The sequence below is a fragment of the Corynebacterium sp. PCR 32 genome (assembly GCF_037464985.1).
In the GTDB taxonomy this organism is placed as follows: domain Bacteria; phylum Actinomycetota; class Actinomycetes; order Mycobacteriales; family Mycobacteriaceae; genus Corynebacterium; species Corynebacterium kroppenstedtii_D.
Genome location: NZ_JBAHVL010000005.1, coordinates 1 through 115,343, shown reverse-complemented (window position 1 = coordinate 115,343; position 115,343 = coordinate 1). Strand labels below are relative to the sequence as shown.

Below are 115,343 nucleotides of genomic sequence, written 5' to 3'. Positions count from 1 at the left end.
GATGTTGAGCAAAAAATTCGTCGCAACCTTGAGGCTGAGTATGAGGCGCGCTTAGTGGAAGCGCGTAAGCAGGGTGAGTCCGATGCTCATGCTCGTTTTGAGTCGGATGGTCAGGCTTCGCAGGCTGCCGCAGCGCTTGTTGTTGACGATGAGGCGGACGCTAACGCTGAGACTCATATGCAGGCTGCTCGAGTGCTGAGTTTAGCTCAGGAGATGGCAGATCGTCTCACTAACGATGCTCGACAAGAATCTCAGTCGATGCTCGACGAAGCTCGCGCTGCGGCCAATAAGACTGTTGCTGATGCTGACGAGTCGTCGCGACGCACGTTGGCTGATGCTGAGTCTCGTTCCTCTGCCCAGCTGAATGAGGCTCAGCAGAAGTCGGATTCGATGATCGCTGAGGCCCGCAGGCAGTCTGAGACGATGGTCGCAGATGCGAAGCAGAAGTCTGAGACCATGCTCTCTGATGCGACTGCGCAATCTGAAGCCCAGGTTCGTTCTGCTCAAGAGAAGGCAGATCAGTTGCGTGGTGATGCTGAACGTAAGCACGCTGAGATCATGGCAACGGTAAAGAAGCAGCAGGATGCTTTGGAAGCTCGTATTGAAGAGCTTCGTACCTTCGAGCGCGAGTACCGTACCCGTTTGAAGACTTTCCTTGAGGCTCAACTTGAGGATTTGAATTCGCGTGGTTCCGCTGCTCCCGCTGGACAACTGGAGTCTAATGACTAATTAGTTTCTGTCTTTACTTTTCAGCCCGCCGTGGGTTTACCACCCTCGGTGGGCTGATTTCTGTTGTTTATTGGGTTTGGTATTCTGATGATGAACAAAAGGATGTGGTTATGACTGTTTTAGCTTTGCTGTTAGCCCTTATGGCTTTTGTCTTTCTCGTGGTGGCTTTGCTGACAGCATCGAAGGCATGGGCGATCGCGTGCATTATCGTTGGTGCTATTGGTGTCCTTATCGTCGTTATTGACACAATGGTCAAACGCAAGGGTGCACGAGAGAAAACGCACCATCCGCATCACAGGGACTGACACCTGTTGTTTTTGTGTGGACTTTAAGCATCGGGGAGTATCCCGTATAGTCTTGTTTATTCGCGGTGATCCGGCTATCTCCGGGGAGCGACTTGGAAGAACAAGCATGTCAGCAGTCGATGGCACGGTAGGTGTGCCCTGCTCACTCTGTTGATCATGCTTTAGTAGAACCAAGCGGTACGGCATCGTTACGGCCGAGAATTGAGTGGGATAGCTTAGATGCAGTTGCGTATGCGACCACCATCATACGAGATCTATCCAATCAGGGTGGTACCGCGCGTGAGCGTCCCTGGCTTAGCGTTGCTGAGCGGTGGTGGACGCGTGCCGGGCCGTCTTTCTTGTGTATGGCACTGTTCGCTCATGGGCTTGGTTACGTCGTTAGTAGTTCATAATAGCGTAGAAAAAGAGGAGCTCACAGTGTCGGAAAGCTCGTTGACCACAAATCCTGACTGTTCACGGAAACCTGAGGATGCGACCCCGGCTGGCGGGGCATATCCGCGGGTTGACCTTGCTGATGGGGCGACACGATTTGCCGATATGGAGTTGAAGGTCCTTGATTTTTGGAGGAAGGACCGGACATTCGACGAGTCTGTTGACCGGTGTGATGGCGGCTCTGAATATGTTTTCTATGACGGGCCACCGTTTGCGAACGGTTTGCCCCATTATGGACACTTATTGACGGGGTATGTGAAAGATATTATTCCTCGATACCAGACGATGCGTGGCAAGAAAGTGGCCCGCGTGTTTGGCTGGGATTGCCATGGACTTCCCGCAGAGCTGGAAGCTGAGAAGCAGCTTGGGATTAAAGATAAAGGCCAGATTGAGGCGATGGGTCTCGAAGCCTTCAACGAGTATTGCGGTAAGTCTGTTCTTCGCTATACCGAAGAGTGGAAAGAATACGTTACTCGGCAGGCGCGGTGGGTCGATTTCGAGCATGGCTATAAGACCATGAACCTGGATTTTATGGAATCTGTCATGTGGGCGTTTAAAACCCTCTATGACAAAGGTCTGATCTACCAGGGATTCCGTGTGTTGCCCTATTCCTGGGCCGAGCATACCCCCTTGTCAAATCAGGAAACGCGCCTTGATGATTCGTATAAGGTCCGGCAAGATCCGACACTGACGGTCACGTTCCCCGTCACTGGTGTGAACGACGGGGCTGACGCAGATCCTAGCTTGGTGGGAGCCTTGGCTTTAGCCTGGACGACAACGCCATGGACACTTCCATCGAACCTTGCTTTGGCTGTGCACCCAAATGTCACGTATGTCGAGATTGAGGTGGGTAGTCAGGGCCTCGCCGAGTTTGCTGGCCAGCGTGTTCTCTTGGCTGAGGACCTTGTCGGCGCATATACGAAGGAACTGGGTGAGGATCACACGATCCTGTCGACTCATCCGGGTAGTGACCTTGTGGGCCTGACCTACGAGCCGATCTTTGGCTACTTCAAAGATAATCCGAATTCTTTCCAGATCCTGCCTGCTGAATATGTGACGACCGAGGACGGCACGGGTATCGTTCATCAAGCCCCCGCGTTTGGCGAGGACGATATGAATACCACGAACCAGTTCGATATCCCGGTGGTTATTCCTGTTGATGCTGACGGAAGGTTCACTTCGGAGGTTCCGGAGTACCAAGGCCAGCTTGTATTTGATGCAAACAAACAGATTATTAAGGATCTGAAGGACGCCCAGCGTGTAGTCCGCCACCAGACGATTGAGCACTCATATCCTCATTCGTGGCGCTCGGGTGAGCCGCTGATTTACATGGCGCTGCCATCGTGGTTTGTGTCGGTAACGACGTTCCGTGATCGCATGGTTGAGCTGAACCATGAGCAGATTGAGTGGCTACCAGAGCATATTCGGGACGGCCAGTTTGGGAAATGGCTCGAAGGTGCTCGAGACTGGAATATTTCTCGTAACCGGTACTGGGGCTCGCCGATTCCTGTGTGGGTGTCAGATAGCAACGAATATCCGCGTGTTGATGTGTACGGGTCGTTGGATGAGCTGGAACGGGACTTTGGTAGGCGTCCGGAGTCGTTGCATCGTCCATATATCGACCAACTCACCCGCCCCAATCCTGATGATCCGACGGGAAAGTCGACGATGCGTCGTGTCCCTGAAGTGTTGGATTGCTGGTTTGAGTCTGGTTCCATGCCGTTTGCGCAGGTGCATTACCCATTTGAGAACCAAAAGTGGTTTGAGGACCATGCGCCAGCGGACTTTGTCGTTGAGTATTCAGGACAGACTCGCGGGTGGTTCTACACGTTACATGTGTTAGCGACCGCACTGTTTGATCGGCCTGCGTTTAAACGCGTGGTCGCTCACGGAATTGTGTTGGGCAACGACGGACTGAAGATGTCGAAGTCGAAGGGTAACTACCCGAGCGTCAATGAGGTTTTTCATCGTGATGGTTCGGACGCAATGCGGTGGTTCCTGATGTCATCGCCGATTCTGCGTGGCGGGAACCTTATTGTGACTGAGGATGGGATCCGTGAGGGTGTTCGCCAAGCGATGTTACCGATGTGGAACGCGTACTCGTTCTTGGCGCTATATGCATCGAAGCCAGCGGAGTGGTCGACGTCGTCAACGAATGTGTTGGATCGGTATATCCTTGCGAAGCTGCATGAGACGGTTGAGGATGTTACGAAAGCCTTGGATAACACTGACGTTGCTCGTGCGACGGATGCAGTTCGGCGGTTCTGCGATGCGCTGACGAACTGGTATGTGCGCAGGTCTCGTGATCGTTTCTGGGCGGGCGACACCGTCAAGCCGGAGGCCTTTAATACGTTGTACACGGTCTTGGAGACGCTAACCCGAGTGACAGCCCCGCTGCTGCCCATGTTGTCTGAGGTGTTGTGGCGGGCTCTTACCGGAGGGCGCTCAGTGCATTTGGCCGCGTGGCCGTCGTCTGATGATATTCCGGCCGATCCTGGTTTGGTTGCGGCAATGGATGATGTTCGGTCGGTGTGTTCGGCTGCGTCGTCGTTACGGAAGGCGCATCATCTGCGCAATCGTTTGCCCCTACTGTCGATGACGGTGGCGATGCCACAGTCGACTTCGGTGCAACCTTTTGTTGACATTATGCGTGACGAAGTCAATGTCAAGGATGTCTTCTTGACTGATGATGTTAATTCAGTTGGCCGATGTGAAGCAGTTGTCAATGCGCGCATCGCGGGTCCGCGATTGGGTAAAGATGTACAGCGCGTTATTAAGGCTGTAAAAGCGGGCAACTACACGATCGACGGAGATGGTCTACACGCCGACGGTATCGATCTCACGCCCGAAGAGTTTACCCGGCGGCTGGTTGCTGTGAACCCTGACACGACTGCTGAAGTGTCGGGAACACGTGGTCTCGTTGTAATTGATACAACGATGACCCCAGAATTGGAGGCTGAGGGATGGGCTGCGGACCGCATTCGCGGGATTCAGGATGCACGTAAAGACGCTGGCCTTAACGTCACCGATCGCATTGCGTTGACCATTTATGTTCCCGTGGACAAAGTGGACCTAGCTGAATCGCAGAAGGACACCATCGCGGCAGAAGTTTTGGCCACATCGGTCGCTGTCAAAGATATTGCTGAGGCTCCGAGCAGCGCTACCGATGTTGCTGATGGATGCTTTGCTACGGTAGCAATCGCGAGTACTCCTGCCTAGGTCAATGCTCCACGGGGTAGCTCAGGATCGGTGGGTGCTGCATATCGACATGGATGCGTTCTTCGCGTCATGTGAGCAGCTCACGCGACCGACTCTGCGAGGCCGCCCAGTGTTGGTGGGTGGTGTATCCGGACGCGGTGTGGTCGCCGGAGCGTCGTATGAGGCGCGCAAGTTCGGCGTCCACTCGGCGATGCCGATGATGCGTGCTCGTCGGCTTGTCGGCTATACCGGGATTACCGTGCGTCCTCGTTTCCCCGTATATCAAACTGCGTCACGGCGTGTCATGGACATAATTCGTGACGAGGCCGGACTCATTGAACAGCTCAGCGTTGACGAAGCCTTCATGGAACCAGACGAACTCCATGGTGCCTCATCGGACGAGGTTCGTGACTGGGCTCATCACCTGAGAGACCGCATCATGCAGGAGACAGGGTTGTCGTCGTCGGTGGGAGCTGGCTCTGGAAAGCAGTATGCGAAAATCGGGTCTGGCCTGGCGAAGCCGGATGGAACTGTCGTTATCTCCGCGGAGCACCAACACGCTATTCTTGATCCACTTCCGGTGAGAAAACTATGGGGGATTGGTCCGGTAGCGGAGGCTAAATTGGCCGATATTGGGGTTCGGACTATCGAACAGTTCGCGCAAATGTCTCGGATCGATGTGGAAATGACCTTGGGGAAGACGAACGGTCCAGCTTTGTGGAGTCTTGCTCAAGGACACGATCCACGACGCGTGGCTCCGCGTGCTGAAGCGAAGCAAGTATCCTCGGAATCGACGTTCAGCGAGGATCTCACCTCTGTGGATGAGGTACGTGAGGGGATTCGTTCGTCGTTGGCAAAAGCACATGCTCGCCTGATGAAAGATGGTCGCGGAGCCCGAACAATTACGGTGAAGCTTAAACACGCTGATTTTGAGCAGCATACCCGGTCAGAGACCCTCCCTTTTCCGACGACAGACTGGGATGCTCTCTTTCGCGTTGCACGTCGTCTTGCCGTTGACCCTGCGGTGGGTGGAGCGGTTCGCCTAGTTGGGGTGTCGTTATCGGGGTTGGAGGCGGCGCGCCAGGAAGCATTGTTTCCGGACCTCGAGCCCTCTGTTGAGGCAGGGGCGGCCCCTGCGAACATCGACGGCGCTGATTTTGAAGCGGGAGTCGTGTCTGCTATCGCTGCGTTGACGAAGGCTGACAGTGATGACATAGCGAGACCGGATGGGGATAAGGTCGCCAGTGTCGATGACAGTGGCACCGGTGATGAAGAAGATCATGGCCAGGCTGTTCTTCAGGGAGAAAAGCCGGTGGTGTGGCCTGCAACCCTCGACGTCCATCATTCCAAGTATGGTCACGGGTGGGTGCAAGGATCTGGGCATGGTGTGGTCAGCGTCCGATTTGAAACCCGCACCACCGGTAAAGGGGCCGTACGGAATTTTCCGACTGACACCTCAGAGCTTACCCCCGCGGATCCCGTCGATAGCCTGGAATGGCATGATTGGTCGGAACGTGTCGAGGGGCCCGATGAATGAGACGCGTGCGTCGGTTAGACATCAAAAAGGGCATGCGGGGAAACGCCTGCGTCGATAGCAGCTGCAAGGATAACGCGTGCCTGGCCTGCATGAACACACTGTGCTCCGATAACGCCTTTGCGGGTAAGCGTGAGACCACCTCCCGCACCACCGTATTGGGCGCTAACTTCTCCTCGTGGAACGCGACTAGTCATGACGACAGGGGTTCCTTGCTCAGTCACGAATGTGATGGCATCAGCAAGAACGTCGCCCACGTTGCCTGCACCCATGCCTTCGATGACAAGGCCCTCCGCACCAGCGGCGATAGCGGCATGAATGAGTGTTGCATCGGCGCCCGGGTAGGCGGGAATGATATCTACGCGATGTCCAGCGAAGGTGACAGCGGGGAGTGGGCGCGGGCGTGGAGACTCGTCGGGGGCATTGGTGGCGAATGCGAGGGGATCAGATGTATGCCATTTCATCGCGCCACGGGCTGGGATAACAGCATGACCAAATACGATAAGGACGCCGATATCGCGGGCGGAAGCATCCATAGCAACAACAATGGAATCGAAGAGATTGACCGGGCCATCAGCTTCTGGATCGTCGGCGGGGCGTTGCGCGCCAGTGAAGATGACAGGGCGAGGATCATTGTGGATAATATCGGCCGCCATGGCTGACTCTTCCATGGAATCGGTCCCATGAGTGACGATAACCCCAGTGACGTGAGGATCGCTGAGAGCATCAACGATGGCGGCATTGATGGTGTCATAGTCGTCGAAAGTGATTGATGAACTATCGAGCCGGGCTATATCTCGGGGTTCGATGATGACGTCGATGTCGAAACGGTGCGCCACTGGTTGGAGGAGCTCCGTTGTCGACAGGGTTGGTACGAGAGCTCCGGTGGCGTCATGGGTACATGAGATTGTTCCTCCGGTACCCAAGACCACGATGTGAGGCGACGGTGTCTCCGAGTGAGGCGACGGCTGACAGTCGGGGGCGGCGGATTGTGATGGTGGCATTTTTAGACGGTCTACTTCCATGTGATTGCACGTTTATTCTTCTGGACGATCGGGACCTCGTCGCTTATTGGGCCGTGTCCGGGTGCGGCGGGGTTGATGCTGGGGGGGCGGTCCGACGATTCTTTTGTGTTTGCGGCGTACGTCGTTGTTGTTGTGCTGTCGAGTGTGCCGGCGACAGGAAGTGGGGTGGAGAGATTGATATGCAAGGTCCCGGCATCGGTAGTGGTCGTGGAGTCCTTGATATCAAGGGATCCCTTCGCATTTAAGGGAGCGTTTGGTGCTTCTGAGAGAGATAAAGACCTGGTACTGGAACGCTGATGGATAGTTGCGTCGAGGACTACGGAGGTACCCTCGTGTTTTTTTAGCGTGTAGGTGATTGTTTTTACCGCAGGGGAGGGATCATTAACCTTGACGCGAACATCCCATTGGGCGCCGACTCCAATGGGGTCGGTGGGAAAGACTACCGGAGTTGATAGGTATTGAGTAAGAGCGCGTTCCACTGACGCACGGGCGGTGGGCGATGCCTGTGTCGGCGCGGTGAATGTGGCTTGGGATGTCACCCCGGTGGCAGATTTGTTGGTTTTTAGCCTGAAACCTTCAGCAGTCGCGATATCGGAGTTAAGTGTGGCATTGGACCCAGTGGGCTTTCCAACAGTAATGGTGTCGCCGTGAGCGGTGTACGGAAGCGACATTGTTGTTGAGTCAAGTCTAAGATCGGTATTAGAAGTAGTGGTATCTTGGCTAAATCCCTGGGTGATGTCCATGACTCCGCGTTGAACAGAATCATGAAGATTGTATTTCAGTATCGACTGAGGGTGAGCTCCCGGGCTTGTCAGAGTGATGACGGTAGCCTCGAGGTTCACTGTGGCAGCGTCGTGGTGTGTCGCGTTGTTGCTATCCTTCGAGCTACACGCGGTGATAAAGAGCACGGCGACGGCGGTTCCTGCAGCGACGATTCGACGGAGCTTTGATTTCACGAACTTCATGGTACTGACAGGTGCTCCTCGGCGTAGTAGCGCGGGTAAATGAGGCGCCCGTTACTATGGTCTGCGTGAATCGGTGGATTGTTCTAAGCATCGTGGCGATAGTCGCGATTGGTGACCAAGCGGTGAAGTCGCTTCTTGTTGCGGTGCTGATGCCGGGGCATGCGTATACGATCATTCCTGGTTTTCGGTTGTATCTCATTCGCAATTCTGGTGCTGCTTTCAGCATGGGGAGTGATGCGACGGTGCTTTTTACCGTGATTCAAGCTGCTGCTGTGATTGCGGTCGTGCTGGGTTCGTCACGAATGAGGCATAGATGGGAGTTCGTGGGGTACGGACTCATTGGTGGTGGTGCCCTGGGAAACCTTATTGATCGTCTATTGAGGAGCCCCGGTTTTGGTGTGGGGCATGTGGTCGATTTCATTTCGGTGGGACGATTCGCCATTTTTAACGTGGCAGATTCGGCAATCACCATCGGCGTGGTGATCTATGTGATCGGAGCTCTCTTCGGTGGTAAACAGAGGGAAGTACGATAATAGGTAGGTGAGTGAAATATGCGTGATTCTCGGCGCATGCCTGTTCCTGTGGGGCTAGATGGCCTCCGGGTCGATTCTGGTTTGTCGAAGTTGCTTGGCCTATCACGTACAGTTGTCGCTGATCTCGCATCGTCAGGCGATATCCTGATCGACGGTGTTCCTGTCGCCAAGTCTGATCGTTTGACATCGGATTCGTGGTTGGACGTCACTCTGCCAGAGCAACGATCGATGGCCGATGAACCTGCTCGTGAAGTTGAGGGCATGGATATTCTGTATAGCGATAGCGATGTCATCGTTGTTGATAAGCCGGTGGGGGTGGCAGCTCACCCGACCATGGGGTGGGACGGGCCAACAGTGACCTCGGGTTTACGTGCTGCCGGGTTCCGTGTATCAACGTCAGGCCCTCCAGAACGTCAGGGGATTGTTCAACGGTTGGACGTGGGCACGTCCGGCGTGATGGTTGTGGCTGCGTCAGAACGTGCGTATTCGCTTCTTAAGCAGGCTTTTCGTGATCGCACGGTTGATAAGACCTACCATGCCCTTGTTCAGGGACATCCAGATCCGACAGTGGGCACCATTGATGCACCGATAGCTCGACATCCTGGCGCGGGATGGAAATTTGCTGTTCGGTCAGACGGTAAGCGGGCAATCACACACTATTCGACAATGGAAGCATTCCGCGAGGCAACGTTGGTGTCCGTGCATCTTGAAACGGGGCGGACCCATCAAATTCGTGTGCACTTTTCGGCGTTGCACCATCCATGTTGCGGGGATCCCATGTATGGTTCAGATCCAATCTTAACCACGCATTTAGGGCTGTCACGTCAGTGGCTGCACGCAGTTTCTTTGGGCTTTACCCATCCTGATGGGCACGACATGGTCGTAGAATCCCGATACCCGACTGATTTGGATCACGCTTTAACGACGCTTCGTCGGGATAACGGAATGCTTGATGGGTAAACATAGCAGCCAGGGTCGTCGAAAGTCCTCGCCCCCTGAGGCGAGGTCGCCGTGGAACCCGGGGGCGGGGCGTGCGGTCCGTGATCGGTATGTTCGACCCAGCGTGCAGTCGTATTCTTCGGTGTCGTCGAGGGGCCCACGGCCGGGAGGCCGTATTGACTGGGGAACGACGGGGCCACGGTCGCGCTCACCATTGTCATCGGTGGACGCGAGATCACGATCGAGAGTGACGGTCGCGCACGCTACTGGATCGTGGAATATGTGGTGGAATGTTGCTGCCCTTGTAGCAGGAGCGTTGCTGATTACTGTTTTTATTATCCTTATGGTCCGACCGGATAGTACAGCCGCACCGATGGGGATTAATGGCGATACGTTGGGGCCAGATAATGAAACGATGGCGCAGTATCAAGCGCGTGCTGATGCGACTCTTCACTCTGAGAGTCTGGAGAGCAACAACAAACACTGGGCACTGGTGACTTTCAATCCGCCAGCTACATCGGCACAAGCTGCGGAAGCTTTGAGTGATAGTCAAGTGCGAGTGGGGTCCGTGTTAGTAGGCTCGGGGGTTGTATCTGGAATACCAAACCCGACGTCTGGTTATCCGTTGGAACGCTTATTCGCTAATGAGATGAAGTGGACCCAGAACGCAGATGATCACCTCCCTGAGGTGCAGATCCCCGGGGTTGTTGTGCATGGGACGTTGGACCAGCTTCGAGCGATCCGGATCCGAACATTTTCTGTGGAGGCACTCCCATCTGATGCCGTATGGGGGCGCATAGGAGTGCGTAATCCAGATAACGCAGGGGGTGAGGGACACCCACGATAGTCGTGGTTATGAGCGCGTGGTCCGAACATCGTGCCTAGGCTTATGTAAGAAAGATGAGAGCTTGTGAGCTACCATCATTCATGTGATATGGGCTTGGGCTTGTTACATGTTGTGGGGTCTCTTTCCTGGTTTCTTTCCGCTGCTGAAGCCGGCTTCGCCGTTAGAAATTTTGGCTCATCGGTTTGTGTGGACCCTTGTTTTTATGCTTGTGATTGTGGTTGTCACTGGCCAAGCGAGAAAGTTGATTATCATCCCAGGGCGGACGTGGATCACCGTGGCAGCGGCGGCTGTGCTGATTGCGTTGAATTGGGGAACATATATTGTTGCGGTTAATTCCCATCATGTTGCCGATGCGGCTTTAGGGTACTTCATCAACCCACTTGTGAGTGTTCTGCTTGGCGTCTTTTTCTTGTCGGAGCGCCTCCGCCCGTTGCAGTGGTTGTCGGTCGGTATTGCTGTGGGGGCGGTTATTGTTCTCACGGTGGACTTGGGGCACCCGCCTGTCATTTCTTTGGCCTTGGCCTTTAGTTTTGGGCTATACGGGTTGCTCAAAAAGCGTGTTCCGCTCGACCCAATGATTTCCTTGACCTGCGAAACATTGTGCATTGCTCCAGTGGCAGTGATCTATTTATCTATTTTGGGTCAGCGACACCTGGGAACGTTTACCTCAGTGGGGAGGGCACACACTGCGCTGTTGATGACAGCAGGCATTGTCACAGCCATTCCGTTGCTGCTCTTTGGGTACGCTGCCCAGCGTATTTCGTTAACGTCGCTGGGAATGCTCCAGTATCTTTCCCCAGTGCTTCAGATGATATGGGCTGTATTCGTGGTACACGAGTCGTTTAGTGTTGGCCGTTGGGTAGGGTTTGCGACCATTTGGATCAGCGTCGGGTTCTTTGTTGCCGATTTAGTCATCGTTTCCCGTCGACGAAAAAACCACGTTCAAGCAGTGTCGTAGTGGCACGGGCAACGGTGACGGCCGGGGAATCGGAAGTAGCCGTCACCGTCGTGCGATTAAAAGGCGAATCCTTCACCTCGATACGTTGTCCAAGTGTCGACGATTTCTCCGTTGGAGACGACGAGGACCGAGTTGGTCCATTCCATGGCTTCCCCAGCCTTGGCGTGTCGAAGCCATACTTTGTCGCCGATAGCTAACCCATCGCTAGCTGGTCCAATGAGGGCAGTTTGTACTTCCCCGGCTCCTTCCCTCGGGGCAAATTTTAACTGTGTAGGAAAGTCGATAGCGGGAAGTTTGTCGTGGCTGGGCGTCCCAGATGCGACACGTCCCCCGCCAGCAACAACGATGATTCCTTTTCCTGGCCGACGGATGACAGGGAGCACGAACCAGCAGGCCGGGTGAGGTTGGAAGCATCGGAAGTGGTCGAGGAGCCCAGGACCAATGAGTCCCGATCCGGCGGCGATTTCGGTTACGCAGTCTTCCGCGCTTGTGGACTCTAATGAGCCGGTGCCACCACCATTCACGAATTCCAATTGGTCCCTGCCTGCAGACATCAGTGCAAAGTCGACCCCATGAACAATTTCGTGTCGGCGACTTGCGATCTCACCGCGAGAAAGCGTCTGCATAATCCGACGCATAGTTTGCCTCATACCAGGTCCGGCATCGCCTTCATCAGAGATTTGACTCTCGAAGGCGAGGATTCCAACGACCTTGAGATTCTTACGTTCACTTGCCTCTTTCACAAAGGACTGTGCGTCCTGAATTCCATGAATTGGCGAGCGAAGTGCACCGATTCGAAGGGAAAAATCCTTGTCAGTGGCCTGGTTGTTCCACAGCTTTGTTGCTTCACCTGACGAAATTCCGGGGATATACATGCCGCGGCCAATGACAAGTGCCGCATCGACATCTAAGCAGATACGTAGCTCGTTGCGTGTCTCAGGATCTGTGATGGCGTCGATAAAATCCAGGTACTCAGGTGAGTCTGCGGTTAATGTAATGACGCGTGCGAGGTGTTCACTGTGAGCGATTTCACGAAGCGCGTCTTTGTCCGTCGATGGAGCTCCCACAAGTATGTCATCGGTGACGCCCTCTTGTGCGAGCCATATGGCTTCGCGAAGGGAATATGCTTGTACACCAGAGAAGCCAGGTTGGGCGAGCGCTTCGGTGATGGCTTTTCGCATTCTCAGAGATTTACTGCTGACACGGATGGGTGTGCCGTGGGCGCGGGTCGCCATGTCGCGGGCATTGGCCCGGAAAGCATCCAAATCGAGAACGGTCAGTGGAGCACTATGTTGGGCGATGGCTTTCCTGACTTTTTGAGGGACCCCGACGTTGTTGTGATAAACGCCAGTGTGCGGTGTCCGGGCACGCAAACCTTCTTTTACGGTGTCGACGACGACGCTTCCGCTCTCCTTGGCTCGCCCTGTCACGCTCTCGGCCACCGAGATCGCTGAGGACACTCGTCGTTTTGCCATGGTCAGAACTGTCGAGAATTTGGGTAAGGATACACGTGATGACTGTGATGATGTTGGCTGTGATGGCGTCATGGGGATTCTACTTTCTCTACGTCTAACCTTGCGGTGATAGCAGTCACATTAACCCTTAAATAGGCGGAGCGCACTGTTTTTCAGAGAATTTGAACCATCACTTCGGCGTCGTTGTAACAACGCCCTGACCAGCTCACTCGACCCCGTCACAAATGCCCCCTATGATCGCGACCATGGCCAATTCTTCCTTCGTCCACTTGCACAACCACACTGAGTATTCCATGCTTGATGGAATGGCCAAGGTTGATCTCTTGGTGGACGAAGTTAAACGGCAAAATATGCCGGCGGTCGGCATGACTGACCACGGTAATATGTTTGGTTCTGATGCGTTCTATCGTGCGATGACAGCTAACGATATCAAGCCCATCATTGGTATCGAGTGCTATATGGCCCCTGAATCTCGTTTCAACAAGAAGCGTGTGCGGTGGGGCGAAGCTCATCAGAAGCGGGATGATGTGTCGGCATCGGGCGCATATTTGCACCAGACGATGATCGCGGAGAATGCGACCGGCCTGAAAAATCTCTTTTACTTATCATCGATGGCGTCCTATGAAGGACAGCTTGGTAAGTGGCCCCGTATGGATGCTGAACTGATTGCTGAGCATTCCGAGGGGATCATTGCGACGACCGGATGTCCCTCCGGTGAAGTTCAGACTCGCCTCCGCCTTGGCCACTATGATGAAGCGCTCAAAGCTGCGGCTAAATGGCAAGACATCTATGGAAAAGACAACTATTTCCTCGAGCTTATGGATCACGGCATTGAAATCGAGCAGCGTGTCCGCAACGAGCTGTTGGAGATTGGTCGGAAGCTTGGTATCCCACCGTTGGTGACAAACGACTGCCACTATGTCACTAAAGACCAGGCTCGTTCCCATGAGGTGATGTTGTGCGTTCAGACAGGCTCAACGATGAACGAACCGACTTTGGACCAAGGTGGTAATCGTTTTGCCTTTAACGGTGATGGTTACTATCTGAAGTCGGCTCGTGAAATGAGGGATGTGTGGGACGATATGGTCCCCGGCGGGTGCGACAACACGTTGCTCATTGCCGAGCGTGTTGGCGATTACGGTGAAATCTGGGAGCCCCACACTCATGACCGTATGCCCGAATATGATGTGCCTCATGGTCATAGCCCGACCTCGTGGCTCACCCATGAGGTGGAGGAAGGGTTGAAGCAGCGGTTCGATGGTGGCCCCGTCCCTCAGGAATATATGGACCGGGCTAAGTATGAGATTGGTGTCATTGATCTCAAAGGCTATCCCAGCTACTTCCTCGTTGTTGCCGATCTCATTAAACATGCCCGGAAAGTTGGCATTCGGGTCGGGCCGGGGCGTGGTTCGGCGGCGGGCTCCCTTGTCGCCTACGCACTGACGATTACGAATATTGATCCCCTGCAACACGGATTGCTCTTCGAACGATTCTTAAACCCTGAACGTCCGTCGGCTCCTGACATTGATATTGACTTCGACGATCGCCGCCGTGGTGAAATGATTCGCTATGCGGCAGACAACTGGGGGGAGGATAAAGTCGCCCAGGTCATCACCTTCGGTACCGTGAAGACCAAGCAAGCCCTGAAGGATTCTGCTCGTGCGCACTATGGGCAGCCGGGCTTCCAGATGGCGGAGCGCATTACAAAAGCTCTGCCTGCGCCGATCATGGCCAAAGATATACCTCTGTCTGGGATTGTCGATCCGGATCATCCACGATATGGCGAAGCTGCTGAGGTTCGTCAGCTCATCGAAACTGACCCCGACGTAAAGAAGATTTTTGATACCGCTCGTGGTCTCGAAGGGGTTGTTCGCCAGGCTGGCGTCCACGCCTGCGCCGTCATCATGGCATCGGTGCCCCTGTTAGATCACATCCCCATGTGGAAACGCACCCAGGATGGTGCGATCATCACCGGCTGGCCATACCCAGCATGTGAGGCCATCGGTTTGTTGAAAATGGATTTCCTGGGCCTTCGGAACCTGACGGTGATCGGCGATTGCATCGACAACATCAAGGAAAACAGGGGAGAAGACCTCGATCTGGAGGGCTTATCTGTTGTCGATGCTCCCACCTACGAGTTGTTGTCGCGCGGAGATACTCTTGGCGTGTTCCAATTGGATAGTGGTGGCATGCGCGAGTTGTTGAAACGCATGGCTCCCACCGAATTCTCCGATATCGTTGCGGCGCTAGCCCTGTATCGACCTGGTCCGATGGGGGTAGGGGCGCACTGGTCCTATGCTGACCGCAAGAATGGGCGGGAAAAGATTACACCCATCCACCCCGAGCTGGAAGAGCCACTTCAGGAAATTCTGGCCGAGACCTATGGCTTGATTGTGTACCAGGAACAGATCATGAAGATCTCTCAAAAGGTTGCCAATTACTCTGCCGGTCAGGCCGACAGCTTCCGTAAGGCTATGGGGAAGAAGAAGCCAGAAGTTCTTGCCAAGGAACGCGTCAGCTTCGAAGCTGGAATGAAAGAGAATGGCTACTCGGCTGACGCTGTTGACACCTTGTGGGAAGTTATTTTGCCGTTCGCTGGCTACGCATTTAACAAGTCCCATGCTGCTGGGTATGGGTTGGTGTCATTCTGGACTGCGTATCTGAAAGCAAACTATGCTGCTGAATATATGGCGGCACTTCTGACCTCTGTGGCGGATAAGAAGGATAAATCTGCAATCTATCTATCCGACTGTCGTCATCTTGGTATTGACGTCTTGTCGCCTGATGTGAATTCGTCAAAGTTCACATTTCAGTCAGTCGGTGAAGACATACGCTTTGGTCTTGGTGCAGTCCGTAACGTTGGTGAAGATGTGGTGGAGTCGATTGTCAAGACCCGAAGGGAAAAAGGAGCCTTCAAAGATTTCACCGATTATTTGAACAAGATTGATACGATTGCGTGTAACCGACGAGTCACGGAATCATTAATCAAAGCCGGGGCTTTTGATTCCATGAAGCACCCGCGCAAAGGGTTATATCTGGTTCACGAGGATGCAGTAGATTCTGTGATTTCCACCAAAAAGGCTGCTGATAAAGGACAATTCGACCTTTTCGCTGGGTTTGGCGGGGAAATTACTGATGAAGATTCAGCGTTTTCTATCGATATTCCTGATCAAGAATGGGACCGTAAGCATAAGTTGGCTCTGGAACGTGAGATGCTTGGCCTGTATGTGTCAGGTCATCCTCTCGACGGATATGAGGAGACTTTAGCCGCTCAAACAAATACCCCACTTACGGCTGTTTTGTCGGGTGAACTGGAGGACAAGCAGGAGATTGTCATCGGTGGGATTATTTCCGCTGTGGATCGCCGGTTCTCAAAGAAAGACGGATCACCATGGGCTATCGTCACGATTGAAGATCATAACGGCGCATCGGTAGAGATCCTCGTTTTCAACAAGCTGTATGCGTTGGTTGCTCCACTGATCGTGGAGGATACAATTATCAAGGTCAAAGCGCATATTAAGTACCGCGATGACCGGATGAGCGTCTTCTGTGATGATCTTACCCAAGCAGACTTGAGTGCCAGTGGCGGCGGTAAGGGGAGTCCACTGAAACTGAAATTGCGTACTGACCAGTGCACCCTCGACAACATCACTCGACTCAAGAAAGTCTTGCTGGCGAACAAGGGGGATTCCGATGTCTTTCTCACCCTTGTCGACGGATCTAACTCCACTATGATGGTCCTGGGTAGTCATTTACGGGTAGATCGTTCAACGTCGTTGATGGGAGACCTCAAAGCCGCGATGGGAGCCGGTATGGTGGCGTAGACAGACGACGATGACGCGGTTGACGATGCCTCTGTGATGGGGGACTGATCATAATCCCTTGACAGGGCGTGTCCCCGGAGTATTGGGGCGGACCTTTACAATGAGCCCCTATGAGCCATCAGCCGTCATTTACTATTCCCAGGGATAACCAGGACTATTCCACTGAGTTGGAGGTTAAGCGCTCCCGGTTTATCTGTCACCTCAGGCGTGCTGATTCAGAACATGCTGCACGCGGGCACGTTGCTGATATGCGTAAAGCATACCCCGATGCTCGTCATCATTGCAGCGCCTTTATCACCCGTGCGATATCAAAAGCCGACAGTGACAATTCAGAAGATACAAGCAGACCGGCCATGCCTATAGAGCGTTCCTCTGATGATGGCGAACCTGCAGGAACCGCTGGACAACCGATGCTTAACGTCCTCCGTGAGTCCGGTGTGAGCAACGTGTGTGCCGTGGTTGTTCGCTATTTTGGGGGAACCAAATTAGGGACAGGAGGTCTCGTTCGCGCCTACTCCGAGGCCGTGTGCCGCACGCTCCCAACAGTTCCTACTGCTATACGACGACAAATGCGACACCTTGCCATCGTGCTCCCCATTGCTGACGTTGGACGCGTGGAGGCAGGGCTCCGCAGCGACGGGTGGGCAGTCGAACCCACGGCCTATGGGGTCGGCGCACCAGCGAAGGCCCGCCTCTACCCCTTCAACAACACGTCCGAGGAGGGCAAGATCGATGCTCATATCGGTAACATCGCACGGATCGGTGTCGCCGTCGCTCCACAGCAAGCGGATGATGCGGTAGCGGCGGTTGCTGAACTGACACAAGGGCTTTTCGTGCCCTATGACAATGGCTTAATATGGAGCGAAACCTAGGACGCATGGGATGACAGGTATGGTCAACCACCATCACGACACCACGGCGGCAGTCCGCCTCGATATTTGGGTCTGGGCAACCCGCCTCTATAAAACTCGAACCGCCGCGACGGCTGCTGTCCGCGCTGGCCACGTCAAACTTAACGGAAAGACGGTGAAACCTGCACAAATGGTCGTCCCCGGTGACACTGTGCGTGCGTGGTCCCATCATCGTGAATATATCGTCACGGTTGTCCTCACGCCCGCTACACGTGTAGGGGCAGCATTGGCGCAGGCAAGCTACATCGACCATTCGCCGCCTTCACCATCACGAGAGATCGTGGCATCGATGCCGCGCCGGGACCGCGGCGCGGGGCGTCCGACCAAGAAAGAGCGTCGTCAGATAGATGAGTTGCGGGGGCGACGACGTCCCTGAACCATCATGCTGGATGTAGCCCTAATTGTCAGGCCTGTGTGCGGCACCGAGGCCAGCGTCGAGGAGTTTTTTCCATCGGTTGCCGAGGCGACCTGACCGTGTGTCACCATGATCCCCGATACTCACAGTCTTTTTGATGTGGTCTCGACCATACCGTGCGAGGAGGACGTCATCGACCATCCTGACTTGGCCGGGAGGAAAATCGGGGTGCATGACGTTCCTCACGTCCTCAGCGAGATCAGTGGAGAGCAGCTCGCGTAACCCGCCGACATCCCTAATTTCATGCGCGGCCAACATTGCGTACGCATAGCGATAGTATTCACTCCGTGACCGGGGGAATTGTGGTCCGAGAATGACTGTGAGTACTCCGGGAAGGATGTCTGCAGACAGTGGTGCGTCATCAGAACTGTCTGTTGCTCGAGGATTGTGATTGGAGATTGCAGCGATTTGGTCGAATTGCTGGTCAGCTAGCTCGATGAGCCCTGCTGCAAGGGTAAATGCCCGGTCGATTCGGGGGTCGCTACCGGTGTTCGGCCCTTTGTAGCGGATATCATGCTCGAACTCAGCCCAAGCATGTTGGAGAACTGTTCGGATTTGGACTTCCATGACTTGCCCTGAGTATTCGGCCAAATCATGAATAAGAATATGTGTCGAGTCTTCTGGAATATCCGGGATGCGGCAGATCAGATGGAGAGATCCGTAACCAAAGCCACCAGCGACGCGAGTTTCAGCAGCCTTGTCGACGACACGGTCGATGTGGAAATGTTGTTCGAGGACACGACGAATTTCTGGGATCTCGGTGGAATGAAATGTTGTTACGCGCACGCCAATGAAGTCGTAGGCATCATCGAACCCACCGGGGATAAACCACTCGCCATCTGATGTTTTCTTGTCTACCTTGTTAAGTAGGCTGGGTAGGGTTTTGATTCTGGCCGTGACCGCATCAAAAGTGATGCCGGAATCTCCGAGGATGTCCTCGATGGTTCGGGCGAATTGTTGAGTAGCATCGGGGTGGGTAGCCATCCAGGCGTCATAGCGTGCGCGGGCCTCAGTGTGCCTGGTGGTGTCTGTGGACCGCTTGCGGTGTAGGTGGGACAACGGTGAAAAGGTGTTCCTTCCTGACTAGGGTGTGGCTGGTGTCGGGGCAACCTCACTGCCACCATACCGGCTGGATATGTCGTTCGAGTTACATGTGGTGTGGGGAGCCAGTTAAATAGTTGAACGCGTTCCCGTCGTGCCAGATCGAGAGGATCTTTAAATCCCCGGTATAGCAGCGGGCCATTGTGCGTTCGGGGTTGGGGTCATATCATCTCCGTAGTCGCAGGGAGGTGTGTTCAGGGGCGGACGAGTCCCGTTTTGTGTAACAGTCTCGTCGTGTACCTGCTGGTGGGGGTGTTCCCAGGGTTCTGGAAAGCGTTTGCTGATTATCCATAATTGCCGGAAAACATCATGATGATCCTCGGTCCACTGGTGATGAAGCCAGGTGTGCGCGCGGCGGAGAGATGCGCTGTCGGTAATGGGGATTGCAATAAGATTTCCGCTGGGAGCGCAGCCAATCGCTGCGGAATGAGTCCATTCCTTGTGGAGAAAGTTCCGTAGTGTCCTCATAAGGATTGGGTGGCTAAGCCACGTATGGGCGGTGATCGTAGTGTGTTGTCGGTGTGGTAGGACTTGTGTAGGTAGAGGAGGTGTCGAGTTTATGGCTGTGGGGGGTGGAGAGTCGACGGCTTGAGGTGATAAGGGTGGGGTTCGGATCTCCCACCCTGATGTGCCGGGAATGATTGCATCAAGGTTACGGTAGTGGATCCGTATACCCCGATCGGTAGAAAATGATTGGAGAAAGCTATCTGCGGCGCGGCCCCACGCGTGATTTGCCGTACATAGTAGACTGTCTCGGTCGATGGGTACTCCGTCAATATCGATGAGGCGGGCTACAAGTCCGGCGCCAAGGTGGACGAGTGCATCTCTATATTGTGACACCCCAGCCAAGGGTTGGAGTTCCAGTCGGTAGTGATCTATGTGAGAATTTTGTGTCGGTACGCCTGTCATATCTTGTACTGACGATAGCGTCGGTGAGTGGTTCCCTCTGCGAGCGGTTTGTGATCAAGGCCACCCCTTGACGCGATATAGAAAAGTGGGCGACAGTTAATGCCACCCACGTTCCCTATGATGAGCTAGCCGGCGATAGAAGCCTTGTAAATGCCATCAATGGTTGTTGCCAAGGTGGTGTCGAATTCTTCCTGTGTCTGGTCGGCGGTCAGTCCTTCGAGCAACGCGCGAGAGAACGAAGCGATGAGCCCTTTGTTGCGCGAGAGGCGTTCGTTGGCGTCGTCGCGTTCGTACCCGCCGGAGAGGGCCACTACACGCATCACCTTCGGGTGGTTGATGAGGTCGTCGTAGAAGTTATCTACAGTAGGAATGGAGATCTTGATCATGACCTGTTGCCCTTCAGGGATGTCATCCAACCCTTTCAGGAGGGCGGCCTTCAACAGTTCTTCTGCTTCTTTCTTGTCTTCAATGGAGATGGTGACTTCAGGTTCAAGGATGGGAACCAGGCCCTTAGCAAGAACTTGCTTGCCAACCTCAAACTGCTGATCAACAACAGCCTGAATGCCTTCGGCATTGGCGCCGTGGATAACGGAACGCTCTTTGGTGCCAAATACGCCGTTGTTGACACCACGATCCAGAAGGCTGTCAAGGTCAGGCATCGGCTTCATGATCTGAACGTCGTTCTCTTTATCCGCAAGGCCCTTATCAATTTTGAGGAGCGGAACGATACCTTTTTTCTCCCAGAGGTACTGGGCAGTCGGAAGGCCCTCGACCTCGCGGTCCATGGTCATCTCAAATAAGATGGCGGCGAGAACCTTGTCGGATGTGAAAGAGGGAGAGCTAATCAGACGGCTACGCATGGCGTGGACGAGGTCAAACATCTCGGCATCCGACGAATAAGCGTCATCGTGGATTCCGTAAGCACGGAGTGCTTTCGGGGTGGATCCGCCGGACTGGTCGAGGGCGGCGATGAATCCCTCAGCCTCGATCATGCGAGTGGCTTGCTCCTGGTTCATTACAACTCCTTCTCGTGTCGCCAGCGTGGGCAACGTCGATTTCTTGTAGACGTTCTCCGCAGCGTTCCGAAGATCATCTGTCGTGCTCTATGCTAGCCCGAAAATGTCTGAATGAACACTGAACGGACAAAAATTTGCACTCATTTGTGGGGTATTTTTGCAATTGTGAGGGCAGATTGTGGGAGGTGATGGATGGTAACAATGGTTCAGATGGTGGAAATTGGTTTATTGACGTGCGGGAATGCTATATCTGCCCAAAACAAAAACAAACAAGCATATTATTATTATTTTCAGATATGTCGTTGGGAGGTGGAATAATGTGATAAAAAGCACAGCTTCTTGTCAACGGCGACCACCCGAGAACAAATGTGATCATCAAGTACCTGGTCTACTTCTAATTAAGGTCGAGTGCCTCGAGTAGCTGCGCCTGATTCCAAATGTCAATTTTTTGACCTTTTTCTTTCAATTCTTCAGCACGTTTTTGCTTTGACGTTGTGCCATTCCAGTCACCGCAGACGAGTAGCGTCGTTTTTTTTGTGACATTCTTGCCAACGATGCCACCAGCCTGAGCGATCGCTTGCCACAGCTGTCCCTTGTCCAGCGGGGAAAACTCACCAGTGAGTGTGACATTGTGACCAAATAGCGGGCCATCAGTGTCGGCGTCGGTGTTAGTTTCGGGGACATCTCGCGGAGTGGCAACGGCCTCCCAATGTGTGGTTCCTCGAGTGTCCTCGTTCCTCTTTCCTTGGACATGCCCACGGCGTGACGTCCGGCTCAACTCTGACCGGGACGTCCGTGGTTTGCGGCATAGCGTGATTGACTGGTCTCGTACCGTTCCGAACGTGTAGCCAGCAGAATCGACAACCTCAGTCAGTGAAAGATGGCGTGATGCGGAATCTATGTCCTCATAGGCACTATGTGAGGACTCCCTACAGTGAGGGGAGACCCCGCAGAGGTTCAGCATGATGTCACCACACGCTCGGGCATCAGCTAGCGCATCATGGTGACGGAACGCGCGGGAACCTGCCGCATGTGCCACCGTCGTCAATTTATAGTTGGGAAGTCCAGGGCGAAGAGCACGAGCGAGCAAATACGTACACACAAAGGTGATATCTGGCAGGTCCACGTTTTCTGCTCGGGCTGCATCCCGTAACGCTGTCATATCGAACTTGGCATTATGGGCGACAAGGGGGAGCTGTTCCTTGCGGAGCAGCGCGCTAAACTGCTCCAATCGGTCACGGCAGGTTGGCTCCTCAGCGACGTGGTCAGCGTTGATTCCATGGATGGCGACGGTTGCTGGAGTGAATTCTGACCATGTAGATGGCGGTTGGCAAAGCCATGTGTGAGATTCCGTTTCTTCGCCGTCCCGAAAGACTACGATGCCGAACTGGCAGATCGATCCATGTGCTTCATTTGCTGTTTCGACGTCGAATGCAATAAATGATGGTGGGTATGAATCACTCGGCGACACCCCCTTCGGTGTGGATCTCGTCTCCACCGGCATTTCTAATTGACCACCATCGTCCGAGCCGTCACTGGAGTTGTGGGCAGTGATACCAGAGGTATTCATCGTGTAAGCAATGCGGCGTAATCCCTCTTGGTCATCGGCTTGCATGGCAGTGAGGGCATCGACAGCACAGTCAATGATTGACGAATCCGACGACGTGGTCGGGGGGAACCGGAGAGCATGAGGTGTAAACCGAGCACTCTGCCGTGGTGTAGCGGGAGTGTTGTCTAAGTACAGATCAATAAATCCCGGCTGAAGGGTAGTAGGAGGAGTGATTGACCATCCACGAATCGAATCGCGATCGATGTTGGTTTCCGCAGCAAGATACACCTGCGCTGCAGGGCAACGTGATAATGTGACTCCACTCTCACTGATATAGGCCGTGCCACCGAGGATCGGAATGGTGACAATAGTGTGTGAGGCTGTGGGCTCCTTGTCGGGCTGGATGTGTGAGAAGTCGGTAGTGGACTCGGGAATATGTATCTCCGGCGAACCGTCGGTGTGTGAATGCGTCAAGATGGTCTCCACTGTACTCAGGCACGGGGTCGGGTAGCGATGTTGGCAGCCTAGGGCAACGGCACATCGACTATCGACGGTAATGGTTGATACTGATCTTATGGATATGCGGGGTCGTGTAGAAGGACGATGTGATGATGATTTCCCATGGTAAGGGAGGCATGTGAGCGGGACGAGCGTGGGGTGACCGATGTCTCCTTTGCAGGGGGGCGGGGCGATGTCGTTGAGAATGGCCTCTAGTCTTAGTCCGGCATTGGCAGTGTCCCTGAAATATGAACGCCATTCGTCGAGCCCCAGTGTCGTGGGGTAGGCGCATGTTCGCCTCACCGACGGGTGTGAAATGGACGACATGGTCAACGGCATGTGTAAAGGATAACCCGGATGTGTGTTTCGTTCGAAAGTGATAAAACACTGTGAGAACCCTGGAAGCTTGGGGAAACGTGAGGATATTGGCTGACAGAGGGGTAGAATAGGCGCGTTCTCTTAAGAATAAAGGAGCTTTGTCGTGCCAGATGTAGTTATGTCAGATGTTGATGGTGTGCATGCGACGGTTCATCGAGACGGAAAGTTGCATTCGCGTCACGTGCAGGTGCGCCGTTGGGGGGCTGTCGTCATTGCTGTATCAGTGTGTGGGGCGTTAGGGGCCTGTTCACACGGGTCCTCGGATGGTAAGAAGAGCTCAACAGCAACGCAGTCTTCGTCGAGTGCATCGTCGTCGAATAATCCTTCCGCATCGTCGTCTGCTGCGGCGTCGCCGTCTGCAGAGCACGCGGATCGCGGTGGCGATAATCACGCTGATAATGGGAAGAAATTAGGTGCTGACATCCCGACTGTTCCGGACTCAAAGGAGGTTCCTTCCAGTGGGCCGAAGCCGGTCAAGGGGAAGACTGGCAGCGCTGATGACGTTGCCAGTATTAAAGATGCGCTAGGTCATTATGGTGACACATCAGGCACTGTGCGACAGTATTATGAAAGCACGAAGGCCTATACGTGTAAAGATCGTATTGCTGCGCACCCAGAAGTGTTCTCGGATGAGAACATTAACTCGTTGCCTAATGAACTCATCGACAAGATGAACCTAGCTGGCTCGATTCCAAAGTTTAACAACATCTCGAATATCAAAGTTGATGGTCATCGTGCTACGGCATCAGTGAATACAACCTTCAATGGTGCAACCTCGACAGGGACAATGTTGTTCACTAAGGAAGATGGTCAGTGGAAGATCTGTTCTGACTAGCGTAGTGATGATGTCTCACTCGTGAATCCCAGTGCCCAATTGAACACTGTGTGGTGATGACATAGCCTGGGGCTACACAGTGGTGATCCTCCGAATGATCACCATGTTGAGGGAGGAACGTCACTATGTCAGAAAACGTAACGTCCCAGGCTCACATCCACGGCACCGCTGGTACTGATACATTGGCAGCAGAGCAGGATATTGTGGATCTGGCGCGTGAGAAGGTTCTTGAGCGTGGGGAAGGGCTCTGTCAATCAGAGATCGTTCGAGTACTTACTCTATCCGACGACCGGATCGACGAGCTTCTTGCGTTAGCACATGAAGTTCGGCTGCGTTGGTGTGGCGACGCTGTCGAGGCGGAGGGAATTATTTCTCTCAAAACTGGGGGATGTCCGGAGGATTGCCACTTCTGTTCACAGTCAGGATTATTCGAATCTCCCGTGCGCTCGGCGTGGCTTGACATTCCCGCCCTTGTTGAGGCGGCGAAGCAAACTGCGAAGACGGGGGCCACCGAATTCTGCATTGTTGCTGCAGTTAAGGGGCCCGATGAGCGATTGATGAGCCAGCTTGAAAAAGCGGTGGCCGCCATCAAAGCAGAAGTTGATATCGAGGTTGCTGCCTCGATCGGTATTCTTACACGAGAACAAGTTGACCGTTTGGCTCAAGCCGGGGTGCATCGATACAACCACAACTTAGAAACCGCAAAGAGCTATTTTCCTCAAGTTGTGACGACACACACATGGGAGGCTCGTCGCGAAACGCTGGAGATGGTTCGCGATGCTGGCATGGAAGTGTGCTGCGGTGGCATCATTGGAATGGGTGAGACTATTGAGCAGCGTGCAGAATTCGCTGTGCAGTTAGCTGAGCTGCGGCCCCATGAAGTTCCGATGAATTTCCTTGATCCTCGCCCAGGAACCCCTTTCGCCGATCGTCCTGTAATGGAGTCCTCCGAGGCTCTGAAGACTGTGGCAGCATTCCGACTGGCGTTACCTCAGACAATCCTTCGTTTTGCTGGTGGCCGTGAGCTTACCCTTGGTGATTTGGGTGCGGAAAAGGGACTTCTTGGTGGCATCAATGCCATTATCGTGGGAAATTATCTGACAACCTTGGGTCGGCCGCAGGAAACAGATATCGATATGTTGAACCGGTTGCAGCTCCCCATCAAAGCGCTCAACGCAACGGTGTAGGCGGTAGCACGTGATAGAACCAGTGAGCAGTCACAGGCATACAGGGACGACACCTCGTCACAGTCGAGAAAATACGGCGACGGACTTGTCGGATGCTGTCATCACCGGGGATGCACCGAGCTTCGACCCATTCACTGGCGTTGACGTACAGGGTGGTGAGGTCCCGCAGTATTCCCCGTCGATGAAGGTAGGGCTTGAAGCGCCACGGTTTTGCCAACTATGTGGCCGCCGGATGGTTGTGCAGGTTCGACCGGACGGGTGGAACGCCCTGTGCTCACGTCATGGGGAACTTGACTCTGCGATCCTTGAACCTCAACGCTGATTGTGCCCATCGTAGTGGCCTCGGAATCTCTATACTGGTTCCAGTGTTGTTCTCAGAACGGTATCGTCGCGCTCTCATTGTTCTTGTAGCCATCGTGGCTGTGTACGCAGTGGGAGGATGCGGGTGGGGTTTGCTCATACCAACAAAGACAGCCACGGTAGAAGGTGGGTATCTGTCAACCGATCCAACCAAAGACGGCCAAGAATTCACCGGTTTTATTCTGCTTGTGTGCGGGCTATTTATCCTGTCGATGGTAAGTTCCCTCATTGCATGGCGGTGGGCCCCACGCTCACGCGGCCCGGTGATGATATGGGTTGTCACTCTCGTGGCTGTGCTGGGTGGTGTGGTCTTCACAGATCTTGGAAATATCGTTGCGTCGACATTGCATCCGTTGCCGGATACCGATGATATCCAGGATGGTTCCAGGATAACGTGGGCAGTGTGGAGTCATCCGGGTGCCGCTTTAGTTGTTCCACCTCTAGTGGGATCTCTCACATACTGGTGTGCTGCTGTGCTGGGGAAAGGTGATTTTCCCGATGACTAAAAGCCGTTTTGCAGTGTGGCTGCACACTACAACGGTAGATTAGCTTTACACGAACGAAGAGTTGTTGGCCATCGTCAACGCGAAGCAGTCTATCCGTGGCTCATGGCAGCGGTATGACAGTAGGGATTTTCGATAATAATGCTGACCGTAACCGATATGCGTGGCACTCATCCCACCACAAGCGAACTTCGGGCAACCTTGCCTCGTGGTGGCATCGATATTGATTCAGTAATCCCCACGGTTCAGCAAATTGTCGATGCTGTTCGAGAACGCGGCGCACAGGCGGCCTGTGAGTATGGTGAGCGTTTTGATGGTGTTGTCCCAACGAGTATTCGTGTCCCCGACCGCGTGATTCGTGATGCTGTGAACTCGTTGGATTCCAGTGTGCGTCAAGCCCTGGAGACTGCGATTGAGCGGATTCGGACGGTGCACTCAGCAACGAAACCCCGTGATAGTGTCGTGTCAGTTGTTGCCGGTGGGACGGTGACAGAAAAATTTATTCCAATCGGGCGTGTGGGGCTCTACGTTCCTGGTGGTCAAGCTGTATATCCATCGAGCGTCATAATGAATGCTGTTCCAGCGCAAGAGGCCGGCGTAGGGTCACTTGTGGTGGCATCTCCACCTCAGAGGGATTATGGTGGGTGGCCACATCCGACGATCCTTGCTGCGTGTTCGCTTCTCAGCGTGGACGAGGTATGGGCAGTGGGTGGTGCGCAGGCTGTCGCTTTATTGGCTTATGGTGATGAGACTGCTGGTGAGGCTCTCGCCCCGGTGGATATGGTGACTGGACCGGGCAATGTTTTCGTTACCGCAGCTAAGCGAGTGTGCCGGGGCGTCGTCGGGATTGATGCCGAGGCAGGGCCGACCGAGATTGCGATTATTGCCGATGATACTGCCGATCCTGTCTACATTGCCTATGATCTCATCAGCCAGGCAGAGCATGATCCGATGGCAGCTAGCATCCTCATCACCGATTCCACCTCGTTGGCGGCTGCGGTTGACGAGGAAGTGGAGAAGCGCTATTCGGTAACACGTAACGATGATCGTGTTGCTGACGCTTTGCGGGGCACACAGTCTGGAATCATCCTAGTTGATGATATTCCTGCTGCGATCCGTATTTCTGATGCGTATGCGCCGGAGCATCTTGAAGTTCAGACTCGACATGCTCGTGAGGATGCGGCACGTATCCGTCACGCGGGGGCTATCTTTGTGGGGCCGTTTTCACCTGTTCCGTTGGGGGATTACGCTGCTGGCTCTAACCATGTGCTTCCCACGTCTGGGTCTGCGCGGTATAGCTCTGGTTTGTCGACGCATACGTTTGTGAAATCAGTTCATGTGGTTGACTACGACGAGATGGCCTTGAGGGCTTCCGCAGATACTATCGTTACCCTCGCTGATGCCGAGCACCTTCCTGCTCATGGCGAATCTGTTCGATCACGTTTTGACAATCTCACTGTCGGTCGCGGCTCATTGAGCTGCCGTGGCTAACATACTCTGATCATTGCCGCAAGGGAGGAGGAGTAATGGCGTCGACGTACAGAGGCACGAATTCGTATCGTGATGCGCATAGGCGGAGGTCACCGCATGAACCATCGGTGTGGGGGCAAGCGGTGGTGCTTGATAGCTTGCCTTTACGTGAGGAATTTCGAGGTCGAGCCGCATACGGGGCGCCTCAATTGGATCTGGATGTCCGATTGAATACGAACGAAAACCCGTATCCGCCAACCGCTGACCTTATCGTTGACTTGGTTTCAGAAGTGAATAAAATCGCCTCTGGGCTTAACCGGTATCCTGACCGTGATTGTAGGGTGTTGCGCCGAGAGCTGGCTCGTTATGTGTCAGCGTACACCGGGGTGGAGGTAACGGAACACAACATTTGGGCTGCTAACGGCTCCAACGAGGTGCTACAGGAACTATTACAGGCGTTCGGGGGACCTGGTCGTCGGGCGTTGGGGTTCACTCCGAGTTACTCTATGCACCCTATTCTTTCAGCGGGAACATGCACACAATTTGTGGATTGTCCTAGGCGTGAGGAAAATGGGTTTGCCATTGATGTCGATAGTGCTGTTGACACAATAAAAAAACATCGGCCGTCCGTTGTGTTTGTGACGACACCAAATAATCCGACGGGTGGTGTCACGCCTCTCGATGATATCCGTGTCCTCCTTGATGCTGTGTCAGACCCGCACGTTGACGGCATCGTGATTGTTGATGAGGCCTATGGTGAATTCGACGATGGGCCGAGCGCGTGCGAGTTGTTGGCAGACTATCCAGGTCGGTTGGTGGTTTCGCGGACGATGAGTAAGGCGTTCGACTTCGCAGGTGGCCGCTTGGGCTACTTTGTTGCTGCTCCTGCTTTTGTGGAAGCAGTAATGCTGGTCCGGCTTCCGTATCATTTATCTGCGTTAGCTCAGGCGGCTGCGACGGTGGCACTGCGGTATTCTGCTGATACGTTAGCGTCGGTTGACAAGATTGTTATTGAACGTGGTCGAGTTCAGAATGCGTTGCTGGACCTTGGGTTTCACGTTGTTCCTAGTAAGTCCAATTTCTTGTTTTTCGCCGTGCTCCCCGAGGAATGTGCAGAGACAGGGCGGAAGGATATTAGTTCTGGTTGCAGGGTTGGGCATGATGACCGCAGGGATGCTGGTGGGAGCGCTACGTTGTCTCGGCGGGACCTCACGCGCGTGGCATGGCGGGAGTTTCTTGACCGGGGCGTTCTCATTAGAGATGTCGGAGTTGACGGTTACCTACGGGTCACGATTGGGCTGCCGACAGAAAATGATCGATTTCTCGAAGCTGCTCGAGAATACGCCATTGATCACGGGGTATTACAGTGAATCACATGATGACGAGTAGCGGTAAACCGGGCCATAGTGAGATGCCTGTCCTTGGTCGGGTTGGACATGTTGAGCGGGAGACGAAGGAGTCCCACATTACTGTCGATGTTGACCTTGACGGTCGTGGTGTTACTGATATATCGACAGGACTGCCATTTTTTGACCACATGCTGGTTGCTATGGGTACGCATGGAAGCTTTGATCTTTCAGTACACGCCGAGGGTGACCTCGAGGTTGATGCGCACCATACCGTGGAGGATACTGCCATCAGCTTGGGGGAAGCGTTTTTTCAGGCCTTGGGAAACAAAGTTGGAATTCGTCGCTTTGGATCAAGCTTCATCCCGATGGATGAGACGTTGGCTCAAGCTGTCGTGGATGTGTCTGGGCGCCCATATTTTGTTGCCCGGGGTGAGCCGTCGTCGATGGTGAGTACAGTTATCGGTGGTCATTACGCGACGGTCATTAACCAGCATTTTTTTGAATCTTTCGCGTTTCATGCCCGTATCGCTTTGCATGTCCGGGTGCTTTACGGGCGTGATCCACATCATATCACTGAGGCCGAATATAAAGCGGTCGCTCGAGCTCTACGGGAGGCAGTGGAGTGTGACGGGCGTGTAGAGGGTGTGCCGTCGACGAAAGGGGCGTTGTGATCATGATGGGGAGTAAGGCTCGTCCGACGGTGGCTATCCTTGATTATGGTTCGGGGAATGTGCGTTCTGTTGAGCGCGCTCTCGAGCGTGTGGGCGCTGATGTGACTGTGACAGCAGATCCGGAGTTGGTGCTTTCTGCGGATGGTTTATTAGTCCCGGGTGTTGGTGCTTTTGCGGCGTGCATGCAGGGGTTACGTGAGGTACATGGGCCGCGGCTTATTGGGCAGCGTTTAGCCGGTGGTCGTCCTGTCTTAGGTGTCTGTGTGGGTATGCAGGTTCTTTTTGAATATGGTGTCGAGTTTGGTGATGGTGTGCACGGTGATTCTGGCGGGTCTGGTGGAGAAGTCAGCCCTCGACCTCGCCGTTGTCGTGAGGTTGTACCTCCCGGGGCGACGGGTAGTGGAGAAGAACATGGAGCAGCGCACGACCATGGCATCATGTGTGATCCGGAGACCGGCCGTCCTCTCGACCCGACGATATTCTCGACGGAAGTATCAGACGAGGGGGTAGTGAGCATCGTCGGTTGTGGCGAGTGGCCTGGAACGGTAGCACGCCTTGATGCAAACATTGTTCCCCATATGGGGTGGAATACGCTGGAGATTCCTGAAGGATCTCACATGTTCAATGGTGTTGCTAGTGATGATCGGGTGTATTTTGTGCACTCATATGCGGTGCAGCAGTGGGAGATGGTTGACGATGGGTTAGTGGCGCCGCCGAAGGTAACGTGGTCACAGCACGATGATTGTCGTTTTGTTGCTGCCGTAGAAAATGGCCCGTTGTGGGCGACTCAATTTCACCCGGAAAAATCTGGTGCAGTGGGGGGAGTGATTCTTCAGAACTGGGTGAGTACTTTGTAACTTTTGCCGGCTAGCCGCGGGATCTCCGTTATCATTCATCTATGCCTCTAACGTTATTACCTGCCGTCGATGTGTCGGATGGTCAAGCAGTCCGTTTGGTCCATGGTGACGCTGAGACCGAAACGGAATATGGCCACCCTCTTGATGCCGCCATGGCTTGGCAGGAGGCAGGTGCGGAGTGGATTCATCTTGTGGATTTAGATGCCGCATTTGGCCGGGGCAGTAATTATGAGGTTCTTAAAGACGTCGTTGACCGGTTGGATGTGGATGTTGAACTCTCGGGTGGGATCAGAGACGATGACACCTTGAGGAGGGCGCTCGACACCGGCTGTCGGCGGGTTAATCTCGGCACCGCAGCGTTAGAGAATCCTGACTGGTGCCACCGGGTTATTGAGTTATATGGCGATCGCGTGGCTATTGGTCTGGATACCATGCTTATTGACGACGAGTGGCGGCTGCGTGGACGCGGGTGGGTAACAGACGGAGGGAACTTGTGGGACGTTCTTGAGCGTTTGGATTCATGTGGGGTCTCTCGCCTTGTTGTCACGGATGTAGGCCGTGATGGGACTTTGGAAGGGCCCAATATTGACCTGCTTCGTGACGTGGCCATGGCTACTGATGCTCCGATTGTCGCCTCAGGTGGTGTCTCGAGCCTCGATGACATTCGTCAGCTTGCTGAATACACTGGCGAGGGAATTGATTCCATCATCATCGGTAAAGCCTTATATGTAGGAAACTTTAGGCTTGAGGACGCGTTAGCAGTCGCGAGAGAATCGTGATGCACGGTGGACTTAGGAAGCGAGTGAGTGTGGTTCTTGTGAAGCTTCGTTGGACATAGCTGTGGTGAAAGGCTAGGTGATGGATCCGATGATAGAGCACTCGGAACTTGTGTGCTATGCGGCAATTGCCGAGCGCTTGATCAAGGATGCAGAGAATCTTTTTTGCCAGAATATTGGCGCTCAGCCTTCTATTATCAAAAATGAGGATCTTCAGGATTTTGCCACGGATGTTGATCTATCTTTAGAGCAGCAGTTTTGTGAACAGCTTGTCCACGAAACCGGATTCCCTGTTCTTGGTGAGGAATTTGGTTTACAGGGTGGGGTGGATGTGCCCGCCGCAGTGCCGTCATTTAGCTATCATCCCGATGATTATCCCACAACGATGTGGTGTGTCGACCCTGTTGACGGCACATCCAATTATGCTGTTGCGAATCCGATGTGTGCGATACTTGTATCGCTTATTCATCGAGGTGAACCAGTCATTGGGATGACTGCGTTGCCAATGTTGGGAAAATTTTATAGCGCTGTTCGGGGTGGTCCTCTCCTTGTTAATGGTGAGGCTGTGCCGCGGTTACCGACACAAGATCCGGGAGTGATTCAGATCGGTTTCGGTTCGATTTTGTCTGGGCGTCGTGGTCGTGTTCCTCGCCAGTATCGTCAAAATCTACTATTTAGCATTGGTGAATCGTATCCGCGAATGCGTGTGACAGGGTCAGTAGGGGCTGATTTAGCCTTTACAGCGAGCGGAGTATTTGCTGGTACCTTGACGTTTAGCCCCAACTGGTGGGACAACGCTGCCGGAATATGCCTGGTTGAGGCTGCAGGTGGTGTGGTTACCAACCTTAACAACGAACCGTGGACGCCGGGGACGATTGGTCTAGTAGCAGGCTCTCCCAGTGTCCATTCGACGCTCCTATCCAGAATTCATGCAGTCCCGCGCCCGTTCGAACCGTTAAGCTAGGCGAAAACATTCAGCGTGTGGGCACGCTCATCATATCTCATGTAGTCGTGTTTTTTCGTCGCCGAAAGGCCAGGTCATGTCCGTAGCAGTTCGAGTTATCCCGTGTCTGGATGTATCTCATGGACGCGTCGTTAAGGGAACTAATTTTAAGAATCTTCGTGATGCTGGTGATCCGGTGGAGTTGGCAGTTCGGTATAACCGGGAAGGTGCCGATGAGCTGACGTTTCTCGACGTGTCCGCATCAGTGGAGGGCCGGGGGACCATGCTCGATGTCGTTCGACGAACAGCAGACCAGGTTTTTATACCGTTGACTGTGGGGGGAGGTGTGCGTAGCGCTGATGACGTTGATCAGCTGTTACGTGCAGGGGCAGACAAAGTCTGTGTGAATACAGCTGCGATTCGCCGACCAGAGCTACTGCGTGAGATCTCACAACGCTTTGGTTCGCAATGCGTGGTGTTATCGGTGGACGCACGGCGAGTTCCTGACGGTGGAACACCTCAGCCCAGTGGCTTTGAAGTCACCACGCATGGTGGAGCCAAGAGTGCTGAGATGGATGCACTGGAGTGGGCCCGACACGGGGAAGAATTGGGTGTGGGGGAGATTCTTCTCAACTCCATGGATTGTGATGGGCTCAAACAGGGGTTTGATGCGGAATTGATTGCTGCTGTCCGTCGGGAGGTTCGGATCCCGATTATCGCGTCTGGTGGGGCCGGTGACGTGAGTCATTTTCCACCGGCGGCGGATGCAGGTGCAGATGCGCTCTTAGCAGCTTCTATCTTTCATTTTGGTATGGCCACTATTCCTGATGTGAAGAGAGCAGTGGCGTCGACGGGTCACGACGTGCGTCGCAGTGGGCCTGGAGATTACCTGCTGGATCCGATAATTGCAGCGCGATTAAAACGCAACGGGCAGGGATTAGTTCCCGCTGTTGTCCAAGATGCGACGTCGGGAGATGTATTGATGCAGGCGTGGATGGATGATCATGCCTTGGCTTATACCCTGGCGACGCGACGTGGGACGTATTGGTCTCGGTCTCGGTCGGAGTACTGGATTAAAGGTATGACCAGCGGGCACGTTCAGCACGTTCGCGAAGTTCGATTGGATTGCGATGGAGATACTATTTTGGTGAAAGTAGATCAGGTGGGCGCCGCGTGCCATACGGGGACTGCAACGTGTTTTGACGGTGACGTGGTACTCACTGGTTCCCCTTCTGATTATGTATCGAGATCATTAACTGCTACGGATATGACAATTACTGACACAACGACGACACGTGACCAATTCCGACGATTAGCTGCCCAGCATCGGGTGGTCCCGGTGGCCCGGAAGATTCTGGCCGATGGGGAAACACCGTTGAGTGCCTATAATGCACTGGCGGCTGACCAACCAGGAACGTTCTTATTCGAGTCGGCGGAACCAGGACAATCGTGGTCCCGGTGGTCGTTCATTGGTACGGGTGCGAAGTCTGCGCTGACGGTTCGCGATGGCGAAGCAGCATGGTTGGGTACAACGCCAACCGGAGTTCAGCTCAGCGGGACCCCCTTCGATGTGCTGAAATCTGTTCTGAAGGAGTTACATACGGAGCCTATTGATGGCATGCCTCCGATGACGTCGGGGATGGTGGGTTATTGCGGCCACGACGCGATTCGCTATATCGAGGATATTCCCGACACATGCGATGATGATCTTCAGATTCCCGAGTTTATGCAGTTTCTTGTCGCAGACTTGGTGGCGCTCGACCATCATGAGGGGACGATGTGGCTTATCGCAAACGCCTTCAATTTCAATGGTTCCGATGAGAACGTTGACGACGCCTATGACGATGCTGTCCGGCGGTTGGATTCGTTAACACAGCGGCTGACTGCGCCACGTGAGCCGATGGTGAATGTGTTTAGCACACCGGAACCAGTGGTTCGGCGGCAGCGAACCGAGGACGAGCACAGGCGCCGAATCGGTGTGTGTAAAGACCATATTCGTGCGGGAGATGCGTTCCAGATTGTGCTGTCGCAGCGGTTTGAAATGGATACTGACGTTCGTGCTCTTGACGTGTATCGGATGCTGAAATATTCGAACCCAAGCCCGTATATGTATCTCATGAATATTCCGACGGATGATTTTTCGTCGGTATCGTTCACTATTGTTGGGTCATCACCGGAGTCGTTAATCGCTGTAGATAATGGTGTGGTGACGACGCATCCGATTGCTGGCTCGCGTCCACGTGGGGCCACTCTCGAGGAGGATGAGCGACGGGAACGTGAGCTAGCTGCGGATTCTAAAGAGAATTCTGAGCACCTCATGTTGGTTGATCTTGGCCGTAATGATCTCGGAAAAGTGTGTGTCCCGGGGACTGTTGAGGTTCACGATTTCCGTCATATTGAGCGGTATAGCCACATCATGCATCTGGTCTCGACGGTGACAGGACAATTAGCTCCTGATATGACGGCGGTGGATGCGTTCATGGCGGCTTTTCCGGCGGGGACACTGTCGGGAGCTCCGAAGACTAGTGCGTTGACGATTATCGATGAGCTTGAAGACACACGCCGTGGGATCTATGGCGGAACTGTCGGCTATTTTGATTTTTCAGGCAATACTGACCAGGCGATTGCCATCAGGACGGGTGTCCTCAAGGGAGGAACGATGTATGTCCAAGCTGGGGGCGGAATTGTCGCGGATTCCGATCCACGTGCCGAAGATGAAGAAACTCAAAATAAAGCCGCAGCGGTCTTACGGGCAACAGCAGCGGCGGAAACCATTGCTGATGTCGATGGTGTACTAGATGGGCCTGTGTGACGTGAGTAGGCATGATGTTTCGTAGTCTCAGTCCGCTGTCCGCCATGGGTACGGACATCTACGGCGAAACGTGCCAAGCGTGGTGGCGTAAGGGAGAGCAAAAATGGATTCTCACGATGTACGTGACGGTGATCGAGCAGCATCTGCCTGTGGAGTATCTGCGAGTGGGGAGCAACGTGGTGTATTAGCTGCCTTTGAGGCGAAACTACGCTGGATGGGGGTTGTGCTCGTCATTATTGGGGCGGTGGGGATTGGTGGAATCTCTCATCTGACGTGGATGACTGTTCATGCGGTGGATGATAAACAGGGAGAGCTCACTCGAACATTGGTGGGTACTGTATGGGCACCAAGTATGAACGCTGTTGCTATCGCGTTGATTGCAGCATGTCTTGCCATGGTGATCCTCAAACGTACTGGTCGGCGTATCCTTGCTGCTGTGACGGCAGTCGTTGGTGTTGTCTCGTTGTGGAGCCCCTTGAGTGTCCTTGTGTCATCGCCAGGTGTCACACGCGTACATAATTTGCTTGTCAATGGCCAGGCAACACAGAAGAAGAGTCATCCACAAACATTGACAGAGTGGGCGACGGTGACGGGCATTGATGTACACAAGGGTACGGTGATTCTTACTGTCGTGGCGTCGTTGATGGCCATTGTGGGGGCAGTTGTGTTAGTAATCTGGCCTGGTGTGGATTCTGTTAAGGGTAGTAAATACGATACAACATCTGCGCGCCGTCATTCCTTGGCAGCCGATTTGGCGAGCGATGAGGATTCTGGTCGTGTCTTGTGGGATGCCATGGATGCTGGGGTTGATCCCACTCAAGATGATGCCGCCGATGTTGCACGACGCGTAGCGGATGCGTCCAGTGACACCGAGGGGTCCTCATCTGAGGGGATTGTCAGACAAACGTCGTCCCCCTCGATTTATCACTAGATCTGGCCGCCCTCTAGGATGAAGGACACCGCTGTAATACGGGCCTAGGAGTCGAAGATGAGTTCGGTTTTGGACACGATCGTCGATGGCGTCTTAGATGATCTCGCGATTCGTGAAGCACGTGTGAGCTTCGCGGACATCAAAGCGCAATCACGACACGCGCCTGCTCCTCGTGATGCCATGGCTGCGCTGTCAGCTCCTGGTGTCGGAGTTATTGCAGAAGTTAAAAGGGCAAGCCCGTCTAAAGGAAGTTTGGCACGTATTCCGGAGCCTGCGGAGCTTGCTCGTCAGTATGAAGCCAACGGAGCCAGGATTATTTCCTGTTTGACTGAAGAACGGCGGTTCAAGGGAAGCTTGGCTGATTTGGATACTGTTCGCGCGGCAGTGGATATCCCTGTTCTTCGAAAAGATTTTGTTGTCACTCCCTATCAGATTCATGAAGCCCGTGCACACGGGGCAGATCTAGTTTTGCTTATCGTCGCTGCGCTCGATCAGCCGCAGCTTGAGGCGTTGCTTGATCGCACAGAATCTCTGGGTATGACTGCCATCGTTGAAGTTCATACAGAGGATGAAGCAGAACGCGCGATCAACGCTGGTGCGAAAGTTGTTGGTGTCAATGCACGCGACCTTAAAACCCTTGATGTTGATACCTCGGTGTTTGGCGCTATTGCGCCAGGATTGCCGTTGGATGTGATCAAGATTGCGGAATCGGGGGTAAAAGATCGTAATGATCTTCTCGCTTATGCGGGAGCTGGTGCGGATGCGGTCTTGGTTGGCGAAGGCCTAGTTACTGCTGGTGATCCTGGGTTAGCATGCAAAACATTGGTGGCTGCGGGGATCCATCCGGCTTGCCCAAAGAAGCTGGCTGAGTGATAGGAAAGTCCCTAAGTGCCGTGTGTCGCTCGTCGATAAGGCACACTAGTGTGGGTGAGCACTTTTGAACCACGTCACCCCAAGCCGTATCAGAATCTTCCCACTGTGGCTGATGTGTTGTCGGACATGACATCGACTGAGCCTGATAGTGGTGGGCATTGGGGCGATTATGGTGGCCGGTATATTCCAGAAGCCTTAATGGGTGTTATTGCAGACGTGACTGACGCGTGGCAGAAGGCGAAGTCAGATCCCCAGTACATCGAACAGCTAAGTGATCTGCACGTTCACTATTCTGGTCGGCCGTCGCCGTTGTATTTTGCCAGCCGCTTTTCTGAGGCGATCGGTGCTCGTGTTTATCTGAAACGTGAGGATTTGAACCATACGGGGTCTCATAAGATCAACAATGTTCTTGGCCAGGTCTTGTTGGCGAAACGTATGGGGAAAACATTGGTGATTGCGGAGACCGGCGCGGGGCAGCATGGGGTTGCCACCGCGACAGCATGTGCATTGTTGGGACTTGAGTGCCGTATTTACATGGGTGCAGTTGATGCCAGACGACAGGCCCTCAATATTGCCCGCATGCGATTGCTCGGTGCCGAGGTTGTCACTGTCACAATTGGTTCGCAGACTTTAAAGGATGCGATCAATGAAGCGATGCGTTATTGGGTCTCTCACGCCGATGGGACGTATTACTGCTTTGGGACCGCTGCTGGTCCTCATCCTTTTCCACAGATGGTTCGAGATCTTCAACGAATCATTGGATACGAAGCACGTGAGCAAATCTTGCAGGCGGAAGGTCGCCTTCCGGATGCTGTCGTGGCGTGTGTTGGTGGTGGATCGAATGCCATTGGTTTATTCCATCGATTTATCGATGACACCACTGTCCGGCTGATCGGTGCTGAAGCTGGCGGTGATGGGGTTGAGACTGGGCGTCATGCCGCGACAATCACGGCAGGCAATGTGGGTGTATTCCAAGGAGCGTACGCGGCATTGATGGAAGACGCCGACGGGCAGATTGTCGAGTCACATTCGATTTCCGCTGGCTTGGATTATCCGGGGGTGGGGCCGGAGCATTCGTACCTTCACCGCATTGGGCGTGCAGAGTATTTCCCGATCTCGGACGCCCAAGCTATGGATGCGTTCATGCTGTTGTGTAAAACCGAGGGGATTATTCCGGCGATCGAATCTGCTCATGCTGTGGCAGCGGCAGGTGTATATGCAGAGAACGCGGACCATAGTTTAGAGGACGGTGTCCCACTTATGATTGTTAACGTGTCAGGTCGTGGCGATAAAGATGTCGACACTGCAGCTACGTGGTTTAACCTGGAAGCTAAGGAGGATCTGCACTGATGATGCGTTTGTCTTCTGATTCGCCTGCGGGGATTCTTCGTGACGTTTTTACGGATGCTCGTCGTCAAGGGCGCGCGGCATTTATTGGTTATCTGCCATCAGGATATCCGACAAAGTCAGACTCTGCTGAGCTGATGCTATCTCTGGCGTCGTATGCGGATGTGATTGAGGTTGGTATTCCATTTTCTGACCCGATGATGGATGGTCCGGTTATTCAGGATGCTGGTTCGGTGGCTCTCAACGCTGGATTTCGTGTGAAGGATTCCATCGAATCTGTACGCACAATTACTCAATGTGGTGGGCGTAGTGTTGTCATGAGCTATTGGAACCCCATTCTGCAGTATGGGCCGGAAAAATATGCCGAGGAACTTGCAGAAGCCGGTGGGTTGGGTGCGATTATCCCAGACTTGTTACCGGAGGAATCGTCGCGGTGGGCCCTCGTGTGTGAGAAACTTGGTATGGCGCCCATTTATCTTGTTGCTCCTTCCACGAATCCGGAACGGATGGCACGCACGGTGGGCGCAGGCGATGGATTCGTGTACGCCGCCTCTCACATGGGTGTGACGGGTGCCCAGGATTCGGTGAGTAGTGATGCTCGTAACCTTGTGGAGCGTGTACGGGAGTATACAGACCTTCCTGTCGCGGTAGGGTTGGGAGTCAGTAACGGGCAACAAGCTGCTGCTATCGCGGAATATGCTGACGGAGTAATCGTGGGATCTGCACTTATTCGTGCTGCGGCAGATGGACGTGAATCGCTATGTGCACTTGCGAAAGAGCTCAACGAAGGGGTACGGGGTGTATAGCCCGAGTGTCTCGATGGATGTCAATGTACCTGGACGTATGAGCGGTGGTGTGGGAGCAACCCTCTATGCTCCGGATCACTTTATTGTTGCTGAGATTCCATCACCGCCTCAGGGGGTGTGGATGGTCGGTGGTGTGCCTCTTCGCGGCTATGCACTGTCGATCTTAGTTGGGATCGTTGTCGCCATCGTGTGGTCGCAACGTCGTTATGCAGACCGTGGGGGCAGGCGAGAAGTTGTGGTCGATGTGGCATTAGCTGCTGTTCCGGCCGGGATTATCGGTGGACGTGTATACCACTTGGCGACGGATTGGCGTTCGTATTGGGGACCTGCTGGGACCCCAGGAGATTGGTGGAAAATTACCAATGGTGGTTTGGGGATCTGGGGTGCAGTGGTTGGTGGCGGCCTGGCTACCTGGCTTGTGTTGCGGTGGAAACGCCTGGAACTAGCGCCTTTTGCTGATTCAGTTGCTCCGCCGATCTTGGTGGCCCAGGGGATTGGACGTCTGGGAAATTGGTTTAATCAGGAGCTCTACGGGCGACCGACTGACCTTCCGTGGGGGTTGAAGATTTTTGAACGTGTCGATGCCCATGGTGCTTTTGCTCCGGTGACCGGGCATTCGACGGGCAATGTCATTGCGGTGGTTCAGCCGACGTTTCTCTATGAGATGCTGTGGAACTTTGCCATCGCTGCGGTGATTGTGTGGATTGACCGCGCCTTCCAGCTTGGCGGTGGACGGGTATTTGCCCTGTATGTTGCGGGCTACACTGTAGGGAGATTTTGGATCGAACTGTTGCGTGCAGATCAAGCTACCCATGTGTGTGGATTGCGCATTAACACTCTGACCTCGACTATCTGCTTTGTTAGTGCGGTGCTGTTTCTGGTCTGGGCCCGGTCTCGGCATCGTAAGGAGCTCAAAGAATTTCGGGCGTAATCAGACATAAATATGGGAAAGGGCTGTCTGTTGTACCAGTGTAGAAAAGATATTCTTGCTGGTCTTTGCCTTGGTGGGATTTATGTCACGATCCTGCCACGCTTATTTCGACCGTTTCTCGGTAGCTAATCGTCTATGAGCGGGCTAACCTGGTGAACGTGGAGAGAAGAACGAAAATTGTATGCACATTGGGCCCAGCGGTCGCAAGTGGCGAGAAAATCCGTGCACTGGTCGATGCAGGGATGGATGTAGCACGGCTCAACTGCTCGCACGGAGTTCATGCTGACCATGAACAGAACTATCACTGGGTTCGAGAAGCCTCTGAAGCGTCAGGTCGCGCCGTCGGTATTTTGGCTGACCTCCAAGGGCCGAAAATTCGCCTTGGGTGGTTCAAGAACCACGAGGAAATGTGGGAGACCGGCGAGACAGTACGTATCACTGTTGATGACGTTGAAGGAACCCACGACCGCGTATCCACGACCTATAAAAACCTTGCCAAAGACGCGAAGCCTGGTGATCGCCTCCTCGTCGATGATGGAAAAGTTGGCTTGGTATGTAAGGCTGTCGATGGAAGCGACGTCATCTGTGAAGTCACCGAGGGTGGGCCCGTCTCCGACCACAAGGGTGTGTCCCTTCCAGGAATGGATATTTCCGTTCCTGCATTGTCTCACAAGGATATCGAGGACCTCCGATTCGCGATACGCCTGGGTGTGGACATGATTGCGTTATCCTTCGTTCGTTCCCCTGCGGATATCGAACTCGTTCATGAGATTATGGATGAGGAAGGACGGCGGCTGCCGGTCATTGCCAAGCTGGAAAAACCTGAGGCTGTCGATGCTTTAGAGCCCATCATCTTGGCATTTGATGCCATCATGGTTGCTCGTGGTGATTTGGGTGTTGAAGTTCCTCTGGAAGATGTCCCGATGGTTCAGAAGCGAGCTATCCAAATTGCGAGGGAGAACGCAAAACCGGTTATTGTGGCTACCCAGATGCTGGATTCCATGATTACGAATTCCCGTCCGACTCGTGCGGAAGCCTCTGATGTGGCGAATGCGGTGTTGGATGGAACTGACGCGGTGATGCTCTCCGGCGAGATTTCCGTTGGCAAACACCCGGTCGAGACCGTGAAAACCATGGCTCGCATCGTGAAAGCTGCAGAGCAGGATGGAACGGTTCCTCCGCTTAGCCACCTTCCGCGTACCAAGCGCGGCGTCGTATCCTACGCTGCACGTGACATTGCTGAGCGTTTGAATGCACGGGCGGTTGTCGCATTCACAAGTTCCGGTGATACGGCTCGTCGTGTGGCCCGTTTGCACAGCTATCTGCCGTTATTAGTGTTTACTCCAAACCCGGCGATTCGGTCCCGGCTTACCGTGACGTGGGGTGCTGAGACTTTCTTGACTCCCGAAGTTAAAACTACTGATGACATGATCACCGAAGTGAATAAGGCTCTGCTCGCTATTGACGGCTATGAACGCGGCGACACAGTAGTGATCGCTGCTGGTTCACCTCCCGGTGTGGAAGGCAACACTAACATGATTCATGTTCACATGCTGGGCGATGACCTCAAAGGGCATCAGCGCTAGACATCTCATAGCCTTGAGATGGATGAGTAGATCAGATGATGATCCGCCGGATGTCCACTACTGCATTGTACCGGCCACACGATGAGGTGTGGCCGGTACAATGCTGTGATGGTTCCGGAGTCCGGCCCTGTGTGTTCTATCCTTTAAAGAGAAAGCTGAGGGGAGCTGCTGCTGCGGCCTTTGTTGTTGAGGTAATCGTCGAAAGGTCTGGCAAGAAGGTAGGCATATGGTTGGCGGGTACAGGTGTGTCGTGGCGTTGTGCCCACTGGTCATCGGGCGTAATTCCTGCGATCCAGAAAAGGTAGGGGACTCCAAAGTGTCGGGGGATTTCAGAGAAGTCTTCTGACGCTGTCCAGCGTTGCGCGTCGATGGAATCATCGCCAAAAACAGCGTTAAATGTTTCACGAACATGCGTGAATACGGTGGGATCGTTCACGGTGAGTTCGCCATGAGCCCAGTATGAGATGTCGGGTTCTCTAGGACATCCGGATGCCATGCACTCACCTTTGACCACACGCTCGATGGCGGCGTAGACGCTATCCCGCACCTCGGTGTTGTAGAAGCGGCAGTTCAACGTCAGTGTGGCGGTGTCAGGAATTGAGTTGTTTGAATTACCAGCGTGAATCTGGCCGATGGATACCACGGCGAAGTCATCCGGATCAACTTCCCGACCAACTATTCCCTGGAGCCGAAGGATGATATGCGCGGCGACATAGATGGGATCCACCGATTCGTGCGGGCTTGAGGCATGGGAGCTTGTGCCATGGATGGTTACCGTAATGGAATCACATGCTGTGAGGATCGGGCCTGGCATGCTCATGATCGTTCCAGCTTTACCTGGAAGGATGTGCTGTCCGAGGCAGATATCGGGCCGAGAAATTTCATCAGCAAGGCCATCGTCAATCATTGCACGGGCTCCAGCCGTCACTTCTTCAGCCGGTTGGAAGAGCGCATGGAAGGTACCCGACCAGTGATCTCGTGTGGCGTCGAGAATGGCCACGGCGCCGAGCAACGCTGTTGTGTGCATGTCATGGCCACATGCGTGCATGACACCGGTCTCTTTGCCGTCGCGTCCGATAGTGCGGACCGTGGACGCATACGAAACCCCGGTATTTTCTGTAACCGGGAGCGCATCGAAATCCGCGCGAGAGAGGATTGTTGGCCCCTCGCCATTGGACATTGTGGCGACAAGGCCATGGCCGCCCATGGGGCGCGAGATCGTACAGGTGTAGTGCGCTAGTCTCTCCCTGATAGCCAGCGCAGTTTGCTCTTCCTGTTCAGAGAGTTCAGGGTGGGAATGTAGCCATGTGTAGAAGGTTTCTTGCCAGCTGAGGTCGGCGGGGTTGGTGTCGAGGAGCTTAGCGATGGCGGCCCCTGGTGTCTGAACATGAGCGAGGGACTTAATTGCTGGTTGGGACTGTGTCACTGTTCCTCCGCGGGTCTATTGGTAGCTGATGAAGTTCGGTTGAGGTTGGATAGCCATTGTGGCTCGCGGCGTGAGCATGGGTTTGTCCTCATCGTAGAAGTTCTTCCACCCCACGCTGATGGCAGGATCCAAATCTTGTTGTATGACATGCCATGTATCCATTTTGATTGATTGCGTTCCATTGCCATCAATATGGATGACCATGTCAACGTTATCCGTGCCGGTTATCATTCTTTCTCGGTGATGGATCATGTTCATCTTGAATTGGTGAACAACCAGTGGTTTTTGCGGAAGGTGGTTGTTTTCGATCAGTGTATCTAGCCATGACACAACGTCATTAATTTCGTGCGCGTCAACATGTCCGATTTTCTCCATAGGTTTTTCGTTGCCGAATAGACGCCACTCAGGGTCGAGCGCGAGGCCAACATAAGGCTTCTTTAGCAGTCGTTCGTATTTCTTTGCTTGGTTGAGTAGGGTCATACGGCCAGGCTGGAGATCGATAATCGCGTATCCACCGGCACTATTAATGGCGTCGATCCAAGGCTCAACGGTAGTTGGGTTGACGAGTCGGCTATAGGAGTGATTTTTTTCGGGAGCAGATGAAGCGATCGTGACGATGATCTCGAAAGCGGGGATGACGGGCTGGGAAGTAAATGCCTCGTATTGTTTCGCAATATTTTTGGCTCGTGCAACGGATGCAGCCTTATCTTGCTCACCAAGGCAGCCGAGGTCGGGCCCGTCGGTAGAGCCGTAGAGGGCAACAATGTGCCGTCCTGGAGTGACGATGCCGCCTCCGCCTAACTGTTCTTTATCGATCTGCCTGGCTTTGTCGATACGGCGGGACAGCGTGTCTTTGTCGCCAAACAAGCTGCCCAACGCGATGATGTGGTTGACTTTTTTGACAGCTTCGATTGATTCGTGGGTTGCGCGTGGATCGGCTGCGGGGAGTCTCAAGACGTGTCGTCCAGCGATCGATGCGTTGGTGAAACTTGCCAGGGAGGTACTCGGAGCGCCGAGGACGAGACCATGAGAGTTGGGTTCTTTGTGGGATTTGCTTTGTGGGTTCCAGGGGGCGATAGCACGTGGTCGAGGCCGGTAGGGTGACCCGTCTGACGTGGTAGGAAGAGTGGAATGACCGGCAGCCTTGGACGTGCGATGGTGTTCGCCTTCGCCGGTGGGTTGTCCTGATGTATCATCGTTGGTGGTTGCAGGGGGAATAGCAATAAGGTTGTGGAACGAATATGTCCCCGTGCCGACATCATGTGGCCAGGCATCTGGTGTTGTTTCGTGGGGCGTCGTCTGTGATAGCAAGTTACCTGGTGAATCTCCTTTGATGGTGACAATGGTGTCCACTCCCAGGCGATTCAGCTCAGATTCGATCTTTTTTCGGGAATTGTCGGTGTTCGTTGCTTCCATGAGGAATACGGGAACTCCGGCGCTGGCAGCAAGGTTGCATGCTCGTGCGCGAGTCGGTAAATCTGCGTGAGGACCAGTAACAACGGCCACATGTGCGGAGTGTAAGAAGGCTGAACTAGTGGTGACCCCAGTGGGGTCGTCACCAATGACGTCGATCGTGTCCGAGTCCCCTTTAGGTGACACTACGAGGTGATCCTGGCTGTGTGATTCGTGGGAACATCCGCTAACTGTTGCGATAGCGCCGGCGCTCAACGCGGTAGCTGTGGCGCCCATTGTTGTCAGAAAGGTCCGACGACTGAGCGGCCGGGAGAGTGAGCGTGAGGATGACATGTACTTTCTCCTGAAGAACAAGACACCGGCGGTGTGTCTAACAAAACAGTGTGTAAACGATGGAGAGACCGGGAATGGGGCCGGATGCACGCCGTTACTGCCATTACTGTAACAATGCAAAATGCGGCGTGACACTGATTTGTGAAGAGAAAGTAATCACGTGGGGTATTCGGGGCGCCCATGTCTACCTCTGATGAATCGCTTGTCAGCGGGGAGAACATGATGCCCGTGACGGTCTGTTGTCAGGGCAAGTGACGAGATATATTGCGTGCGCCCATCAGGCGTTGGTATAGCAGAAGCGACCACGTCTGGGCGTTCCACCATTTCACCTGTGATGCAGCATTCAAATAATTCATCTGAGGGATTCCCGAGTGTATCAAAAAGGGGTGAGTTTATCCCATCATTGCTACGTCGTAGGTAGAAGCGTCCGCCAGTAGCAATTGCGATAAGAGGTGTGGAAACTGCAGCGACACATGCTGCACTAAGGGCAGAAAATGGCTGAATGGTTGTGCCAAAAATTCCAAAGTAGATCGCGATAGAGGTCGATGCTGATAACAGCAATGCCCCCACCCCCACAGGGTTAATAGAGCAAATGATCCCTCGGCGATACTCGGGGTACCGTGGAGAAATTTTAAGGACGTATTTATTGATCGCAATATCTGTTGCCACCGTGAAGATCCAGGCTATTGCGACATTGGAATAAAATCCAAGAATTGAGTTCAGCACGGTGAAAATATTGAATTCCATCAGCATGAGTGCAATTCCAACATTGACAAAAACGAAGACGGTTCGACCTGGGTAGCGTTTAGTCACGCGGGTGTATGCATTAGTCCAGGCTAGTGAGCCGCTATAGGCGTTGGTGACGTTGATCTTGATTTGACTCATGACCACCAATGTCACCGCCAGTGTGACGGCAAGCCACGAGGGCATCATGCTGGTGTACATGGCGAAGAATTGGTGCACAGGTTCACTGGCGGAGACTTCTGAACCGCCGAGTGATGCGATGACGTAGACGGCCAAGACGACACCGATTATTTGTTTGGTCGCACCGAAGATAACCCAGCCCGGGCCAGAGAGAATCACAGCAATCCACCAACGTCGGGTATTCTCCGGAGTTCTAGCCGGCATGAAGCGGATGTAGTCGATATTTTCAGCGATCTGCGCAGTGAGCGACAGGCATACTCCAGTGGCAAGCATCATTGATGTGAGGTCAGCATGTCCTGGGCCATGGCCAGAGTAATGGACAACGTTGTCAACGGTTGATGGATCTTGTGTGATGAGGATGATGATGGGCGACACCATCATGACGATCCATAGTGGGTTCGTAATGGTGTGAATTTTTGCCAGAGCTGCCATCCCGTACATGACGAGGGGGATCACGATCAGTGTTGCGATAAGATAGCCGATCCACAGTGGTAACCCGAGGCCCATTGTGAGCCCTTGTCCCATGATGGAACCTTCGGTGGCAAAGAATATAAATGTGAATGAGGCAAAAATGACGTTCGTGATGACTGATCCATAGTAACCGAACCCACTGCCGCGAGTAATGAGGTCAAGATCAAGGTTGTATCGCGCGGCATATACGGCGAGAGGGAAACTCGATATAAAGATCAAGACTGCAGCGATGAGAATTCCGCCTACGGCATTAATTGTCCCATGTGTAATTCCAATTCCTGCGCCGATGGAGAAGTCGGCGAGATAGGCGATTCCGCCGAGAGCGGATGTAGCTACGGCTGAGACGCCCCAGGTTCGGTAGTGTCGTGGTGCGAACCGGAGAGGGTAATCGTCGCCAAAGTTGGGTTGTGATTGTCGCGACGGTGATCGGTGTCTTCCTGTGTCGGCGATGGTTGGTGGGGAGTCGATGTGCCTGGCCGGAATGATCCGGGGGCTCGATGAGGTCGTGTGTGTCATGGTTGTGAAGGCTATGGGGCGTGTGTCACAGGTGTGCTCCCACCATGTGAAAATCAGATTACCTAAGTAACGGGTGGGTTAAAAATAGACAGCACATGACCACCGAACAGACCGACTGACTAATATTTACGCAACCGAGGCGCAGACGCACCGAGAAGCACCATCCGCGCCGTCGTCCACACAGCATCCCTAGCTTCACGTGCCTCCTCAGCGGTCGCCGAAAGGATACGCACCCACACACCCGACTCATAGGGAAGCGTAGACGCAGCCCACCGCAATGTCCCCGATGACGCAGGTGTTGGTAATTCCCGCACGGCCTCAAGAACTGACAATGTCGACGCCGATGAGGGAGCGATAATCCACACATTTGCCCACGCGCCGAAATTCCGCATCCCCACAAGACCACCGCCAGTGTGCGGGGAGAACACCCCACGGTCACGAGCCAATGGACGCACACGGTTGCGAAATAGGCCGTTATGGCCAGAACTCACCCTCAGACGCTGGCTAATCTGGGTCTCCATGGACAAAACATCGTAGGAGTGCCGTTCCCCACGCCCCAGCCTGCCAGCTGTCACACAGTCACTGACAATCGCGCACCCGCCAGAGCTCACAATTGCCTCCAACGAGAGATGGGAACGAGAACCACCGTAAGGAACCACGTGATCGGGAATATATTCAAGGACACTGCCAGCGCTGACAGTCATGGTGACATGCTGTACCGCCATGCCCACATCCATCCGGTGAATCGGCGTTGCCGCTTGGGTAGTGATCAGAGCTGATGCCGGTTCCTCGCCGCCAACTCGTATATCAACGAGTTGTCGATCATTCTGAGCCAGGCCCGCGCCAGTCGACATGATATACAACACAGGTGTCTCCGGCCGTTGCATGTCCGTATACAGCGGATTCATGAGAACAAGCGGGGCCTTTGCCATCCTTTCTGCGATGACGGACTTCCCCCGCGCAGCAGCCACGGTGGCATACAAAAACCCCACTTTTCCCGGCGCACCGATAGGGAGCTGATGATCATAACCGACTGGGGCATCCGGAAGTTCCCGACAAACGTGTGAAGGGGCGGAGAGACTCGTTGCCGTGGCGTACAAAGAACTAAAGGTGGGGGAGAAACCTCCTCCACTGCTTGGTTGACGTATTGTCACGCTTAGTTGTGGTGCTGAGCCCGTTGTGTTTCCAAGAACTCGGTGAGCTCAGACAAACCGTCACCGGTCAACGCATTTGTCGGTAATACAGGAAGCCCGCCACGCACATGCTTCGCATCGTTGAGCATCGTGTCCAGGTCACACCGTACAAAGGGAGCAATATCAGTCTTATTAATAATGAGAAGATCGGATTCTGTGACTCCCGGCCCCCGTTTCCGTGGCATTTTGTCACCCTCGGCCGTATCAAGGATAAAAACGTAAGTCTCCACCAGTGCCGGTGAAAATGTCAGAGTCAAATTGTCACCACCTGATTCGAACAGCAACGTATCAATATCAGGGAACTGGTCTGTCATCTCAGCCGCAGCCATCAAATTCATCGTTGGATCATCACGGACGGCCGTATGAGGACACGAACCAGTCTCCACACCTACAATCCGCGCCGGATCAAGAACACCATGTAATTCCCGACGAATATGGTTTGCATCCTCCTGCGTATAAATATCATTAGTAATGACACCCACACTGTGGCCACGCTCAATAAGGAGAGGTACCAGTGCTTCAATCAACGCCGTCTTCCCTGAACCTACCGGTCCACCAAAACCAATCCGAAACACCGGATGCCGCTGACTACTCAACTGACCATCACTCATGAAGAAAACCTCATAATCTGACTTGAATAATTAATTAATAAACAACCGCGCAGGCGCAGTTTCATGCGCAGCAGATGCAACATCAAGAGCTGGACTCAACGTCCCAATATCATCCAACGACGACGAACAGCACCGCCGTGCACATGCAATAATATCTGGCCTCACCTCACACAACACCTCCTGTGAGCTAATGTGATCAGCCACTCGCAACCGGACCGCCGCAGAACAGACTCCCGCCGCCAACGAAAACAACTCACACGCAACCGCCATCGTTTGAGACATTCCATGGTGATGATGAATCACACCGGCAACAACCGCCTGATTTCCCACCAACTCACCCCGACGCATCAACCCACACACCACTCCCAACGCTGAATTCCCTTCGGGAGCCACCACATCACTTGCCATCGACAACAACTGTTTCCCCACACGTACGCTGCCGCGCCGGGCGTTCTCACTTGGTTTCGTCGCCAAGAGAAGCTCATCGATAGTACGAAGGGATTCGAATTCCTCAGGTGTAGCCAGAGAAAGTCTAGGGAAGGTCTTGTCGAGAGAGTGCGCCCAATCCCACGATAGAGCGGCTGCAATTCCATCTGTCGGGCTGACCACCTCAGTAATAAGCTCATGCACCGTCTGACTGAGTGAGGCCCGGTCAAGCCAGTCGTAGTGGGAAAGGCCTTCAAGGCCATGCGACAAGGTGTACATCCCTGAAGGGAACGCCGTATCAGTCCACTGGAGAGCGGCCAGGAACCCAGGCAATAATAGGTCCTCGGACACGTGATCGTTACCGTCGACGACAGCATTGGCCTGATGCTCCCTGTCGTAAGGGGAAGAACTGGAAGAAGCCATAATTCGGATCACCCTAATAACGGATTCGTCGGGATAACAGCGATAGGGAGACCGGGGTAGTGAAGCCCGGAACCATTAAACATGTGACACGATGGCTCCTCTAAAACAGGTAATGCAATTGAGCCAGCGGCAGTGTTTTCGCTGGTGCTATTGTCAACGGTTCCCCATCAGCACGAACCTCATAGGTATCTGGATCGACCCTGATCTCTGGGAGTTCACTATTTCTGATCATGTCTTTCTTTCCAATTTGACGGCAGTTTCGAACCGGAAGAATGGTACTTTCTAAGCCGAGCTTGTCTGGAATACCTTGTGCAATAGATTCGGCCGACATGAACGTGATTCGGCTCTTCGCAAGTGCCTTTCCCCGATTTCCAAACATTGGTCGATACATAACCGGTTCTGGTGTCGGAACAGATGCGTTCGGATCGCCCATCAATGACCAGCACACATAGCCACTCCGGAGGACCATCTGTGGTTTGGCTGCAACCGAGGCTATCGGCCACAAGACTAAATCCGCGATTTTCCCAATTTCCACGGATCCAATGTAGTCAGACACACCGGCGACAATGGCGGGGTTGCAGGTCACCTTCGCAACGTAGCGGAGGACCCGGAAGTTATCGTTACGTGACACTCCGTCGGGAGTTGACGCTCTGTCCTCGGGGAGTGGACCTAACTCTGCCTTGCAGTGATGGGCGGTTTGAAAGGCTCGTGCCCATGTTTCGCCCACACGTCCCATGGCTTGGGAGTCGGAACTAAAGATGGATATGACCCCCCTATCATGTAGAACTGTTTCAGCAGCGATCGTCTCTGGTCTCACGCGGGACTCGGCGAACGAAACGTCCTCCGGGATGTCATGAGAAAGGTGATGGCAGACCATCACCATGTCTAACAGTTCTTCGGCACTATTCACAGTGTAAGGGAGCGTGGGATTCGTCGAGGCAGGTAGGACAGATGGCACTCCCGTCACACGAAGGATATCTGGCGCATGCCCTCCACCGGCACCCTCGGAGTGGAACGTATGGATGGTACGATCGCCAATCGCCTGCCGGGTGTCCTCAAAAAAACCACTCTCATTCAGCGTGTCTGTGTGAATAGCTAGCTGAACATCGTGTTTGTCGCATACTGCGAGAGCATTATCAATGACTGCGGGGGTGGCTCCCCAGTCCTCGTGAATCTTCAATCCCGCTGCACCAGCTGCAATCTGAGACTCCAACGGTTCCGGTAATGACCCGGATCCTTTTCCAAGGATTCCAACATTGACCGGCAAGTCCTCGGCGGCCTGTACCATCATCGCGATGGAGTGTGTGCCTGGAGTGCAGGTTGTTCCTTTTGTTCCTTCTGCGGGGCCAGTCCCTCCACCGAAGAACGTCGTTATTCCGTTTGATAGGCCCTCCTCAGCTTGCTGAGGGGCAATGTAGTGAATATGCGTGTCGATGCCGCCCGCGGTCACAATCCTGTGCTCACCGGCAATAACTTCCGTGTTTGTGCCAATAATCAGCTTAGGATTAACACCATCCTGGGTATGCGGATTCCCGGCTTTACCGATCCCCACGATACGCCCGTTTTTTATGCCTATATCAGCTTTGACTACTCCAAGCACCGCATCCACGATGATCGCGCTCGTAATGACAGTATCGATGGATACGGGGTCTAACGCTTGGGGATCTTGCGCCATCCCATCACGGATGGCCTTACCGCCGCCATACACAGATTCGTCACCATACGAACGCGAATTGGCGTCGTCAGTAATCTCAATAATCAAGTTGGTATCGGCAAGACGAATACGGTCACCCGTCGACGGGCCATAGATAGATGCGTACTCCGATCGTGAAAGGGAATAGGGGCCTGGATCGGTGGGAAGGTCATCGTCTCGGACACATTCTGAGAGAAAACCACGCTCCTGGGCATGGCAGAGGCCTTGCTCCCGAATATCGGGGTCATCGAGTGAACCTTCGACTAAACCACTAAAACCGTAGAGAGTTCGCGTTCCCCCGAAATCGACAAGCTGAACTGTTTTGCAATCACCAGGCTCGAATCGAACAGCTAACCCTGCTGGGATATTGAGATGCATGCCCCACGACCGAGGACGATCGAACAAGAGCTCACGATTGGCTTCGAAAAAATGGTAATGACTTCCCACTTGGATTGCACGGTCACCGGTATTGGTGACCCGCAACGTTAGTGTTCTCTTCCCTGGATTAATGGTGATGTTTCCATCGGCACAGATGTACGTGCGTGCAGCATTCATGGCATCCTCGGAGGCAATTGGGTGGTGGCGGCACGTATAGAGGCTAGTGCCGGTGATGATGATCAGCGTGGAAGGACTTGTGGCTGTGCATGTGAGTATGGGGATGGTGATGATGTGAGTGAGTGTGATGACCATCGTCGTCTCCATGGCTATGGGCGAAGCCAGAGTCATGATCGGCCCATAGTGCTGCCTCCATCCCAATAACTGGGACCGGGCGACGTCCATAGTGTTCTGTCCGCTCACCATGGTGAGCCCTCTGTGTATCCTGGCTATCGAACCCAGAGAGATCCGCGCGCGCGTCGGCAATATTCTGTTCGATCAACACCGCCAGGGCCGATGGCGTCCATAACGGAACTTCTCTATATTTCTGGCCGCCCTGATGTAACTCATTATCAGTGGCCGGCATGAGGTCTGCCCGCACAACAACGATTCGTTCTGAGACGGTGGTGCTGTCGCCCTGGCTGACGCGAATCTCGGGGGCTGTGGTCTCCATGCAACGAGGCCACTTGCCCCCTGGGGTGCTATTGCGAGCGCATGCGTCGTCGAGAATGATCTCTGCATGGTGGATAGCCTTACTCAAACTGGGGGCTGCCCCGTCGAACGCTACTGAGATGTCCGCATGCCCATATTGCCACGCCAGGCGAGCGTCACGGAACAGATCCGCGTCGAAAAAAGGATCCAGCGCAACTGAGAAAATAACGTACGAGAGCGCAGGGTTGGAGCGCATGTTGGCTCGTAAGGCAGATACCCGCGTCGTCCTATTACCGATTGGACGAGAGATGATGATGCGAGCCGCGGGATTACTCCGTTTCCACCATAGGACCGCCTGCGCTAGTACTGTGATGCTGTGAAGATCTCGACCCGCAGTCATAGGAATAATGACTGTGGGATCATGAGTGTCATCCACGGATTTCTCACAATGTACAGCGTTGAGAACAGCTGACAGGTCAGTCGCGGAGTGAACGATGGCCACAGGCTCGTGATTACTGCTGTGGACTGGATTGCCATCTGTGGGGACTGGGATCTCATCAACCTCGATGAGACGGTAATGGTGACGATGTGCTACAGCCGCACGAATGAGGTGATCATCCTGAGCTTCACGTCCGCAGTATAGAATAATCATGGTCAACTCCGGACTAATGCCTAATCGGATCATGGACTGAGACAAGTTTTGTGCCGTCAGGAAAAGTAGCTTCCACCTGCACTAATGAGACCATCTCTGGTACGCCGTCGAGGACCTCATCAACTGTGAGGACTGTCGTACCGATATGCATTGCCTCTGCTACGCTCTTCCCGTCTCGGGCTGCCTCGATAACGGAATCAGAGATCAGCGCGACCGCCTCGGGTTGGTTGAGCCTCACTCCTCGTTCTCTTCGACGCTGCGCCACTTGAGCTGCAAGGAAAACGAGCAACTTGTCTGTCTCACGGGGGGAAAGATTCATCGATTCAGCTCCTTATATCGCGTGACAAAACCTGGGAACAGGTGGATAAGTCCCAGCTGGTGTCGTCATGAACGCCTCTGAACGTGGACGTTCGCCGCCGACGGGAGGTGGTGAGCAACGTGTTGTTGAGAACCCCAGTGTTGGACGGAGCGTCACCGACGCGGACTTCATCTAGTGGCTACTGTGCCACCGTGGTGCGACGAGATCATCGATATTATGTTGCGGGCGTGTAAATTTTTTAGCGGAGGGCTGGGTTATACTTCAATGAGTTGCGACGATACGTCAGTTCGCCGGCGATACGGACTGAATCAGCGAGTCGCCCCTCTCTGCGAAGCTGAGTCAAACGGTGAGACATTCGGTGTCGAATATTTTCCGGTGAAATGGTATTTAGATATACTTTGGTTGATCCTTCGAAACCAGCGAGTTTTGACGCCCGCCATTTAATCATCACACGCCAAGGCACTGGGATATCCAAGTCAATGGGTTTGTGGTGCCATTCCTCATTGCATGGGACTTCTGCGCCAGTCGCCGCGTGGCAGGCATGAATGAGATCACTCATGTCGCGCATTTCTTCTTCTGTGAGCTTCCACGGCTCACATATTGCCGATCGAGAATAGATCTCAATGGTGGGGTAGCGGTGACCGAATCCAGCGAACGCGACAGCATGGGTGTTTTCAGCGATGATTAAGTTGTGGTAGCCGGCATAGTCAACAGCCCATTCGTTGTACATATTGGGATTGGATCGCAGCCGTGCGATCTCGAGTTCAGCTTGGGCCCCGCGTTCATCGATCGCGACCAGTTGCTTGTGTAGGTGCTCAAAACTCGCTCCAGCAGGCGTGAGCCAATTCTGAAACACCGCGACATACCGTGCATACCTATTCCGCGTGTAAAGATCGCGCATAGCATCAGCAGTAAAAGCGATGAATCGATAGTGTTCCTCCGGAGTTAAAGAACCACTTGACGCGAGTTGTCCACTGGTGGTCGCGCTATCTCTGTAGTGACGCCGAGCTACGATCACATCGTGTCCACCTGCAAAATAGGCCGGGGCGCGTGTGAGAAGTTCCCCTTCAGACATTTCATTGATTTCTGATTCGGGTATACCAGAGGCGCGAAGGCGTGTCGCGATAATGGCAAGAACATGCTGTCGACCGGCAGGCTCGCTGAGGTAGTCATTCATGTGTGCCGCTGTCTCTGGGTCCATCGCGAAGCCGTGGTTAGCTCGCCAGTAGTCGTACCCAAGTATCTCAACGAGGTTCGGTATGCGCCTGAATTCAGCTATCGTGTCGGTGATCTGGCTTTCCTTTAGACGATAGAGAGTACTCCAGGAGCCGTCCTCAACGATCACACGTGCTTTTTCTGGTGGTGTTTCCTTATATCGTCCTGGACAGAAAGCACACGCGTGATGGTGGTCGTGCGTTGTGAGGGTGTGGTCACTGTCAACAGGGTGGGATAGCGGCTGATGCGTACGGCCCGGTACTGTCCAGACTTCGGTGCCGGTAAAAGGGTTGACCTGCTTGATGGTTCCGTCAGCAAGGGTGGTTAACGGAGCGAGAGGAAGGGCAACGGGAGTACTCACGTGCGAAAACCTTAGCGCGTGGCGGAAGTGAATGCGACCTTGATTGACGTATCCGCCGATCATGACAATCCTGCATCTCATGATGGGTGGGTGTTAAATAGATACGGGTGCAACAACCTCAGCGTACGTAGCTTTGACGGTATGTGATCCGCCATAAGAAAAAGGCGATGACTAGTGAACACTGATGGTCAACAGATGACGTCGCATGAGCGTGATCCGCATATCGGGGTCGATGCTGATGCTGTCTTGCGTGTGGGAGAGTTATTACTTTCTGCTGGCACTGGTGCGTACCGGGTGATCCGGGCGATGAAACGAACGGCTCGATCGTTGGGCTTTGATCGTTTTGACGCTTCGGTCACCATGACAAGTATTCGATTCACAGGGCGGCGGGGTAACAATTTTCGGACGGAAGTGAGCACGTTAAAGAAGTATGGAGTGGATTCTTCCCTTATTGAGGCTATTGAGGACCTGACACATCATCTTCCTGCCGAGATCACGGCGGAATGGGTTCACGACAAGCTTGATGCGATCGAAGGCAACCAGCGAATCCGCTGGAGCTATGTTTCGCGGGCAGTAGCAGCGGCGGTTGCCTGTGCAGCGTTTGCGGTTCTCAATCACTTCAGCTTGGTATCAGCGGTGGCGGTTGCATTGAGCGCTGTGTGTGGGCAAACGGCCAAAATGTATGTGGGGAGTAGAAATTTCAATCAACTAGGGACAACGGCAGTGTCAGGGGCCGGTGCATGCCTAGTGTATTTCGGCGTGCGCCAGTTCTTCGTCATAACTCCGTGGGGAGCTTCTCAGCCCATGTTGGGTCAGGGATATGTCGCCGCGATGTTATTCTTGATACCTGGATTTCCGCTATTTACCGCGCTTGTTGACCTTGCACGATTAGACATTGCTGCAGGATGTGAGCGCTTTGTCTATGCCTTTGAGATTATAGTGTCAGCCACGATGGCCGCCTGGATTGTTTCCGCGTGTACTGGTTTGGAGCCGTCGGTTCCTGCTCAGGGTGGCACGACGGAGTGGTCGTGGCTCATTGTTGTGGGGATTTCGAGTGTGTGCGGTGTCGCCGGATTTGCTATTTTGTTTAATTCGTCTCGGCGAATGATCGCCATCGCTGCTGTGGTCGGAGCGATAGCGAACGTTGTGAAATTCGCTGTTTTGTTCTTGGGGGCACCGATTCAGATTGCGGGGTTGATCGGCGGATTGTGTGTCGGATTGCTAGCGAACGCTATTCGAGATCGTTCCTATATCCCGCGTATTACAGTAACGATTCCAGCAGCCGTCATCATGATTCCAGGAGCGGACATGTTTCGTGGGATCTACTACCTCAACTACGGGAATATTAATGCTGCAGTGACGCACATGGTGACTGCTTCGTTGCAAGTTTTTGCCATTGCCGCTGGCCTTGTAATCGCACGGCTAGCTGCTGATGAATCGTGGGCCCGTCACCAGAATATCGATTTTTCTCACCGAATGGACCATTCAGCGGACAGAAAACAGAAAAAGCATTAATATGACGAGGTAAGTCTGTGCAGTATTTGGGATACTATATCAAAACTATAGCGTGGCGGTGGATTTTTTGTCGTGGTGTTATGATCTTGGGAAACAGGTACCTCCTGTTGCTTTTGAAAGAAGGAATATATGAAGTTTTCAATGAGGAGCTTCACCTCAATTGTTTTGTCTGTTTCAACGATAGTGTTAAGTGCAGTAACGTTTGCGCAGCCTGCAAGCGCACTAGCGCCTGGGGATAAATATGTCGCGTTGGGCGATTCATATGCATCGGTAGGGTCTCTCACTGCACCACAGTTGAAGAATCCTATATGTTCAGCATCAATGGACAATTACGCTCATAAAGTTGCACAGCGGCATGGTCTACAGTTGGATGATGCAACGTGTGCCTGGGCGTTAACATTCAACTATGATCATCCTCAGAATCATGTCCTCCCATTCACCGCACTGACGGGGCAGCGTGAGCATCTCACTCCGGACACGAAGCTGGTCACCATCACCCTTGGTGGTAACGACGCGGGTGCAAGTCTCGGATTTGCAGCATGCTTATTGAGGGCAGTGACGGGGCTTGGTCTCAGTTGTCGTACGACAACTGAAGGCATCTTGGAACATCTCAGAAATGATCCTGGTATTGATGGTCGTACGTTGTTGCAGCGCGAGGTAGACATTATTAAGGATGTCAAGCATCGTGCACCTGATGCAAAAATCATTGTGACGGGATATATGAATGCCTCCAAGCCAGAAAACTGGTGTCTCAAAGATGGTTTCCTTACGAAGGATGAACGAGAATTTATTGCTGAGGCGATTGACAAAGTCAATGAAGTTGTGAAAGAGGCTGCTGATCAAACTGGCGTGACCTATGTTGCTCCGCCGAATGAAGACAAAGGGTGGTGTGATGGTATTGGGTCTCAAGCGAGTAATTCTTTGCTCGGGCTGACCGATAATACCTTACCGGCTCATCCTACGGCTGCTGGTCAACAAAGGATGGCGGATGCAATTTCTGCGCATCTCAATCTAGAGAACTGATGTACTCAATAGCCTTTCGTATGGAAAATTGACAGTGGCCGTGTGGTGTGCTTCGCAGGTAAATATCTGCGGGGGTGACCACACTGTCGGTTAATGTGGCCATTGACGTTATCTGGAATCTAGCTCATAGATGAGCGTATGTAGCGCTACCATGTGCTGTGTATATAATTCAGTTCCTCTAATGACATGCATATGTGTGTCTGAAGTGGATTCAATTGATATATATAAAAGACACTCTGTGTACTCAGAGTTGAGTAATGGTTCGTTGAGTGGCGGCGATATACGTAGATAATGGTTGGTGACAGTTCTTTAACGTGATGGATGCGTTATGTCCTGCATCTTTACTTTTATAGTGGTACTGTTTTGCCACATGTAGTTACCCCTTGACCCTTGAAAGAAGGATCGTATGAAGTTAGCAACGAGAAGTCTTGCCTCGATTGTTGTTGCCTCTGCGGCGGCGTTGGGTGCAGCAGTGTGTGCCCCGTCTGTGCATGCTGTTGAGGCGGGAGATAAGTATGTTGCGTTGGGTGATTCATATGCGGCAGTTGGGTCATTGACGACGCCCCAGTTGAAGAATCCTGCATGTGGAGCATCTACTGACAACTATGCTCACAAGCTTGCCCAAGCGCGTGGCCTTCAACTGGATGATGCGACGTGTGGATGGGCCTTCTCCTTCAATTATGATCACCCTCAGAACCACGCCCTCCCATTCACCGCACTGACGGGGCAGCGTGAGCATCTCACTCCGGACACGAAGCTGGTCACCATCACCCTTGGCGGTAACGATGCGGGGGTGGGCTATGCCTTCCCGGCGTGCTTCGCTCGAGCTTTGACGGGCCTTGGCCCGGATTGTCGATCTACCACCCAAGCGACCATTCAGAAGCTTATTCATGATCCTGGTGTTGATGGTCGTACGTTGTTGCAGCGCGAGGTGGACATTATTAAGGATGTCAAGCATCGTGCACCTGATGCAAAAATCATTGTGACGGGATATATGAATGCCTCCAAGCCAGAAAACTGGTGTCTCAATGATGGTCTTCTGACACGGGATGAGCGTGCATATATTGCCGAATCCGTTGAGGATCTTAACGGAGTTGTCAAAGAGGCTGCTGATCAAACTGGCGTGACCTATGTTGCTCCGCCGAATGAAGACAAAGGGTGGTGTGACGGTGGTATTGGCACCCAACCGAGTAGTTCCATGTGGGGGCTTGTGGATAATACGCTTCCCGCGCATCCGACCGCTGTAGGGCAGCAAAAGATGGCTGATGCAATTTCTGCCCACATTTAGTGGGCAGAAATCTAACCTGACCGGCTGATTTCTTTGTTGTATATGGAGTCCCGTATACTTTTTCCTCGTGTCAGCCGGGTACGGCGTATACCGTATCGGTCCGGGCATATTTGCCCCGGTAGCCCAATTGGCAGAGGCAACGGATTCAAAACCCGTCCAGTGTGAGTTCGAGTCTCACCCGGGGCACACCCTATTTTTACCGCCTGACCAGGGGTTTTGCACCCTGGGAGGGCGGTTTTTGTGATCTAGGCCATAGTGGTCTGACCAGCAGTTTTATAATCATTTAAAACGGATGTCAGCCAAAATAGAGCCAAAAAATCAGACCGCCCGCAACCGGCCCACTCCTTCCACAAGCTCGTCCATCGCAGACGAAACAACATCCAAATCATCATCAAACAGAGCCGAATACGTATCCAACGTCATCGCCGCCGACGCGGAAGCTCTCATTCATGGGTATAAAGGTCGAACGTTCGCCCAGGCTCCCGATGCGGTGGCCATCATTGTGGCCCGGACGGTGGCCTGCGCGATTTCATGTGGGGACACGGAGGCGGCAGCGGATTCCTAGTTGCAGCAGACAAGGCCCTTTTTCGTTGACTACCTACTATGCCTCGTGTTTATGGGGTGGGGGGTGTGGCTGTCGTCTCAAGATTAGATCGCGTTGCGCCTGTACCGGACGATTCCTGGCATTGTTACCGTGGATATCTGCTAAAAGGGGGTGGTCAGCTATGCACTTTGCGCATGGTGAAACGGTGACGGTCGTCCGCAACGGAGAGGCCGACCATTATAGCGACCACTAACCTGCCCGCGAGTTCACAGTGTCCGGATGTGGGATAAATTGGAACATCACCACAGAAGCCATCTACGCGAATAAAGCTATAACACGGTCGAAGACGGTCATCTTGAGTGTGATCTCTTTCTACATGTCGGCAGACGCGGATATCCGCTCAACCGACCGTGTGGGGCTCGCCGGTGGTTCATTGTGGACGGTGAATGGGCGTTCTGCCGATGGAAGAACCCTATCACTGGGGGCAGGTCTGGAGGTTCGCCTCGCGGAGATGACGGCGGATGAAGTATGACATTCCACGACGTGGTTCGAACCCGCGGGTTGTGAGGGTATGAGGGGTTTTCCTGATTCTGAGGTGCTGGCGGCTGACATGTCGCTTCTGTGGGCACGACGGTGATGATTTTACCGGAGAATACCCAGAAGTGGCTGGAGTCTGGTGAGGTCTTTGTGCGGGTGCAGCGTGTTGGTGGATCGGATGACCGGATCACTGATCGCGATGAGGTGATGGTGACATGTTGGGTGAAAACCAGGTCGAAAGCATGGGAGGCGTCCCGGCGTGTGAAGAGCATTGTGGTTCAGTTCTCAACTGGTGTCTGTGCGGGTGGACGTTAGCTGGTGTATCTAGTCTGGTGTTCGGCTGTCCTCGGATGATCTGGATGAGAGGTATGTGTCTCAGCAGTTCCATAATGATGTACGGTATCAATAAGCTGGGAGGAAAAATATAAAGACATATTTTAATTTCTAAGCCGAAATAACAATTTTGATGGCCTCTATTGAAATTTTGAAGTCTGTTGGTTATGATGCAAGCATGTAGAATTTAGCGCCTTATCGGATGGTCCTATATGGCGAGTTTTATCTTGAAAGGGTAGGAAGGGTGAAAAACGGGAAAGTTAAATTGGCTCTCTTCTGTGGCTACATTTATAACACTTACAATTTCTGTAGGTGCGGCTCCTTCTATACATGGTGAGGAATCCGATCGTGAAGCTCCCCTGACATTATCATCTTACTCCTCTCTCAAGAATGAAGGCACCATCACGATCCAATCTGGCAAGTTAAGTGATGAGGATGCGGCTTTCATCGCGCATGTTGGCGATGCTAGTGAAGTGTTCGTCGAGAAAGATGGCAAGATTGCTCTCTCAGTTTCCGATGAAACGTTGGAGAACAAGTACAACTTCGATAACAAGGAAATCCATCGTCTTCATCAGGACGTTTTGGGGAAGCCAGTCAGGCAAGCTCTTGATGAAAGCAATGTGGTTACTCCCCGAGCCTCCGTAGATGGTAAAGCAGTGTGTTTCAGTCATGAAGACCTTGCGGTTGGTGCTGGGGTGACTATCGTTGCTGCAGCTGACGCTAGGCCTGCAGCTATTGCTGCTGCTTTAGAGGCTGCATCTTCTGCCTTTGGGGGCCAGTCGGCGCTGCCATCGGCGGTGTTCTTACACTGGCAAGTGCTCCTTCGCTTGTTGAGATCGGTGGAAGAGCGGTAAGTGCAGCGGCAACTAACCGAGGGCTAAAGATTGGAGTTCACTGGGATTACCCTCCCGTTTATGCAGACTACTGCTAAGACGTTGGAATGTATCAATGGCTGCGAAAAGGGGTCGTGCTTGCAGGTGATAACAAAGGTTCAATCGGTTCTCGCGACGGTTGCTTATATACTGATTTATTCGGGATGTACGTTATTGTCAGTCTATAAACAGCGCGACGATTACTTGTCGGCATCCTATCTGTTTTTGTGGATTATTCCGCTCACTGTCGGCTTGGTTGGAATAGCCTACTTGATAATAGTTAAGAAATTTCGAGCAACTATGTTTTACGGTATCCCCACCGTCGTGTTTGCTATAGGTGTTGCGCTTGGTGCACCGTCGATGTTTACCCGGCTGGTGAGCTTGGGTCTATTTTGTATTTTACTCTGTGCGATCTGGTTTCAGCATTTCAAAACTCGACAGTAAATACGCGGATTTTTCTTAGTGACTTGGCGATTCCCAGGGTCAAGCCACTAAGTATTCGTGATAGTCAGCGTCGAAAAGGGAGGGGTGGTTTAAATGTAATAAGGCCAGCGTAGGCGTCGGCGGGAGACCGTTGGATAGGCCGAAGCCGATGCCAACATCCCTCATTAACCTAGTTGTTTTTCTGGCATCCCACCCAGGGTGCCTTTTCTATAGGTAAGGGGTATCAAACATCGCAGGAACCACTTTTGACGCCGTAAAGAAGGATAACGCGGCGGCGATCCGTAAGTACACCTCCGCGTTTATCTAGGTTGGTCCTATGTCGCCAACTCCACCACCCTGGCCACCATGGACTACCGGTTCCTCATTGTGGGCCGTGACGACTCGGGGATTAGGAGTTCTTTCAAAGCGTGGTACGTGCCGCGCGGCCAGATCAGTGAGGTGGATTCACTGTCGTTCTCTGCTGAGGATGAGCACGCCTACAACCTGACGTTGGCGGCAACTCCTGATCCAACGGTGAAGGTCGCGGTGAAGATGTTCCTGGGTGGCACTGGGTTTAAGGTGAATGCACAGGCGCTTGGTTGGAAAAATAGCTAACTCTGGGGGATCAGTGGCGTTATCTCCAGGGGCAAGAGCCGGGCTGTCGGCTTCTCGACGGCGATTAGCTTTGTGCACGGGCCTATTACCCGGATTGGTGAGGCGTTCGCTGGTCTAGCTGGCGCATTCGCGATTTTCGGGGCCGGATTTAAGCGCCTCAACGACATTCAACGCGCCGAACTATTCGGCCATGTTTGCCCAGTCTGGCGTCACTATGGGTAAGCCCATGAACGGCCCGATACACGCGTTCACCAACGTATCCTCAATTGCTGAGGGGTCACGCATCGACGTGGGCCGCGTCAGGCAGCAGAACAGCGTGCAGGGCACGATGACCGGCGAAGACCTTAATCAGATGGGGGATGCTGGAGTTAACGCCACGAAGTACCTCGATGACTCCATGCGCATGTTTCAGGACGACGGTATGCAATCTATTAATGACGGCAGGGTGTTGTTCCAGGACGTTGTGACTGCGATTAACCAGGGCACGGGCAATCTTGGTAAGGAGAAGGGGACTCTTCTAGGCCAAGCTGTCTAAGACGACTTTTGAGGCTTCTTTATTGGCATGTGCATGGAATCCTCGATCTGTGGCACATCGTGGTGAAATCATTCATTTCGTCGTCAGCGACATGTGGGATGGGATTTGTGCCGGGGCTCGCATCGTGCGGGATGTACTGGGTGGTAGCGGCGAATATAGTGGTGGCGCATTCATGGGGTGCTCGGCACCCTTGTAGCCTGTATTGGGGAAGCGTTTAACGCCGCTGCTAACGCCGTGATGGTGGCGTGGTCGTACATGCTATAGCCCATTTTTGCCGAACCTCAGTGAGCTGGGGGCGGTCGACTGTATCCATGGAGGCATCGAAGTTGTCCTGCTTCAAAAATGATAGGTCGGTGTAGTCCCCAATTTTCGCGCGTGCACTAAGATTGTCTTTGGAAACGCGGTATACCCCGATAGTAAGCTGTAGTTTCTTAGAATCATCACGCCAGCCAGTTACCCCAATGGCGATGATGCCCGTGTAGTTCGTGTGGTGCAGTAACGCATTGGCGTAATGTACCGCCCCATTGACCGCGTAGTTTTTAATGTTCGCGAAATTCGGTTGGCACTTCGCTGTACCGGCACACTCCTTCCACAAGCTCGTCGATCGCAGACGAAACAACATCCAAATCATCCTACGATAGAGTTCGCACCTCCCATTTCGTACTATGGCATCATGATGAATGAGCTGCCTTGGGTAATCTCTGTAAAGGAACTTCTCGAACTTCAGCGAGAGTCCGCTGCTCATGAGAAACAACGGGCTGTTGAACGAGAGGCAGCCCGCCAACGAGCTGATTGGGTTGATACGTCGTTAGCGAATTTAGATGACCTGTCTGAGGATGAGCGGGAACGCCTTGACAGGTATCTCCACGATGCAGATGAGGATGACAATGATGCGTCGACGAAGCCGTTGGCAACCTGTCCTGTCGTCATCGCCGACGTCCGATGGTACCTCGACGGTAAGTCCGGCAATGCTGCTTATCTCGACGGGCATATCCCGGGTGCGGTCTTCGTTGATCTCGATACCATGCTTGCGGGGCCCGCAACTCGGGAAGAAGGCCGTCATCCACTGCCACTCGAAGAAAGCTTTGCGGCAGCTATGGAAGTCAGTGGCATTGCAGATGACACCGTGGTGATTGCATACGACGATGCGGGGGGAGCGTCAGCCTCACGGTTAGTGTGGTTACTCCGAGCCAGTGGACATCGGGCTGCTGTCCTCAATGGTGGTCTTAACGCGTGGATTGACTATATTTCGTCATTGGAGTCAACTGGTTCGCACCCAGATGGCCGCCTCAACATGAGTGGACACGTGCTTGAATCAGGGGAAGATCTGACAGTGCCAGAGGATGCAGGCGCGTTTTCCGTGCGGCCCTTCAATGCTGATTGGATCGCGTCGATAGAGGAGACTTGCGTAGCTGCGTTGACGCCAGATAAAGCCGTCATCGATGCCCGTGCTCCTGAACGCTACCAGGGTGAGGATGAACCGATCGATAGTCGTGGAGGTCATATCCCGGGCGCGTACAACCTTTTCCATGGTGAATTCATCGATAGTCACGGATTTTTCTTGGATACAAGAGACATCGTGTCGCACGTGGAAAGCGCTGGCATCGATACATCCGCACAGCCTTATGCGGAATCTCCCATTATCTACTGTGGGTCAGGTGTGACAGCGACGCATGAGATTGTAGCCTTGGCACACGCGGGCATTCATAGTCGTTTGTATCCAGGGTCATGGTCACAGTACTCAGCAACGGAACGGTCGATGGTTACTGGTCCTGATCGGACCTAGGGGTGGTCATCATCCTGGCTACGGCGTGGTGCTGCGTTAGTGTGACACACATGGGATCGCACTGTCAGTGACCATCGTGTCGACGATTTTGTTCTTGCTATCTGAATAACACTAAGGAGTCAGATTTTATGGTGTCTGGCACAGGCGATGAGAATGTTAAGAAGAAACTACTGCTTCTTGATGGCCACTCGTTGGCGTTCCGCGCATTTTATGCCCTTCCAGCGGAGAATTTTACCGACGCGTCGGGGCAACATACGAATGCAGTCTACGGGTTCATTTCCATGTTGGTGACCCTTCTCGATCAGGAAAAGCCGACGCATATCGCCGCCGCTTTTGATATGTCGGGGCCGACCTTCCGGTCTGAGAAATTCGCCGCGTATAAAGCCCAGCGACCGGAGACTCCTGCAGAATTCAAGGGGCAAATCGACCTTATCCGGCGAGCCTTACAGACCATGGGAATCGTCACTGTCGACTATGAGCGCTATGAAGCCGACGACGTTATTGCGACTCTTGCTACCCAAGGGCACAACAATGATTTCGATACCTATATTTGCACTGGTGATCGCGATTCACTCCAGCTTGTCGCTGATGATGTGACAGTGTTGTATACGCTCCGAGGGGTGAGTAATCTTGCGCGATTCACTCCAGAAGCTGTCGAGGAGAAATATGGTGTTACCCCGGCGCAATATCCGGATCTAGCGGCTCTTCGTGGAGACACTTCTGACAACATGCCGGGAGTCCCCGGCGTAGGTCCCAAGACCGCTCAAAAATGGATAAATAAATATGGTTCCCTGGCCAACCTTATTGAGAATATGGACGATGTTGGTGGCAAAGTCGGTGATGCTCTTCGGCGAAACATCGATACTGTGATCCAAGCTCGCGAGCTGACGGAAATGGTTCGTGACGTACCTATCACATACACACCGGGGGAGTGCGCACTTCGTCCACCGTCGCGACGCGACATTAATGATTTCTTCGATGAACTCCAGTTTGGAACGAATCTTCGTGAACGTGTCTTTTCCGTGATCCCAACGCAAGGCGGAGGTGGAGAGGATCGTTCCAGGCTGCAGCGAACAACCTATTCACGGATCGGCCTTAAAGAAGGCGGTGTTCGTCAGTGGTTGGATAAGGGCGCTGGTGGGGGGTTGAGGGGAGTTGCAGCGCTGGGAGAGGCCACCCCCTCGTCGCCAACGATGACTGCTCTTGCCGTGGTGCAGGGTACCGAGACGGCGATTATTAATCCGAAACACATGTCGGATGATGATCTCTCGGCTCTTAAGGAATATTTACAGGATCAACAGGTTCCTGTCGTGGTCCACGACGGTAAGAGGTTGTGTCATATGATGAGCGGCCATGGAATCACGCTCGACAATATTGAACATGACACGAAACTGGCATCGTATTTGCTCCGCCCCGACCTTACGAGCTTTGATCTCGATAGTACAGTGCGCCGTTATCTTGGCCGAGAACTTTACAGTGGGGACGTCATTGCCTGGGAAGAGGAACACCGTTCCGGACGCCAGATGGCATTGGATGTCGGCCAGGATGCTTCCGAGAGTAGCGATGATGATCGCTCATTAGCAGGCATCTCTTGGCCAGCATGCGAGAAGCTAGCAGATGAGGCCGAAGCTCCCATTGAGCTGGCAGAAGAACTTGCCGTCAAGCTTGACCGGGCAGGGCTGTACTCTATCTACGAAAACCTTGAAGTCCCACTCGTTACCATTCTTTTTGCTATGGAGCACGCAGGAATCTACGCCGACAAAGCGCGCATGATTGCATTGCGTGATTCCACAGCCGAAAAACTCGCTAGGGAGGCTGACGCAGCCCGCAACCTCGTTGATATGCCACACCTGAATTTGAGCAGTCCCAAACAGCTTCAAGAGGTGCTGTTCACTAAATTGGAGCTGCCAAAGACAAAGAAAACGAAGACGGGGTATTCGACTGCGGCCAAAGCAATCGAACAGCTTGCGCAGAAGCATCCACATGAGTTTCTTGATCACCTGCTTGCGCATCGTGAATATCAGAAGCGAGTGAGTACGCTTGATGGGTTGATCAAAGCGATTTCGGCGGACGGGCGTGTGCATACGACGTTTAACCAAACAGCTACCGCTACCGGGCGTTTGTCGTCGACAGATCCCAACCTGCAGAACATTCCTGTCCGCACCGAACAGGGTCGACAGATTCGTGCGGCGTTCGTGCCTGGCGAGGGATATGAAGCGCTGTTGACCGCCGATTACTCGCAGATTGAAATGCGGGTAATGGCACATCTGTCTCAGGACGCTGGATTGATTGAGGCGTATCGCGGTGGGGAAGACCTTCACAATTATGTGGGGTCCCAAGTCTTTGATGTACCAGTGTCTGATGTGACTCCTGAGTTGCGGAGGCGTGTTAAAGCCTTGAGCTATGGGCTCGTCTATGGACTATCTGAGTATGGGCTATCGCAACAGCTTGATATCTCAGTGCGTGAGGCCAAAGACATTATGGTGAAGTATTTCGAGCGCTTTGGCGGTGTACGCCGATATCTCAGGGACGTTGTCAATCAAGCGAGAAAAGATGGCTACACCTCGACCATGCTGGGGAGGCGGAGATACTTGCCTGATCTCACAAGCATGAATAGACAGGCTCGAGAAAATGCGGAACGTGCTGCGTTAAATGCTCCGATTCAAGGAACGGCAGCCGACATCATTAAAGTTGCGATGATCCGGGTTGATGCAGCGTTGAGGAAGCAGAAGTTATCGTCGCGCGTGCTTCTTCAGGTTCACGATGAGTTAGATGTTGAGGTTGCTGACGGTGAATTAGAGCAGGTCACGGAAATAGTGCATAAGGAGATGGGAGAGGCCATAGAGCTTGCAGTACCGCTCGACGTGGGGGTCGGGTGTGGTGCTGATTGGAACGCGGCAGCACATTAGTGTGATCGTGGTTCGTGGTGTTGCCTCGGAGCCGACGACGAACGGCATGAATGTATCGGCGTAACGTTTGCTTGTGCAGGTAAAATGCGATAAATTCTAGTATCGCGTGTGTGTCCGCCTCTTTATTTTCCTTTTCTTACCACGTTTGGCCGGGACATAGCCTACGTAGCGGCCGGGCCTGTGACTGCGGTGTTACCGCCAGCCAAAGTAGAGGAAATGAGGTTAAACATGTGAGGAGTCTTCGCGAAACGGAATGGCTTCTCGTATGTGTGATGCGCTCGTTCCTGTCCGCATTTCGATTTCAATCCGTTTCGGAGCACTTAACATATGCCCACTTCTACAACCCCTCAGGTAGCCATTAATGACATTGGCTCTACTGAGGATTTCCTCGCTGCCATCGATTCCACCATCAAGTACTTCAACGATGGTGACATCGTCGAGGGTACTGTGGTCAAGATTGATCACGATGAGGTTCTTCTTGATATTGGATACAAGACGGAAGGTGTTATCCCTTCCCGTGAGTTGTCCATCAAGCACGAAATCGACCCCAATGATGTCGTTGAGGTCGGAGACGAGATCGACGCTCTGGTTCTCACCAAAGAGGACAAAGAAGGTCGCCTGATCCTGTCGAAGAAGCGTGCACAGTACGAGCGCGCGTGGGGCACCATCGAAGAACTCAAGGAAAAGGATGAGCCCGTTACCGGTACCGTTATCGAGGTTGTCAAGGGTGGTTTGATTCTCGATATCGGTCTTCGTGGCTTCCTCCCCGCTTCTTTGGTTGAGATGCGTCGCGTCCGCGATCTCCAGCCGTACATCGGCCAGGAACTGGAAGCTAAAATCATCGAGCTTGACAAGCACCGTAATAACGTTGTGCTCTCTCGTCGTGCGTGGTTGGAGCAGACCCAATCTGAGGTTCGCTCTGAGTTCCTGCACCAGCTTCAGAAGGGACAGGTCCGTAAGGGCGTTGTTTCTTCCATCGTTAACTTCGGTGCGTTCGTCGACCTTGGTGGTGTTGACGGTCTCGTTCACGTTTCTGAACTGTCGTGGAAGCACATCGATCATCCGTCTGAGGTTGTCGCCGTTGGTGATGAAGTTACCGTTGAGGTTCTCGACGTTGACATGGACCGCGAACGTGTGTCGTTGTCCCTCAAGGCCACCCAGGAAGATCCGTGGCGCGTCTTTGCCCGGACCCATGCTATTGGCCAAATTGTGCCTGGCAAGGTCACCAAGCTGGTTCCGTTCGGTGCATTCGTTCGCGTCGAAGAGGGAATCGAGGGCTTGGTTCACATTTCCGAGTTGGCCGAGCGCCACGTGGAGGTTCCGGACCAGGTTGTCAACGTTGGCGAAGAAGCCATGGTCAAGGTTATCGACATCGATCTCGAGCGTCGTCGTATCTCGCTGTCCCTCAAGCAGGCTGACGAGGACTACACCGAAGAGTTTGATCCGTCGAAGTACGGTATGGCTGACTCCTACGATGAGCAGGGCAACTATATCTTCCCCGAGGGCTTCGACCCTGAGACTAATGAATGGCTCGAAGGTTTCGAAGAACAGCGGGCAGAGTGGGAAGCTCGTTACGCTGAATCGGAGCGTCGTCACGAGATGCACACCGCACAGATCGAGCGCCACCGCGCAGGTGCTGCTGAAGCCAAGGAAGCTGAAGAGTCTGGTTACTCCTCCGAATCTGAGGGTGAGTCCGCTCCGGCTGCACAGAATGACGCTGATGATGCCGGCTCGCTGGCATCCGATGAGCAGCTTGCCAAACTGCGTGAGAAACTCGCCGGTGGAGAAAATTAATAGATAGGCAGCCATATTGTTGTGATGGCAGTATGGTGACTCCTAACCATCTACCCCCTTGCCCACCTGGGTGAGGGGGTTTGCTGTGAGCAGGTCATGATGGCAGGTTGTAGTGTGATGGGTAACTCGCAGCCCCTAGTGTGGAGACGATCACAAACCGCCGCTATTAATGCACGGACTTCCAGGGTACGATAATCGCGAACATGGTCCGAATAGACACAGTCGGACATATATGCGAAAGGATTGTGATGGCTTCGCAAACCGAAACCACCTCACGGTTCATCCTGGACAATATCGGTGGCGCGGACAATATCGCGTCGGTGACTCACTGTGCAACCCGCCTGCGTTTCCAGTTGAATGATCGATCACAAGTAAATACAGAAGCTCTTGATACCAATGCCTCAGTTCTCGGAGTTGTTCCCCAAGGAAGCAATGGGCTTCAGGTTGTTATGGGGGGAGCGGTAGCAAACTACTACCAGGAGATGATTAAACTCCCGGGTGTTGCTACAAACGCCCATGATGATGACAACCCTCAGAATTCTGCGAACAAGGAATACGGAGGAGTCCGCAGCAGATTTACCTGGGTGGACTATGCGTTCGAATTCCTTTCTGATACTTTCCGTCCTATCCTGTGGGCCCTCCTTGGCGCGTCCCTGATCATCACGATTTTAGTTCTCCTTGACACGATGGGGATCCAAGATTTCAGGGCAGAGCATCAGCCGCCGACGTACCAGTTTATGCATGCCATGTATCAGTCGGTCTTCTATTTCTTACCGATCATGGTGGGCGCCACCGCAGCCCGAAAACTAGGTGCGAACGAATGGGTTGGTGCTGCCATTCCTGGTGCTTTGATGAGCCCAGAGTTTGCGAACCTTGGTAGTCGAGAAGACGTCGTTCATGTTTTCGGGCTTCCTCTCGTGTTGAACGAATACAGTGGTCAAGTATTTCCACCGCTTATTGCTGCTATCGCGCTTTACTGGGTGGAAAAAGGGCTCAAGAAGGCCATCCCAGAGGCCGTTCAGATGGTTTTTGTCCCCTTCTTCTCCCTAGTGATCATGATTCCGGCGACGGCGTTTTTGTTAGGACCATTTGGAATCGGAGTTGGCAACGGCATCTCACATGCGTTGAAAGCTATCAACGATTTCTCTCCGTTCATTCTCTCAGTTGTTGTTCCGTTGTTGTACCCGTTTATTGTTCCGCTGGGCTTACACTGGCCACTGAACGCCGTCATGATCCAGAACATCAATTCGCTGGGGTATGACTTCATCCAGGGCCCTATGGGGGCTTGGAACTTCGCCTGTTTTGGGTTAGTCGCCGGTGTGCTCTACCGGTCATTTCGTGAGCGCAATAAAGCAATGAAGCAGGTGTCAATCGGTGCACTAGCGGCAGGTCTACTTGGTGGAATTTCCGAGCCATCCTTATATGGCATTGTGCTTCGTTTCACAAAAACATATCCGCGGCTTCTCGTTGGTTGTTTCGCCGGCGGCGTAGTCATGGGGATATTCAATGTGAAGGCGAATGCCTTCGTCTTTACCTCAATCCTGACGATTCCTGCGCTCCAACCGTCGTTGGGATACGCTATTGGCATCGTTGTCGCCTTCTTCACCTCATTCTTCATGGTCGTTTTCTTTGACTACCGGTCGAAGGAAGAACGCGTGGAAGTCCGGGCAAAGATCGCCGTTGACGAGGCCATGACGAACGGCGAGGCTGTGCACGAATCAGAAGCACAACCACAGGCAGCGGCATCTAAACATACGATTCGTCCAGTACTTACCACACCCGCTGTGTTGGGCGCTCCGCTGGCCGGCACTGTGGTTCCGCTGGAGGAGGTGCCTGATCCGGCTTTCGCTGGAGGAACAGTCGGTCATGGTGTCGCTATTGAACCCTCAGGTGACGTGATTGTTAGTCCTGGTGACGGGAAAGTCGTCGCGGTGCAGGGACATGCTATTGGTGTACGGCTTGACCTTGGCGTTGATCTCCTCATTCATGTTGGTATTGACACGGTTGGGATGAGAGGCGAGGGCTTCGAATCGTTCGTTAAGCGTGGTGAGCGTGTGACCGTGGGACAGAGACTAATGGCGTTCGATAAGGAAACGATTATCAGCGCTGGACATCCGGCTATCACCCCAGTACTTATCACCAACTGGAAGAAGGTGGGAGGCATCGAGACGATCGCACACGGCGACATCTCCTATGGCGATGATCTTCTCAAACTGACCCCACAAGAACAGGTCACTGGGCAGAGGACAATCAACGAGAACCAGTCCTCAACGCTGCATGTATCATAACTGATTCTTCACATAGCGAGCTCTCATTATCGTTGTGAGGTCAGGAGGCTATTCGCCGGCCTCAAACACCCATCTTATTGTGATAGTGACAACCCCGACGCGGACTCCGCACCAGGTGGTTGAGCGGAGGACCAATGTCGGGGTGCACGTCGTGAAACGTCCTAGATTTCGGTCAATTGAGCGGTGACATTGACGTTTGAAGAATCTTTTGCGCTGGTATAACGCAAGTCCCAGTACGAGTGTGAGTTATTGTGCGGATGCTGTGAAGTATATGCTGCGAGGGACGCTGGAAGGATAATTGGCTTACCGAATTCCACGACATACCGTGCACGGTCTGGGACTCTGCCTTCAACCGTGCTCAACAACGATGCTGCGCTCCACATGCCATGAGCAATGGTCGAGGGGAAACCAAACAATTTGGCCCCCAGCTTAGACACGTGAATGGGGTTCTTATCCCCTGATACGGCGGCATATTTCTTGATATCCGACGACGACACCCGGGTAGTTGTGGTGGGATCGTCGGGGAGGCAGATACTGAGCCGCGTGTAGTCATCTTTGGGAAGGTGATCTGGGGTTTTTCTGACTGACAGCATAGTGGATCGCTGGCGCCATGTTGTCGTTTCGTCGTCGCCTGTTGGGTGTACTTCCGTCACAATATCGATCAGGAGGCCTTTGGGATGCCGCCGCAACGATTCGGCGTACACGACGACGTCCATCGTGTCAGTGACGGTAATAGGGGAGTACTGCTCAATGATATTGCGGAGATGAATGGTTCCCACTGCCGGAAAGGGAAAATCCGGGGCATTCATTGCGGTCATCACGAGGGGGAATGTCACTGCGTAGGGATATGTAATCGGTACAGCACTAGTGACACGAAGCCCACACGCCCCACAATATTCGGCGAGGTTGGTGGCATTAATCTGAACTTTGTTGACCCTATATGCTGTCGAGGGGCTCGCGAGATCTTTCCCAGACCCTCTGGAGCCGCGTCCTCCAGGAATTGTTGGGCGTGGTACAAAACCGGCTAACGCTTTCCGGTATTCGTCACCAAGAATGGGGATGGTGTCGAGCTCGACGATTGTCTTCATATCCAGGGAACGTCCGTTCGCCTGGGAGGTCGAGGACGCCATGTCGATGGAATGCACACTGGCCGTGGGTGAATTCACGTTATGCCCCCAAGAATGATTGCCCGCAGACGCGGATGACATTACCGTTGATGGCTTCCGACGCGGGTGATGCAAAGTAGGCGATGGCCTCTGCAACGTCAACCGTGAGTCCACCTTGTTGAAGTGAGTTGAGGCGACGCCCTACTTCGCGAGTGACAACTGGAATAGCCGCGGTCATCTGCGTTTCGATGAAACCTGGTGCAACAGCATTGACGGTGATCCCATGGCCAGCCGAGGAAGCAAAAGAATCAACGAAACCGATGACCCCTGCCTTGCTGTAGGCGTAATTGGTTTGTCCGCGGTTGCCGGCGATACCAGCCATCGACGATACGCCAATAATGCGACCATTGTCATTGATCGCCCCCAGCTTGAGGAGCCGTTCTGTGATGGTCAGTGGTGCGGTGATGTTGACGGCCATCACTGACTTCCAACGGGCATCATCCATGCCTGCCATAGTTTTGTCTCGGGTAATTCCGGCATTATGAACGATAATGTCGATCCCGCCGTTGTGACGCTCTTTGACATGCTGGGCAAGGCGGTCTCCGGCGTCGGGTGCGGTGACATCGAGGCCAAGAGATGTCCCGTTGATGCCGTTTGCAGTCTGCGTCAAGGCTTCTCCGGCGGCAGGAATATCGACGCAGATCACGTGTGCACCGTCGCGAGCCAGAACTTCCGCGATAGTTTTTCCGATGCCGCGGGCCGCGCCGGTGACGACCGCGATTTTTCCTTCGAGTGGAGTATCCCAGTTGACCGACGGAGCCTTGGCATCGTTGAGGCGGAAGACTTGGGCATCGACGTACGCAGATTTCCCCGAAAGAATGAATCGGAGGGTGGATTCGATGCTAGCGAGGGGAGTGGATGGCTCAGTGTAGACCAACTGAACAGTGGCTCCGCGGCGCATTTCTTTCGCTAACGAACGTGTAAAACCTTCGAGGCCTCGTTGCGCGATCCGAGACGCGGTAGAGCCTGCAGTGTCCGGGTTGTGCCCGATCACGATGACACGTGCACAGGGGCCAAGACGTCGAACAATCGGATTGATGGTCTCATATAGTTCAAACGATTCAGCAGGGGTTGTATACCCAGTAGCGTCGATGATGAGACCGGCCACTTTACCGTCAGTTGCTGGGGTTCCATCGTCCTTAGTGTCGATGATGGTGTACGTCGTGTCGAGTAATTCTCGAAGGGGGGAGGCCAGTGAGCCTGTTCCTGTGATAATGATGGGGCCGTTCAAGGGCGGTTGGCCAGGCTTGAAGCGGCGAAGGTTTTCCGGTTTAGGCAATCCGAGTTTGGATGCGACGAACGCTCCAGCGCCCGAATTAACGAAACGTGAGTAGGTATCAGCCATGGAAGATCCCTCCGGGTCAACGTTTTACGAGTTTCTGTTCAATTAGCCTACGGTGAACATACACAATATGAGAGAGTTTTAGTGATACGAATCTCAGAGAGGGACGAACCATGACTCGTAAGGTAGCAATCGTTGGTGGAAACCGAATCCCGTTCGCACGCTCGAATGGCCGTTACGCTAACGCAACTAATCAAGATATGTTGACCGCAGCCATCGATGGTCTGGTCAGTCGCTATCACCTGCAAAATGAGCGCTTAGGAATGGTTGCGGCTGGGGCTGTGCTCAAACACTCTCGCGACTTCAATCTAACGAGGGAGTGCGTACTTGGCTCACATTTGGCGTCGGACACTCCAGCGTTTGATCTCCAGCAAGCATGTGGGACAGGACTTGCTGCTGCGATTCAGGTGGCAGATGCGATTTCCTTGGGCCGTATTGAAGCGGGTGTTGCCGGGGGTGTTGATACCACTTCGGATGCGCCGATTGCCGTTAACGATGATTTGCGGAAGCTTTTGATCAAGGCCTCGACAGCAAAAACCGCAGGCCAGCGAGTGAAACTACTCGGGAAGATCCGCCCGCAGTTGCTTGTGCCGGAGCAACCACGCAATGGTGAGCCACGAACGGGGCTGTCTATGGGGGATCATGCTGCGATCACTGCCCGTGAGATGGGTGTTTCTCGTGCGGAGCAGGACGAATTCGCTGCCGATAGTCATCACAAGCTCGCTGCGGCGTACGAGGAGGGCTTCTTCGATGATCTTGTAACCCCGTATTTGGGATTGAATCGTGATAACAATCTGCGCCCAGACTCGACCGTGGAAAAGCTCTCGACGTTGAAGCCGGTCTTCGGTAAAAAAGACGCTGCCCGTCATGGTGTACGTGCGACCATGACAGCTGGAAACTCCACCCCACTTACCGATGGTGCTTCGGCAGTGTTGTTGTCTTCTGAAGACTGGGCGAAGGAACACAACTTACCCGTGCGTGCGTATCTCACTGATTCTGAGACTGCTGCTGTCGATTTTGTCCATGGCCGCGGACGTCTGACTCCGGATGGCCTGTTAATGGCGCCGACGTATGCTGTTCCGCGGTTGCTGCGTCGCAACGGGCTGACTCTTCAAGACTTTGATTTCTATGAGATCCATGAAGCCTTTGCGTCACAGGTACTGGCGACTCTCGCTGCGTGGGAGTCTCCCGAATACTGCTCACAGCGGTTAGGGCTGGATAAACCTTTGGGTGCGATCGATCGCTCCAAACTGAATGTTAAGGGTTCGTCGTTGGCAGCAGGTCACCCCTTCGCTGCAACCGGAGGTCGGTTGATTGCAACTGCTGCGAAACTCCTGGAGAACAAAGGATCCGGCCGCGCATTGGTATCTATCTGTGCAGCGGGTGGTCAGGGTGTCACCGCGATCATTGAGCGATAAAGCACCGATGCGAGCGGGAGGATGAGTAGCAGTGCTACTGGTTGGGCTGACAGGTGGGATTGGATCAGGTAAATCCACTGTGGCTGCGAGGCTATCTGACCACGGTGCAGTAATTGTCGATGGTGATGAGATCGCTCGTGAAATCGTTCAACCTGGACAACCCGCTGTTGTGGAGTTATCCGACGAATTCGGTTCAGACATTCTGATGGATGATGGTTCATTAGACCGAAAGATGTTGGCCCACCGTGCTTTCAGTTCTAACGACCGTACCGCAGCACTCAACCGGATCATGCATCCTCGGATTCATGACCGCGCTTTTGAGCTCTTTCGCGCAGCTCCTGATCATTCGATTGTCGTGTTCGATATGCCATTGTTGATCGAGAATGATTTGGATCAGATGTGCGGACTTGTCGTCGTCGTGACGGCTGATGTTAGGACTCGCATTGATAGGCTCGTCAGCAACCGAGGGTTCGACGTCGATGATGCCCGACGGCGAATCAGGGCGCAATTGTCGGACACGGAGCGAGCCCGCTCCGCTCACGTCGTTGTGGACAACTCAGGTTCACGTGACGCACTCCTCACAGCAGTGGATTCGCTGTGGAACCGACGGTTAGCGCAGTGGGGACACGTCAACGATGTCGATGTGGGGCACGGTGGTGATTTGTGGGAGCGTGTCTCCGCTTCTGTGACGGCGCGGGAACGTTTGTGGAGGCGCCGGGCTGAGTGGATATCTGGCAGCACAGCGGACAACGACGTCGTTGTTGACCACAACGGTGTTGTCATTGTGACGTTGAACGGAGTCAATGATGGGGAGGAAAACGGTGACGGCGCTGCCGCGGGTGTAGGAATAGGGTCAGCCTGTGAGTATCATGCTGCCGGTCGAGCTCGCACCACTGTCGGCGAGAAATTGACATGGTTAGGTTGTGTACACATGTCCGGGGAAGGACACAGATATGCGTCTGACAGGTCCGGACAATATGGCAGTGTCTGGGTGAGCGGCGATCCGATAAATCCTGCAGTAATTCGATATTAATAGTGCGGGGGCAATTGCCAGTAATTCTCACCGTGTGTGTTCGCTTCCGGTGATTGTGAACGACATGAGCGTGTCGTGCAGGTTACACTCGCGATTATGGCTTTTGCTGCGGAACATCCTATCCTGTCACACTCCGAATTTCGCCCGGTCGGTGAGATCGAGCGTACTGAGAAGCCGTTTGAGGTTGTCAGTGATTATGCCCCAGCTGGTGACCAGCCTCAGGCAATCGTCGAGCTTGATAAACGGCTTCGTCGTGGAGAGCGCGATGTTGTGTTGATGGGCGCCACCGGGACAGGGAAGTCAGCGACTGCCGCGTGGCTCATCGAAAAGCAACAGCGCCCGACTCTCGTGATGGCACCGAATAAGACGCTTGCAGCTCAACTTGCGAATGAGCTGAGACAACTCTTGCCGAATAATGCCGTCGAATACTTCGTCAGTTACTATGACTACTACCAACCTGAGGCCTACATCGCCCAGACAGACACATATATCGAAAAAGATTCTTCTATCAATGAGGATGTTGAGCGTCTCCGCCACTCAGCAACCTCGAATCTGCTATCGAGACGCGACGTCGTTGTCGTGAGTTCAGTATCATGTATCTACGGTTTGGGTACACCGCAGTCGTACTTGGATCGGTCAGTTCCGCTTCGTGTAGGAGATGATGTTGACCGGGATCGGTTCCTTCGTGTGCTCGTTGACATTCAATACACGCGGAACGATGTCGCATTTACCCGAGGAACATTCAGGGTGAAAGGTGATGTTGTCGATATTATCCCCGCTTATGAAGAGGTGGGTGTGCGCGTCGAGTTTTTTGGCGATGAGATCGATAGTCTTCATACTATCCACCCGCTGACCGGGGAGGTCATCGACAGTCATGATCATCTCAGAATTTTCCCTGCGACTCACTATGTAGCAGGGCCAGAACGTATGGAGAAGGCTCAAGACGCGATTAAGGCAGAGCTCAAAGACCGGTTAGCCGACCTTGAGAATCGAGGAAAGCTTGTCGAAGCACAGCGGCTCCGGATGCGAACCGAGTTCGATCTTGAAATGATTCAACAAGTCGGATTCTGCTCGGGCATTGAGAACTACTCACGCCACATTGATGGGCGTGAGCCCGGCAGCGCACCAGCGACCCTCATCGATTACTTCCCGGAGGATTTCCTCACCATCATCGACGAGTCCCACGTCACAGTTCCACAAATCGGCGGCATGTTCGAGGGGGACGCTTCACGGAAGCGGAACCTCATCGACTTCGGATTCCGACTTCCCAGTGCCCTCGACAATCGGCCATTGACCTGGAATGAATTCGACATGCGCAAAGGACAATGCGTCTATATGTCAGCGACCCCCGGCGACTACGAACTCGAATCAACCAGTGGAGAATTCGTCGAACAAGTTATCCGGCCCACCGGACTGGTGGACCCAAAAATCGTGGTCAAACCCACTAAAGGCCAGATCGATGATCTCATGGAAGAGATTCGGCAACGAACGGACAAGGATGAGCGCGTCCTCGTGACCACACTCACAAAGAAGATGGCCGAGGACCTCACAGACTACCTGTCAGATTCAGGAATCCGCGTCCGCTACCTCCATTCAGACATCGACACCCTCCAGCGCGTCGAGCTCCTCCGTGACCTACGCCTTGGGACATATGACGTCCTTGTCGGCATCAACCTCCTCCGTGAGGGGCTTGACCTGCCTGAAGTCAGTCTCGTCTCCATCCTCGACGCAGACAAGGAAGGCTTCCTCCGATCCACACGATCCCTCATCCAGACAATCGGACGTGCAGCCCGCAATGTCAGCGGTGAAGTCCACATGTACGCAGACACCGTCACCGACTCGATGGCGCAAGCCATCGACGAAACTGAGCGACGGCGAGACAAACAAATCGCATTTAACAAAGAACACAACATCGACCCGCAGCCACTGCGAAAGAAAATTGCAGACATTCTCGACCAGGTCTACGACAATGACAGCGACGCAGATCAGAGCACTACCGACGACACGAGTACGCCATCACTAGGGTCTGACACAGCACTAGCCGGCGACAATGACCCCGACTACACAGAAATGACACGCGACGACCTTGTCACTCTTCGCGATAACCTCACTCAACAAATGGCCGACGCAGCTCGCGACCTCAAATTTGAACTCGCCGCGCGGCTCCGTGACGAACTCGTAGGCGTCAAAAAAGAACTGAAAGAAATCACCGAAGCAGGTGTGGAATAGGCCAACGAATCCAGAGTGAAGTACGGCTCAGTGACGTACCATAAAGCTAACGCGACCGTCGACAACGTCGACGCATCAGGGTGGAAAGGTAGACATGAGCAAATATTCAACAATTGTTGTGGGTACCGATGGGTCCCAATCATCACTCCTCGCAGTGGAAAGAGCAGCCGAGATAGCCGCTGCGCTCAATGCCACAGTTGTCATCGGATGCGCCTACTACGAAAACCAAGAACAAGCCTCAAAAACCCTCCGTCAAGATTCGGTGACTGTCCTTGGCAATGATCCCGCACGTAAAAACCTAGAAACCGCGGTCGAAACAGCGCGCCGGGTTGGTGCTACCAAGGTTGAGACCACTGTTCGTCAAGGAACCCCGGTCGACGCTCTTATGGCCATTGTGAAAGAGGTTGATGCGGATCTCTTGGTGGTGGGCAACCGCGGGATTAATTCGTTGACTGGTCGTCTTTTAGGATCAGTGCCTGCTGATGTTGCTCGTCAGTCCAACTGTGACGTCATGATTGTTCACACCGTGGATTAGGGATGGGTGAGCGTCGTCGGACATAGTACGGGGGCTGCACACGGGGTAGTCAGGCACGTATAGGTCAACTGATCGGGAAAATCGGTTGTCCAGAATACAAGATGGTAAGGCCCTGTGTCGCTCGTGTGGTGGCCACGTAGAGATCTTGGAATCCTTGGATTGCCGAGTATGCAATATCTTCGGGTTCAATAATGATTACTTCATCAAATTCCAGTCCCTTGATGCCCGAGGTGCCTACGACGGTGAGTGTTTGTGGGATATCGATACCATCGACAGCTCTGGTGAGGTGGGAACGAAGGCCGGTGTTATCTTCGGCGGTGATGATGGCGATGGTCCCCTCTGGGGCTGTTGTGCGGGCAATTTCCATGACAAGGTGGCGTAGTTTCTTGCGGACGCGTGAGAGCGCAGTGCTCGCCGGTGTGGCCGGTTCAGTGTAGTGGCCATCGTGAGTGCTGATGAGACGACATGAGGTTAGTTCAGGGACGGTGATGAATCGCGGGTGACGATTGTTGGATCGGATTGCGGTATCCGGTTTGATCCCTGGTGCGACTGTATGACGGAGATGGTCTGCGATATCCGTAATTTCTTTGGGGGTCCTGTAATTGACGGTGAGTCGATGATGGTGCCACCGTGATTTCACGAATGGCTCCAATGTTTCTGCCCACGATTCCACGCCGGCCGGGCTTCCTGTTTGCGCGGTATCGCCCACCAACGTCATCCAGCGGTTTGGGCACCGCCGCATAATCATCCGCCATTCCATTGCAGAGAGCTCCTGTGCCTCATCGATGACGACGTGACCGTAGGACCACAATCGATCTTCGTAGGCGCGCTCAGCTGTGGTTCGTTGATCTCGTACCCGCTGGCGTTCGGCGAGTGCATCAGCATCAAGGATGTCGTAGGCCATGAGGATTTCGGGATCAAACCCATCATCGACATCTTGAGAGGCGGATCCAGCCAATATGTCGAGTGCATCTTGTGCTTCCGCTATGCGTTGAGATCGTTCGCGCTCGTCGCGAGCGCGTTTTTCCTCAACGTCGGCCACCCCAATAATCGTGGCAAGTTCGTCGAGGAGGGCAGCATCGGAGGTGGAAAAGTCCCGGCCCTCGGATCTGCGGAGAGCGTCACGGGTCAGGTCGTCGTAGTCGCGGGTTGCGTTGAGTAAGGCGTCGCTATCGCTGTATAGTTGTGCAAGCACGTTGATCGGATCGAGTTCTGGCCACAGACTGTCCATTAACTCGACTACTGTCGTTTCCTCTTTGAGGTCATCGCGTAGTGCTGCATGGTCGCTAGCAGAGAGGAGGTTACGACCACCTAGCGGATCTTCACCAATGTGGTCTGCCAGGGTATCGGTGAGGATGTCAAGAAAAGTGTCATGGAAAACAGTGCGGGCTCGGTTGTGCGGCTTCCGCGATCGACGGGCCCGTGTGCGTGCTGTCCGTACCATCGCGGGTGTGACGGTCACGCGGTGCCCGTCGATGTTGAGAGCGATACTGTGCTCTGGTACTCGCTGATAATTCCTTACGGCTCTGGTGAGGATTTCGACCATGGCTATCGACCCTTTGACTTCTCTACCGAGTTCAGAGTCGATACGTGAGGTTGTGACCCCAGGATAGAGATCGCCAACCGTCGACAGGACGACACCTCCCTCTCCCAGGGTAGGTAGCACGTGAGAGATATAGTCAATAAACGTCCGGTTGGGGCCGAGAACTAATACACCTGTAGCCGAGAGTACATCACGCCAGGTGTAGAGAAGGTATGCGACGCGGTGAAGGGCTACCGCGGTTTTTCCAGTCCCTGGGCCGCCTTCAACGACCGTGACTCCCCGGTAAGGATCCCGGATGATCGTGTCTTGTTCACGTTGAATAGTGGCGACGATGTCGGTCATGTGCCCAGTCCGGGCGGCATTGAGGGCGGCGAGGAGAGGGGACTCATCGCCAGCGCCGTGCACAGTGACATGGACACCCTGATTCTCGGCTGCCGCGGCGTCGACATCAAGGTATTCATCAGTGACATGCGTGACCGTGCGTCCATTCGTTCGCAGATGTCGGCGAAGGGAGACTCCCTCAGGGTGCGCTGTTGTCGCCAAATAGAACGGCCGCGCGCCGGGAGCTCGCCAGTCCATGAGGAGTGTTCGATAGTCGTCATCTTTATCTGATATTCCGATGCGACCGATGTACCGGCGATCTAATTCGGGATTATCAGGAGAAGGATTTTCAGGGCCTTCATCGTCGTTGTCAACGACATCGATTCGTCCGAAGCATAAACCAATCTCTGCGGACGACAACATGGTCAACCGATCATGCAGTGTGCTGTAGTCGGTTTCCCTTTCGAGGAGTCCACGGGGGTCGCGGGTACGGCGCCGAAGCACCGAGCTCATGGTGTCCTCAGTGAGTCGGCGCTGAGTATCGACGTAATCGAAGAGCACGTCGAGAATGTGTTGTTCCTGTGCAATAGCGGTGTGTTCAGCATCGGTTGTGGGCTTTCCCACAGCGTCTCCAATTATGCGTAGAGGGTGGTCGCTTGTGATTGTCAGGGGAGAAGATACAGCGTTACCAGCCGCGTTGTCGCCACTCGTCGAGGTGAGGGCGTTCTGTGCCCAGCGTTGTATCATCACCATGTCCCGGATGAACCCAGGTTGAATCAGCATACACATCAAAAAGCTTTGTGGTGACGTCGTTGAAGAGGAGCGTGAAATCGTCCTGGGAGGTTGTTTTTCCGACGCCGCCAGGGAACAGTGAATCACCAGTGAAGATGTGTGTGGGTGCCGTAATCCCTAATGACAAGGATGGGTCGAAGACGACGGCTAGACCTTCACTCGTGTGGCCATGGAGGGTGATGCCACGCAACTGAAGGCGGTGGAGAGAAGAGCCAGCGAGGTCAAGTGGGCTGCCGTCGCCGACCGTGCGGTTGACTTCTGCCGGGAGTTCCGGCGCATCTCCGCGTGATGCGTGATGTCGTGCCCCTGTTTGGTAGATCACCTCACGGAGCGCACCAACATGATCGTGATGGGAATGGGTTGTGATGATATCGGTGATGGTGAGTTCTGCGGCGTCGGCGAGGTCAAGCAGAAAGGGTGCATCGGTTGCAGCATCGATCAGGACTGCGTCACCATTCACTGCTAGGAGATAGCACGAATTGTCCATCGGGCCGACAGATGTCTTGATGATGGACACATTGTTGTCAGGTGGAATGTCGGAGGCATCGCTGTCCGGAGTGTAGGGGCTGTTGTACGTGAGCCGCTGGGCTTGCCGTGGTTTGTCAATATGTCCGGTGTATGAGCTAAGAGGAATTTGGCGTTTGGTCCGGCGAGGCGGATGACCTTCGCTGTGAGTGGAGTACATCGGTGGTGTCTGATTGGTGGGTGGAGTGCTCATGAGTCCACCCTAGATGTGTACTCGTCGGGCGTGCAGCGGGGCGGGGTTGGTCCTAGAATGGATTGGTATTAGTTTCGCATAATAGGCGTGATGTGTACGACACTGAGAATACGGTTGTAAGAAGGGAAATTTGTGGCAGATCGACTGATCGTTCGTGGAGCCAGTGAGCATAACTTAAAGGGTGTTGATATTGATTTGCCTCGCGACGAACTTATCGTTTTTACGGGGTTGTCAGGATCGGGGAAGTCCTCTTTAGCTTTCGACACCATTTTTGCTGAGGGGCAACGGCGTTATGTCGAATCGTTGAGTTCGTATGCCCGTCAATTTCTTGGGCAAATGGATAAGCCCGCTGTTGATTTTATTGAGGGTCTCTCCCCGGCGGTGTCGATTGATCAAAAATCCACCAATCATAATCCACGCTCCACCGTGGGGACGATCACGGAAGTCTACGATTATCTTCGTCTCCTGTATGCCCGCATTGGTGTACCCCATTGCCCGGAGTGTGGGGCGGTCATCGAGCGGCAGACTCCGCAACAAATTGTTGATCAGATTCTTGATATGGACAATGGGCTGAAATTCCAGATTCTCGCGCCTGTGGTTCGAACCCGGAAAGGGGAATTTGTCGATCTTTTTGAGGATCTATCTGCTCAGGGGTATGTTCGCGTCCGCGTTGATGGGACGACCTATCATATTTCTGAGGTTCCTCAATTAGAGAAGCAAGTCAAGCACAACATCGAGGTTGTCATTGATCGTCTATCAGTAAAACCGTCCCAGAAACAGCGCCTGACAGATTCTGTGGAAACCGCATTGAATCTCGCTGACGGTGTCGTTATTTTTGATTTTGTCGGTCTCGATGATAGTCATTTGCACCGTTTCCGTCGGTTTAGTGAAAAAATGGCCTGTCCCAATGGGCATGCGTTGGCGATTGACGAGTTAGAGCCGAGAACGTTCTCGTTCAACTCGCCGTATGGGGCGTGCCCAGAGTGTGATGGATTGGGTAGTACCCTTACCGTTGATGAGGCACTTGTTATCCCTGATGATACAAAGCCACTTGTGGATGCCATTGCGCCGTGGGCAAGTAATCACTCTACTTTCTACTCGAAGATGGTTGAGGCTATTGCTCAAGAATTAGAGGTGTCACCCTCAACCCCGTGGAGGGATCTTACGGCGTCTCAGAAGCGCGTGATCATGCACGGATCTGATCATCAGATTTCAATTCGATATCGCAACGCGTATAAGAGGATGAGGAAATATAACGCGCCGTTTGAAGGGGTCATGCCTTTCCTTCATCGGCGGATTGAAAATGCTGACTCTGATGCACAAAAGCAGCGGTTTACTGCGTATATGCGTGACGTGCCATGTCTGAAGTGTCATGGTGCCCGCTTAAAGCCGGAAGTTCTGTCGGTAACGGTGTCTGGTGATGACGATAGAGGAGCGCATCGTGAGTTGTCGATAGCGGAACTCAGCGAGCTATCCATTTCTGAGGCATCGGTGTTTTTGCGTTCTTTAACGTTGTCATCCCGCGAAGAAATGATCTCAGGGCGTGTGCTCAAGGAGGTTCAGGCGCGACTGACCTTCTTGCTTGATGTTGGGTTGGAGTATCTGTCGCTGTCGCGGTCTGCAGGAACGCTCTCTGGTGGGGAAGCTCAGCGTATTCGGTTGGCGACGCAGATCGGTTCCGGGCTTGCTGGTGTGTTGTATGTGCTAGACGAACCATCGATTGGTCTTCACCAGCGAGATAATGAACGCCTTATTGCTACGCTTGAGCATCTGCGAGATATTGGAAACACCCTGATTGTTGTTGAGCATGACGAAGAAACCATTCGTACAGCTGACTGGTTGGTGGATATCGGCCCGCGAGCTGGTGAATTTGGTGGGGAGGTGGTCTATCAGGGGCCGCCTGCAGGAGTCGAGGAATGTAGGGATTCGTTAACCGGAGATTATTTGTCTGGGCGACGGGTTTTAGCTGTCCCAGATGCTCGGCGCCCGATTGACAGCGATCGCACGATCACGGTTGTTGAAGCGCAGGAAAACAACCTGAAGAATGTCAACGTGTCGTTTCCACTTGGCGTGTTAACTGTGGTGACAGGTGTGTCTGGGTCCGGGAAGTCGTCCCTGGTAAATAGTGTTCTCGCATCGACGCTTCAGCGTGATCTCAACGGTGCTCGAGTGGTGCCAGGTCGGCACCGTCGAGTGGAAGGTCTCGACCACCTCGACAAGTTGGTCCAGGTTGACCAGAGTCCAATTGGTCGGACACCGCGCTCAAATCCTGCGACGTATACAGGCGTGTTTGACAAGGTTCGTAGTCTTTTTGCGGAAACGCAGGAAGCGAAGGTGCGTGGCTATAAAGCTGGTCGGTTCTCGTTCAACGTCAAGGGGGGTCGGTGTGAGGCGTGTCGTGGTGATGGCACGATTAAGATTGAGATGAATTTCCTTCCTGATGTGTATGTTCCGTGTGAAGTGTGTCATGGGGCGCGGTATAACCGTGAGACTCTTGAGATCACCTATAAGGGTAAGAACATCGCTGAGGTTCTTGATATGCCTATTTCCGAGGCGGCTGACTTTTTTGAGCCGATTACGTCGATTCACCGGTATCTTGCCACTCTGGTCGACGTTGGCCTTGGCTATGTTCGCTTGGGGCAGTCGGCGACAACATTGTCTGGTGGGGAAGCGCAGCGTGTAAAACTTGCGTCTGAACTGCAGAAGCGTTCACGGGGTCGAACTGTGTACATTTTGGATGAGCCGACGACAGGTTTACATTTTGAGGATATTCGGAAGCTCATGGTGGTGATTCAGGGGCTGGTTGATAAAGGTAATTCGGTCATTGTGATTGAACACAATGTGGATGTCATCAAAATGGCTGACTGGATTATCGATATGGGCCCTGAAGGTGGCTCTGGTGGTGGTCGTGTTGTTGATCAGGGTGCTCCAGAGGATGTTGCGGGCAGGGCGGAAGAAACGGGCTCTTATACAGCTGCATACCTGGCTGAGGCGCTTTCTGGGTAATAGCATTTTCTCAATGCCACATTATTTCTAGACCAAGTGGTCTAACTATGTGGGGTTGCTGTTCCTATACTCGGAATTATGACACTGCTGAAACATATCACCGAGGCCATCGGCGGTACACCATTAGTGCAGTTACGATCCGTTGTTCCTGATGGGGCGGGCCTGGTAGCGGCGAAAATTGAATATCTCAACCCGGGTGGGAGTTCCAAGGATCGTATTGCGAAGAAGATTATTGATGCAGCAGAAAAGGACGGCAGGCTTCAGCCGGGTGGAACAATCATTGAACCGACGTCGGGCAATACTGGAGTCGGGCTAGCGATGATTGCTCAGCAGCGTGGGTATACGTGCGTGTTTGTGTGCCCTGACAAAGTGGGAAAAGACAAGATCGATGTTCTTCGTGCCTACGGTGCCGACATTGTTGTCTGCCCAAGTGCTGTAGAACCAGAGAGTCCGGATTCGTACTACTCAGTATCTGATCGTTTGGTCGCAGAAACACCTGGGGCTTTCAAACCTGATCAGTATTCAAACCTGAATGGCCCGGAAAGTCATTATGAAACAACTGGCCCCGAGATTTGGCGGGATACTACCGGAGAAATAACCCACTTCGTCGCTGGTATTGGTACAGGAGGAACGATCACAGGCACTGGCCGATTCCTTAAAGAGATATCGCATGGGCGTGTCAAAGTCATTGGGGCTGATCCGGAGGGGTCTGTGTATTCAGGTGGTTCAGGACGTCCTTTTCTTACAGAAGGGGTTGGCGAGGACATGTGGCCAGACACCTATGATCGCAGTCTTGTCGATGAGGTTATTTCCGTTACGGATGCGGAAGCTTTTTCGATGACGCGTCCTTTGGCCCGAGAAGAAAGTTTGTTGGTAGGTGGCTCGTCGGGAATGGCAGTTGTTGCTGCCTTGAAAGTTGCTCAGCGCGATCCGAGCTCGAAAGTTGTTGTTCTCTTGCCTGATGGTGGCCGTGGCTACCTTGGCAAAATTTTTAACGATGAGTGGATGCGTTCGTACGGATTTGATACGGGGCATCTCCGCGATGAGGACGAGTTGACGATTGCGGATATCATCCGTCGAAAAAACGATGCGGGGAATGGTTTGCCAACGGTTGTGTATGTCCATCCAAATGAAACTATTCGCGACGCGGTGGGGGTGCTGCGGAGATTTAATGTGTCTCAGATGCCTGTTGTAGGTGCAGAGCCACCCATAGTTGTTGGTGATGTCCGTGGAGCGGTGTCTGAAAGAGGATTGTTGCAGGCGGTGTACGAGGATGGGTATTCGCTGTTGGACTCAGTGTCGTCGGTGATGGAAGATCCGATGCCACTCATTGGTGATCAAGAGCGAGTATCTTCGGCTGTCCGACGGCTCGTTCGAGTGGATGCACTGATGGTACTTGCTGGCGGAGTTCCTATTGGAGTGGTCACGCGTCAGGATCTTCTTGGATTCTCTACCACGGCCAGTACAAGTACCACGGGCAGTGACTAGTCCGTACGACCATGACATGGGAGGACAGGCAATGAGTAATAACGGGCAAGAACTTCTATCCGACCACGGAATAGAAACGTCTGCTGTGCATGCTGGATGGGCTCCGGACGCGTCGACCGGAGCGGTGAATCCACCGATCTATGCGACATCCACGTTTGCTCAAGACAAAGTGGGTGGTCTGCGTGGAGGATATGAATACTCCCGAACTGGGAATCCCACGCGTACTGCGTTGGAGCAGGCGCTCGCTGAACTTGAACGCGGTAAATACGGGCGTGCTTTTAGTTCTGGAATGGCAGCGACGGATTCGGTTCTTCGCGCTTTGTTGAAGCCAGGTGACCACATCATTATTCCGAATGATGTGTACGGCGGAACTTTCCGTTTAATCGACAAAGTGTTTGCTCAGTGGGGGATCGATTACACTCCCGCGCCTATCAGTGATCTGGAGGCTGTTAAGGCAGCGGTCACCTCATCAACGAAACTTGTGTGGGTTGAGACCCCTACAAATCCGCTCTTAACGATTGCTGACATCCCGGGTGTGGCGGAGATTGCTCACAGCGTCGGTGCTCGGTTGGTTGTCGACAACACTTTCGCTACTCCTGCCTTGCAGCAGCCACTGGTGCTGGGAGCGGACATCGTTGTTCACTCGACGACGAAATATATCGGTGGACACTCTGACGTCGTCGGTGGGGCGGTCGTGACGGCTGACGAAACAATCGACGAGGCTGTGGCATTCATGCAGAATTCTGCTGGTGCGATTGCTGGTCCATTCGATTCTTTCCTTACGTTGCGGGGGCTGCGGAGTTTGCCTGTACGGATGGAGCGGCACAGTGCTAACGCATTAGCGATTGCTACTCGGTTGGTAGAGCATCCAGCTGTGAAGGATGTCATCTATCCGGGGTTGGAATCTCACCCCGGTCATGCAGTTGCTACTAGACACATGAGGGGCTTCGGTGGGATGGTTTCTATACGGCTGAATGATCGTGAGGCTGCACAGCGGCTATGTGGTCGGGTTCGGATTTTTACTCTTGCTGAATCCTTGGGTGGGGTTGAGTCGTTGATTGAGCATCCCTCGGCAATGACACATGCGTCGACGGCGGGTTCTGTCCTGGAGGTTCCTTCCGATTTGGTTCGTCTTTCTGTCGGGTTGGAGTCGGCTCAGGACCTCATTGCTGACCTCGTGGAGGCACTGGATTAGGGTGGATTTTGTGTGTCGTTTGGTGGTTTGGCGCATCTCTGCTAATCTTCATCACACGACCGTCCGTCGTGGTGTGCAACCACGCGGGCTACAAGCGGAGGATATTCCCACCACGTGACCGCCTTTTGGTTGGACTCTGGTAAAGATTTAGCGTGAGGGATCCCCGTTGTGCAGTTGAATTCTGTGGCACGGGGATTTTTACTTGGCGTGAAGATTTATAGCTTCGTCAGCAGTGTCATGCATGTTCATGTGTTGTCAAAGCATTCCAGGGGTTGCGTGGGGATTATTCAGCGCTTGTGGTACGTCAGTGCGGCCAGACCAGTCAATGTTCATCCCTATTGAGGAGTCTCACATCAGCGCTGAAGCCCGCATTAATGAGCGAATTCGTGTTCCCGAAGTTCGACTCGTTGGTCCTAGTGGCGAACAAGTTGGAATTGTGCGTACCGACGATGCTCGCAAACTTGCCTATGATGCCGATCTTGATCTCGTGGAGGTCGCGCCCCGCGCGAAGCCGCCAGTGGCGAAGATTATGGACTACGGCAAGTTTAAATATGAGCAGGCACAGAAAGCTCGCGAATCTCGTCGGAACCAGCAGCAGACCGTCGTGAAGGAACAAAAGTTTCGGCCGAAGATCGACGATCATGATTATGAGACGAAAAAGGGCAATGTTGTCCGGTTCTTGGAAAAAGGATCCAAGGTCAAGGTCACAATCATGTTCCGTGGTCGTGAGCAGTCTCGTCCGGAATTGGGTTTCCGGCTGCTGGAGCGGCTGGCTGATGATGTCGCCGAAGTTGGCGTCGTTGAGTCTCGGCCAAAGCAGGATGGTCGCAACATGACCATGGTTATCGGTCCTGTGCGCCGCAAGGGTAAAAAGTAGCCCTTTTTACCTTGGATGGGTGCACTGTGCGCGGTGGGGAAGCGCTTAGGTGTTCCTCCGCGTTGTGTTGTGTGCCCTAAGTCGTGATGTAGCGAGTTTCATCCACTCGCTACCTGCGATAGTGTGCAAGACCACCTCATTCAATTTGTGCAAAGGAAATCGGCAGTGAAGCAGAAGACCCACAGCGGAATTAAGAAGCGCATCAAGAAGACGGGCTCCGGCAAACTCCGCCGCGAGCAGGCTAACCGCCGCCACCTTCTCGAGGGCAAGCCATCGACCCGCACTCGTCGTCTGAAGGGCGATACTTCCGTCTCTCCTAACGACACCAAGCGTGTTAAGCGGCTCCTGGGCGAGGGCTAAAGCTCACCCGCTCGACAACACCCCCGACTAGATAGAAGGAAGTAAACACTGTGGCTCGCGTGAAGCGTTCAGTTAATGCCAAGAAGAAGCGTCGCGAAGTTCTGAAGTCAGCGAAGGGCTACCGCGGTCAGCGCTCCCGCCTGTATCGCAAGGCTAAGGAGCAAATGCTCCATTCGAAGACCTACGAATTCCGGGATCGCCGGGCCCGCAAGGGTGATTTCCGCAAGTTGTGGATCACGCGTATCAATGCGGCTGCCCGCCAGAACAATATGACGTACAACCGCCTTATCCAGGGGCTCCGTCTTGCTGGTGTGGACATCGACCGCAAGAATCTCGCGGAGCTCGCTGTCTCTGACGAGCAGGCATTTGCAGCGTTGTGCAAAGCTGCCAAAGAAGCCCTGCCCGAGGATGTTAACGCTCCGGCTAAATAATCCCACCAGGTTTTTCTCGTCGCTCCATTCTTGGAGCGACGTTTTCTTTATATATTGATACAAGTATTGTTGTGACCGGAAAGAACTGTTGAGTCATGTGCGAGCACCACTTTCACGCCTACGGTGAGTCTAAAGGAACCCATAGTCACTCCTTAACGGGTGATCGCCCTGGTCAGGTTTTCACAACGAGGACCCCGAGGATCATTGCGGCACGAAAGTTACTCACAGCAACGGGCCGGCGGAAAAGCAAGAAGTTCGTTGTCGAGGGCTATAACGGGGTGGATGGTGCGTTAGAGGCAGGTCTTGTTGACGAAGTGTTTTTGACGGAGAGTGCATGGGAGAAGTTCCCTGATCTACGGGAACGTTTTCAGAACCGACGAATTACGACGAGTCTCATTGACCATCAGGCTGCAACGTCGTTGTCAGCCACGGTGACGTATAGCGGTGTTTTTGCTGTGTGTGGCCTGTTGTCGACGTCAGTGGACGTGTGCATTCGTCAGGCACAACAAGGGCGCGGATTGGTTGCGGTTGCGGTCAATATGTCAGATCCCGGTAATGCTGGCACTTTTATTCGTACCGCGGATGCGGTGGGGGCCGATTGTGTTGTGTTCCTCGGTGAGTCCGTTGATATTCATAACGGGAAGACCGTGAGGTCCTCTGCGGGTTCCGTGTTTCGTATCTCCATTGGACGTGATCGACATGTTCAGAACTCGCTTGATCGGTTTTCTTCCAGGGGCTTCCAAATGATAGCTACGACAGTTGATGGTGAGACCTCCTTGGATAAGGAAGCTGATTTGGCTGCTCATTGGCGTGCGCGGATGACGGTGCCGTTGGATGTTTCGGGCCAACCTTCTGGCCAGGAGCTTGGTGGTGGCAATGTGCCGATTTTAGCTCGTTCGAGCGTATGGCTCTTCGGAAACGAAGCGCATGGTCTGCCGGATGATATCGCTGAGGCTGCGGATTACAGAATCCGGATACCGATCAAGGGGAGTGCTGAGTCTTTTAATGTGTCCGCGGCAGCTGCAATCACGTTGTATGAAGCCTCGCGTGCTCTGGGCGCTCCGCATGGTGTTGCTACACTCTGAATGATATTGTCACGCAGCCTGCGTGTGGCCACCACTTTTTCAACATATGTTCTTCGTCTTTCGTGAAAGGGTTGACCTCCGTGTCAGATATTGATGTTTCTGAAGCATCGCTGAACGCCGCTGCTGGTGCGGCAATATGTGCATTTGATGATGCGTCGACTTTGGCGGAGCTCGCCGATGTACGTAGAGAGCATTTAGGGGACAGCGGTGTGATTCCTATGGCGCGTCGGGCGTTGGGATCGTTGCCTAAGGAGCAGCGTAAAGATGCCGGTCGGAACGTCAATATGGCTCGTGGGCGTGTCGAAAAGCGGTATGCGGAACGCAAAGCGGTTCTCGAAGAAGAACGTAACCAGGAAGTGCTCCGATCGGAGCGTGTGGACGTGACCATTCCATCAACGCGTCGCCATGATGGCGCGATGCATCCTATTACGCAGATATCTGAGCATATCCAAGATATTTTTGTTGGTATGGGGTGGGAGATTGCTGATGGGCCGGAAGTTGAGGCCGAATATTTCAATTTTGATGCGTTGAATTTCTTGCCTGATCATCCTGCACGAACTCTGCAGGATACGTTCCATATTGCACCAGAAGGTTCTGGACAGGTGCTTCGTACCCACACCAGTCCAGTGCAGATGCGGGCGATGCTGTCACGGGATGTGCCCATCTACATCGCGTGTCCGGGGCGTACGTTTCGAACAGATGAACTTGATGCAACCCACACTCCAGTATTCCATCAGGTGGAGGGGTTGGCTGTCGATAAGGGGCTCACGATGGCCCACCTTCATGGGACTTTGGACCATTTGGCTCGGGTTCTTTTTGGAGAGAATACGAAAACTCGGTTCCGTACAAACTACTTTCCTTTCACCGAACCCTCAGCGGAGGTTGATGTGTGGTTCCCGGAGAAGAAGGGTGGAGCAGGCTGGATTGAGTGGGGTGGTTGCGGGATGGTAAACACGAATGTTCTCCGTGCAGCGGGCATTGATCCTGACGAGTACTCGGGGTTTGCGTTTGGTATGGGGTTGGAGCGCACACTGCAATTTAGAAATAATCTTCCCGATATGCGGGACATGGTTGAGGGGGATATTCGTTTTACTAGGCCGTTTGGCATCAGAGCATAGGTTCTGAACACCATTATTCTTCGACTGTTATTTATTTTTTATCAAGGAGTTCTCTATGTTCATGCCTCAACGGTGGATCACCGACATTCTGGATCATGCTCACCCTGGGTGGTCAGTGACTGCGGAGGAACTTGATTCAGGGTTTGTTCGGGTCGGGTTCGAGACCGAGGGGTATGACAGTATTCCCGACACTGCGGGGCCGCTTGTGTTAGGGCGGGTGGAAAAGGTTGATGAGCTTGAGGGCTTTAAAAAGCCTATTCGTTACTGCGATGTTAATGTCGGCGGGGCGAATGGTACTGGCGAGTTACAGCATATTATTTGCGGTGCTCGAAACTTTGCTGAGGGGGATACCGTCGTGGTGGCTCTCCCGGGAACGGTCCTACCTGGTGGTTTTACGATTAGTGAGAGAAAGACATATGGGCAGGTGTCGGAGGGGATGCTATGCTCTGCTATGGAATTAGGACTCTCAAAGGTACAGGATAAAGGCATCATTGTTCTTCCGGCGGAGGCAGGACAGCCTGGTGATGATCCACGCCCATTCCTTCAGCTAGATGACACCATTTTTGACGTCAATATCACCCCTGACCGTGGCTATGCTCTTTCCGCACGGGGCCTAGCGAGGGAAATTGCGTCCAGTTTTGGCCTCACTTACGTTGATCCTGCGGAGGATCCGTCTGTCGCAGGACTTCGGATTGAGGTACCACCAGTTGATGGCGAGGCTTTGTCGGTTGATGTTCGCAACACGGCTGCAGTGAAACGATTTGGAGTTCGTGAAATTCGGAATATTGATTCGACGGTTGCCACTCCATTTTGGCTGGCGCGTCAGCTGATGGTGTGTGGGCAACGGCCGGTCAACCTCTCGACCGATGTGACGAATTATGTGATGCTCCTCCTTGGTCAACCGATGCATGCCTTTGACGCTGACCGTATTAGCGGTGGGTTTACTGTTCGAAACGCCCAGCAGGGTGAAACGCTGGTGACGTTGGACGGCGTCGAGAGGGCACTCCATCCTGACGATATCGTTATCGAGGATGATCAGGGGATTCAATCCTTGGCTGGTGTCATGGGTAGTTCGACGTCAGAAATTAGTGATTCGACGACATCTGTTTATCTTGAGGCGGCGAATTTTGATGCCATGACGATTGCTCGCACCTCTCGACGTCATAAGCTTTCGACGGAGGCCTCTCGACGTTTTGAGCGTGGTGTGGATCCTGGTGTGGTGGAGGTGGCCCTTGATATTGCGGCGTCGCTGATTGCAGAGATTGCAGGTGGTGAGATTTCCGCTGGTCGGACGCTTATTGGTGATGTTCCTGTCATGTCAACAGTCGAGATGGGTGACAATTATCCTTCGATGGTGGCGGGTGTTGATTATCCGCAGGGGACGGCCGAAAGGCGCCTGAAGGAAATTGGGTGTGACGTTACTGTGTCCCAGTCGGTGGAGGAAGGGCCTGTATCTCTGTCGGTAGTTCCTCCGACGTGGCGGCCAGATCTGGCGATGAAGGCTGACCTGGCTGAAGAAGTTGTGCGTCTGGAGGGGATTGAGGATATTCCCTCGGTTGTTCCTCAGTCGCCGTCGGGGTGCGGATTGACGCCCCGTCAGCGCCGTCGTCGCGCAGTAGGGCATGCATTGGCATGGAATGGGTGGACCGAAATGCTGCCGAGTCCGTTCATTGCGGACGATACATTCGATGTATGGGGACTTAAGGGGGATGATCCACGACGTAATGTGGTGAAGGTTCTCAATCCGCTGGAATTTGATCACAGTTCAATTGGAACGACTCTTCTGCCATCGTTGCTCGACTCGCTGAAACGGAATATTGACCGTGGTCAGGTAGATGTTGCACTCTACGGTGTGGAGCAGGTGTCATTTAATAGTAGTGGGGGCTCGTCACCGATGCTGGATGTGTCGGCTCGTCCGAGTGATGAGGCGGTTGAGCAGTTAATCAGTTCGTTGCCGAGACAACCGCTGCACGTGGCTGCAATTGCCTCGGGCTTGTGGACGGCGAACGGGCCGTGGGGGCCTGGGCGTGCGGTTGAGACCATGGATGCCATTGAGCTGGTTCGTGTTGTGGGGCGTGCGATAGGTGTGACCTTTGAGTTTGCGAACGTTGAGCATATGCCGTGGCATCCTGGACGATGTGCTGGTGTATTCTTGCAGGGATCTGCGGGCTATACCCCTGAGGACGCGGTTGGTTTTGCGGGTGAGCTTCATCCTCAAGTGTGTGAACGTTTGGGTGTTCCTTCACGGACTATTGCTGCTGAAATTGATCTTGACGCGGTTCCTTTTGTGCAGAGGGCTGTGTCGCCTCAGCTTTCACCTTTCCCGGCCGTGCTTCAGGATGTTGCTGTTGTTGTCGATGATTCCGTGGCTTCAGAGGAGCTTCGGCGCTCGCTGATGGCTGGCGCTGGCGCGTTGTTGGAGTCAATTGAATTGTTCGATGTCTATCGCTCCGAGGCGTTGGGTGAGGGTAAAGTGTCGATGACATTTGCTTTAAAGTTCAGGGCGCCAGATCGGACGTTGACTGATGAGGAGTGCAATCAGGCGAGGGAGGCGGCTGTCGCGTGTGCGCATTCCGAGCTGGGGGCTGTCCTTCGACGCTGATGATATGCGTTGATGCGTAGGGGGACTGGGCTAAGTGGCCTCGTGGCCCCTCGGCACCACTCTGTATAGTTTACGCTAACGCGTATAAACTGTACTCTGTTTGTATGGCAATCAAAGTAGCTATTGCAGGGGCGTCTGGTTACGCGGGTGGAGAAATACTTCGACTTCTTCTTGGGCATCCGGCGTATCTCGGTGGGGAGCTTGAGGTTGGAGCTCTCACAGGGAATTCGTCGTCCGGTCGTCGGCTCGGCGAACTGATGCCCCAGGTCGTTTCGCTGCGGGAGAGGGTAATTGAGCCCACGGAGATCGATGTTCTCTCGGAGCATGATGTGGTGTTTCTCGCTCTGCCTCATGGAAAATCGGGGGACATTGTCCGTCAGTTGCCAGAATCAGTCAAGGTTGTTGACTGTGCTGCGGACTACCGGTTGCATGATTCTCATGAATGGGTGAGATACTACGGCTCTGTGCACGCGGGTTGGTGGCCGTACGGGCTTCCTGAAATTCCAGGGCATCGTCAGTCGATTAGGTCTGCGTCACGTGTGGCTGTTCCTGGATGTTTTCCCACAGGTGCTACGCTCGCATTGCTTCCAGCGATTGCTGAAAGACTCATCGTGCCGGATGTGGCGATCACCTCGATTACGGGGGTGTCTGGAGGGGGGAAGAAAGCGGCTGTGTCGTTGCTTGGTGCGGAAACAATGGGGTCAGTTACGGCGTATAAGACAGCTGGTACTCACCGGCATGTTCCGGAAATTATTCAAAATCTCTCCGAGATGGGTGAGGTATCATCTGTTAGTTTCACTCCTGTTCGGGCACCGTTGTCGCGGGGTATTTTGACGGTTGCTACGGCGCCGCTTGCTGACGATGTTGATGCGGCCAGGGCTCGTTGTGGTTATGAGAATTTTTACCGTAATGAGCGGTTTGTCGTGGTTTTGGCAAAGGGGTGTCAGCCGGACACACGCAGTGTTACTGGGGCGAATGTGTGTCAGGTGCAGGTTGAAGTCGATGGGCGGGCGGGTCGACTAGTGGCTACCTCGGCGATCGATAATCTGACGAAGGGAACCGGGGGTGCGGCGGTCCAATGTATGAACTTGATGCTCGGCTGGGAGGAGTCTGCTGGCTTGAGTGTGGTTGGGCTTGCTCCATGACGGTGGGTTGATTGGGGGTGGCACCGCGATGGCGCTAATAGCAGATGGTGTTCTATGCCATATAAAGAATGAATAATCTGCGAGTGAATGCATATAGCGGTAGAGTGAATAATAATCTCTAGCGAGGAGGACTTATGTCTGTGACCCAGCCGGTGGGTTTTACTGCTGCAGCAACAACCGCAGGTATTAAACCCTCGGGTAAACCAGATTTGGCTATCGTTATCAACGAAGGACCCCAGTTTCATGCTGCCGGGATGTTTACCAGGAATAAAATCTGTGCAGCACCTGTGAAACATACTCGGAATATCATCGCCAATGGCACAATGAAGGCAGTTCTGTTCAACTCCGGCAACGCTAATGCCTGTAACGGGGTTGCTGGCGACAATGATGTTGCTGCGTCGGTTGAACAGGTATCCTCTGCGACGACAATTGCAGTTGACGATATTGGCGTGTGCTCCACCGGATTGATAGGCGAGCGCCTTCCGATGGATAAAATGCATACCGGCATTGCCGCCCTTCTTAGGGGGCTCACTCCGGACGGTGGGGCAGGGGCGGCGCGGGCCATTATGACGACAGACACTGTTCCAAAAGAAGTTGTTGTCGAGGGAAGCGGGTTTACCGTCGGTGCGATGGGTAAGGGTGTCGGGATGATGGCGCCATCTCTGGCAACGATGCTTGTTCTCGTCACAACGGATGCAGCGGTGAGCTCTGAATCGTTACATCAGGCATTGGTCCGGGCATCAGCGACGACTTTTAACACCCTTGATATTGACGGCGCGACCTCGACCAATGACACCGTGCTTGTCATGGCAAGCGGCGCTTCCGGTGTGACACCCAGTCAACATGAACTCGATAACGCAATTCTTGCGGCGTGCTCAGATCTTGCTGATGCCATGCAAGCGGATGCGGAAGGAGTGACCAAGCGGGTTCGGATCAGTGTCACGGGAGCGCGCACCGATGATGAGGCTCTCAGTGCGTCTCGTACTATCGGCCGGGATAATTTGGTGAAAACCGCTTTGTTCGGCTCAGATCCCAACTGGGGGCGCGTAGTTGCTGCGGTGGGTATGGCTGATGCTGATATGGACCCGGACAACATCAGTGTTTCTTTTAACGGACATCCGGTGTGTAGGCATTCGACAGGAATGTCTGATGCTCGCGCAGTGGATCTTTCGGGCCCTGAGATCACTGTGGAGGTTGATCTCGGGACATCGGGGAAAGGGTCTGCGTTTGTCCGTACGACAGACCTGTCGTCCGCGTATGTCGAGATCAATTCCGCTTATAGCACCTAGGATGTGCCAAGAAAGAGGCTGGTATGGGTTTGAGTGATTCGGATCGGGCGCACGTTCTCGCGGAGGCATTGCCGTGGCTGCAATTTTTTAATGGCAAGGTCGTAGTGGTCAAATACGGTGGCAACGCCATGATCGATAAGGACCTGAAGACAGCGTTTGCTGCGGACATCGTGTTGCTGCGAACCGTTGGGGCCAAGCCAGTGGTTGTGCATGGTGGCGGCCCGCAAATTAGTGATATGCTCCGCAACCTTGGTATTGCGAGCGAATTTGTTGGCGGTTACCGACGCACTCCACCTGAGATTATGGATATTGTGCGTATGGTGCTCTTTGGTCACGTTGGCCGTGATCTCGTCGGGCTTATTAACACGATGGGGCCGTATGCGGTGGGGGTGTCGGGGGAGGATGCGAATATCTTCACTGCCGAAAAAATGTTGGTTAATGTCGATGGAGTAGCGACGGATATCGGCCAAGTGGGGCGCATTAGGGATGTTGATCCTACGCATGTTCTCGGATTAATCGAGGATGGCAGAGTTCCAGTCGTGTCGGGTATAGCGCCTGGAATAGATGGTGACGTATATAACGTGAATGCCGACACTGCTGCAGGTGCATTGGCGGAGGCGATAGGCGCTGAACGTCTCGTGGTGCTAACCAATGTTGAAGGCTTGTATACGGATTGGCCTCACAAGGATTCCTTGGTGTCAAAGATTGAGGCGACTCCTTTGTCGGAGGTACTTCCCCGTCTGGATTCCGGAATGATCCCGAAAATGACCGCTTGTTTGAGGGCGGTGCGTGGGGGGGTACGCGCAGCTCACGTTATTGACGGAAGAGTTGAGCATTCTGTGATTCTTGAGCTTCTCACCATGGGTGGAATTGGCACCATGGTTTTCCCTGATAGCTACATACGGTCTAACTATCCTGACGGCACTGTTTTGAGGAAGGATGACGAATATGCCGCCCGCTGATGATCTGATGAATACGTATGGGGATTTTTCTCTCGAATTGGTTTCGGGAGAAGGAGCGTGGCTAATAGACGCTGAAGGTCATAGGTATCTCGATCTTCTTGCCGGAATCGCCGTGGCGTCCCTGGGGCAGGGGCATACAGCTATCATCGAGGCGGTCACTGAACAAATTAGACACTTAACGCATACGTCGAATTTCTTTACTCATCGACCGGAGCTGGATGTTGCGAGGTTGTTGATTGATCGTTTCGGCCAGAACGATGCAAAAGTATTCTTCTGTAATTCCGGTACCGAGGCAAATGAAGCTGCATTGAAGTTATCCCGGCTTACGGGGAAGAAACGCATCCTTGCTGCGGTTAGTGGATTTCATGGTCGCACGATGGGCGCATTATCGCTGACTGGCCAGCCGGACAAGCGTGCTGCGTTTGAGCCGCTGGTTCCCGGCGTTGAATTTTATCCCTATGGAGATGCGCGTTATCTCCGTGCGCTTATTGAGGTGAATCCGGCTGATACTGCGGCTATTATTCTCGAACCTATTCAGGGGGAGACTGGTGTGATCCCCGCGCCTGCCGGATTTTTACGTGCGGTTCGTGAACTATGTGACGAGTTTGGTCTCCTCATGATTGTCGATGAAGTCCAGACTGGTGTCGGGCGAACAGGAACCTTTTTCGCCCACAGTGATGATGGCGTAGTGCCAGATGTTGTGACAATGGCAAAAGGCCTGGCGGGTGGCCTGCCCATCGGCGCTGTTCTCGCGCGGGGACAGGCCGCGACCTTATTTACACCGGGAAGTCATGGGACAACGTTTGGTGGGAATCCGGTGTCGTGTGCGGCAGCGCGAGCTGTCTTGTCGACGATTGATAGTGACTTTTGTCACCGGATCCGAGTGAAAGGGCAGCGATTTATCGACGGGTTGTCGTCTCACAGGGTTGTTTCGGCGGTCCGTGGTCGAGGCCTCATGTTGGGAGTCGTATTGACACACGCGTGCGCGAAACAAGCGGTTAAATCTGGTTTATCACACGGTGTCATTCTCAACGCTACGTCGGAGGATGTAGTGCGATTAACGCCGCCACTCGTGATCTCCGACGAGGACATTGACGAAGCGATCACCCGCTTGTGGGCAGTGTTCGACGATGTCGATGAGGGCATCACGAAGAGGAGTGCACCTGCTGTGTGAGGGATAGTGGCATGAATGCAGGGTGTCTGTCATGTGCGGTTCAGTCAATGATGAATATGCCCAAAATTCCAGGAATTGTATACTGAGCACGTACGTAAAAAAATCGATAAAACCGCACATCAGGCGTATTACCGTCTCGAGGAGATTGGCCGTGGGTAACTCACGATCTGCCCGTCAAGGAAAGATTATTGAAATTTTGCGCAACACTCGCGTGTCGTCGCAGGCTCAATTGTCCAAACTTCTTGCGGCCGAAGGTATCGAGATCACACAGGCGACACTGTCGCGGGACCTTGATGAACTGGGGGCCAGGAAAATCCGGCCGGAACAAGGGTTATCCTTCTACGCAGTCAGTGGAATTAAGGATACTTTTGGCGAAGATCATACCGCTGCTCAGGAAAAACTGCGGCGCATGATCAGTGAACTTGTGGTGTATATCGATTACTCAGGACCTATTGCTGTCCTACGTACTCCCCCCGGGGCGGGGCAGTACTTGGCAAGTTTCGTTGATCGTGTCAGCTTCGAAGAAGTCCTCGGGTGTATTGCTGGTGACGATACAGTGTTTGTTCTTGCTCGTGAACCACTGACGGGAAAGGATCTCGCAGATTTAATGAAGGGGGCAAATACGTAGCCGTTGACAGCTTAGGGGTGCTACGATCATTTGTGGTCTACGGAGAACGAACCGCACTTGTTTCTCGGGCCAATATAAGTGAACGTCCTTTAACAATCCGTCCAGTGAGGCGGGGAAGGAGGTCACGATGAGCACAAACGGCTCCCGCACTGACAGTGGTAGTGAGGTGGAAATCCTTGATGCCAACGATGTCAACCGAACCGTCGCGCGCATCGCGCACCAAATCATAGAGAATCGAGCTATTGGCTCCTCGGGCGCGGATCCAGTGGTGATACTGGGTATACCCTCTGGGGGTGTTCCACTCGCCGAGCGGATCGCGCGTAATATCTCCCAATTTTCAGGCGTCGAAGTCCACAGTGGAGCTCTCGATATCACACTATATCGAGATGATCTACGTAAGACTCCCCATCGAGCGCTTCAGCCTACTCGCATCCCGGAATCTGGGATTGATAATTCGACGGTCATCCTCGTCGATGATGTTCTTTTTTCAGGTCGTACCATACGTGCCGCACTCGATGCCATTCGTGATCTGGGGCGACCGAATGCAATTCAATTGGCTGTCCTTGTTGATCGGGGAAACCGTCGATTACCCATCAAAGCCAACTATGTGGGTAAATCGCTGCCGACAAATTTTCGCGAGAATGTTGTCGTTGAATGTCAAGAATTAGATGGTCGTGACCGAGTTCTACTCGTGCGTGTCGACAACTAGTCATGTCGATGCTGACCTGCATTAAACCTCTAACTCGCACTCTGACCAGTTTTTCTGCGCAGATACATTGGGGAGCAAATCACTATGAAGCACTTTATCGATGCCTCTCGTCTTACGAAAGATGAGATCACTTTTCTACTTGAGCAAACTGAACAGTTCCGTTCGGCCCTCCACGGACGTGAGGTGCAAAAGCTGCCGACACTACGTGGCCGGACGGTTGTTACCCTTTTCTACGAAAATTCCACGCGTACCAGGGTTTCTTTTGAACGTGCGGCGAAGACACTGAGTGCTGACACTGTGAACATGTCTGCCTCGTCATCATCGGTGCAAAAAGGCGAATCACTTCGTGACACCGGCCTTACGTTGCGGGCCTTGGGTGCCGAGGCTATCGTCATGCGTCACCCATTGTCGGGTGCACCTAATCTTCTCGCAGAGTGGTTGTCGCCTAACGGTGATGGCCCCTCGATTATCAATGCAGGTGACGGTGCGCACCAACACCCAACCCAGGCTCTCCTCGATGCGGTAACCATGTGTCGACACCTGGGGAATTTGGAGGGCCGTAAGGTCCTCATTGTCGGCGATTGCAAACATTCCCGTGTTGTTCGGTCCAACGTTCAGATGCTCACCACTTTGGGGGCTGAGGTGGTTCTTATTGCACCGCCGACGCTCATTCCAGTGGGAGCAGAGGCGTGGCCATCTCGGATCTCGCACAATTTTGATGCAGAAATTACTGACGCAGATGTAGTCATGATGCTTCGTATTCAACGTGAGCGCATGCATGGTGGGTATTTCCCATCACTGCGTGAATACACATCAATGTTCGGACTGACGAAGGGACGCTACGCCAAGATGCCTGCAAACGCGTTGGTTATGCACCCCGGGCCGATGAATCGTGGGGTGGAGATCGATTACGCCGTTGCTGATGCCGATAATTCGGTCGTGCTGGAGCAGGTCCACAACGGCATTCTGTCTCGTATGGCTGTCCTGTATGCCACTCTCATTGGTTCTGCCGACTAATCCGATTCCCGTCCCACTTCGAGGAGCATTCCATGACTTCTGTTAATAAATATCCAGTCACCGGCCAGCTTGCTCATCCGGGCGAGGGCACTCTGCTTATCCGGAACGTGTGTCCCTACGGTGAGGGGGAGCCGGTCGACGTCTTAGTACGCAACGGTGTGATTGAGACTCTTGGCGCTGATAAAAATACTAGCGCCGATCGCGAGATTGATGGCCGTGGCAACGTGTTGTTGCCGGGGCTGGTCGATATGCATGTTCACCTGCGTGAGCCTGGTAATGAGGACGCTGAAACTATCGAGACCGGCTCGCGTGCAGCTGCCCGCGGTGGATTTACTGCCGTTTTTACCATGGCGAATACCACACCTGTGACCGACTCCCCGATGCTTGCTGAAGCTATCTGGGAGAAAGGACAGAAGTGCGGCCTGGTTGATGTCCACCCGGTTGGTGCTATCACCGAGGGACTAAGGGGGGAACACATCAATGAATTCGGTCTGATGGCTGCGTCCGGTGCACGAGTCCGTATGTTTTCTGATGACGGCAAGTGCGTTCAATCGGCGTCCTTGATGCGTCGTGCAGCGCAGTATGCACAGGGTATCAACGTCCTGTTGGCTCAGCATGCTCAGGAAGCAACGTTGACTTCCGATGCGGTGGCAAATGAGGGAGTGGTTGCTGCGGAACTTGGGCTTGAGGGCTGGCCTCGGATGGCGGAAGAGATGATTGTCGCCCGAGATATCCTGATTGCTCGTGATTATGGTGCTAGGATTCACATTTGCCACGCTTCGACAGCTGGTACTGCTGAATTGCTTAAGGGGGCGAAGGCAAAAGGCCTTCCGGTATCTGCTGAGGTTACGCCGCATCATCTGTTGCTGACTGATGAGCGTCTCCGTGACTATGATTCCGTCAATCGGGTTAATCCACCGTTGCGTACAAGCAATGACGTTGACGTGCTACGTGAGGCACTTCTTGACGGGACAATCGATGTGGTTGCTACCGATCATGCGCCTCACTCTGCTGAGTTCAAGGCATGTGAATTTGAACATGCTCGCCCTGGCATGTTGGGACTGGAGACCGCACTGGCGATTGTCGCGGAGCTTTTTGTTTGCTCTGGTAGGGCCGATTGGCGGTTTATTGCCAAGGTAATGTCTGAGCGACCTGCAGAGATCACTCAGCTACCAGGGCACGGTCGTCCTATTGCTGAGGGTGAACCTGCCAACCTGACGATTGTTGACCCCCATGCTCCATGGATAGTGGAACCGGAAGATTCTGCATCGCAATCGGTAAATACACCGTTTGGCGGGATGGAGTTTCACACCCGGGTTATTGCAACGGTCCTCCGTGGGGTGGTGACATTTGATGAGACGGACAACTAGGGCAGCGTGACGGCGTGTAGCGGTCGGAGACCAGTATCGGTGGACATCCCCGACCGCGTGGGTATGGGGTCTGTCCGCGTATAATTCTGAGCTATGACTCCACTGACACTTTCGCATGTGATGACGGACGCCGTGCACACAACGTTTACAGAGCATGGTTTAGACACTTCACTGATTCCTCAGGAAGTAACGGTCGAACGTCCACGTAATCCTGACCATGGCGACTATTCCACGAATGTTGCATTGCAGGTGGCGAAACGTGCTGGTGTTCAACCCCGTCACCTTGCGCAGTGGATCGCTGATGCGCTGACAGCATCTGATGCTATCGACAAAGTTGACATTGCTGGCCCCGGTTTTCTGAATATATGGCTGAAAGCAGATGCCCAGGGTGAAATTGTCAAGGAGGTTCTTGCCCGAGGAGACACATACGGTCACAATGACCGCTATAAGGACCTCGTTGTGAATCTAGAATTTGTGTCCGCAAACCCTACAGGGCCAATCCACCTCGGGGGGACCCGTTGGGCTGCCGTCGGGGATTCTCTGGGACGTGTTCTTTCCGCGAACGGCGCCACGGTGACGCGTGAGTACTATTTCAACGATCACGGTGCTCAGATTGATCGTTTCGCTCGTTCGTTGATCGCAGCAGCGCTCAACGAGCCAACCCCTGATGATGGCTATGGTGGGGACTATATCCAAGAGATTGCCGATGAAGTCGTGAAGGTAGAGCCAGGGGCGCTTAACCAGAATCCGGCAGAACGTCAGGAAACTTTTAGACGTCTCGGCGTCGAGATGATGTTTGATCGGATTAAGCGGTCGTTATCAGATTTTGGAACTGAGTTCGACGTGTTTTTCCATGAGAATTCCCTCTACGAGTCCGGCGCCGTCGATAAAGCCGTCGGTCACCTGAAGGACAACGGTAACCTTTATCAGGCTGAGGGAGCATGGTGGTTGAAGACGACCAAGTACGGTGATGAAAAGGACCGTGTCGTTATCAAGTCTGATGGACACCATGCATACATTGCTGGTGACATCGCCTACGCGGCCGATAAGTTTGACCGGGGGCACAACCTGTGTATTTACATGCTTGGGGCGGATCATCATGGGTATGTCAAACGTTTGAAGGCGGCTGCAGGTGCCCTGGGGTACAATCCAGAACAAATTGAGGTCCTCATTGGTCAGATGGTGAATCTTGTGCGTGATGGGCAAGCGGTGCGCATGTCAAAGCGTAGAGGGACTGTTGTGACTCTCGAGGATCTCGTTGAGGCATTGGGGGTCGATGCAAGTCGTTATTCGTTGCTGCGTTCGTCCGTCGATACTTCGATCGATATTGACCTCGGGTTATGGACATCGCAATCGTCAGATAATCCGGTTTACTATGTCCAGTATGGGCATGCGCGTCTGTGTTCGTTGCTGCGTCGAGCAGCATCATTAGGGATAACGGTGGATGGCCCTGATGTCTCGTTGTTGACAACGGACTACGAGGGGGACCTTATTCGCACCCTCGGCGAATTCCCTGAAATCGTTACAATGGCTGCTGACTTGCGTGAACCCCATCGGCTTACGAGGTACGCAGAACGACTGGCTACGATATTCCATCGTTTCTACGATAACTGTCCAATTTTGCCGAAGGAGGGGGAGACGACGGAGTCAATCCACATTGCTCGCCTTGCTCTCGCTACTGCAACTAGACAAGTTCTTGAGAACGCATTGACGCTGTTGGGGATTTCCGCGCCTGAACGCATGTAAAAGGCACGTGGCTAGGTACTAGTCGCAAGGTGCGGCGTCTCATGAGCCCCATAGGATCTGCATGATCCTATGGGGCTTTTCCTGTGGGCGGTTATGGGCCGAGGTGTTGTGTGTTCACGGGTGGTGTAGCCGCCGGTGAGCCTGCCTTGTCATGGAGGTGAGTGTGTCACAACAACAACTATGTGATAGCTGACACATAAATAGACTTGTAGTGTTGTAACTCACATAATGAATTAAATTCATCGCAGATTACAATGGGTGGAATAAATGCAACGTGCAAAAGTCAATGTTTGCAGCATGACGAATGAGGGTGATGCTGGTAAGTGTGTATAACTTTCATCCCGACTACATATAAGTATGCCATGGTTGAAATAGTTTCCTTGCGATCGTTCAATTTTAAAAAATCGGTTCTGGATTTTTTCGCCCCAAGGTCTAAAGTCAAAGTTGTTCACAGAATGAGGGTTAATGCAGTGAATGCGTGTTGATATCTAATATATTCTGTGACTATGTAGAACTATTAGCTTGATTGCACTTGCGACCATGCTCGAACGGTGACGGCGTCTTGAACGGGCACTATCGCAAGGGAAAGGACCGTTGTGGAGAAAATAGACTCTTCCACCGGGGCCGTTTCGAGTACATCTGTGCCAAACATGGTTAAGGAAAAATCTGGGCTTCCTTTTATGTCTCTTTTGGCACTCGTTGTTGGCTCAATGATTGGTGGCGGAATTTTTTCATTGCCACAAAACATTGCTGTCTCAGCGTCGGCGGGGCCTATTATCATCGGGTGGGGTATAACGGGTATTGGCATGATTTGCTTGGCCTTTACCTATCAGTTTCTCAGCAATCGTAAACCGGAGCTAGATAATGGTGTATACGCTTATGCGCGTAGTGGATTCGGTGATTTTGTCGGTTTTAACTCGGCGTGGGGGTATTGGCTGTCTGCACTTATTGGCAACGTAGGATACGTTATTTTATTGTTTTCAACAATAGGTAAGTTTCTCCCTATATTTAAGGGTGGAAATACGATTCCTGCCATCGTGTGCGCATCGATACTTCTGTGGTCTGTTCATTTTTTAATCCTTAACGGTGTGGAAAATGCTGCATTTATCAATATTATAGCCACAGCCGCAAAGATCATTCCGATTCTTTCATTTATCATCATCTGTATAGTTGGATTTAAGTACAACCTTTTTGCTGCCGATTTCTGGGGTGGCCAATCAACAGACCTCGGGGGGGTGGTAGCCCAAACCAAAAATATGATGATGGTCACCGTTTGGGTGTTTATCGGTATTGAAGGCGCTAATGTTTTTTCCAAGCGGGCCCGTCAACGTTCAGATGTAGGTAAGGCAACCGTTATTGGATTCTTAGTTGTCCTTGCCCTTCTCGTCGCGGTCAACCTTCTGTCATTAGGAATTATGCAGCGAGCAGATGTTGCTAGCTTGGGTGACGCGTCCATGGCAGATGTTCTTGCACACGCTGTTGGTTCTCAATGGGGAGCCTGGTTTGTTTCAATTGGTGTCATCCTGTCCCTTGTAGGTGCGCTTCTTGCATGGATTCTGCTCGCCGCAGAGACCTTGATGGTTCCCGGACAAGACGGGGTTATGCCAAAATTTTTTGGCCGGATGAATGAGAAGAAAGCGCCGGTAAACTCCCTTTGGCTAACGGATATCGTCACCACTGTTATCCTCGTCGCTTCCTTCTTTTCGAAGGATGTTTATTACCTCATGGCCACCCTATCTGCGTCCCTTATCCTCGTTCCGTATCTCCTCTCGGCCGGTTATGGCCTGTTGGTTACTGCGCGTGGGGAAACCTATGTGGAGACACAAGCACGAGGTAGGGTCAGTAACTTTGTCGCAGCCCTTGTTGCAACACTCTACGGTTTCTGGTTGCTCTACGCTGCTGGTTGGCAAGCTCTTTTGCTTGCTGCGCTGATTTATTTGCCTGGTGTCATCCTCTACGTCTGGGCGAAACGAGAAAAGGGTGACCAGAGTCTTTTCCGTCCATATGAGTGGATTATCTTCGCGGTCCTCGTCATCGCTGCTATTGCGGCTATCTGCAACATTGTCAATGGAACAATTTCGGTCGGGTAACGCAGCTGTCCTCCGCACACTCCACTACAACTGATGTTCGAAAGGTTTGAAAATGATGTCGAAAACCCCACTCGGTGCATGGTCCGAAGTCGGCAAACTACGTACGGTGATGACCTGTTCACCGGGGTTGGCACATGAACGCTTGACTCCGACTAATTGTCAGGATTTATTGTATGACGATGTTTTATGGGTCGGCAAAGCTCGCAAGGATCACGCCGAATTCCGTCAGGCGATGGCTGACCGAGGCGTCGAGGTCCTTGAAATGACCCAGTTGCTCGCGGAAACCTTAGAGATTCCCGAGGCACGAGCGTTTATTCTTGATCGCAAACTTAGTGAAAAGATGGTAGGCCCGAGTATTTCCACCGAGTTGCGAAGCTGGTTTGACGAGATGACGGCGGAGAAAGCAGCGCAATTCCTCATAGGAGGTCTTCCGTACTCAGAACTACCGGCTGAACTTTCCGGTGGGGCGACCGCAACGCTGGGAATAGCGCATGACTCCGAGGAATTCATCGTTTCGCCGTTGCCGAATACTCAGTTCACTCGCGACAATTCAGCGTGGATTTTCGGCGGGGTCGAACTAAGCCCGATGACGAAGCCAGCCCGCCAGCAGGAAACACAGTTAGTTCGTGGGATCTATCATTTCCACCCACGTTTCGCTAACGAGGAGTTCTCCTTCTGGTATGGCGACACCGATGACGATCATGGTCTTGCCACCATGGAAGGCGGTGACATCATGCCATTGGGCCGAGGCATTGTGCTCGTCGGAATGGGGGAGCGGACGACATGGCAGGGTGTTTCCCAATTGGCTCGTAACCTTTTCTCAGCGGGAGCTGCTGAACAAGTCATTATCGCCGCTATGGCTCCAGACCGGGCCTCGATGCACCTCGACACAGTGTTCTCGTTCCTGGATCTGGATAAGGTAACGGTGTACAAAGACGTCGTTGATACGATCCGGCCTATTATTCTTCGGCCCGGTGAGGGGGGCCGCGACGTGGATATCACCACTGAGGATCGGAATTACATCGACGTTGTTGCTGATGCTCTTGGCATCAAGAAGATGACGATCATTCCGACAGGTGGTGATGGATATGCTGCAGCTCGCGAACAATGGGATGACGGCAACAATGTTGTAGCCCTCGAACCGGGCGTTGTGGTTGCCTACGATCGCAATACACATACCAATAAGCGCTTACGTGACGCTGGCATCGAGGTTATCGAAATCCCATCCAGTGAGCTCGGCCGAGGCCGTGGCGGTGGTCACTGTATGACCTGTCCGATTGTGCGTGAGCCTGTCAACTACTAAAAGCTCGACTTTCCATTCGTCAGTTGAGACGCCATTGCTAATTGAGGACGGTTTGCCAGCCACTGGCAGAACAAAAGAAATTTCGTGTTTCGCACGCGAATTCCACAAGAAAGGACAAGAATATGCCTACATCTCTCAGCGGTCGTAGCTTTTTAAAGCTTCTGGACTACACCCCAGACGAGATCCGCTACTTGCTCACGCTATCCAAGAATTTCAAGGACCTCAAGCGCACAGGAACTCCTCACCGCTACCTCGAGGGGAAGAACATAGTTTTGCTCTTCGAGAAGACCTCGACCCGTACTCGCTGCTCATTCGAAGTGGGCGGAATGGATCTTGGCATGGGGGTCACCTACCTGGATCCGGGCAGCTCACAGATGGGCAAAAAAGAGTCCATTGAAGATACGGCTCGTGTGTTAGGCCGGATGTACGACGGCATCGAGTATCGCGGCTTTGACCAATCCATAGTGGAAGATTTGGCGAAAAACGCTGGTGTTCCAGTATGGAACGGCTTGACGACAGAATTCCACCCGACCCAGATGATCGCTGACATCATGACGGTGGAGGAGAACTTCCCCCAAGGAGTCAAAGGACTCAAACTTGTGTTCATGGGTGATGCCCAGAATAACGTCGCAAACTCATTAATGGTTGTCTGTGCAAAGTTGGGTATGCATTTTGTTGCTTGTGGCCCGAAAGATCAGATGCCGTCGGACGGCCTCGTAGAGACCTGCCGCGAGATTGCTGCTGAAGCCGGTGGCTCCATATCGCTCACCAATGACGTCGACGGCGCTGTCTCCGGCGCACACGTTATCTATACCGACATTTGGGTTTCCATGGGGGAAGAGTCTGAGGATCTATGGAAGCGTCGTATCGGCCTCCTCGAACCGTATCGGGTAACTCAGGACGTTATCGATAAAGCTGACGACAACGTAATTTTCATGCATTGTCTGCCCTCCTTTCACGACACCAACACAACCGTGGGAGCGCAGATTGCGGAGAAGTACGGCATCACTGAGATGGAAGTATCGGATGAGGTATTTGAGGGTCCCCGTTCTCGTGTGTTTGAAGAGGCAGAAAACCGCATGCATTCCATCAAAGCGATTATGTACGCCACACTCTCGTAATCCGTATCACTGTCATCACATCCAGAAGTACTTATCCGAAAGGAGGAGTAGCCAGTGGCTAACCGTGTCGTTCTTGCCTTGGGCGGCAACGCCCTGGGCCAGACACCCCAGGAGCAAATAGAGCTCATTAAAGGCACTGCGAGTGCGATCGTAGATCTCATTGAAAATGGTCATGAGGTTGTCGTCACCCACGGTAATGGTCCGCAGGTTGGGACCATCAAGGTTGCTTTCGACAACTCACATAAAGCTGTCGGAAACACGCCTCATATGCCGTTCCCTGAAGTGTCAGCGATGTCCCAGGGGTACATCGGTTACCATCTACAGCAGGCTCTGGAGAACGAAATGAGAAAGCGGAGCGTTGACCGTCCGTGTGCCTGCATTATTACGCAGACATTGGTTGACAAAAACGATTCTGCTTTCGATCATCCGACGAAGCCCGTTGGCGGATTTGTCAGCGAGGCGGAAGCCAGGACGATCATGGCTGAGACCGATCATCATTTCGTCGAAGATAGTGGCCGTGGCTGGCGCTGGGTGGTAGCCTCCCCGAAACCACTTGAGATCGTCGAGGGAAGCCTTATTGCGAACTTAGTGGAATCACAGTACATCGTAATTTCTACTGGTGGAGGCGGGGTACCCGTCGTTGAAGAAGATGGAAATCTTGTTGGTGTTCCAGCTGTGGTGGATAAAGATCGCTCCGCTGGGATTCTGTCCGATCAGATCCATGCTGATAGATTGCTGATTTTGACGGCAATCGACAATGTTGCCATCAACTTCAACACACCACAACAAAAAAACCTGAGCGAGATGACGGTGGCAGAAGCTCGCACCTACATAGACGATGGGCAGTTCGCGCCGGGATCGATGCTGCCAAAGGTCGAGGCATGTGTGGATTTTGTTGACGGGCACCCGGAACGCGTCGCAATTATTTCTTCATTAAAGGATGCTGCAGCGTCACTTGACGGGGCTGCTGGCACCCGGATCGTCGCCTCATAGGCGGGATGTTTCTGCTGATTGCGGTGTTTAACCGTGTCGAAAACCCTGCGTCGCATCTCACGTTGTGACGCAGGGTTAATCGCTATGGTGTCGTTGTGGTGCGGGGTGGGCATCCACAGGGTGTCGCTTGCCCAACCTAGTGGACTATGGTCAGTCGGCTAGTTGGTGATGGGAGACTGGTGTGGATTGTTGAAAAGTATCAGTTGCGGTTCATGGTGATTGACGACATTTGTACTGATGGTGATGATAATGTTTCACATGCAGAATGTATATTCTGACTTGCAACGCATATTCTGCTAAGCTTTTGTAACATGGCTCCACAGATCACATGCTCGGCAGATCGGGCGAGGAAGGTTAACATTCGTCAGTGTCGCCGTGTTGGTAGCCAACCTAAGGAGGCGGTGTTGTTGGAGCATGAGAGCATCGAGATACCTCAGACGCCCTATATCTCCCGTTGCGATGTGATGCCGGTGGTTGTCGGTACGATTCCTGGTAGCGATACCGTCCTTCTGCTCGTGCGCGAGCCTATGCCAGGGGCGGAGTTCAGCGAACAGTTGCAACAGGTACGACGATAGCGGGCCGAGGCCTTGGAGTGCCGTCGTAGTTTTGTCGGTTGGTCTCGGCCGTGTTCACTGTCCGTTGTGCTTGTCTCTGAGATAAGGAACTTTTCAAATGACTAATCGTGTCGTTCTGGCATACTCTGGTGGCCTTGATACCTCGGTCGCCATCCCGTACCTGGCTAAAATGACTGGTGGTGACGTTGTTGCCGTGTCCATTGATTTGGGTCAGGGTGGCGAAAATATGGAATCAGTCCGGCAACGTGCGCTTGCGTGTGGTGCTGTGGAGTCAGTGATTGTGGATGCCAAGGACGAATTTGCGGACGAGTACTGTTTGCCGGCGATCAAGGCAAATGGCATGTATATGAAGCAGTACCCTCTCGTTTCTGCATTGTCTCGCCCCTTGATCGTGAAGCATTTAGTGGAGGCCGCGAAAAAACATGGGGGAACCCATGTCGCCCATGGCTGTACTGGTAAGGGGAATGACCAGGTGCGGTTCGAGGTTGGTTTTGCTGATTTGGCACCTGACTTGGAGGTAATAGCCCCAGCACGTGATTATGCCTGGACTCGTGACAAGGCCATTACATTTGCTGAAGAGATTGACCTACCTATCGAGCAGTCTGCGAGCTCACCGTTCTCGATTGATCAAAATGTATGGGGGCGGGCAGTAGAAACAGGCTTCCTAGAGGATCTGTGGAACCGGCCGACAAAAGATCTTTATGCCTACACGGAAGAACCATCGTTGGGGAACGCGCCAGACGAGGTGGTGATTTCATTTGTCAGCGGTAAACCGGTGGCGATTGATGGTCGTCCAGTGTCGGTTCTCGAGGCTATTGAAGAATTGAATCGGCGTGGCGGTGCGCAGGGTGTGGGTCGGCTCGATATGGTCGAAGACCGGCTAGTGGGAATTAAGTCTCGTGAGGTTTATGAAGCTCCTGGTGCGATGGTTTTGATTCGTGCGCATGAAGCGTTGGAGGACATTACGGTAGAGAGGGAATTAGCGCGGTATAAACGGAGTGTCGATGCCCGCTGGTCGGAGGAGGTCTATGACGGATTATGGTTTGCGCCGCTCAAGTGTTCGCTCGACGCATTCATCGAATCCACACAAGTTAATGTCACCGGTGATATTCGTTTAGTTCTCCATCAGGGGCGGATTATGGTCAATGGTCGTCGTTCTGAGAAATCGCTTTACGATTTCAATTTAGCGACATATGACACTGGTGACACATTTGATCAGACATTGTCGCGTGGTTTCGTGGAGTTGCATGGTTTGTCGTCGAAGATCGCATGCAGGCGGGACCGAGAAAACTAATCTCGACAGTGAACGTAGCACCGGTAGGCATCGGAGGAGCGTACATGGGAATCGCAGCGCACACAACAAATCAGGGGTCATTGTGGGGAGGTAGATTCTCAGCTGGGCCGAGCGAGGCGATGTTTGCTTTGTCGGTATCGACGCATATCGATTGGGTACTAGCTCCATACGATGTGTTGGCTTCAAAGGCGCATGCGAAAGTTCTACACGGCCGGGGCCTTGTGAGCGATGATGACTACGGCATCCTGGTTCAGGGGCTGACACAGCTCGGCGATGATGTTGCGTCAGGGGCTTTTGTCCCTGAGCCTACGGACGAGGACGTGCATGGGGCCATGGAACGTGGACTCATCGACCTTGTCGGTTCTACGGTCGGTGGGCGGCTCCGGGCAGGTCGATCACGAAATGATCAAGTCGCTGCGTTGTTTCGGATGTGGGTTCGCGATGCTATTCGAAACGTGGCAGTCGAAACGATCACGTTGGTGACTGCGCTCGCTGACCAAGCTGAGGCACATTCTGACGATATTATGCCAGGTAAAACTCATTCGCAGGCGGCACAGCCGATTCTTGTTGCTCACCAGCTTTTGGCTCATGCACACCCTCTGTTGAGGGATATTGATCGTCTTCAGGATCTTGATAAGCGTTTGGCGGTCAGCCCATACGGATCGGGTGCTCTTGCGGGGTCGACATTGCACCTGGATCCAGATGCTATTGCGTCCGAATTAGGTTTCGATTCCTCGTGTGACAATTCGATTGATGGGACAAGCGCGCGTGACTTTGCCACCGAGGCAGCTTTTGTTCTCGCCCAGATTGGGGTAGATATGTCGCGGTTAGCGGAGGAGATTATCTCGTGGTGTACACCTGAGTACGGTTATGTCACCTTGGATGATGCATGGTCGACTGGTTCGTCGATCATGCCGCAGAAGAAAAATCCCGATGTTGCCGAGTTGACTCGCGGTAAGGCAGGACGTTTGATCGGGAATCTTTCTGGTCTTTTGGCTACGTGTAAAGCGTTGCCGTTGGCCTATGATCGTGATTTACAAGAGGACAAGGAGCCGATTATTGATTCGGTTAATCAGCTTCTGTTGCTTCTTCCTGCGTTGACTGGTTTGGTGCGCACGCTGACTTTTGATACTGCGCGTTTACGCGAGTTGGCTCCTCAAGGTTTCACATTAGCGACGGATCTCGCGGAGTGGCTTGTACGGCGTGGAGTTCCTTTCCGTGAGGCGCACGAGGCGTCGGGTTCGTGTGTCCGTTTAGCTGAGGCTCGTGGGGTCAGCCTAAAAGACTTGACTGATGATGAGTTGCAGTCTGCTCATTTGTCGTTGACTCCAGATGTTCGAGAGGTGTTGACGATTGAGGGGTCTGTTGCGTCGCGGGATACGAAGGGCGGTACTGCTCGACCACGAGTTATGGAACAACTTCAACGGTTGAGGGAAGATGCGTCGTGTGGAGCACGGTGGGCTGCTCATTCGCCGATTCCCGGTGGTCCGCGTAATTCTGAATAGCCGCGTGATTTGTTATATCGAATGTGTGTGGTGTCCTGGTCAGTCTGGCTGTGCGATTACGAGGACACCGTGCTCGTGATGCCCTTGGGGCAGGGTAATGTGTGCTCTTATGAGCCTCAATGAAGATCTCCTTTCGCTCTTGGTGTGTCCGAAGGATAAGGGAACCTTGGAGTACCACGAGGAGGAGCAGATTCTCGTCAATCCACGTTTGAATATTGCCTATCCTATTGAGGATGGAATTCCCGTCCTTTTGGTAGATCAGGCAACTCCTTACCAGGGATAAGTGGTAGGGCGGCGGTGTGGGGTCGTCGTTCGAGTTAGTCAATATTCCGATGATCGTGTCGTAAGAGGAGTACATCGAAAATGAGTAACGGCGTAGCTAGTGGTCGTTCGGATGAAGCGAATGATCGCGTTGCAGTCATCGATGATCTCGAATGGCGAGGACTGATTAATCAGTCGACGGATCTGGACCGGCTCAAAGAAGCCTGTCGGGAGAGGATGATGACCTTGTATACAGGGTTTGATCCCACGGGGCCGTCGCTTCATGCCGGTCATCTGGTTCCTTTGTTGATGCTGAAGCGGTTCCAGGAGGCGGGGCATCGTCCGATTGTGTTGGCGGGCGGGGCGACCGGGATGATTGGTGATCCACGTGACGTCGGGGAGCGGTCGATGCTTGCTGAAGAAACAGTCGCGGAGTGGGCTGAAAAGATTTCTTCTCAGCTTCGTCGTTTCGTATCGCTCGAAGGTGATGAAGGCTTTTCTGGGGGCAATGGTGCGATTCTTGAGAATAACTATTCTTGGACCTCGCAGATGTCTGCCATCGATTATCTACGGGATCTTGGTAAGAATTTTTCTCTCAACACGATGTTGTCAAGGGATACGGTGAAACGTCGTTTAGAGGGTGATGGGATGTCGTACACCGAGTTCTCGTACATGCTCTTGCAGGCGAACGATTTCGTTGAGCTTCGTCGGCGCCATGATTGCCGCGTTCAAATTGGGGGGTCGGATCAGTGGGGGAACATTATCGGTGGTGTGGATCTCAACCGTCGACTGGATAATGAGGTTGTTCATGGGATTACCGTGCCGCTTGTGACCGATTCTGAGGGGAAGAAATTTGGAAAATCTACTGGTGGTGGAAAACTATGGCTTGATCCGGAAATGACGAGCCCATATTCCTGGTACCAGTATTTCCTTAACGCGGCAGATAACGATGTGATTCGTTATTTACGGTGGTTCACGTTCCTGAGTCGTGAAGAGTTGCACGAGCTCGAAGTCGAAACCAATGAACATGCACATAGGCGGGCAGCTCAGCGGCGTCTTGCACGGGAAATGACGACTCTTGTCCATGGTGAGAATGCGACGAAGTCGGTGGAACTAGCTTCGCAAGCGCTCTTCGGCCGTGGTGAATTACACGATCTGGATGATCGTACGTTGATGGGGGCGTTAGCTGAGACTACGATTGCAGAATTTCCGCAAGGAGCAGAGCCGACGATCTTGGATCTCTTGGTGGAATCCGGGCTTACTCCGTCAAAAGGGGCTGCCCGTCGTGCTGTGAAGGAAGGCGGTGCTTATGTGAATAATGAGCGAGTTGTTGACGTGGAATGGGTTCCTTCGGCCGATGACCTTCTTCATGGGCAGTGGCTAGTGCTTCGCCGCGGAAAGAAATCTTTTGCTGGTGCACGGTTTGGGAAGGAAGGCTGATGAGGGTTCCTAATTGGACTGTGTAGCGCTTCGTTCCATTGGACTGACAACGGGTCACTTATGTGGCCCGTTTTGTGTTTATTGCAAAGTTGCCCCTTTCAGGTGGCTTGCTAGCTCGATGTGATGGCAAATGTGTGAGAGAGGGTTGCTTTTGGTGTGTGTTTTTGTGGTGTGTGCTGGGGGTTTGTGGTGTGTGGGTGGGGTGTGTAGTGTTTTGTCT

At 53.3% G+C, this 115,343-nt stretch carries 93 protein-coding genes, 1 tRNA gene and 1 pseudogene (1 of these 95 running past the window's edge); 74 read left to right on the top strand and 21 right to left on the bottom strand.

Annotation, left to right across the window (positions count from 1 at the left end; translation table 11 throughout):
* From V5S80_RS07635 to V5S80_RS07620, 4 genes are all read left to right on the top strand, one after another.
* Positions 1-729, top strand: the 3' portion of a protein-coding gene (locus V5S80_RS07635) for a DivIVA domain-containing protein (RefSeq protein WP_395170171.1). It extends 291 nt beyond the left edge of the window; the window shows 729 of its 1,020 coding nt (coding positions 292-1,020); its start codon lies off the left edge, out of view; it ends in the stop codon at positions 727-729.
* A gap of 110 nt (positions 730-839) precedes the next feature.
* Entirely contained in the window at positions 840-1,034 is a 195-nt protein-coding gene (locus tag V5S80_RS07630) for a hypothetical protein (protein ID WP_395170170.1), read from the top strand.
* Positions 1,035-1,394: 360 nt separating this feature from the next.
* Positions 1,395-4,685: an isoleucine--tRNA ligase gene (ileS, locus tag V5S80_RS07625; protein ID WP_395170229.1), complete on the top strand. Its 3,291-nt coding sequence runs from the start codon at positions 1,395-1,397 to the stop codon at positions 4,683-4,685.
* Between the two features lie 4 nt (positions 4,686-4,689).
* Entirely contained in the window at positions 4,690-6,201 is a 1,512-nt protein-coding gene (locus tag V5S80_RS07620; RefSeq protein WP_395170169.1) for a DNA polymerase IV, read from the top strand.
* 14 nt (positions 6,202-6,215) lie between these two features.
* Here V5S80_RS07620 and V5S80_RS07615 read toward each other — a convergent pair whose 3' ends face one another.
* Both V5S80_RS07615 and V5S80_RS07610 read right to left on the bottom strand, forming a co-directional pair.
* Positions 6,216-7,202: an asparaginase gene (locus V5S80_RS07615; RefSeq protein WP_395170168.1), complete on the bottom strand. Its 987-nt coding sequence runs from the start codon at positions 7,200-7,202 to the stop codon at positions 6,216-6,218.
* An 11-nt stretch (positions 7,203-7,213) separates the two neighbouring features.
* Positions 7,214-8,188, bottom strand: a complete 975-nt coding sequence (locus tag V5S80_RS07610) for a hypothetical protein (RefSeq protein ID WP_395170167.1) — start codon at positions 8,186-8,188, stop codon at positions 7,214-7,216.
* A 56-nt stretch (positions 8,189-8,244) separates the two neighbouring features.
* Between V5S80_RS07610 and lspA the strand changes: the two genes are divergently transcribed.
* The 4 genes from lspA to rarD all read left to right on the top strand — a co-directional run bounded on the left by lspA (position 8,245) and on the right by rarD (position 11,465).
* On the top strand, positions 8,245-8,721 hold the full coding sequence (gene lspA, locus V5S80_RS07605) for a signal peptidase II (protein ID WP_395170166.1): 477 nt from the start codon (positions 8,245-8,247) through the stop codon (positions 8,719-8,721).
* 18 nt (positions 8,722-8,739) lie between these two features.
* Entirely contained in the window at positions 8,740-9,681 is a 942-nt protein-coding gene (locus V5S80_RS07600) for an RluA family pseudouridine synthase (protein WP_395170165.1), read from the top strand.
* Positions 9,674-10,507: a hypothetical protein gene (locus tag V5S80_RS07595; protein ID WP_395170164.1), complete on the top strand. Its 834-nt coding sequence runs from the start codon at positions 9,674-9,676 to the stop codon at positions 10,505-10,507. The genes V5S80_RS07600 and V5S80_RS07595 overlap by 8 nt, the downstream gene beginning before the upstream one ends.
* Before the next feature lie 82 nt (positions 10,508-10,589).
* The gene (gene rarD / locus V5S80_RS07590) at positions 10,590-11,465 is read left to right on the top strand and encodes an EamA family transporter RarD (RefSeq protein WP_395170163.1); all 876 of its coding nucleotides are present in this window, start codon (positions 10,590-10,592) and stop codon (positions 11,463-11,465) included.
* A 56-nt stretch (positions 11,466-11,521) separates the two neighbouring features.
* On the opposite strand, the gene V5S80_RS07585 is transcribed toward rarD, so the two are convergent.
* On the bottom strand, positions 11,522-12,940 hold the full coding sequence (locus tag V5S80_RS07585; RefSeq protein WP_395170162.1) for an alanine racemase: 1,419 nt from the start codon (positions 12,938-12,940) through the stop codon (positions 11,522-11,524).
* 245 nt (positions 12,941-13,185) lie between these two features.
* Between V5S80_RS07585 and dnaE the strand changes: the two genes are divergently transcribed.
* From dnaE to V5S80_RS07570, 3 genes are all read left to right on the top strand, one after another.
* Positions 13,186-16,764, top strand: a complete 3,579-nt coding sequence (gene dnaE, locus V5S80_RS07580; RefSeq protein ID WP_395170161.1) for a DNA polymerase III subunit alpha — start codon at positions 13,186-13,188, stop codon at positions 16,762-16,764.
* A gap of 110 nt (positions 16,765-16,874) precedes the next feature.
* Positions 16,875-17,636: an IMPACT family protein gene (locus V5S80_RS07575; protein WP_395170160.1), complete on the top strand. Its 762-nt coding sequence runs from the start codon at positions 16,875-16,877 to the stop codon at positions 17,634-17,636.
* 10 nt (positions 17,637-17,646) lie between these two features.
* Positions 17,647-18,051, top strand: a complete 405-nt coding sequence (locus V5S80_RS07570; protein WP_395170159.1) for an RNA-binding S4 domain-containing protein — start codon at positions 17,647-17,649, stop codon at positions 18,049-18,051.
* Between the two features lie 21 nt (positions 18,052-18,072).
* On the opposite strand, the gene V5S80_RS07565 is transcribed toward V5S80_RS07570, so the two are convergent.
* From V5S80_RS07565 to V5S80_RS07555, 3 genes are all read right to left on the bottom strand, one after another.
* Positions 18,073-19,149: a GTP pyrophosphokinase family protein gene (locus V5S80_RS07565; protein ID WP_395170158.1), complete on the bottom strand. Its 1,077-nt coding sequence runs from the start codon at positions 19,147-19,149 to the stop codon at positions 18,073-18,075.
* Positions 19,150-20,225: 1,076 nt separating this feature from the next.
* Complete coding sequence (locus V5S80_RS07560) at positions 20,226-21,116, bottom strand: fructose bisphosphate aldolase (protein WP_395170157.1); 891 nt, start codon at positions 21,114-21,116, stop codon at positions 20,226-20,228.
* 394 nt (positions 21,117-21,510) lie between these two features.
* Positions 21,511-23,139: an exonuclease domain-containing protein gene (locus V5S80_RS07555; protein ID WP_395170156.1), complete on the bottom strand. Its 1,629-nt coding sequence runs from the start codon at positions 23,137-23,139 to the stop codon at positions 21,511-21,513.
* Positions 23,140-23,644: 505 nt separating this feature from the next.
* Here V5S80_RS07555 and V5S80_RS07550 point away from each other — a divergent pair.
* From V5S80_RS07550 to pyk, 18 genes and pseudogenes are all read left to right on the top strand, one after another.
* Positions 23,645-24,376, top strand: coding sequence for a hypothetical protein (locus tag V5S80_RS07550; protein ID WP_395170155.1), 732 nt, complete (start codon positions 23,645-23,647; stop codon positions 24,374-24,376).
* A 125-nt stretch (positions 24,377-24,501) separates the two neighbouring features.
* Complete coding sequence (gene bioB, locus V5S80_RS07545; RefSeq protein ID WP_395170154.1) at positions 24,502-25,563, top strand: biotin synthase BioB; 1,062 nt, start codon at positions 24,502-24,504, stop codon at positions 25,561-25,563.
* A gap of 22 nt (positions 25,564-25,585) precedes the next feature.
* A complete protein-coding gene (locus tag V5S80_RS07540; RefSeq protein WP_395170153.1) occupies positions 25,586-25,885 on the top strand; it encodes a hypothetical protein in 300 nt (99 codons plus the stop codon).
* A gap of 43 nt (positions 25,886-25,928) precedes the next feature.
* Positions 25,929-26,429, top strand: coding sequence for a hypothetical protein (locus tag V5S80_RS07535; RefSeq protein WP_395170152.1), 501 nt, complete (start codon positions 25,929-25,931; stop codon positions 26,427-26,429).
* Between the two features lie 138 nt (positions 26,430-26,567).
* A complete protein-coding gene (gene hisD, locus V5S80_RS07530) occupies positions 26,568-27,917 on the top strand; it encodes a histidinol dehydrogenase (RefSeq protein WP_395170151.1) in 1,350 nt (449 codons plus the stop codon).
* 35 nt (positions 27,918-27,952) lie between these two features.
* Positions 27,953-29,266: a histidinol-phosphate transaminase gene (locus V5S80_RS07525; RefSeq protein ID WP_395170150.1), complete on the top strand. Its 1,314-nt coding sequence runs from the start codon at positions 27,953-27,955 to the stop codon at positions 29,264-29,266.
* 41 nt (positions 29,267-29,307) lie between these two features.
* On the top strand, positions 29,308-29,916 hold the full coding sequence (gene hisB, locus V5S80_RS07520; RefSeq protein ID WP_395170228.1) for an imidazoleglycerol-phosphate dehydratase HisB: 609 nt from the start codon (positions 29,308-29,310) through the stop codon (positions 29,914-29,916).
* A 2-nt stretch (positions 29,917-29,918) separates the two neighbouring features.
* Positions 29,919-30,773, top strand: a complete 855-nt coding sequence (locus V5S80_RS07515; protein ID WP_395170149.1) for an imidazole glycerol phosphate synthase subunit HisH — start codon at positions 29,919-29,921, stop codon at positions 30,771-30,773.
* Between the two features lie 41 nt (positions 30,774-30,814).
* Positions 30,815-31,552 carry a bifunctional 1-(5-phosphoribosyl)-5-((5-phosphoribosylamino)methylideneamino)imidazole-4-carboxamide isomerase/phosphoribosylanthranilate isomerase PriA gene (priA, locus tag V5S80_RS07510; protein ID WP_395170148.1) on the top strand — a complete coding sequence of 246 codons (738 nt, stop codon included), beginning with the start codon at positions 30,815-30,817 and terminating at the stop codon, positions 31,550-31,552.
* A gap of 88 nt (positions 31,553-31,640) precedes the next feature.
* The gene (locus tag V5S80_RS07505; RefSeq protein WP_395170147.1) at positions 31,641-32,513 is read left to right on the top strand and encodes an inositol monophosphatase family protein; all 873 of its coding nucleotides are present in this window, start codon (positions 31,641-31,643) and stop codon (positions 32,511-32,513) included.
* A 76-nt stretch (positions 32,514-32,589) separates the two neighbouring features.
* Positions 32,590-33,693: pseudogene (gene hisF / locus V5S80_RS07500) on the top strand (imidazole glycerol phosphate synthase subunit HisF); the annotation flags it as partial.
* Between the two features lie 66 nt (positions 33,694-33,759).
* Complete coding sequence (locus tag V5S80_RS07495) at positions 33,760-35,304, top strand: anthranilate synthase component I (RefSeq protein WP_395170227.1); 1,545 nt, start codon at positions 33,760-33,762, stop codon at positions 35,302-35,304.
* A gap of 103 nt (positions 35,305-35,407) precedes the next feature.
* A complete protein-coding gene (locus V5S80_RS07490) occupies positions 35,408-36,235 on the top strand; it encodes a TIGR02234 family membrane protein (RefSeq protein ID WP_395170146.1) in 828 nt (275 codons plus the stop codon).
* Positions 36,236-36,292: 57 nt separating this feature from the next.
* Complete coding sequence (gene trpC, locus V5S80_RS07485; RefSeq protein ID WP_395170145.1) at positions 36,293-37,108, top strand: indole-3-glycerol phosphate synthase TrpC; 816 nt, start codon at positions 36,293-36,295, stop codon at positions 37,106-37,108.
* A 126-nt stretch (positions 37,109-37,234) separates the two neighbouring features.
* Positions 37,235-38,458, top strand: a complete 1,224-nt coding sequence (trpB, locus tag V5S80_RS07480; RefSeq protein WP_395170226.1) for a tryptophan synthase subunit beta — start codon at positions 37,235-37,237, stop codon at positions 38,456-38,458.
* Entirely contained in the window at positions 38,458-39,261 is an 804-nt protein-coding gene (gene trpA / locus V5S80_RS07475; RefSeq protein WP_395170144.1) for a tryptophan synthase subunit alpha, read from the top strand. Before trpB ends, trpA begins: the two co-directional genes overlap by 1 nt.
* A 37-nt stretch (positions 39,262-39,298) precedes the next feature.
* Positions 39,299-40,192, top strand: a complete 894-nt coding sequence (gene lgt / locus V5S80_RS07470; RefSeq protein ID WP_395170225.1) for a prolipoprotein diacylglyceryl transferase — start codon at positions 39,299-39,301, stop codon at positions 40,190-40,192.
* Positions 40,193-40,350: 158 nt separating this feature from the next.
* The gene (pyk, locus tag V5S80_RS07465; RefSeq protein ID WP_395170143.1) at positions 40,351-41,778 is read left to right on the top strand and encodes a pyruvate kinase; all 1,428 of its coding nucleotides are present in this window, start codon (positions 40,351-40,353) and stop codon (positions 41,776-41,778) included.
* 136 nt (positions 41,779-41,914) lie between these two features.
* On the opposite strand, the gene V5S80_RS07460 is transcribed toward pyk, so the two are convergent.
* From V5S80_RS07460 to V5S80_RS07415, 10 genes are all read right to left on the bottom strand, one after another.
* A complete protein-coding gene (locus V5S80_RS07460; protein ID WP_395170142.1) occupies positions 41,915-43,204 on the bottom strand; it encodes an amidohydrolase in 1,290 nt (429 codons plus the stop codon).
* A 15-nt stretch (positions 43,205-43,219) separates the two neighbouring features.
* Positions 43,220-44,950, bottom strand: a complete 1,731-nt coding sequence (locus V5S80_RS07455) for a hypothetical protein (protein ID WP_395170141.1) — start codon at positions 44,948-44,950, stop codon at positions 43,220-43,222.
* 156 nt (positions 44,951-45,106) lie between these two features.
* Positions 45,107-46,861, bottom strand: coding sequence for a purine-cytosine permease family protein (locus V5S80_RS07450; RefSeq protein WP_395170140.1), 1,755 nt, complete (start codon positions 46,859-46,861; stop codon positions 45,107-45,109).
* A 119-nt stretch (positions 46,862-46,980) separates the two neighbouring features.
* A complete protein-coding gene (locus tag V5S80_RS07445; RefSeq protein WP_395170139.1) occupies positions 46,981-48,015 on the bottom strand; it encodes an urease accessory protein UreD in 1,035 nt (344 codons plus the stop codon).
* A gap of 2 nt (positions 48,016-48,017) precedes the next feature.
* Positions 48,018-48,665 carry an urease accessory protein UreG gene (gene ureG / locus V5S80_RS07440; protein ID WP_395170138.1) on the bottom strand — a complete coding sequence of 216 codons (648 nt, stop codon included), beginning with the start codon at positions 48,663-48,665 and terminating at the stop codon, positions 48,018-48,020.
* 30 nt (positions 48,666-48,695) lie between these two features.
* A complete protein-coding gene (locus tag V5S80_RS07435) occupies positions 48,696-49,514 on the bottom strand; it encodes an urease accessory protein UreF (protein WP_395170137.1) in 819 nt (272 codons plus the stop codon).
* Between the two features lie 100 nt (positions 49,515-49,614).
* Positions 49,615-51,762, bottom strand: a complete 2,148-nt coding sequence (gene ureC, locus V5S80_RS07430; protein WP_395170224.1) for an urease subunit alpha — start codon at positions 51,760-51,762, stop codon at positions 49,615-49,617.
* Between the two features lie 43 nt (positions 51,763-51,805).
* Positions 51,806-52,885: a hypothetical protein gene (locus tag V5S80_RS07425; protein ID WP_395170136.1), complete on the bottom strand. Its 1,080-nt coding sequence runs from the start codon at positions 52,883-52,885 to the stop codon at positions 51,806-51,808.
* Positions 52,886-52,898: 13 nt separating this feature from the next.
* Positions 52,899-53,204 (bottom strand): urease subunit gamma, encoded by a 306-nt coding sequence (locus V5S80_RS07420; protein ID WP_395170135.1) that lies wholly within the window; start codon positions 53,202-53,204, stop codon positions 52,899-52,901.
* Between the two features lie 238 nt (positions 53,205-53,442).
* Positions 53,443-54,780: a DUF4921 family protein gene (locus V5S80_RS07415; protein WP_395170134.1), complete on the bottom strand. Its 1,338-nt coding sequence runs from the start codon at positions 54,778-54,780 to the stop codon at positions 53,443-53,445.
* A 174-nt stretch (positions 54,781-54,954) separates the two neighbouring features.
* On the opposite strand from V5S80_RS07415, the gene V5S80_RS07410 reads away from it, so the two are divergent.
* From V5S80_RS07410 to V5S80_RS07365, 10 genes are all read left to right on the top strand, one after another.
* Positions 54,955-56,295, top strand: a complete 1,341-nt coding sequence (locus V5S80_RS07410; protein ID WP_395170133.1) for a threonine/serine exporter ThrE family protein — start codon at positions 54,955-54,957, stop codon at positions 56,293-56,295.
* A 129-nt stretch (positions 56,296-56,424) separates the two neighbouring features.
* Positions 56,425-57,318 (top strand): SGNH/GDSL hydrolase family protein, encoded by an 894-nt coding sequence (locus V5S80_RS07405; protein WP_395170132.1) that lies wholly within the window; start codon positions 56,425-56,427, stop codon positions 57,316-57,318.
* 406 nt (positions 57,319-57,724) lie between these two features.
* Positions 57,725-58,606: an SGNH/GDSL hydrolase family protein gene (locus tag V5S80_RS07400; RefSeq protein ID WP_395170131.1), complete on the top strand. Its 882-nt coding sequence runs from the start codon at positions 57,725-57,727 to the stop codon at positions 58,604-58,606.
* Positions 58,607-58,718: 112 nt separating this feature from the next.
* Positions 58,719-58,792 (top strand) — tRNA-Leu (locus V5S80_RS07395).
* A 106-nt stretch (positions 58,793-58,898) separates the two neighbouring features.
* On the top strand, positions 58,899-59,171 hold the full coding sequence (locus V5S80_RS07390) for a hypothetical protein (protein ID WP_395170130.1): 273 nt from the start codon (positions 58,899-58,901) through the stop codon (positions 59,169-59,171).
* A 355-nt stretch (positions 59,172-59,526) separates the two neighbouring features.
* Positions 59,527-59,682: a hypothetical protein gene (locus tag V5S80_RS07385; RefSeq protein ID WP_395170129.1), complete on the top strand. Its 156-nt coding sequence runs from the start codon at positions 59,527-59,529 to the stop codon at positions 59,680-59,682.
* Positions 59,683-59,783: 101 nt separating this feature from the next.
* Positions 59,784-60,002: a hypothetical protein gene (locus V5S80_RS07380; protein ID WP_395170128.1), complete on the top strand. Its 219-nt coding sequence runs from the start codon at positions 59,784-59,786 to the stop codon at positions 60,000-60,002.
* A 296-nt stretch (positions 60,003-60,298) separates the two neighbouring features.
* The gene (locus V5S80_RS07375) at positions 60,299-60,874 is read left to right on the top strand and encodes a hypothetical protein (RefSeq protein ID WP_395170127.1); all 576 of its coding nucleotides are present in this window, start codon (positions 60,299-60,301) and stop codon (positions 60,872-60,874) included.
* A gap of 807 nt (positions 60,875-61,681) precedes the next feature.
* Complete coding sequence (locus tag V5S80_RS07370) at positions 61,682-61,930, top strand: hypothetical protein (RefSeq protein WP_395170126.1); 249 nt, start codon at positions 61,682-61,684, stop codon at positions 61,928-61,930.
* A 226-nt stretch (positions 61,931-62,156) separates the two neighbouring features.
* A complete protein-coding gene (locus V5S80_RS07365) occupies positions 62,157-62,465 on the top strand; it encodes a hypothetical protein (protein WP_395170125.1) in 309 nt (102 codons plus the stop codon).
* A gap of 226 nt (positions 62,466-62,691) precedes the next feature.
* Here the strand turns inward: V5S80_RS07365 and V5S80_RS07360 are convergent, their stop codons facing one another.
* A complete protein-coding gene (locus tag V5S80_RS07360) occupies positions 62,692-63,087 on the bottom strand; it encodes a hypothetical protein (protein WP_395170124.1) in 396 nt (131 codons plus the stop codon).
* Positions 63,088-63,138: 51 nt separating this feature from the next.
* Between V5S80_RS07360 and V5S80_RS07355 the strand changes: the two genes are divergently transcribed.
* The 4 genes from V5S80_RS07355 (at position 63,139) to V5S80_RS07340 (ending at position 71,242) form a co-directional block, all read left to right on the top strand.
* Positions 63,139-64,251: a sulfurtransferase gene (locus V5S80_RS07355; protein WP_395170123.1), complete on the top strand. Its 1,113-nt coding sequence runs from the start codon at positions 63,139-63,141 to the stop codon at positions 64,249-64,251.
* A gap of 128 nt (positions 64,252-64,379) precedes the next feature.
* A complete protein-coding gene (gene polA, locus V5S80_RS07350) occupies positions 64,380-67,160 on the top strand; it encodes a DNA polymerase I (RefSeq protein WP_395170122.1) in 2,781 nt (926 codons plus the stop codon).
* A 327-nt stretch (positions 67,161-67,487) separates the two neighbouring features.
* Entirely contained in the window at positions 67,488-68,954 is a 1,467-nt protein-coding gene (rpsA, locus tag V5S80_RS07345) for a 30S ribosomal protein S1 (protein ID WP_395170121.1), read from the top strand.
* 248 nt (positions 68,955-69,202) lie between these two features.
* Positions 69,203-71,242, top strand: coding sequence for a glucose PTS transporter subunit IIA (locus tag V5S80_RS07340; RefSeq protein WP_395170120.1), 2,040 nt, complete (start codon positions 69,203-69,205; stop codon positions 71,240-71,242).
* A gap of 161 nt (positions 71,243-71,403) precedes the next feature.
* Here V5S80_RS07340 and V5S80_RS07335 read toward each other — a convergent pair whose 3' ends face one another.
* Positions 71,404-72,408 carry a MaoC/PaaZ C-terminal domain-containing protein gene (locus V5S80_RS07335; RefSeq protein ID WP_395170119.1) on the bottom strand — a complete coding sequence of 335 codons (1,005 nt, stop codon included), beginning with the start codon at positions 72,406-72,408 and terminating at the stop codon, positions 71,404-71,406.
* A gap of 1 nt (position 72,409) precedes the next feature.
* Positions 72,410-73,753 (bottom strand): 3-oxoacyl-ACP reductase, encoded by a 1,344-nt coding sequence (locus V5S80_RS07330; protein ID WP_395170118.1) that lies wholly within the window; start codon positions 73,751-73,753, stop codon positions 72,410-72,412.
* Positions 73,754-73,863: 110 nt separating this feature from the next.
* Here V5S80_RS07330 and V5S80_RS07325 point away from each other — a divergent pair, with 110 nt between their 5' ends.
* The 4 genes from V5S80_RS07325 (at position 73,864) to V5S80_RS07310 (ending at position 78,965) form a co-directional block, all read left to right on the top strand.
* Complete coding sequence (locus V5S80_RS07325; RefSeq protein ID WP_395170117.1) at positions 73,864-75,168, top strand: acetyl-CoA C-acetyltransferase; 1,305 nt, start codon at positions 73,864-73,866, stop codon at positions 75,166-75,168.
* A 31-nt stretch (positions 75,169-75,199) separates the two neighbouring features.
* Entirely contained in the window at positions 75,200-76,201 is a 1,002-nt protein-coding gene (gene coaE / locus V5S80_RS07320) for a dephospho-CoA kinase (protein ID WP_395170116.1), read from the top strand.
* A gap of 96 nt (positions 76,202-76,297) precedes the next feature.
* Positions 76,298-78,430 carry an excinuclease ABC subunit UvrB gene (gene uvrB / locus V5S80_RS07315; RefSeq protein ID WP_395170115.1) on the top strand — a complete coding sequence of 711 codons (2,133 nt, stop codon included), beginning with the start codon at positions 76,298-76,300 and terminating at the stop codon, positions 78,428-78,430.
* Positions 78,431-78,524: 94 nt separating this feature from the next.
* On the top strand, positions 78,525-78,965 hold the full coding sequence (locus tag V5S80_RS07310) for a universal stress protein (protein ID WP_395170114.1): 441 nt from the start codon (positions 78,525-78,527) through the stop codon (positions 78,963-78,965).
* A gap of 64 nt (positions 78,966-79,029) precedes the next feature.
* Here the strand turns inward: V5S80_RS07310 and V5S80_RS07305 are convergent, their stop codons facing one another.
* On the bottom strand, positions 79,030-81,453 hold the full coding sequence (locus V5S80_RS07305; RefSeq protein ID WP_395170113.1) for a HelD family protein: 2,424 nt from the start codon (positions 81,451-81,453) through the stop codon (positions 79,030-79,032).
* Between the two features lie 61 nt (positions 81,454-81,514).
* Complete coding sequence (locus tag V5S80_RS07300) at positions 81,515-82,339, bottom strand: MBL fold metallo-hydrolase (protein WP_395170112.1); 825 nt, start codon at positions 82,337-82,339, stop codon at positions 81,515-81,517.
* A gap of 132 nt (positions 82,340-82,471) precedes the next feature.
* Between V5S80_RS07300 and uvrA the strand changes: the two genes are divergently transcribed.
* The 27 genes from uvrA to tyrS all read left to right on the top strand — a co-directional run bounded on the left by uvrA (position 82,472) and on the right by tyrS (position 115,123).
* Positions 82,472-85,345 carry an excinuclease ABC subunit UvrA gene (uvrA, locus tag V5S80_RS07295; RefSeq protein ID WP_395170111.1) on the top strand — a complete coding sequence of 958 codons (2,874 nt, stop codon included), beginning with the start codon at positions 82,472-82,474 and terminating at the stop codon, positions 85,343-85,345.
* Positions 85,346-85,423: 78 nt separating this feature from the next.
* Positions 85,424-86,833 (top strand): cystathionine beta-synthase, encoded by a 1,410-nt coding sequence (locus V5S80_RS07290; RefSeq protein ID WP_395170110.1) that lies wholly within the window; start codon positions 85,424-85,426, stop codon positions 86,831-86,833.
* A gap of 31 nt (positions 86,834-86,864) precedes the next feature.
* The gene (locus tag V5S80_RS07285; protein WP_395170109.1) at positions 86,865-88,028 is read left to right on the top strand and encodes a cystathionine gamma-synthase; all 1,164 of its coding nucleotides are present in this window, start codon (positions 86,865-86,867) and stop codon (positions 88,026-88,028) included.
* A 325-nt stretch (positions 88,029-88,353) separates the two neighbouring features.
* The gene (infC, locus tag V5S80_RS07280; RefSeq protein ID WP_395170223.1) at positions 88,354-88,905 is read left to right on the top strand and encodes a translation initiation factor IF-3; all 552 of its coding nucleotides are present in this window, start codon (positions 88,354-88,356) and stop codon (positions 88,903-88,905) included.
* Positions 88,906-89,070: 165 nt separating this feature from the next.
* Complete coding sequence (rpmI, locus tag V5S80_RS07275) at positions 89,071-89,265, top strand: 50S ribosomal protein L35 (protein WP_395170108.1); 195 nt, start codon at positions 89,071-89,073, stop codon at positions 89,263-89,265.
* Between the two features lie 50 nt (positions 89,266-89,315).
* A complete protein-coding gene (gene rplT / locus V5S80_RS07270) occupies positions 89,316-89,696 on the top strand; it encodes a 50S ribosomal protein L20 (protein ID WP_395170107.1) in 381 nt (126 codons plus the stop codon).
* Positions 89,697-89,791: 95 nt separating this feature from the next.
* Entirely contained in the window at positions 89,792-90,781 is a 990-nt protein-coding gene (locus V5S80_RS07265; protein ID WP_395170106.1) for a TrmH family RNA methyltransferase, read from the top strand.
* A gap of 80 nt (positions 90,782-90,861) precedes the next feature.
* Positions 90,862-91,899 carry a phenylalanine--tRNA ligase subunit alpha gene (pheS, locus tag V5S80_RS07260; RefSeq protein WP_395170105.1) on the top strand — a complete coding sequence of 346 codons (1,038 nt, stop codon included), beginning with the start codon at positions 90,862-90,864 and terminating at the stop codon, positions 91,897-91,899.
* A 55-nt stretch (positions 91,900-91,954) separates the two neighbouring features.
* Positions 91,955-94,501, top strand: a complete 2,547-nt coding sequence (pheT, locus tag V5S80_RS07255) for a phenylalanine--tRNA ligase subunit beta (protein WP_395170104.1) — start codon at positions 91,955-91,957, stop codon at positions 94,499-94,501.
* A 104-nt stretch (positions 94,502-94,605) separates the two neighbouring features.
* Positions 94,606-95,646 (top strand): N-acetyl-gamma-glutamyl-phosphate reductase, encoded by a 1,041-nt coding sequence (gene argC / locus V5S80_RS07250; RefSeq protein WP_395170103.1) that lies wholly within the window; start codon positions 94,606-94,608, stop codon positions 95,644-95,646.
* Between the two features lie 134 nt (positions 95,647-95,780).
* A complete protein-coding gene (gene argJ / locus V5S80_RS07245) occupies positions 95,781-96,935 on the top strand; it encodes a bifunctional glutamate N-acetyltransferase/amino-acid acetyltransferase ArgJ (protein WP_395170102.1) in 1,155 nt (384 codons plus the stop codon).
* Between the two features lie 23 nt (positions 96,936-96,958).
* Positions 96,959-97,897, top strand: coding sequence for an acetylglutamate kinase (argB, locus tag V5S80_RS07240; RefSeq protein WP_395170101.1), 939 nt, complete (start codon positions 96,959-96,961; stop codon positions 97,895-97,897).
* A complete protein-coding gene (locus tag V5S80_RS07235) occupies positions 97,875-99,071 on the top strand; it encodes an acetylornithine transaminase (protein ID WP_395170100.1) in 1,197 nt (398 codons plus the stop codon). Before argB ends, V5S80_RS07235 begins: the two co-directional genes overlap by 23 nt.
* Before the next feature lie 145 nt (positions 99,072-99,216).
* Positions 99,217-99,699, top strand: a complete 483-nt coding sequence (locus V5S80_RS07230) for an arginine repressor (protein ID WP_395170099.1) — start codon at positions 99,217-99,219, stop codon at positions 99,697-99,699.
* Between the two features lie 127 nt (positions 99,700-99,826).
* Complete coding sequence (gene pyrR / locus V5S80_RS07225; RefSeq protein ID WP_395170098.1) at positions 99,827-100,408, top strand: bifunctional pyr operon transcriptional regulator/uracil phosphoribosyltransferase PyrR; 582 nt, start codon at positions 99,827-99,829, stop codon at positions 100,406-100,408.
* 84 nt (positions 100,409-100,492) lie between these two features.
* Positions 100,493-101,425 (top strand): aspartate carbamoyltransferase catalytic subunit, encoded by a 933-nt coding sequence (locus V5S80_RS07220; protein ID WP_395170097.1) that lies wholly within the window; start codon positions 100,493-100,495, stop codon positions 101,423-101,425.
* A gap of 32 nt (positions 101,426-101,457) precedes the next feature.
* Positions 101,458-102,795 carry a dihydroorotase gene (locus V5S80_RS07215; RefSeq protein WP_395170096.1) on the top strand — a complete coding sequence of 446 codons (1,338 nt, stop codon included), beginning with the start codon at positions 101,458-101,460 and terminating at the stop codon, positions 102,793-102,795.
* Positions 102,796-102,888: 93 nt separating this feature from the next.
* Complete coding sequence (argS, locus tag V5S80_RS07210) at positions 102,889-104,541, top strand: arginine--tRNA ligase (protein WP_395170095.1); 1,653 nt, start codon at positions 102,889-102,891, stop codon at positions 104,539-104,541.
* Between the two features lie 650 nt (positions 104,542-105,191).
* Positions 105,192-106,631, top strand: coding sequence for an arginine-ornithine antiporter (gene arcD, locus V5S80_RS07205; RefSeq protein WP_395170222.1), 1,440 nt, complete (start codon positions 105,192-105,194; stop codon positions 106,629-106,631).
* A gap of 55 nt (positions 106,632-106,686) precedes the next feature.
* The gene (locus V5S80_RS07200; RefSeq protein ID WP_395170221.1) at positions 106,687-107,934 is read left to right on the top strand and encodes an arginine deiminase; all 1,248 of its coding nucleotides are present in this window, start codon (positions 106,687-106,689) and stop codon (positions 107,932-107,934) included.
* Between the two features lie 122 nt (positions 107,935-108,056).
* On the top strand, positions 108,057-109,055 hold the full coding sequence (gene argF / locus V5S80_RS07195) for an ornithine carbamoyltransferase (RefSeq protein ID WP_395170094.1): 999 nt from the start codon (positions 108,057-108,059) through the stop codon (positions 109,053-109,055).
* Between the two features lie 54 nt (positions 109,056-109,109).
* Positions 109,110-110,048: a carbamate kinase gene (gene arcC / locus V5S80_RS07190; protein WP_395170093.1), complete on the top strand. Its 939-nt coding sequence runs from the start codon at positions 109,110-109,112 to the stop codon at positions 110,046-110,048.
* A gap of 311 nt (positions 110,049-110,359) precedes the next feature.
* A complete protein-coding gene (locus V5S80_RS07185) occupies positions 110,360-110,623 on the top strand; it encodes a hypothetical protein (protein WP_395170092.1) in 264 nt (87 codons plus the stop codon).
* A gap of 97 nt (positions 110,624-110,720) precedes the next feature.
* Positions 110,721-111,917 (top strand): argininosuccinate synthase, encoded by a 1,197-nt coding sequence (locus V5S80_RS07180; protein WP_395170091.1) that lies wholly within the window; start codon positions 110,721-110,723, stop codon positions 111,915-111,917.
* A gap of 44 nt (positions 111,918-111,961) precedes the next feature.
* A complete protein-coding gene (gene argH / locus V5S80_RS07175; protein WP_395170090.1) occupies positions 111,962-113,422 on the top strand; it encodes an argininosuccinate lyase in 1,461 nt (486 codons plus the stop codon).
* A 109-nt stretch (positions 113,423-113,531) separates the two neighbouring features.
* Complete coding sequence (locus V5S80_RS07170; protein ID WP_395170089.1) at positions 113,532-113,705, top strand: Trm112 family protein; 174 nt, start codon at positions 113,532-113,534, stop codon at positions 113,703-113,705.
* An 80-nt stretch (positions 113,706-113,785) separates the two neighbouring features.
* Entirely contained in the window at positions 113,786-115,123 is a 1,338-nt protein-coding gene (gene tyrS, locus V5S80_RS07165; RefSeq protein ID WP_395170088.1) for a tyrosine--tRNA ligase, read from the top strand.
* The last annotated feature ends 220 nt before the right edge of the window (positions 115,124-115,343 follow it).

Coding starts and splice junctions, on each gene's coding strand:
- V5S80_RS07180 (WP_395170091.1), top strand. CDS start 110,721: ATGACTAATCGTGTCGTTCTGGCATACTCTGGTGGCCTTGATACCTCG.
- V5S80_RS07390 (WP_395170130.1), top strand. CDS start 58,899: ATGTCAGCCAAAATAGAGCCAAAAAATCAGACCGCCCGCAACCGGCCC.
- ureC (WP_395170224.1), bottom strand. CDS start 51,762: ATGAATGCTGCACGCACGTACATCTGTGCCGATGGAAACATCACCATT.
- V5S80_RS07325 (WP_395170117.1), top strand. CDS start 73,864: ATGACTCGTAAGGTAGCAATCGTTGGTGGAAACCGAATCCCGTTCGCA.
- V5S80_RS07495 (WP_395170227.1), top strand. CDS start 33,760: ATGACAATTACTGACACAACGACGACACGTGACCAATTCCGACGATTA.
- V5S80_RS07265 (WP_395170106.1), top strand. CDS start 89,792: ATGTGCGAGCACCACTTTCACGCCTACGGTGAGTCTAAAGGAACCCAT.
- V5S80_RS07405 (WP_395170132.1), top strand. CDS start 56,425: ATGAAGTTTTCAATGAGGAGCTTCACCTCAATTGTTTTGTCTGTTTCA.
- trpB (WP_395170226.1), top strand. CDS start 37,235: ATGACATCGACTGAGCCTGATAGTGGTGGGCATTGGGGCGATTATGGT.
- bioB (WP_395170154.1), top strand. CDS start 24,502: ATGTCAGAAAACGTAACGTCCCAGGCTCACATCCACGGCACCGCTGGT.
- V5S80_RS07170 (WP_395170089.1), top strand. CDS start 113,532: ATGAGCCTCAATGAAGATCTCCTTTCGCTCTTGGTGTGTCCGAAGGAT.
- priA (WP_395170148.1), top strand. CDS start 30,815: ATGCCTCTAACGTTATTACCTGCCGTCGATGTGTCGGATGGTCAAGCA.
- tyrS (WP_395170088.1), top strand. CDS start 113,786: ATGAGTAACGGCGTAGCTAGTGGTCGTTCGGATGAAGCGAATGATCGC.
- V5S80_RS07455 (WP_395170141.1), bottom strand. CDS start 44,950: ATGTCATCCTCACGCTCACTCTCCCGGCCGCTCAGTCGTCGGACCTTT.
- V5S80_RS07600 (WP_395170165.1), top strand. CDS start 8,740: ATGCGTGATTCTCGGCGCATGCCTGTTCCTGTGGGGCTAGATGGCCTC.
- V5S80_RS07450 (WP_395170140.1), bottom strand. CDS start 46,861: ATGACACACACGACCTCATCGAGCCCCCGGATCATTCCGGCCAGGCAC.
- V5S80_RS07355 (WP_395170123.1), top strand. CDS start 63,139: ATGATGAATGAGCTGCCTTGGGTAATCTCTGTAAAGGAACTTCTCGAA.
- V5S80_RS07505 (WP_395170147.1), top strand. CDS start 31,641: ATGATAGAGCACTCGGAACTTGTGTGCTATGCGGCAATTGCCGAGCGC.
- trpC (WP_395170145.1), top strand. CDS start 36,293: ATGAGTTCGGTTTTGGACACGATCGTCGATGGCGTCTTAGATGATCTC.
- argF (WP_395170094.1), top strand. CDS start 108,057: ATGCCTACATCTCTCAGCGGTCGTAGCTTTTTAAAGCTTCTGGACTAC.
- V5S80_RS07425 (WP_395170136.1), bottom strand. CDS start 52,885: ATGATTATTCTATACTGCGGACGTGAAGCTCAGGATGATCACCTCATT.
- V5S80_RS07585 (WP_395170162.1), bottom strand. CDS start 12,940: ATGGCAAAACGACGAGTGTCCTCAGCGATCTCGGTGGCCGAGAGCGTG.
- V5S80_RS07560 (WP_395170157.1), bottom strand. CDS start 21,116: ATGAACCAGGAGCAAGCCACTCGCATGATCGAGGCTGAGGGATTCATC.
- trpA (WP_395170144.1), top strand. CDS start 38,458: ATGATGCGTTTGTCTTCTGATTCGCCTGCGGGGATTCTTCGTGACGTT.
- V5S80_RS07185 (WP_395170092.1), top strand. CDS start 110,360: ATGGCTCCACAGATCACATGCTCGGCAGATCGGGCGAGGAAGGTTAAC.
- V5S80_RS07360 (WP_395170124.1), bottom strand. CDS start 63,087: ATGTTGTTTCGTCTGCGATCGACGAGCTTGTGGAAGGAGTGTGCCGGT.
- argC (WP_395170103.1), top strand. CDS start 94,606: ATGGCAATCAAAGTAGCTATTGCAGGGGCGTCTGGTTACGCGGGTGGA.
- V5S80_RS07285 (WP_395170109.1), top strand. CDS start 86,865: ATGAGTAATAACGGGCAAGAACTTCTATCCGACCACGGAATAGAAACG.
- V5S80_RS07235 (WP_395170100.1), top strand. CDS start 97,875: ATGACGAATATGCCGCCCGCTGATGATCTGATGAATACGTATGGGGAT.
- pyrR (WP_395170098.1), top strand. CDS start 99,827: ATGAGCACAAACGGCTCCCGCACTGACAGTGGTAGTGAGGTGGAAATC.
- V5S80_RS07340 (WP_395170120.1), top strand. CDS start 69,203: ATGGCTTCGCAAACCGAAACCACCTCACGGTTCATCCTGGACAATATC.
- V5S80_RS07400 (WP_395170131.1), top strand. CDS start 57,725: ATGAAGTTAGCAACGAGAAGTCTTGCCTCGATTGTTGTTGCCTCTGCG.
- lgt (WP_395170225.1), top strand. CDS start 39,299: ATGAGCGGTGGTGTGGGAGCAACCCTCTATGCTCCGGATCACTTTATT.
- V5S80_RS07290 (WP_395170110.1), top strand. CDS start 85,424: ATGACACTGCTGAAACATATCACCGAGGCCATCGGCGGTACACCATTA.
- V5S80_RS07575 (WP_395170160.1), top strand. CDS start 16,875: ATGAGCCATCAGCCGTCATTTACTATTCCCAGGGATAACCAGGACTAT.
- V5S80_RS07570 (WP_395170159.1), top strand. CDS start 17,647: ATGACAGGTATGGTCAACCACCATCACGACACCACGGCGGCAGTCCGC.
- V5S80_RS07490 (WP_395170146.1), top strand. CDS start 35,408: ATGGATTCTCACGATGTACGTGACGGTGATCGAGCAGCATCTGCCTGT.
- arcD (WP_395170222.1), top strand. CDS start 105,192: ATGGTTAAGGAAAAATCTGGGCTTCCTTTTATGTCTCTTTTGGCACTC.
- V5S80_RS07215 (WP_395170096.1), top strand. CDS start 101,458: ATGACTTCTGTTAATAAATATCCAGTCACCGGCCAGCTTGCTCATCCG.
- pheT (WP_395170104.1), top strand. CDS start 91,955: ATGTTCATGCCTCAACGGTGGATCACCGACATTCTGGATCATGCTCAC.
- uvrB (WP_395170115.1), top strand. CDS start 76,298: ATGGCTTTTGCTGCGGAACATCCTATCCTGTCACACTCCGAATTTCGC.
- V5S80_RS07610 (WP_395170167.1), bottom strand. CDS start 8,188: ATGAAGTTCGTGAAATCAAAGCTCCGTCGAATCGTCGCTGCAGGAACC.
- V5S80_RS07300 (WP_395170112.1), bottom strand. CDS start 82,339: ATGAGCACTCCACCCACCAATCAGACACCACCGATGTACTCCACTCAC.
- ureG (WP_395170138.1), bottom strand. CDS start 48,665: ATGAGTGATGGTCAGTTGAGTAGTCAGCGGCATCCGGTGTTTCGGATT.
- V5S80_RS07200 (WP_395170221.1), top strand. CDS start 106,687: ATGTCGAAAACCCCACTCGGTGCATGGTCCGAAGTCGGCAAACTACGT.
- rpsA (WP_395170121.1), top strand. CDS start 67,488: ATGCCCACTTCTACAACCCCTCAGGTAGCCATTAATGACATTGGCTCT.
- V5S80_RS07595 (WP_395170164.1), top strand. CDS start 9,674: ATGGGTAAACATAGCAGCCAGGGTCGTCGAAAGTCCTCGCCCCCTGAG.
- V5S80_RS07630 (WP_395170170.1), top strand. CDS start 840: ATGACTGTTTTAGCTTTGCTGTTAGCCCTTATGGCTTTTGTCTTTCTC.
- V5S80_RS07615 (WP_395170168.1), bottom strand. CDS start 7,202: ATGCCACCATCACAATCCGCCGCCCCCGACTGTCAGCCGTCGCCTCAC.
- argH (WP_395170090.1), top strand. CDS start 111,962: ATGGGAATCGCAGCGCACACAACAAATCAGGGGTCATTGTGGGGAGGT.
- hisB (WP_395170228.1), top strand. CDS start 29,308: ATGCCTGTCCTTGGTCGGGTTGGACATGTTGAGCGGGAGACGAAGGAG.
- V5S80_RS07365 (WP_395170125.1), top strand. CDS start 62,157: ATGAACGGCCCGATACACGCGTTCACCAACGTATCCTCAATTGCTGAG.
- V5S80_RS07330 (WP_395170118.1), bottom strand. CDS start 73,753: ATGGCTGATACCTACTCACGTTTCGTTAATTCGGGCGCTGGAGCGTTC.
- V5S80_RS07310 (WP_395170114.1), top strand. CDS start 78,525: ATGAGCAAATATTCAACAATTGTTGTGGGTACCGATGGGTCCCAATCA.
- ileS (WP_395170229.1), top strand. CDS start 1,395: ATGGGCTTGGTTACGTCGTTAGTAGTTCATAATAGCGTAGAAAAAGAG.
- argS (WP_395170095.1), top strand. CDS start 102,889: ATGACTCCACTGACACTTTCGCATGTGATGACGGACGCCGTGCACACA.
- argB (WP_395170101.1), top strand. CDS start 96,959: ATGGGTTTGAGTGATTCGGATCGGGCGCACGTTCTCGCGGAGGCATTG.
- polA (WP_395170122.1), top strand. CDS start 64,380: ATGGTGTCTGGCACAGGCGATGAGAATGTTAAGAAGAAACTACTGCTT.
- V5S80_RS07435 (WP_395170137.1), bottom strand. CDS start 49,514: ATGGCTTCTTCCAGTTCTTCCCCTTACGACAGGGAGCATCAGGCCAAT.
- V5S80_RS07620 (WP_395170169.1), top strand. CDS start 4,690: ATGCTCCACGGGGTAGCTCAGGATCGGTGGGTGCTGCATATCGACATG.
- hisD (WP_395170151.1), top strand. CDS start 26,568: ATGCTGACCGTAACCGATATGCGTGGCACTCATCCCACCACAAGCGAA.
- V5S80_RS07370 (WP_395170126.1), top strand. CDS start 61,682: ATGGACTACCGGTTCCTCATTGTGGGCCGTGACGACTCGGGGATTAGG.
- V5S80_RS07220 (WP_395170097.1), top strand. CDS start 100,493: ATGAAGCACTTTATCGATGCCTCTCGTCTTACGAAAGATGAGATCACT.
- V5S80_RS07515 (WP_395170149.1), top strand. CDS start 29,919: ATGATGGGGAGTAAGGCTCGTCCGACGGTGGCTATCCTTGATTATGGT.
- argJ (WP_395170102.1), top strand. CDS start 95,781: ATGTCTGTGACCCAGCCGGTGGGTTTTACTGCTGCAGCAACAACCGCA.
- lspA (WP_395170166.1), top strand. CDS start 8,245: ATGGTCTGCGTGAATCGGTGGATTGTTCTAAGCATCGTGGCGATAGTC.
- V5S80_RS07420 (WP_395170135.1), bottom strand. CDS start 53,204: ATGAATCTTTCCCCCCGTGAGACAGACAAGTTGCTCGTTTTCCTTGCA.
- infC (WP_395170223.1), top strand. CDS start 88,354: ATGTTCATCCCTATTGAGGAGTCTCACATCAGCGCTGAAGCCCGCATT.
- V5S80_RS07385 (WP_395170129.1), top strand. CDS start 59,527: ATGTCGGCAGACGCGGATATCCGCTCAACCGACCGTGTGGGGCTCGCC.
- V5S80_RS07525 (WP_395170150.1), top strand. CDS start 27,953: ATGGCGTCGACGTACAGAGGCACGAATTCGTATCGTGATGCGCATAGG.
- dnaE (WP_395170161.1), top strand. CDS start 13,186: ATGGCCAATTCTTCCTTCGTCCACTTGCACAACCACACTGAGTATTCC.